The sequence below is a fragment of the Citrobacter sp. RHBSTW-00671 genome, from assembly GCF_014103415.1.
In the GTDB taxonomy this organism is placed as follows: domain Bacteria; phylum Pseudomonadota; class Gammaproteobacteria; order Enterobacterales; family Enterobacteriaceae; genus Citrobacter.
Window position 1 is genome coordinate 974,489 of record NZ_JABXPR010000001.1, and the last position, 115,343, is coordinate 1,089,831.

Here is a 115,343-nt window from a genome sequence, read left to right on the forward strand (position 1 = left end):
ACTCACCGAAAGCCAGGGGGGAGATATTCCTCCCGGTATGGCTCCGGTCGCCACGCTGGCGGCTGAGTTCGGCATATCGACGAAAAAAGCCGAAGAGCTGGCAAAAAACACGGGCGTGATGCTGGTCAGAATGAAAGCTGGTGGCTTTATCGCGCCGGATAACAAGTTCAGAGAGGTGGCGAGGCAGGTTCTGCGCAGCGCGAAGCGCAAATATGGATCGGCGTACTGGTATCACCCATTACTTGGCAAATTTCAGATGAGCGGAGGTATCCCGCAATGACCGATATTTTTGAAGTGATAGGCCCATTGTTCCGCAAACTGACCGAAACCTGTATTGCTCACCAGATAGCGGAAACCGGTTCGGCAACCTTGCTGGTGGAAAGCGATAAGTATATGGCCCGCTATCGCTTCACGCTGGAGCCGCGCGTAACTGAAAACGTATTGATGAAATATATGATTTTTGGCTGCTTTGAAGAATTCGGGCGCGATGAGGGGTTAAGGCGTTTGCGGGATATTCTGCTGACCTGCTTTACCGACGATGGCGATATTAACGAAATGGGGTTGCAGATAGTGAAAAGCTGCCACCTTGAGTACCTGCATGAAGACCTGGGCGCGGATATGTCCAATAAGGTGTTGCACTGATGAAGATGAAGAATGCCCCGAATATCAAATTTCTGCCGAAAGATAAATTTACTGAGGCGATTATCTTTGCGGGTGAAGATGCCTATTCACATGTGCAGCACTGGATCGAGAGCGAAGGTAAAAGGGCGTGGGATGATGTGCCGCCTGTTTATCTGGGCAAAAGGCAACTGGCAGAACTGGAACGATTAAACATCGTTGATAACGGCCGTCGCAGTGTTCGTGTGATCCGCGCTGGCGAGCTTTCCGAAATGCAGATAAGCACTATCGCAACCAAACTGGCGCTGGCGGATGTGAAAGAGGCCCGGCTGTTTAATGGCATGTTTGAGCCTCAGCCGAAGGAGGACTGGACGGGCAGGCTTCCACTTCTCAAAGAAGAGGCCGAACGCGGGGAAAGTATTGTGGTGAACTTGCCTGTGAAAAAACGGGAGCCAAAGCCTGAACCGGGCGATGAACTCAAACCCCGCGTGGAAAGCCGCAGCGATGGTCTGTACTGGATCACGCCAAAGGTGGACAAGGATAGTGGCGAGATCATCAATAACGAAACGTGGCTGTGCTCGCCTCTTGAGGTAGTCGGTTCCGGTAGTGACGGGGCAGAGCGCTATCTTGTTTTGCGCTGGCGTTCGCCGCGTGGCCACGAAGATATTACCAGGGCGATCCCCTGTGCTGATATCGGTGAGCGCGACGGCTGGCGCTCACTTAAAGCTGGTGGGGTGAATGTGACCACTAAAAGCACCTTCCGGGCGATTCTGGCCGACTGGTTGCAGCAAAGCGGCACTGATCGGGAATGGATTATCACCCATACCACTGGCTGGCATCATGGCGCATATATCATGCCTGATGGTGAAGTGATTGGCGATCCAGAGACGCCCATTCTCTTTAACGGTCGCAGCGCTGCATCTTCCGGGTATGCCATTGCTGGTACTGCTGCCACCTGGCGGGATTCCGTCGCCCGTCTGGCCGGGGGCAATCCGTCCATGATGCTGGGCGTGGCAGCGGCATTATCCGCGCCGCTTATTGGCCTGGTGGGTGCTGATGGTTTCGGCGTCCATTTGTTCGAGCAGTCGAGCGCCGGTAAGACCACTACCGCCAATATTGCGAGCAGCCTGTGGGGTGAGCCTGATGCGTTGCGGCTTACCTGGTACGGTACTGCGCTTGGCATAGCAAACGAAGCGGAGGCGCATAACGACAGCCTGTTACCGCTTGATGAGGTAGGACAGGGCAGCAGTGCCAAAGATGTTGCCACGTCTGCTTACACCCTGTTTAACGGTGCCGGAAAGTTGCAGGGAGCCAAAGAGGGCGGCAATCGGGAGCTTAAACGCTGGCGCACTGTGGCGATCAGCACCGGGGAAATGGATATTGAAACCTTCCTGGCTGCTGGTGGGCTGAAAGTGAAAGCGGGCCAACTGGTGCGCTTGCTCAACATCCCTATGGAGAAATCGACGGCCTTTAACGGTCTGCCAAACGGCAAGGCTCATGCTGACGCACTGAAAGAAGCCTGGATTGATAACCACGGGGCGGCGGGGCGTGAGTGGGTTAAATGGCTGGCGGCTAACCAGCAGGAGGCTAAACAGGCGGTGCGTGACGCGCAAACGCGCTGGCGCGGCCTCATCCCGGCGGATTACGGTGAGCAGGTACACCGCGTGGCCGAACGCTTTGCAATCCTCGAAGCCGCGCTGGTAACTGGTGCATCAATCACCGGATGGAGTGAACAGGCCAGCCGTGACGCTATCCAGCATAGCTTTAACGCCTGGGTGAAAGAGTTCGGCACGGGTAACAAAGAGCACCAGCAGATCATCGAGCAGTGCGAGGCGTTCCTGAATGCCTACGGTTTAAGCCGCTTTGCACCGTTGCCCTATGATCCGTCCAGTATGCCGATTCGCGATCTGGCCGGGTATCGAAAGCGCAAAAGCAGCCATGATGATTCGCCGCTGGTGTTCTATACGTTCCCCGCAACGTTTGAGAAGGAGATAGCTCAGGGCTTTAACGCCAGGCAGTTTGCCCGCGTGCTTGCCGCTGCTGGCTTGCTTTCTGAGCCGTCCAGCGGGCGTGGATACCAGCAGAAATCCCCGCGTATTGATGGGCGTCAAATCAACGTTTATGTGCTTCACCAGGTTGCGGAAGATGGAGAAGAATAAATTACACATGTGAGGGTTATTAATGTTGGTTCAGTTGGTTCAGTGTCTATGGGTTATGTTCATGTGGCTGTTTTATATTGGTTTAATGTCAAAAAATGAACCAACACTGAACCAACAAATAGCAGTTTTGAACCAACAAACGGGCAGTTTGAACCAACATTTTAGAACCTCATGGACTGAACCAACATGAAAATACCCAATGTTGGTTCAAATCGGGGCTTTGTTGGTTCACTCAACGGGAAATAATCCTTATAAAACAATCATCTTTACAAATTGAACCAACTGAACTAACTGAACCAACATAGTTCTGTATATATACGTGAAAAATAAAGAGGTCATTAATGAAACTGATTGGCAAAGATAACGGGCATATGAGCGATCTTAAGTTTCTCTACAGCGCCGTTGATGAGCTTTCAAATAAAGATGAGATTACAGTGACGGATTTTCTGGCTCTGAGTGCGTTTGTCACTTCTGAAAAGCTTGATCTGGAATCGTACCAGTCTGGGCTGGAAGAAGGGGGGCAAGAGTTGTCGAAAGACGCCAGCGCTTACCTCGATCTTCTACAGAGGATGGCGGCTGATTTGTCGTACCCAACCTCTGGCCTTGAGAACGCTATCCATAGCGCACAATCAACGGCAAGCTGGGCTTTCTATCAGTGGGGGCTGGATAAAGAATAATCATCCAGCCATATAAGCTAAAGGCCTGGTTTTTCCCAGGCCATATTTTAAAGCAGACCTAATAGCGCAGAAGCGCCAGCGCCAACGATACTGGCAACGGTGCTATTTTCCAGTAACTGTTTCAACATTGATTTAGCCTGTGGATCGCCAGAGTTAGCCACTTTCTCGACAAGTTCAGTAATACTGATATTCACCAGCATATGATTACTTTCACCTATTTGAACTTGCTCACCACTGACGGAGCCAATATTAAAAGTATTCATACTCTTTGCTGTCCTGTGTGCGTTGGAAGAAAGATTCTCTACGGATAACGTAAGTAAGTGAGGATGCGTTGTACCCACGTTCAGCGTTCCATTCTTTGATATTGAAAGATCGACAACTTTAAGGCTTAACTCACGGCTTCCAATCTTCTGAATCAGAATATCGCCCAATTCAATTTGCGGTTCGTCAGTAAACGGGATATCTACCTGATTTTTTCCTGTGTTCCGGCTTCCTTTAAACTCCTCGCCGGAAATTAAAAAAATATCCGGGTATGCCATATCATCAAAATCGAAGTCCATAAAATCCCCCAGAAGTGGTTTTTTTCCCGTTCATATTATCAAACTTTGTAAATTATTTGTTCTCCTGTTTTCGCTGCTGTTTGCGACAACATAGAGCTGTTTACTCATTGATTATTATGTATATCTTGAAGAGTGGCACTCAGACGTGAGCCGCCACTGTCCACCTGGTTTTTTCCCGTTCTGCGACGGTTTCCTTTCCAGGTGGACATCCCTCCAAGCGCAGGTTTCACGTCTCAACATTAATTGTTACGGAAACCACTCCATGAAGAAATTACTTGAATTACGCCAGCAGAAAACCGCACTCAAAACCCAGATGCGTTCCATGCTGGAAAAAGCTGACAGCGAAAAGCGAAGCCTGAACGATGAAGAGGGAAAGCAGTTCGACGAACTCCGCGCCCGGGCTGATGCGCTTGAAGTTGAAATTACCCGCCTTGAGGCCGTCGCCGACGATCAGCGCAATTTGCCTGGTACTTCTGTTGAAGGTAAAGGTGTAAGCAACGATGAGCTGCGCCACTACATCATGACCGGCGATACCCGCTCTATCTCCACGTTAGTGCAGGCTGACGGCGGCTATACCGTTATCCCTGAACTGGACAAAGAGATCATGCGCCAGTTGCAGGATGACAGCGTGATGCGTTCCATCGCCACGGTGAAGACCACTAAAACCAACGAATACCGGAAACTGGTATCTGTGGGAGGTACTACCGTTAACCGTGGCAAAGAAGGTGAAGCGCGTACCGAAACCACGACGCCGAAGATGGAGCGCGTTGATATTAAACTCAACCCGATCTACGCCTACCCGAAAACCACTCAGGAGATTCTCGACTTCTCCGAGGTGGATATTCTGGGCTGGCTGTCTTCTGAAATTGCCGACACCTTCAGCGCGACCGAAGAAAATGATTTTGTTAACGGCGATGGTACAGATAAATCTAAAGGCTTCCTTGTTTATGCCCGCGCGGCCACCAGCGACAAAACCCGTCCATTCGGTACGCTGGAGAAAATGGAAACAGCCGCTGTCACCTCTGATGGTCTGATCGATCTGCTGTACAAGCTGAAAGCCAAATACCGCAAAAATGCCGTATGGGTGATGAACTCCAACACCGCCGCCACGCTGCAAAAGCTGAAAAACGGTAACGGGGATTACATCTGGCGCGATCGTCTGGTTGCCGGTTCTCCCGATACGCTGCTGGGCCGTCCGGTTCAGTATCTGGAAACCATGCCGGATGCGACTGCGGGTAAAGCATTCCTTGCTGTGGGCGACTTCAAGCGCGGTTACTTCATCGTGGATCACACCACTGGCGTGCGTACCCGTCCTGACAACATCACCGAACCGGGTTTCTACAAGGTGCATACCGATAAATACCTGGGCGGCGGTGTAGTGGATTCCAACGCCATTAAGGTGCTTGAGCTTTCCGGCTCCGGTTCCTGATTTGACGTTTAAGGGGCTTCGGCCCCTTTTTGCCCTCTGTGGAGTCCAGTAATGAAAACAATAGATTTTGAAATACGCACCTCCGATCTGAGCGCCAGCAATAAAAAGCTGGTGGGCTATGCCGTGCGATGGAACAGCCTGTCAGAAATTATCTGGGATGAATTTCGTGAGCAGTTCGCGCCGGGGGCGTTTAAAGACAGCCTGGCATCCGGTAGCGATGTGCGTGCGCTGTACGAGCATAACTATACCCAGCTGCTGGGGCGTACCAAATCCGGCACGCTGGTGCTGTCAGAAGATGATACCGGGCTTCGCTTCGAGCTGACCCCGCCGAACACCCAGCTTGGGAATGATGTGCTGGAGCTGGTGGAACGCGGGGATATTTCCGGTATGAGTTTTGGTTTCCGTGCGCTGAAAGAGGCGTGGGATATCGACCAGACTCCATACCTGCGCACTGTTACCGCTGCCGAACTGCGGGAAATCACCGTTACCTCTATGCCTGCTTATCCTGAGTCCGGCGTGGAAATCGCGCACCGTTCTCTGTTCTCCCAACATCCTGAACTGCGCCGCGCTGGCGATAACCGCCGCCGCTGGGCTGAATTAGCGGGGCTGTGATATGTGGAAAATCTGGCCTCGTAGCCGTAAGTCTGAACAACGCAGCATGACCATTGATGAGTTAATGGCGTGGGCAGGGATTTCAAATACCGGATCAGGCGAATATGTGTCTGCGGGTACTGCGGAATCTCTGCCTGCGGTGATGAACGCCGTGTCAGTTATCAGTGAGGCCGTGGCAACAATGCCCTGCTACCTTTACCGCGTCCGTAATGATAACGGGCGAGAGGCGCGGGAATGGCTGAGCAATCACCCGGTAGATTTTCTCCTGAACGAGCAGCCGAACGACTGCCAGACGCCTTACCAGTTTAAACGCACAATGATGCGTCACTGTCTGCTGAACGGTAACGCCTATGCGGTGATCCAGTGGGGCCGAGACGGGCAACCGCAATCTCTGCACCCGTATGCGCCTGGGAGCGTTGTTCCTGAGCGTATCGGCCAGCATAAATATAAATACACCGTTACTGAGCCGTTTACCGGGGCTGTGCGCACCTACCTGCAGGAAGAGATTCTGCACCTGCGTTACTCCACCGATGATGGTTTTCTGGGGCGTTCGCCGATCACCATCTGCCGTGAGGCGCTGGGGTTAGGTCTGGCCCAACAGCGCCACGGTGCCAGCATTATGAAAGATGGAATGATGGCTTCGGGGGTAGTGGTAACTAAAGAATGGCTCGACAGCGTGAAGGGCAAACAGGCAATGGATGCGCTGGAACGTTACAAAGGTGCCAGAAATGCCGGGAAAACGCCGATCCTTGAAGGTGGCATGGACTATAAGCAGCTAGGCATGAGCAATCAGGATGCTGAGTGGCTGGCTTCTCGCCGCTTCTCCATTGAAGATATTGCCCGCATGTTCAACGTATCGCCGATATTTCTCCAGGAATACAGCAACAGCACCTACAGCAACTTTAGTGAGGCGAGCCGCGCATTTCTCACCATGACGATGCGTCCGTGGCTGGCGAACTTCGAGCAACAAATTAAATCCGCGCTGCTGGTGGCCTCTCCCGTTCCGGGAACCCGCTATCAGGTGGAGTTTGACTCCGCTGATCTTCTCCGCGCCACACCTACCGAACGTTACGCCACTTATGAGCGCGGTATCAAGAACGGGATTATGAACCCGAATGAAGCCCGTGAGCGCGAGGGTATGCCGCCGCGTGAGGGTGGTGACGAGTTCAGTCAGGCATGGAAGCAGGAAGTGAAGATCAGCAAAGACAGCAAGGACGGTGACTTATGAGAGCCGGAGGACTGAGAAGCCGCGTCACTATCCGGGTATTCACTACCGACCGTGATTCAACTGGTCAGGTTATTCAGGTGTGGGAAGACGGGGAAACCATCTGGGCTGAGGTTAAGGGGATCAGTGGTCGTGAACTGGTGGCGGCTGGTGCTGAGGTTGCCGAAGTAACGATCCGCGTCTGGGTGCGATTCCGCCGCGATATTACTGCCGCCAACCGCCTGAAAGTGCTGACTGGTCCGTTTGCCGGGGCAACGCTCAACATCATCGGGCCACCGATACCGGACTCAGGCATGACGCATCTTGAAATTCTCTGCAAACAGGGGACCGAGAAATGACAACTGAAATCACCCTGGATGAAGCAAAGCTGCATTGTCGTATTGATGGCAATGATGAAGACATGCTGATTCAGGCGTACATCGATGCGGCGCTGGAGGTCTGCCAGAAGCATATCGGTAAGCGATTTGATAACGGTCTGGAGTTTACCCCCGCTATCAAGATCGGCTGTCTGATGTACGTTTCTCAGCTTTATGAGTACCGCACGATGATTGGCGACACTGAAGCGAAAGAGGTTCCGCTGGCTATATCTGCATTGTGGTCTGTCTATCGTGATGTGGGGGTGTACTGATGCCGTGGCAACCAATGCGCCGGTGCACCGAGCCGGGATGCAATAAGCGGGTGAGGTCCGGCAAGTGTGATGAACACAGGCGGGAAGCATGGCGGGAACAGGATGCCAGACGCGGACACCGCCGCGCCCGTGGTTACTCAGTCTCATGGGAGAAGTACCGCGCTCACTATCTGAAACGTCACCCCCTGTGTGTTGAGTGCCAGAAGCTGGGCCTCTACGTTCCTGCGAAGATTGTCGATCACATCATCCCTATCAATGGTGGTGATGATGTTCTGTTCTGGCCTGAGTGGAATCACCAGCCGTTATGCCAGACGCATCATAACCAGAAGACCACGCAACAGGACCCCATCACCAAAGCGAACCGCAAAGTAGGGCTCTACATCGAGCAGGAAGAACGGGCAGCACAGCGTAATAACTGGATGTATGAGGCCAGCGATGAATGAGAAAGACGTGGTGAATCTGTATCAGTCGCTGGCCCGATGCCGTGATGGCTTTATGCAGACCAGCACCAGACGCAATGAGCGCCAGCCAGTGAAGCGCATGAGCGAACGTGAGCGGGAGGTGATGGAATGCTTCCGCAACCGCTGACAGGCCGCAAGGACGGGGTGGGGGAGGTTTTCAGGACAAAACCCCAGCCGCAAGGCACCACCCGCCCCCTCAAATTTTTACGCACGGTGATTTTTTTGAAAATAAAACGCGATGGAAACGAGAAATTTTTATGGCAAGACCACCAAAACCGCCAGCTTACCTTGATGAGTTAGCCGCGCAGCAGTGGAAAGCGAAAGCGAAGCAACTGGCCGAGCGTGGCGATCTGACACCCGCCGACTGGAACAACCTTGAGCTTTTTTGCGTCAACTATTCGATGTACCGCAAAGCAGTGGAAGACCTTGCCAGCCGTGGGTTCAGTATTGTTAACAGCCAGGGGGGCGAGAGCCGAAATCCTGCACTGAGTGCAAAGGCTGATGCTGAAAAAATCATGATTAAAATGTCGTCGCTGCTGGGCTTTGATCCGGTAAGCCGCCGCCGTAACCCGGTAGAAACGGAAGAGGAGGACGAGCTTGACCGTCTGGAATGAGTACGCAAATGCGATAAAAACGGGCGAAATTCCGGCCTGTAAGCGCGTAAAACAGGCCGTGGAAAGGTACTTTTCAGACCTGAATGACCCCCGATATGAGTTCGATACGGCGACCGTAGAGCGGTTTATTGCGTTCTCGCGGCTCTGTCCTCACGTCAAAGGCCCGCTTCGGGGCCAGCCAATCGATCTGGAACCGTGGCAGCAGTTCGCCTTTGCTAACCTGCTGGGCTTTAAAGTTAGAGAGACAGGCCGCCGTAAGTACAGCAGCGCCTTTATTGAGGTGCCGCGCAAGAATGCCAAATCAACCGTGGCCGCCATGCTGGCTAACTGGTTTCTGGTAATGGAGAAGGGCCAGCAGGATATCTACACGGCGGCGGTGAGCCGGGATCAGGCCCGAATCGTGTTCGACGATGCCCGCCAGATGTGCCTGCTGTCAAAACCGCTGAAAAAGCGCGTAAATATTCAGGCGCATAAAGTCATTTTCCCGAAGAGCAACAGCCTGCTAAAGCCGCTGGCGGCGAAAGCGGCCACCATTGAAGGGACTAACCCCAGCCTGGCGATTGTCGATGAGTACCACCTTCACCCGGATAACGGCGTTTATTCCGCCCTTGAGCTGGGTATGGGCGCACGTCCTGAGGCTATTTTGTTCGCCATAACGACCGCCGGGAGTAACGTTGTCTCAGCCTGTAAACAGCATTACGACTACTGCTGTCAGATTCTGGCCGGGGAAGAGAGCAACGATTCGCTGTTTATCCTGATCTACGAACTGGACGACGAAAGCGAGGTTGAGCAGCCTGAAATGTGGATCAAGGCCAACCCTAACCTGCATGTGTCCGTTGACGCGGCGAAGCTGGAATCCACCATCCAAAAAGCGCGGGGTATACCGTCACAATGGGTGGAGATGCTGACCAAGCGTTTCAATATCTGGTGTCAGGGTTCCACTCCGTGGATGGGTGCCGGGGCATGGGATGCCTGTGCACTCGATTATGCCGAAGAAGATCTGTCCGGGATGGAGTGTTACGCCGGATTTGACCTGTCCTCAACCAGCGATATTACCAGTGTGAGTTACGCTTTCCCGTTTGAACGCGAGATTAGGCTTCTTACCCGGCACTATCTGCCCGAAGCACAACTACTTAACGTTGCTAACAAAAACCGCGCCATCTATCGGCAGTGGGTAAAAGCGGGCTGGATACGCACCACCCCCGGCGACTGTATCGACTATGATCGCATCCGTGACGATATCCTGCGCGACGCTGAAATATTCAATATCCGGCTGGTGGGCTTTGATACGTGGAACGCGACACACTTGCGAACCCAGTTACAGGGGGCTGGCCTCGATGTGGAGCCGTTCCCGCAAACCTATCTGAAATTCAGTCCGGTAGCGAAATCTTTTGAGGTTTTTGTTAACCGCAAGGTGGTGCGCCATTGTGGCGATCCGGTTCTGGCCTGGGCGATTGGTAACGTGGTGATGGAGTCCGATGCCAACGCCAATATCAAACCTAACAAAAAGAAATCCTCCAACAAGATAGACCCGGCGGTTTCTGCACTCATGGCGTTCGGCACATTCCAGGCAGAACACGAAGATTTTGCTTTCGATATGAGCGACAGTCACAAAGAGCGACTGGCTTTATTTAATGGGATTTGAGCATAAAGCGTAAAGGCAGAATTATCTTGAGGTTATCAGGAATATAAAATTGCTCTAGATCACTACATTGCTGTCGTGGAATAGGAAGAGTCTGTTTTGTTGTTTATAAATGTATTGCAGGGCTTTTCCTGTTCAAACTTCTGGTGAAATATGACTGATAAATGGGCTGATTACCTTATTTCTAAAGTCCGATATAACGATAAACACACTCACATTACCCATGTGTATGTGCATGTCGATAATGGCGATACTGTTGGAGAAGGGACATCAGAAACACGGCAGTGGGTAGTGAATAAAATCGATAGCGGCTATACCTTTTACACCATTTTCAAAGGTGATGACGGTAAGTGGAAGAAAGGTCAAAAAGTGGTTAAGGACCGTGTCAACGGTACTGATTACATTACTACTAGACCTAATGGTACATCCAAGGATAACTTAGAAAACCTTCCTGAGTACTAAACACTTTGGTTACTAAAGGCATAAAGCATCAGAATTGTTCTGGTGCTTTTTTGTTTGTTCAGCCAAAGCTGTATAAACATCTGTATAAACAATAATAAAAAAGGCGCATCCCCATGCCGAGTAGCGCCTTTTTATTCAATAACATAGCTGAAATGTATCAGTTCATGCCGTATTTTTTCAGTTTTTTACGCAGCGTACCACGGTTGATGCCCATCATCAGGGCAGCACGGGTCTGGTTACCGCGGGTGTATTGCATCACCATGTCCAACAGGGGCTGTTCTACTTCAGCCAGTACCAGCTCATAGAGATCGTTAACATCCTGACCATTCAATTGAGCAAAATAGTTCTTCAGTGCCTGTTTAACCGAGTCACGCAGGGGTTTTTGAGTTACCTGATCCTGAGAGTTAACGGTAGAAACGGTCAGTACGTCAGAATTTACGCGTTGTTCGAACATAGTTCTGTCAGCTCTTTATTTCTGTTTACGCAAAATTTTCGAAGTATGCCTCCAACGCCGCCAGCTGTTCGCTGGAATCTTCAATGGCGTTGAATGTGCGCCGAAACTGGTCATCCGGAGCGTGTTCCTGGAGATACCAGGATACGTGTTTACGCGCAATTCGGTACCCTTTTGCCTGACCATAAAAGTCGTGCAATTCCCGAACATGCGCACAAAGCAAGCGCTTCACCTCTGCCAGAGGCAGCGGGGGCAGCAGCTCCCCAGTGTCCAGATAATGCTGGATTTCCCGAAAGATCCAGGGTCTTCCCTGAGCTGCACGTCCTATCATCAGGGCATCCGCCCCCGTATAGTCGAGTACAGCTCTGGCTTTATGCGGGTCAGTAATGTCGCCATTCGCGATAATCGGAATGGAAACTTTCTGCTTAACTGCCCGAATACTGTCGTACTCAGCATCTCCATTGAACAAACAGGCGCGGGTGCGTCCATGAATGGTCAGAGCCTGAATGCCACAGTCTTCAGCCAGTTGGGCAATCTCTACGCAGTTACGGTGTTCCGGAGCCCAGCCGGTGCGAATCTTGAGTGTGACAGGAACGTCCACTGCATTGACGACCTCGGTTAGTATCGATTTCACTAAATCCGGGTACTGCAAGAGGGCTGAACCTGCGAGCTTGCGATTCACTTTTTTAGCCGGACACCCCATATTGATATCAATAATCTGGGCGCCGCTTTCCACGTTAATACGTGCGGCATCAGCCATCTCAACAGGGTCGCTACCGGCAATTTGCACCGTGCGAATTCCTGGCTCATCAACGTGCACCATACGTAAACGAGATTTGTCGCTTTCCCAAACCTGCGGGTTAGAAGACATCATCTCGGATACCGTCAATCCTGCTCCCATCTCATAGCACAGCGTCCTGAATGGTCTGTCAGTGATGCCAGCCATAGGTGCTGCGATCAGGCGATTTCTGAGCTGGTATTGTCCGATGCGCATGAGTTAAGAAATGACCATACTGTGACTGCAAGGCGGCGTATATTACGCATTTTTTGCATGAGATGAAAGGCCAAACTTTGACCAATCCACTGAGGTGGATCAATGAATTGCCGTAAATCTGAGCGGGTGAAAATAATTAATCATATAAATCATTGCATTATAAAAATGTGTCGATTTTATATACGCATATAATTTTGCGTAACTTCTCATTTTTTCTTCGAGCTCAGGCGATCTGACAAGATAATCTGCTGAATTAATCAGCAGATTATTGTGACATAGTGTGACTATGCTCGCATTTCAGAACATGATCGTAGCGTTTTCTGAGGATCGCTCAACAATGTTGCGTTGATATTCTGCTCAGCTTTTGCGGGGGAGGTACAAAAAAAGGAAAACGTGGCCTACAGAGAGGCCACGAGAAAGGACTATTTTTTCTTGCCGGTAATACGGCACCACTCTTCTTTCTCGATAACCGGATCGAGCGTAAAGAGATCGGCATAGGCTTCGCAAACGCTTTCCGCCTGGCTGGCCAGAATCCCGGAAAGCCCCAGCAAACCGCCTTCAACGGGCAGGACGCTGATTAATGGCGCCAGTTCACGTAATGGGCCTGCCAGGATGTTAGCGACCACGACGTCGGCCTTCATCGCTTCTGGCTGGTCTTTCGGCAGGTACAGTTCCAGGCGGTCAGATACGCCATTACGCTGGGCGTTATCGCGGCTTGCCTGAATGGCCTGCGGATCGATATCGACACCAATCGCTTTTGCTGCGCCGAGTTTCAGCGCTGCAATTGCCAGGATGCCGGAGCCGCAGCCAAAGTCGATAACCGTTTTACCGTTAAGGTCGAGACCATCGAGCCATTGCAGGCACAGAGAGGTCGTTGGGTGAGTGCCTGTGCCAAACGCCAGACCAGGGTCCAGCATCACGTTGACGGCGTTCTCATCCGGGACATCACGCCAGCTCGGGCAAATCCACAGACGTTCACCAAAGCGCATCGGGTGGAAGTTGTCCATCCATTCGCGTTCCCAGTCTTTATCTTCAAGCTGTTCGATTTTATGCACGAAGCCTTCGCCCAGCAGCGGATGCTGTTCCAGAATCGCAACCACTTCTTTCATGTCGGTTTCGGCATCGAACAGACCAATGACATCGGTATCGCCCCACAGGCGAGTTTCGCCCGGCAGAGGCTCGAACACCGGCGTATCATGCGTATCCTGGAAAGTGATGGAAACAGCGCCTGCTTCCATCAGTGCATCGCTTAACTCTTCTGCGTTCGCACCCGTTGTGTTCAGTTTCAGTTGGATCCATGGCATGGCAAAACTCTTTATTTATCAGTAGTCAATATGGCAGCTTGCGGGACGGTAGAACCGAAACGGTTTCCGACCAGGAAAGCCAGCAAACTTATCAGCAACGAGGGCACGATTGGATGGAAGCCCAGGTACTGAACGTTAAAGGTAGCAAGTACGGCATACAACACGCCGCCGACAATCATGGCGCTCAATGCGCCTGCGGCGTTCGCCCGCTCCCAGTACAGGCCCAGCACCAGCGGCCACAGGAAGACCGCTTCCAGCCCGCCAAACGCCAGCAGGTTGAGCCAGATAATCATCTCTGGCGGTTTCCAGGCGGCCAGCAGCAGTAACGCGCCGAGCAGCAAGGTGATCACAGCGGACATGCGCTTCAGACGCGTTTCATTTTTTAGTTGTTCCGGGCGCATGTTCAGATAAAGATCTTTAATGATCGTAGCGGAACTTTGCAGCAATTGGGCATTGATCGTTGACATGATCGCGGCCATCGGCGCGGCCAGGAAGATCCCGGCGGCAAACGGCGGTAACACTTTTACCATCAGAGTCGGGATCACCAGATCCGGTACCGTCAGGTCAGGGATCACCGCACGTCCCAACGCGCCCGCCAGATGCATGCCAAACATCAGGATTGCCACCACGATAGTGCCGATGATAATCCCACGGTGTACCGCTTTACTGTCTTTATAGGAGATGCAGCGTACCGCCGTATGCGGCAGCCCAATCACGCCAAAGCACACCAGCACCCAGAACGATGTCATAAATGTGGGTGACAAAATGTCATCTGCGCCTTGTGGTGATACCAGTTTAGGATCGATGGTTTGCAGGGTTTCAACCGCATGGCTAAGGCCACCGGCAGCATGGACGACGCCTACCAGCAGGACTATCGTGCCAATCAGCATCACCATGCCCTGCATCGTGTCGTTCAGTACGCTGGCGCGGAATCCGCCAAACGCCGTGTAGAGCGCAATACTGACGCCAAAGATCAGCAGGCCAGTTTCGTAAGGAATACCCGCAGCCGTTTCCAGCAAACGTGCGCCGCCGATGAACTGTACCGTCATCGCCCCAACGAAGGCGACCAGCAGGCTAAGGCTCGCCAGCCAGACCAGTAACCGGCTTTGATAGCGGGCAAACAGCATATCGTTGAGGGTTACGGCATTATAGCGTCGCGCCAGAATAGCGAATTTCTTACCGAGAATACCCAGCGAAAGCCAGACGGCGGGTAGCTGGATCATCGCCAGCAGCACCCAGCCCAGCCCGTATTTGTATGCCGCACCGGGACCACCAATAAAGGAGCTTGCGCTAATGTAGGTTGCGGTTAGCGTCATGGCCAATACGACCCCGCCCATCGAGCGGCTGCCGAGGAAATATTCATTCAGGAAAGTGCCGGTCGTGCGCTTTCTCATGGCGTAAACCGAGAGACCGAACACCACCAGAAGATAGGCAACCAGCGGCAAAATCACTTCAAGCTGCATCGTCATCCTCCAGCGGAATGTCGCGATAGATAAACTTCACCATCGCCCAGCACAGTACTATGAAAACCAGCGGCGTAAGCAGGCAGGCCATTTCGAACCAGTGCGGTAAGCCGGTAAAACCCAGCGTTGAATCTGGTAAGTAAGCGGCCACCAACCATGTGGCAAGATATAAAAGGGTCAGCCACAGCGCCCAGCGCGCCTCTTTATGGGCCTGAACAAAACGAGCGTCCATTTTTTGTCCCTTGTGGATAAAGAAAGCGGGGATTGTACCCTATGGCACGTATGGGAGGGGAGAAAAACAAAAGGCCGGAATTTCCGGCCTTTTCGGTTAACGCGTGCTTACTTTTCCTGAAGTCCGAGCTTTTTCTCCAGATAGTGGATGTTGGTTCCACCGTGCTGGAAGTGCTCGTCATTCATGATGCGGATCTGCAGATCAACGTTGGTTTTGATGCCGTCGATGATCAGTTCCTGCAATGCGTTTTTCATACGGGCGATTGCCACATCACGGTTTTCACCGTAGCAAATCAGCTTACCGATCATTGAGTCATAGTACGGAGGTACAGTGTAGCCTGCGTAAATATGAGACTCCCAACGCACACCAAAGCCGCCCGGCGCGTGGAAACGCGTGATTTTGCCCGGGCTTGGCAGGAAGGTGTTCGGGTCTTCGGCGTTGATACGGCATTCTACCGCATGGCCTTTAACCACAACTTCGTCCTGCTTGATGGACAGCGGCTGTCCAGCAGCGATACGCAGCTGTTCTTTGATCAGGTCAACGCCAGTGATCATCTCAGTGACCGGGTGTTCAACCTGAATACGGGTGTTCATCTCAATGAAGTAGAACTCGCCGTTTTCGAACAGGAACTCGAAAGTACCCGCCCCGCGATAGCCGATATCAACACACGCTTTGGCGCAACGCTCGCCGATATAGCGACGCAGTTCCGGGGTGATACCCGGCGCAGGTGCTTCTTCGACGACTTTCTGGTGACGACGCTGCATGGAGCAGTCACGTTCAGCCAGATAAATCGCGTTACCCTGACCGTCTGCCAGCACCTGAATTTCGATGTGGCGTGGGTTTTCCAGGTATTTCTCCATGTAGACCATGTCGTTGCTGAAAGCGGCTTTCGCTTCCGCTTTGGTCATGGAGATGGATTGCGCCAGTTCAGCATCGCTGCGCACGACGCGCATACCGCGACCGCCGCCGCCGCCGGAGGCTTTGATGATTACCGGATAGCCGATGCGTTTGGCATGCGCGCGGTTAGCGTCCATGTCGTCGCCCAGCGGGCCGTCAGAGCCTGGAACGGTCGGTACGCCAGCTTTCTTCATCGCAGTAATCGCGGACACTTTGTCACCCATCAGACGGATAGTGTCGGCTTTCGGGCCGATGAAGATAAAACCAGAGCGTTCTACCTGTTCAGCAAAGTTGGCGTTCTCAGAGAGGAAGCCATAACCCGGGTGGATTGCCACTGCGCCGGTGATTTCAGCGGCGCTAATGATAGCCGGGATGTTCAGATAGCTTTTAACGGACGGAGCCGGGCCAATACAGACCGTCTCATCCGCCAGCAATACGTGTTTTAAATCGCGATCCGCGCTTGAGTGCACCGCGACAGTCTTGATGCCCAGTTCTTTACAGGCACGAAGAATACGCAGGGCAATCTCACCACGGTTAGCGATGACAATTTTATCCAACATGTTCGCCTCGTTATTCGATGACGACCAGCGGCTCGTCAAATTCTACCGGTTGACCGCTTTCTACCAGAATCGCTTTCACTACACCGGATTTGTCGGCTTCGATCTGGTTCATCATTTTCATGGCTTCAACGATGCACAGGGTATCGCCCGCATTCACTTTCTGGCCGATTTCGATGAACGCTTTCGCATCCGGGCTCGGGGTGCGGTAGAACGTACCAACCATTGGGGAGCGTACGATGTGACCACTGATTTCCGCTGCTGCCGGCGCTTCCATACTTGGAGTAGCAGTCTGTGCAACAGCGTTAGACAGAGCTGGCTGCTGCATCACTGGTGCAGCATAAGCCTGTTGCATCATTGGAAAACTTGCAGCTGGCGCTGCACGGCTGATGCGTACAGACTCTTCGCCTTCAGAAATTTCCAGTTCGGAGATGCCTGATTCTTCAACCAGCTCGATCAGTTTTTTAATCTTACGAATATCCATGAGTGGGTTCCGTACTCTTTGTTTAGTGAGATTGTGACAAGCGTTTTACCGCCGTCTGTATAGCATTTTTATAACAGTGAGTGACAAGATGCCACGCATCTCAGGCGTTGCACTGGGTGCGGTTGCCATTAAATGAGATTGCCAGACTTGTTAGTCATTGTGCGGCTATCTTCTGCCATTTTCGGGTAAAAGACAAAATATACCTTCAACATGCGAATGTCACCCTTTCAGCGCTGTAAAAACGCTACCGGGGATAGCAAGGTCGCACATTATAACGATTTCGTAGCAATTGGCAGCTAAATACTGGTCTTATCAGGGAAGATAATCAACCGCTGGCATGTAAAGAACATGGGTTCATCCGTGTTTTGCAACGTACTGCACATATCGTGAAACTACCGCCACCACTGGCGAAACTTCTTGTAGCGGCAGGCTAACAGCAGCGCTGCAAGTGCGGCATAAATAATCGGTTGCGGGGAGATAATTTTTACCGACCACAGATAATGTATGGGTGCCAGGATCGCCACAAGATAGACGAAGTTGTGCAGATACTGCCAGTTTTTACCCAGCTTTCGCTGCGCCGACTGCGTGGATGTTAATGTGAGGGCGAATAATATGACCCAGCTGACAATGCCCTGCATCAAATAAGGTCGCGTGATTAATTCCCGTCCTAACAGCGCCAGATTATTAATACCCAACTCGAGGAGTGCGTAGCTGGTTAAATGCAGCGTCGCCCAGGCGAAACACCATAGCCCTAACAGGCGGCGGGTGCGTATCAATAATGGTTGTTTAGCGTAGCGCGCCAACGGCGCGACCAGCAAGGTAGCCAGTAAGAATTTCAGCGCTGTCCGACCGGTAAAGTGCTGAATGTCTTTGACCGGATTGGCGCTCAGTCCCCCATGATTTACCGCCCAAAATAGCCAGAGAAACGGTAAAAGTCCGGCAAGATGCAGGCAAACTTTCAGCCAGGTGATCTGTTTTGCAGTCAGGCGCACTTAAAAATTCTCCCGCAGATCGAGACCCCGGTACAGGGAAGCAACTTCCTTTGCATAACCGTTAAACAGCAACGTGGGCTGGCGCTGTACATCCAGTATGCCGCCCGCGCCGATGAAGCGTTCAGTCGCTTGTGACCAGCGGGGATGATCGACATGAGGATTCACATTGGCATAAAAACCGTATTCATCGGACGCAGCCATATTCCAGGTGGTTGGCGGGCGTTCACGCGTCAGTTTAATACTGACGATCGACTTAATACCTTTAAACCCGTATTTCCATGGCACCGTTAAGCGGATAGGGGCACCATTTTGTGGCGGAAGTGCCTTGCCATACACGCCCACGGTAAGCAGCGTGAGCGGATGCATGGCCTCATCCAGACGCAGCCCTTCAACATAAGGATATTTTAACCCGCCGCCAATAAAGCGATCTTTCTGCCCCGGCATCTCTTCGGGGGCGTAGCGTGTTTCGAACGCGACATATTTTGCATTGCTGGTGGGTTCAACCAGCGCTAACAGCTTATGTAAAGGAAAACCAATCCACGGCACCACCATCGACCAGGCTTCCACGCAGCGCATTCGATATATACGTTCTTCCAGTGGGAAGCGGGTGGTTAAGTCATCATGATCGAGCGTCAACGGTTTAGCGACTTCGCCGCTGATTTTCAGCGTCCAGGGATCGGTTTTCAGACTGCCGGCATTGGCTGCCGGATCGGCTTTGTCGAGGCCGAACTCGTAGAAGTTGTTATAGCCAGAAACCTTATCTTCTGGTGTTAAAGGAAGCGTATTTTGCCAGGCTGCCGGCTTGGTGAATTCAAGGGGTTTACCGGCAGGCGCGGGCGGACGGTCATTGCCTTTAAACCAGCTCAGAAGATCGGCCTCGGCAGAAAAGGGCAAAGACAACGCGGCGGCGCTGATACCCAGCGCTTTCAACACCTGGCGGCGCTGCATAAAAAAAGCCGACTCGGCTGTTACATCGGCTTCAGTGAATGGACGTATTTTCTTCATAACGGACTCCCGACATACGCGCAAAGGCTCATACTGGCGCGTAGTTACTATGGCAGGGAGTCCGTCAATGTGCAGATAAATTTAGTTAATTAAATGTAAATTTGTATCTGCGAATTGTTTTATTTCACCTTCACCAGCGTGCGACCCTGCACCTGGTTATTGATGATGGCATCGGCGAACTTCGGTGCATCGGCAAGCGTGATTTCTGTCGCTGCCTGGGTATAGAACGACTCTGGCAGGTCGTTAACCAGACGTTGCCAGGCTTGTGCACGACGAGCTGGAGGCGTCATCACGGAGTCGACGCCCTGTAAGCGCACGTTGCGCAGAATAAACGGCATTACCGTAGTGGGTAGCGCAAAACCGCCAGCCAGGCCACAGGCGGCAACACAACCGCCATAGTTCATCTGCGCCAGTACTTTTGCCAGCACTTTGTCGCCAACGGTATCAATGGCACCCGCCCACAGTTGCTTTTCCAGCGGACGAGATTCAGCAAACTCATCACGACCCAGAATGCGGTTGGCTCCCAGGCTTTTCAGGTAGTCGTGGGTGCTTTCGCGGCCCGATACTGCCGCAACCTGGTAACCCAGTTTGTGCAGCAGCGCAACGGCAGTACTGCCTACACCGCCGCTGGCACCGGTGACGACGATTTCGCCGTCTTCCGGGCGAATACCGGCATCTTCAAGCGCCATGACGCACAGCATCGCGGTAAAACCAGCGGTGCCAATGACCATGGCTTTGCGACCGTCCAGTCCTTTTGGCAGCGCAACCAGCCAATCGCCTTTCACTCGTGCGCGTTCGGCCAGTCCACCCCAATGATTCTCACCCACGCCCCATCCGGTCAGTAAGACTTCCTGACCTGCATGAAAACGAGGATCTTCACTTGTGCGTACGGTACCGGCGAAATCGATACCAGGAATCATCGGAAAATTGCGGATAATTTTACCCTTGCCGGTGATGGCGAGGGCATCTTTATAGTTCAGGCTCGACCAGTGAACATCCACCGTCACATCGCCTTCAGGTAGCTGATTTTCGTCGAGGGGTTGAACGGATGCGAGGGTTTTTCCGTCCTGCTGTTCTAAGATCAAAGCCTGCATAACCTGTCCTCAATTCATATAGTGGATTGGAAAATTATCTGTGAAGACTATACTCGCTAATTAAAACATGATGCCGATTCTGCGCAATAAATTGCCAGATATACCTGATTTGGTAGTATGCCCACATTGTTTGTGTAAATTGACGGATTTCGCGTTCAGATTTGCATTTTCGTGTCGCTTTTTCACTTTCACACCGGATTCATCACTGTCGGAGTTAACACAAGGATGCGATTAACGACGAAATTTTCAGCCTTTGTCACGCTGCTTACCGGGTTAACGATTTTCGTGACGCTGATAGGCTGCTCGCTGAGTTTCTATAACGCTATTCAATATAAGTTCACCACCCGCGTCCATGCCGTCGCGACGGCGATCGATACCCATCTGGTCACCCGGGATGTCGTGTCCTTAACGCCGCAAATTGATGAATTGATGATTTCGGTTGATATCGTCCGTATTGAATTGCTTCAGGGTGACAGCGTTGTTTATAGCCATTCCCGAACCAGCAGCTACCGACCGGCGGGGACAAATAACCTTTATCGCGATCTCACCGTGCCATTGATCAAGCATCCGGGGATGTCGCTGCGCATGGTTTACCAGGATCCGATGGGCAACTATTTCCATTCGTTGATGACCACGGCACCGCTCACGCTATCGATAGGCTTTATCATCCTGATGCTGTTTTTGTCGGTGCGCTGGCTTCAGCGTCAACTTTCCGGACAGGAATTACTGGAGATTCGTTCAACGCGGATCCTCAACGGTGAACGCGGGCCAAACGTGCGGGGAACGGTCTATGAGTGGCCAGCGCGTACCAGTAGTGCGCTCGACATGCTACTGACCGAAATTCAAAATGCTCGTGAGCAGCGCAGCAGGCTGGATACGCTAATTCGCTCCTATGTCGCGCAGGATACAAAAACGGGGCTGAGCAACCGCTTGTTCTTTGATAACCAACTGGCGACGCTGCTGGAAGATCAGGAAAAAGTCGGCTCGCATGGTGTGGTGATGATGGTTCGTCTGCCGGACTTTACGCTGCTACGCGAGAGCTGGGGCATTACCCAGGCGGAAGAACAAATCTCAACGCTTATCAATTTGTTGTCTACCTTTATGATGCGCTATCCGGGCGCACTGTTAGCGCGTTACCACCGAAGCGATTTTGCCATCCTGCTGCCACACCGCACGTTAAAAGAAGCGGAAAGCATTGCCGGGCAACTCTTAAAGGCGGTGGATGCACTTCCGGCTAACAAAATGATCGATCGTGCCGATATGGTTCATATCGGCATTTGTGTCTGTCGCAGCGGTCAGTCGACTGAACAAGTTATGGATCACGCCGAAGCGGCCACCCGGAATTCAGTATTACAAGGCGGGAACAGTTGGTCGGTGTATGACGACTCTCTGCCGGAAAAAGGCCGGGGCAATGTGCGCTGGCGAACGCTGATTGAGCAGATGCTCAGTCGGGGCGGACCGCGAATTTATCAAAAACCTGCCGTAACGCGTGAAGGGCGGGTGCACCATCGCGAGCTTATGTGCCGTATTTTCGATGGCAATGAAGAGGTCATCTCGGCGGAATATATGCCGATGGTGCTGCAGTTTGGTCTGGCGGAAGAGTATGACCGTCTGCAGTTAAGCCGTCTCATCCTGCTGTTGGGTTACTGGCCGCAGGAAAATCTGGCGATGCAGACGACGGTTGAATCGCTCATTCGCCCACGTTTTCAGCGTTGGCTGCGAGATACGCTGATGCAGTGCGAAAAATCGCTACGTAAACGCATAATTATTGAACTTGCTGAGGCAGATGTTTGTCAACACATCAGCCGGTTACAACCGGTTATCCGATTGATGGATGCGCTTGGCGTACGTATCGCCGTTACGCAGGCCGGTTTAACGTTGGTGAGTACCAGCTGGATCAAAGAGCTGAATGTCGAATTGTTGAAGCTTCATCCCAGTCTGGTGAGAAACATTGATAAGCGAACGGAAAATCAGTTGCTGGTTCAGAGCCTGGTAGAGACGTGTACCGGAACGCCAACACAGGTTTATGCCACGGGCGTTCGTTCGCGCAGCGAGTGGCATACCCTGACAGAACGTGGAGTCGCGGGTGGGCAGGGTGATTTTTTTGCCGCATCACAGCCACTTGACACAAACGTGAAAAAATATTCGCAAAGATACTCGGTTTAACCTGCCGTTTAATTTGTTTTCACGTAGAATAACGCGCGCTGTGCCTTCTGGGGGTGTGCTTGTCTGCTCGCCAGGTTGTAACAGCAAACATGCAGGTGAATGACCTTTGACAGGTTGCAAACAAAAGCGAGGACTGCTGCTGAGTTTTTCAGCCCTGATGGACTCAGGCCGGTTTTGTAACAAAGGAAACGAACTGCACTAATTTTCACCGTAGCAGATGATTTTTGCGCCTTGTCGCTGCTGCGTGTGGTTGGTAAAGTAAGCGGATTTTGTTTTCCGCCCCAGCTTTCAGGATTATCCCTTAGTATGTTGAAAAAATTTCGTGGCATGTTTTCCAATGACCTGTCCATTGACCTGGGTACCGCGAATACCCTTATTTATGTAAAAGGACAAGGCATCGTATTGAATGAGCCTTCCGTTGTGGCCATTCGTCAGGATCGTGCCGGTTCGCCGAAAAGCGTGGCTGCAGTAGGTCATGATGCGAAGCAGATGCTGGGTCGTACGCCGGGCAATATCGCTGCGATTCGCCCAATGAAAGATGGCGTTATCGCTGACTTCTTCGTGACTGAAAAAATGCTCCAGCACTTTATCAAACAAGTGCACAGCAACAGCTTTATGCGCCCAAGCCCGCGTGTACTGGTGTGTGTACCGGTTGGAGCAACTCAGGTTGAACGCCGTGCCATCCGTGAATCCGCTCAGGGTGCAGGTGCACGTGAAGTGTTCCTGATCGAAGAGCCGATGGCGGCAGCGATCGGTGCGGGCCTGCCAGTTTCTGAAGCAACCGGCTCAATGGTTGTCGATATCGGTGGTGGTACCACTGAAGTCGCCGTTATCTCTCTGAACGGCGTAGTTTACTCCTCCTCTGTACGTATTGGTGGTGACCGCTTCGACGAAGCCATCATTAATTATGTTCGCCGTAACTACGGCTCTCTGATCGGTGAAGCTACCGCTGAACGTATTAAGCACGAAATCGGCTCTGCTTATCCTGGTGACGAAGTACGCGAGATCGAAGTTCGCGGTCGTAACCTGGCAGAAGGTGTTCCACGTGGCTTTACCCTGAACTCTAACGAGATCCTGGAAGCGCTGCAGGAACCCCTGACCGGTATCGTAAGCGCGGTGATGGTTGCACTGGAACAGTGCCCGCCAGAACTGGCGTCTGACATCTCAGAACGCGGTATGGTCCTGACCGGCGGCGGTGCGCTGCTGCGTAACCTTGACCGTCTGTTAATGGAAGAGACCGGTATTCCAGTTGTTGTTGCCGAAGATCCGCTGACCTGTGTGGCTCGCGGTGGCGGTAAAGCACTGGAAATGATCGATATGCACGGCGGCGACTTGTTCAGCGAAGAGTAATCGGATGCAGGAAGGGTAGCCATAGGTTGCTCTTCCGCTCTGATGCGAGAATACGCATAGACTATGAAGCCAATTTTTAGCCGTGGCCCGTCGCTACAGATTCGCCTTATTCTGGCGGTGCTGGTGGCGCTCGGCGTTATTATTGCCGACAGCCGCCTGGGTACGTTTAGTCAAATCCGAACGTACATGGATACCGCCGTCAGTCCTTTCTACTTTATCTCTAATGGTCCCCGTGAATTACTCGACGGCGTGTCGCAAACGCTGGCTTCTCGTGACCAACTCGAACTTGAAAACCGGGCGTTGCGTCAGGAACTGCTGCTGAAAAACAGTGAACTGCTGATGCTGGGGCAATATAAACAGGAGAACGCGCGTTTGCGTGAGCTGCTGGGATCGCCGCTGCGCCAGGACGAACAAAAAATGGTGACGCAGGTCATCTCAACGGTTAACGATCCTTACAGCGATCAGGTTGTGATCGACAAAGGGAGTGTTAACGGCGTTTATGAGGGGCAGCCGGTCATCAGCGACAAAGGCGTTGTGGGCCAGGTCGTTGCGGTGGCAAAACTGACCAGCCGCGTACTGCTGATTTGTGACGCGACGCATGCATTGCCAATCCAGGTATTGCGTAACGATATCCGCGTGATTGCTGCCGGTAACGGCTGCACGGACGATCTGCAGCTCGAACACCTGCCGGCTAATACTGACATTCGCGTTGGCGATGTGCTGGTTACCTCCGGTCTGGGTGGGCGTTTCCCTGAAGGCTATCCAGTCGGTGTCGTTTCCTCTGTGAAGCTGGATACCCAGCGCGCATACACCGTGATTCAGGCGCGTCCGACGGCGGGTTTACAGCGTTTACGTTATCTGCTGCTGCTGTGGGGAGCCGATCGCAATGGCGCTAACCCGATGACGCCAGAAGAAGTGCACCGTGTTGCTAATGAACGTCTGATGCAAATGATGCCGCAAGTCCTGCCGGCACCGGATGCCATGGGGCCGCCTGCGCCAGTTCCTGCTCCGGCGACAGGTGTCACGCCGGTTCCTGCAACAACCACGCCGTCACAACCTGCTCCGCGTAAGCCGGGGGGGCAGTAAGTGGCAAGCATCCGTCACCAGGGACGTTGGGTCATTTGGCTCTCGTTCCTTATTGCATTTCTGCTGCAAGTCATGCCCTGGCCGGACGAGATCCTCGTTTTCCGGCCAAACTGGGTGTTGCTCATTCTGCTGTACTGGATCCTGGCGCTGCCGCATCGCGTAAATGTGGGCACAGGATTTGTCGTGGGTGCCATACTGGATCTCATTAGCGGCTCTACGCTTGGTGTACGGGCATTGTCGATGAGTATCATTGCTTATCTGGTCGCCCTGAAATTTCAGCTCTTCCGTAACCTCGCCCTCTGGCAGCAGGCGCTGGTAGTTATGTTGTTATCACTGGTCGTGGATATTATTGTTTTCTGGGCCGAGTTTTTAGTGATCAACGTCTCTTTCAGACCTGAAGTGTTCTGGAGTAGTGTAGTCAATGGTGTGCTTTGGCCATGGCTATTCTTACTGATGCGTAAAGTCCGCCAGCAGTTTGCGGTGCAATAAGGTTGATATGAATACTCTGTATCTTGCTTCAGGTTCCCCACGTCGTCAGGAACTGTTGGCCCAGCTTGGCGTAACATTTGAACGACTGGTTCCTGGAATTGAGGAACAGCGGCACCCGCAGGAAAGCGCCCAGCAGTATGTTGTTCGTCTGGCGCGTGAAAAAGCGCAAGCGGGTGTAGCACTGGCTGAGCGCGATTTACCTGTGCTGGGGGCGGATACCATTGTTATCCTTAATGGCGAAGTGCTGGAAAAACCACATGATGCCGACCATGCAGCCGCGATGCTGCACAAACTGTCAGGCAAAACGCATCAGGTCATGACGGCTGTCGCATTAGCCGATCGCCAGCACAGCCTGGACTGTCTGGTGGTGACGGAAGTGACATTCAGAGCACTAACAGATGAGGACATCGCCGGCTATGTTGCCAGCGGTGAGCCTATGGATAAAGCAGGTGCATACGGTATTCAAGGGTTGGGTGGCTGTTTTGTCAGGAAGATCAATGGCAGCTATCACGCCGTAGTCGGCTTACCGCTGGTAGAAACGTATGAGTTGCTGAGCAATTTTAACGCACTGCGTGAGAAAAGGGATAAACATGACGGCTGAATTGTTGGTAAACGTAACGCCATCGGAAACGCGGGTGGCGTACATTGATGGCGGTATTCTGCAGGAAATTCATATTGAACGTGAGGCGCGACGCGGAATCGTAGGCAATATCTACAAAGGTCGTGTAAGTCGTGTACTTCCGGGTATGCAGGCGGCTTTTGTAGATATTGGGCTGGATAAAGCCGCATTTCTTCACGCATCAGACATCATGCCGCATACCGAATGCGTAGCGGGTGAAGAACAAAAACAGTTCACTGTGCGCGATATCTCCGAACTGGTGCGTCAGGGGCAAGACCTGATGGTACAGGTGGTGAAAGATCCTCTGGGCACGAAGGGCGCACGCCTGACGACGGATATCACGCTTCCTTCTCGTTATCTTGTCTTTATGCCTGGCGCCTCGCACGTGGGGGTTTCTCAGCGAATCGAGAGCGAAACCGAACGCGAACGCCTGAAAAAGGTGGTGGCGGATTACTGCGACGAGCAGGGCGGATTCATCATTCGCACGGCGGCTGAAGGCGTATGTGAAGAAGACCTTGCCTCTGATGCCGCTTACCTTAAGCGCGTCTGGACGAAGGTCATGGAGCGTAAGAAGCGCCCACAAACGCGCTACCAGATGTATGGTGAATTGGCGCTGGCACAGCGCGTTCTGCGTGATTTTGCCGATGCTCAGTTAGACCGAATTCGCGTCGATTCCCGTCTGACTTATGAAGCATTGTTGGAATTTACTGCGGAATATATCCCGGAGATGACCAGCAAGCTGGAACACTATAGTGGACGCCAACCGATTTTCGATCTCTTCGACGTTGAGAATGAAATCCAACGTGCGCTGGAGCGCAAGGTTGAGCTGAAATCCGGTGGTTATTTGATTATCGATCAAACTGAAGCCATGACCACCGTAGATATCAACACGGGTGCATTTGTCGGGCATCGTAATCTCGATGACACTATCTTTAATACTAATATTGAAGCAACGCAGGCCATCGCACGTCAGCTGCGTCTGCGTAATCTGGGCGGCATAATCATTATCGATTTTATCGACATGAATAATGAAGATCACCGCCGCCGGGTGCTGCACTCTCTGGAACAGGCGCTGAGTAAGGATCGCGTAAAAACCAGCATTAACGGTTTTTCACAGCTGGGCCTGGTGGAGATGACGCGTAAGCGCACGCGTGAAAGCGTGGAGCATGTGCTGTGTAACGAGTGCCCAACCTGCCACGGACGTGGCACGGTGAAAACGGTCGAAACCGTCTGCTATGAAATCATGCGTGAAATCGTCCGCGTGCACCATGCTTACGACTCCGATCGTTTCCTGGTGTACGCATCTCCGGCAGTGGCTGAAACCCTGAAAGGGGAAGAGTCGCATGCGCTGGCGGAAGTGGAAATCTTTGTCGGCAAACAGGTCAAAGTACAAGTCGAACCGCTCTATAACCAGGAGCAGTTTGACGTGGTAATGATGTAAATCGTGTAGTGGCACCCGCGCATGTAGGCCGGATAAGGCACAAGCGCCGCCATCCGGCAATATTCACTCAAGGGGTGTGAGTCACATTTTTTGGCAGACAAGGAGAGGCGCGTGAGGCGATTGCCGGGGATTTTACTGCTCACTGGAGCCGCATTCGTTGTCATCGCAGCGCTGCTGGTCAGTGGGCTGCGCCTTGCTCTACCACATCTCGATAGCTGGCGTCCGACCATTCTGGGTAAGATTGAATCTGCCACCGGTATGCCTGTTTCCGCCAGCCAGCTTTCTGCCAGCTGGCAAAATTTTGGCCCTACGCTTGAAGCGCGTGATATCCATGCCCAGCTGAAAGACGGTGGCGAATTCTCGGTAAAGCGTGTCACGCTGGCGCTGGATGTCTGGCAAAGCTTGCTGCACATGCGCTGGCAGTTTCGCGATCTCACCTTCTGGCAACTGCAGCTGCGCACCAATACACCGATCCAACGCGGCGATAGCGGCGACGGAATTGAAACCAGCCATGTCAGCGATCTATTCCTGCGCCAGTTTGATCATTTCGATCTACGCGACAGCCAGGTCAGTTTTTTGACCCTGTCAGGCCAGCGTGCAGAACTGGCGATCCCTCAGTTAACCTGGTTGAACGGTAAAAACCGGCATCGTGCTGAAGGCCAGGTCAGTCTCTCCAGCCTGACCGGCCAGCACGGTGTTATGCAGGTGCGTATGGATCTGCGTGATGATGACGGACTGCTGAATAATGGTCGAGTCTGGCTGCAGGCTGACGACATCGACGTTAAGCCGTGGTTGGGGAAATGGATGCAGGACAATGTTGCGCTGCAAACCGCACGCTTTAGCCTGGAAGGCTGGATGACGCTCAACAAAGGCGAAGTCTCTGGCGGCGATGTCTGGTTGAAAAAGGGCGGCGCAAGCTGGAAGGGGGAGAACAACATCCACACGTTGTCCGTCGATAACCTGACTGCGCATATCAGCCGTGAGCACTCCGGTTGGTTGTTCGCTATCCCGGATACGCGCATCACGATGGATGACAAACCCTGGCCGAGCGGGGCATTAACGCTGGCCTGGTTCCCCGAGCAGGAAGTGGGGGGCGCCAATAATAAGCGCAGCGACGAATTACGTATTCGCGCCAGTAACCTGGAGTTAGCCGGGTTAGAGGGGCTACGCCCGATGGCCGCTAAGTTATCTCCGGCATTGGGAGATATCTGGCGGGCCACGCAACCGAGCGGCAAGATCAATGTGCTGGCGTTGGATATCCCGTTACAGGCGACCGAAAAAACCCGTTTCCAGTCCTCGTGGACCGATCTGGCCTGGAAACAGTGGAAGCTGCTGCCGGGAGCAGAACATTTCTCCGGTACATTGTCTGGCAGCGTGGAAAATGGCGCATTAATGGCCTCCATGAAGCAGGCAAAAATGCCGTATGAAACCGTCTTTCGTGCCCCGCTGGAGATAGAAGATGGCGTGGCCACGCTCAGTTGGCTGAAGAATGAAAATGGCTTTCAGCTAGACGGACGCAATATTGACGTTAAAGCGAAAGCGGTACATGCGCGTGGCGGTTTTCGTTATCTGCAACCAGCAGGTGATGAGCCGTGGCTGGGGATTCTGGCGGGGATTAGCACTCACGATGGCTCCCAGGCCTGGCGCTATTTCCCGGAAAACCTGATGGGAAAAGAGCTGGTTGATTACCTCAGTGGGGCAATTCAGGGCGGTGAGGCGGATAACGCCACGCTGGTTTATGGCGGTAACCCACATCTGTTCCCGTATTTGCATAACGAAGGTCAGTTCCAGGTGCTGGTGCCGCTGCGTAATGCAAAATTTGCCTTCCAGCCGGACTGGCCCGCGCTGACTGACCTCAATATTGAACTGAACTTCATTAACGATGGCCTGTGGATGAAGACGGATAGCGTCAATCTGGGGGGGGTAAAAGCCACTAACCTGACGGCAAATATCCCTGACTACGCAAAAGAAAAACTGCTGATTGATGCCGACATCAACGGACCGGGCAAAGCGGTTGGGCCTTATTTCGACGAAACACCGCTGAAAGAGTCGCTGGGTGCCACGCTGGAACAGCTGCAAATTGACGGCGATGTGAGTGCTCGCTTACATCTTGATATCCCGTTAGATGGTTCGCTGGTTACGGCCAAAGGCGATGTGAATCTGCGAAATAACAGTCTGTTTATCAAGCCGCTCGACAGCACGCTGAAGAATTTGAACGGTAAATTTAGCTTTATCAACGGCGATCTCAAGAGTGAGCCGATGACGGCGAACTGGTTTAATCAGCCTCTGAATGTCGACTTTTCCACTACCGAGGGTACAAAAGCTTACCAGGTTGCTGTGAATCTGAACGGCGACTGGCAGCCAACCCGCATGGGGATACTCCCCGCACAGGTGAATGATGCCTTAAGAGGCAGTATGGCGTGGAACGGTAAGGTTGGCATTGACCTGCCATATCATGCCGGAGCGACCTACAACATTGAGCTGAAAGGCGACCTGAAGAATGTAAGCAGTCACTTACCTGCTCCGTTAAACAAAGTAGCCGGAGAGTCTCTGCCAGTTAATGTGAAGGCAGAGGGTAACCTGCGCAGCTTCGATCTGACCGGTAACGCCGGAAGCAAGAACCACTTTAACAGCCGCTGGTTGCTGAATCAGAAACTGACGCTTGATCGCGCTATCTGGACTTCGGAAAGCCGTACCGTGCCAGCGCTTCCTGACCAGCAGGGCATCGAACTTAATCTTCCGCCCATGGACGGTGCGCAATGGCTGGCATTGTTCCAGAAAGGCGCGGCGGATAACGTCGGAAGTAATGCGAACTTCCCGCAGCGTATTGCGGTGCGCACGCCTTCTTTATCATTGGGCGGCCAGCAGTGGAATAACCTGAGCATTGTGTCTGAACCCGGACTTAATGGTACCAGCGTACGGGCGCAGGGCCGTGAGATTAACGCCACATTGGCTATGCGCAATAATGCTCCGTGGCTTGCCAATATCAAATACCTGTATTACAACCCGAGTGCGGCAACGTCATCGCCCAATACAACGCCGGCCTCGCCGTTTTCTGCCATCAATAACGTCAGCTTCCGTGGCTGGCCGGATGCGCAGATACGCTGCGAAGAGTGCTGGATGTGGGGGCAAAAATATGGGCGCATTGATGCCGATGTCGCGATAAAAGGTGACACATTAACGTTGAGCAACGGTCTACTGGATACCGGGTTTGCCCGACTGACCGCCGATGGCGAATGGGTCAATGTGCCGGGCAAGGAGCGTACGTCACTGAAAGGAAAGCTGAATGGCAACAAGATTGATGCAGCCGCGGGTTTCTTTGGCGTATCTACCCCGATTCGTAACTCTTCCTTTAACGTCGAGTACGATCTGCACTGGCGTAATCCGCCCTGGGACCCGGATGAAGCTTCACTGAATGGCATTTTGCGCACCCGTTTAGGCAAAGGTGAATTGACTGAACTTAGCACCGGACATGCGGGACAACTGTTACGTCTGCTGAGCTTTGATGCGCTATTGCGTAAACTGCGTTTTGATTTTAGCGATACGTTCAGTGAAGGTTTTTACTTTGACTCTATCCGCAGTACGGCGTGGATCAAAGATGGTGTGATGCACACTGATGATACGCTGGTGGATGGCCTGGAAGCGGATATCGCCATGAAAGGTTCGGTGAATCTGGTGCGTCGCGAACTGGATATGGAAGCCGTCGTCGCACCAGAAATTTCTGCCACCGTCGGGGTGGCCGCGGCGTTTGCCGTCAACCCGATTGTCGGCGCGGCGGTATTTGCCGCCAGTAAAGTTCTGGGGCCGCTGTGGAGCAAAGTTTCAATTCTGCGCTATCGCATCACAGGTCCGGTCGATAAGCCACAGATTAACGAAGTTCTGCGCCAGCCGCGCAAAGAAAGCCAGCAATGATTTGACGGGGGCGAGTAATTGCCCCAATCTCAACAGAGAACTTCTACCGCAGTCCGTAGGCCGGATAAGGCGTTTACGCCGCCATCCGGGCATTGAAGCGCCTGATGGCGACGCTGGCGCGTCTTATCAGGCCTACAACAGTAACTAATGAGTAGCAAAACGATGAGTCTGAACCTGGTAAGTGAACAATTGCTAGCGGCGAATGGCCTGAAACATCAGGATCTGTTCGCCATCCTGGGCCAACTGGCCGAACGCCGTCTTGATTACGGCGATCTGTATTTTCAGTCGAGCTACCACGAATCCTGGGTTTTAGAAGACCGCATCATTAAAGATGGTTCTTACAATATTGATCAGGGCGTTGGCGTGCGTGCCATCAGCGGCGAAAAAACCGGGTTTGCCTACGCAGACCAGATAAGCCTGCTGGCGCTGGAGCAAAGCGCTCATGCCGCGCGTACTATCGTGCGTGATAGCGGCGATGGCAAAGTAAAAACGCTGGGTGCGGTAGAGCATCAGGCACTCTACACCTCGGTTGATCCATTACAGAGCATGAGCCGGGAAGAGAAACTGGATATTCTGCGTCGTGTTGACCGCGTTGCGCGTGCCGCCGACAAGCGTGTGCAGGAAGTGACGGCGAGCCTGACCGGTGTGTATGAATTGATTCTGGTTGCGGCGACAGATGGAACACTGGCGGCAGATGTTCGTCCCCTGGTACGACTGTCCGTCAGCGTGCAGGTAGAAGAAGACGGCAAACGCGAGCGTGGTGCCAGCGGTGGCGGTGGTCGCTTCGGTTATGACTACTTCCTTGGCGATCTTGATGGTGACGTTCGTGCCGACGCGTGGGCGAAAGAAGCCGTACGTATGGCGCTGGTCAATCTCTCGGCGGTAGCAGCGCCAGCGGGAACGCTGCCGGTGGTACTCGGCGCAGGCTGGCCTGGCGTTCTGCTGCATGAAGCGGTCGGTCATGGTCTGGAAGGTGACTTTAACCGCCGTGGCACCTCGGTATTCAGCGGTCACATGGGTGAGCTGGTGGCGTCAGAACTGTGCACCGTCGTTGATGATGGCACGATGGCGGATCGTCGTGGTTCGGTCGCCATTGATGACGAAGGAACGCCGGGTCAGTACAACGTGCTGATCGAAAACGGTATTCTGAAAGGCTACATGCAGGACAAACTGAATGCGCGCCTGATGGGTGTGGCGCCAACGGGTAACGGTCGCCGTGAATCTTACGCGCACCTGCCGATGCCGCGTATGACCAACACCTACATGCTGCCGGGGAAATCCACGCCGCAGGAAATCATCGAGTCTGTCGAATACGGTATTTATGCGCCTAACTTTGGCGGCGGCCAGGTGGATATCACTTCCGGAAAATTCGTGTTCTCTACCTCCGAAGCGTATCTGATTGAAAACGGTAAAGTGACCAAACCGGTGAAAGGCGCGACGCTGATTGGCTCCGGTATTGAAGCGATGCAGCAGATTTCGATGGTGGGCAACGACCTGAAACTGGATAACGGAGTGGGTGTTTGCGGTAAAGAAGGACAGAGTCTGCCGGTTGGCGTGGGCCAGCCGACGCTGAAGGTCGATAGCCTTACCGTAGGTGGTACCGCGTAACATCATGATGTAAGCCCGATAAGCACCCGTGCTATCGGGCATCTTGCCGGATGTGGCGCCAACGCCTTATCCGGCCTGGACTCTTTTTACTTCTCTTTTCCCCGGCCGTACATTCCCTGAAACAGTTGTGCCACATCGACAAAATAATCGGTCAGATAGTTAATCACCACCTGCACTTTGAGCGGCAGCTTATCCTTTTCAGTATACAACGCATACACCGGACGTGGATCTGACTGGTAGCGGGGGAGCAGGATCTCCACTTCGCCGCGGTTGATCTCGTTGATCACCCACATCAGCGGCACATAGGCAATGCCCGCGCCTGCCGCCAGCCAGTGCACCAGCGTCATCGGATCGTTGGTCACAAAGCGTCCCTCTGGGATCAGACGGGTAGAAATCCCCTCCGGGGCAATTAATTCGAACTCATTATCCGGGCGAACACTGTATTCCAACCACGAATGATTGCTGAGATCGGCGGGTTTCTCCGGGATACCAAACTGGGCGAGATAACTTTTTGCCGCGCAAACCACCATCGGCATAGCCCCCAGACGACGCGAAAAAAGGCTGGAGTCCTGCAGGGCGCCCACGCGGATAACCACGTCCAGACCGTCGGCAATCAGGTCGGGTGCCGGTATTCCCGTCACCAGATTTACCGTCAGCCCAGGATACTCTTTGAGCATTTTTGCGGTCAATCCGGCGAGGACATTTTGTGCCATGGTTGAAGAACAACCAATGCGCAGCGTGCCGATAGGCGTGTTGTTAAACGCATACAGTTGCTCGTGAACATCCTGCGCTTCGTGCAGCATTCGACGGCAACCCTGATAATAAATTTTACCCGCCTCGGTAAGCCCAATGCTGCGCGTGCTGCGGTTTAGCAGCTTAACCTGCAACTCATCTTCCAGTTTGGATACCGTCTGGCTTATCGATGAAACGCTCATTTGCAACTGTCTTGCGGCGGCGGTGAAAGAGCCCAGTTCGACAACTTTGGCGAACACCGACATTCGTTTTAATCGTTCCATTGTTCACTCTGGCTTAAAAGTGATTTAGATCACATAATATAGATAACAGCATAACAGTTACGCTAATATATTATTATTCAAATAACAGCTATGTCGCTCTCGCCTGGCTCATCCTTGCCCTTCTCTGCGGTGACATACGCTAAATAATCGATCGCCTGCACTCTCTTAAGCTACCAAGGTCAACATGAGTCTGTTTCCCGTTATCGTGGTGTTTGGTCTGTCCTTCCCACCGATTTTTTTCGAATTGCTTTTGTCACTGGCGATTTTCTGGCTGGTGCGCCGGGTGTTAGTTCCGACTGGCATCTATGATTTTGTCTGGCATCCGGCTCTGTTTAACACCGCGCTGTATTGCTGCCTGTTCTATTTAATATCGCGCCTGTTCGTTTGAGGTTGAAGTGAAAACACTAACAAAAAAACTCTCCCGTACGGCTATCACTCTCGTACTGGTCATGCTGGCCTTTATCGCTATTTTCCGCGCATGGGTCTATTACACCGAGTCACCGTGGACGCGTGATGCACGTTTTAGCGCTGATGTCGTCGCCATTGCACCGGATGTCGCGGGTCTGATCACCAATGTTAACGTCCATGATAACCAACTGGTGAAAAAGGATCAGGTCCTGTTCACTATCGATCAGCCACGCTATAAAAAAGCCCTCGAACAGGCTGAAGCGGACGTCGCTTATTATCAGGTGCTGGCACAGGAAAAACGCCAGGAAGCCGGTCGTCGTAACCGACTGGGCGTGCAGGCTATGTCTCGTGAAGAGATTGACCAATCAAACAACGTACTGCAAACCGTATTACACCAGTTGGCGAAAGCTCAGGCGACCCGCGATCTGGCAACATTAGATCTCGAACGAACCGTTATTCGCGCGCCGGCAGATGGCTGGGTGACTAACCTGAACGTCTATACCGGTGAATTTATTACCCGCGGATCGACAGCGGTAGCTCTGGTAAAACAGCACTCATTCTATGTACTGGCCTATATGGAAGAGACCAAGCTGGAAGGCGTACGCCCTGGGTATCGCGCTGAGATTACCCCGCTTGGCAGTAATAATGTGTTGAAAGGCACCGTCGATAGCGTGGCGGCAGGCGTGACAAATGCCAGCAGCACGCGGGATGCGAAAGGTATGGCAACCATTGATTCCAATCTTGAATGGGTACGTCTGGCGCAGCGCGTGCCGGTGCGTATTCGTCTTGACGATCAACAGGGAATGATGTGGCCGGCCGGTACTACGGCTACCGTCGTGATTACCGGTAAGCAGGATCGCGATGCCAGCCAGGAGTCGTTCTTCCGTAAAATGGCGCACCGCCTGCGCGAGTTTGGTTAATTGTGATGGGCATTTTCTCCATTGCCAATCAGCATATCCGCTTTGCGGTAAAGCTGGCATGCGCCATTGTACTGGCGTTATTTGTTGGCTTTCATTTCCAGCTTGAGACCCCTCGCTGGGCGGTCCTGACCGCTGCAATTGTGGCGGCAGGTCCAGCCTTTGCCGCCGGTGGAGAACCTTATTCTGGCGCTATCCGCTACCGCGGTATGCTGCGTATTGTCGGGACATTTATTGGTTGTATTGCCGCGCTGATTATTATTATCAGTATGATCCGTGCGCCGCTATTGATGATCCTGGTGTGCTGTATCTGGGCCGGTTTTTGTACCTGGATCTCTTCACTGGTAAAGATCGAAAACTCCTATGCCTGGGGGCTTTCGGGTTACACGGCGCTGATTATCGTCATTACCATTCAGGCGGAGCCTCTGCTGACGCCACAATTTGCGCTCGAACGCTGCAGCGAGATTGTGATGGGGATTGTCTGCGCTATCATCGCCGATCTGCTCTTTTCGCCCCGTTCAGTGAAACAGGAGATAGATGTCGAGTTAGACAGTCTTCTGGTAGCGCAATATCAGCTTATGCAATTGTGTATAAAGCATGGTGATAGCGAAGAGGTGGACAAGGCCTGGGGCGCTTTAGTTCGTCGTACGGCAGCGCTGGAAGGTATGCGCAGCAACCTGAACATGGAATCCTCACGCTGGGTACGCGCCAATCGTAGACTCAAAGCGTTGAACACGCTGTCACTGACGCTGATTACTCAGTCCTGTGAAACCTATCTTATCCAGAATACGCGACCAGAACTGATTACCGATACCTTCCGCGAGTTGTTTGATACGCCGGTCGAAACGGTGCAGGATGTCCATAAACAACTGAAGCGGATGCGCCGTGTGATTGTCTGGACCGGTGAGCGTGATACGCCAGTGACGATCTATAGCTGGGCCGGCGCGGCGACGCGCTACCTGCTGCTGAAACGCGGCGTGGTCAGCAATACCAAAATCAGTGCAATAGAAGAAGAGATCCTGCAGGGCGAGCCGGTGGTGAAGGTGGAATCCGCTGAACGTCACCATGCGATGGTCAACTTCTGGCGTACTACGCTGTCCTGTGTGCTGGGAACTTTATTCTGGTTGTGGACCGGCTGGACATCAGGTAGCGGTGCGATGGTCATGATAGCGGTCGTCACCTCGCTGGCTATGCGTTTGCCTAACCCCCGCATGGTGGCCATCGACTTTATCTATGGCACGCTGGCAGCATTACCGTTGGGGGCGCTCTATTTTCTGGTGATTATCCCCAATACCCAGCAAAGCATGTTGTTGCTGTGCCTGAGTCTGGCAGTGCTGGGATTCTTTCTGGGTATCGAGGTGCAGAAGCGGCGTCTGGGCTCAATGGGGGCGCTGGCGAGCACCATTAATATCATCGTGCTTGATAACCCGATGACGTTCCACTTTAGTCAGTTCCTCGACAGTGCACTGGGGCAGATTGTCGGCTGTGTATTGGCGTTTATCGTGATTCTGCTGGTGCGGGATAACTCGCGTGACAGAACCGGTCGTGTGTTGCTTAACCAGTTTGTGTCGGCAGCGGTCTCTGCAATGACCACCAATGCTGTGCGCCGTAAAGAAAATCACCTTCCGGCGCTGTATCAGCAGCTGTTTTTACTGATGAACAAATTCCCCGGCGATCTGGCAAAGTTCCGCCTGGCACTGACGATGATTATTGCTCACCAGCGTTTACGTGATGCGCCTGTACCGGTAAACGACGATTTATCGGCGTTTCATCGCCAGCTTCGCCGTACCGCCGATCATGTTATTTCTGCAGTCAATGATGACAAACGCCGACGCTACTTTAGTCAGTTGCTGGAGGAGCTTGATATCTACCAGGAAAAATTAACGCTCTGGGAAGCCCCGGCTCAGGTAACGGAACCAGTGAAACGACTCACGGGAATGTTGCACAAATACCAGCATGCGCTGACCAGCAATTCATAAATCATCTAGCCGGAAGAGGATATCTCTTCCGGTTTCAGTTTTACCGCCCCTGTAATGTCATGATAAACGCGTTCATTAATGTGGAAAGCGGTTCGTCGTACCAGTAGGCATAAAGATCGGCTGGAATAGGGTCATTCAACGGTAAGAAACGAACGCCTGGCCAGTGGATCAATCCGCAGGTTTCTGGCAGCAAAGAGAGACCCATCCCTGCGCTAACCAGCGCCAGCGCGGTTTGCGGTTCGTTAACCTGGTGGGTAATCAGAGGATAAAATCCTACCTCAACACAGCGGTCATGTACCTGACGGGCGAAAGTGCTTTGATTAAATGAAAGCGAAATGATGGGGCGTTCAGCGAGCATCGCCAGTGAGACGCTTTGGTGTTGGCAGAGAGGATCGTGTTCAGGTACGGCGAGAGCAACCGCTTCGCGGGAAATCAACTGGCTACGGGTATTCGTCTCGGATTGGGGCAGTACGTTCCGGCTAATCGCAATATCAATCGTCCGGGCATGCAAGGCTTCAATTTGCTGATGTTGGGAAAGCTCCTGCAAGCTCCAGTTTACGTACGGCTGTTGCTTCTTAAAGTCCTTTAGACGCGTAAGCAGCGTCCCCCACAGTGCGCTACCGACTATTCCAATATTGAAATGTTGATGTTCGCTGCGGCCAATCTGTCGCACATAATTGAGGGATTGATCGGTGGTACTCAGGATACGATCGACTTCCGTTTTCAATACCTGCCCGGCTCGCGTGAGAACCACTTTACGGCTGGTACGTTCAAATAGCGTCGTTTCAAGGATCTCTTCCAGTTCTTTAATCTGCATACTCAACGGTGGTTGAGAGATGTTTAACCGGGCCGCGGCCCGGCCAAAGTGCAGCTCGTCAGCGAGAACCTGAAAATAACGCAATGTTCGAAGACGAATTCGGCTATTAGCCTGGAGATCAATCATGCTGGTTACGCGTAAAAGAGGGAGAGAAACGGCATCATGCCGTCCTCCCCAAAGCTTGTCAAACCGCAGTGGATGCCGAGCGGGCGAGACGCTCGGCCTGGCTGAAGGCGACAGCGGCAACCAGCGTCAGCAGTAACACACAATAGGCGACAGTAGACGTATTCACCGCCCCCTGCAGACCAAAGTGGCTGCTTACCATGGAGGATACGCTGGCAAACAGTAGTGTGCCCACAGTGCCGCACGTCAACAAGGCGGAGATCAAGGTTGGTGAACTGCGACTCACCTGCAGTGAACCATAGCTCATCAGACCGGAGAATAAACCGGAGTTAAAGAAACCAAACACGCCGCACGCTACCAGAATCAGCGTGGTACTGTTGCTGTTGGCAATCAGCGCAATGGAGACCAGACCAATGCTGGCGCAGATCAGCAGGAAAGTGCGCAGTTTCATCCATTTCACGGTGAACTGATTCAGGAACAGGCCAATGGCTTTCGTCACCCAATACACCGTAGTGAACAGCGCGGCATCCTGCGCCTGAAGTGTAAAACGCGATTGCAGGTAGCCCGGTGTCCACATGGTAAAAATGGGTTCAGCCAGCAGGAAAGCAAAGAGAGTAAAACAGATTAAATAGACGGAGATCCCCCAGGGTTCTGACTCTTCCGTTTTCTCGTGTTGCTGCGGCTGCGCAGCCTCTGTCGATGGGAAGCGACAACGCAGGGTAAGTGCTAACATCAGCGCGCCCAGACCGCCCATAATCCCATACATCGCAATCCAACTGGCACCCAGTTTAAACATCCAGGCTAACAGTAAAGACAGGGTTGCTCCGGCAAAGCTGAAAAAGAAATCGGTAAAAATCAGGCTGGAAGAGCGGCTCTTTTCATCGGGATTAATACGAACCACCAGATAACTGCCGATGGTCATAAACACGCCACCGCAGGCACCAATTCCGGCCACTGCAACGCTAAACAGCGTTAAGGTTGGTTGGATAAAAAGTACGGCGCTGATAATCACGGTGAGCGTTGCAGCAATAACTAATGGTTTTTTCAGCCCCCATTTTTTCATCAGAATGCCGCCAAGCATAATAGGCACAAACATGCCGATGTTCATCAGGGTAAAGACCTGCCCGATAAAGCTGGGGTCTTTATGAAAAGCGGCACAAAGTGGCCCGAGCACAATCCCCAGCGTCGACACCAGTGCGCCAACGAAGTAATAGCTCAGGTACGAAACGGCATTGAGATTTGCGCGAGAAAACTGATTGTCTGGCATAACTTTTCTCCAGACGGAGCAGAGCGACCTGTCCGTCTACGGAACCACGATCAAGCATACTGTTTGAGGAACTGGCTGATCAAACGAATAAAATCTTCGGTCACCATGGCAGCGCATTTCAGCGTTTGTTCATGGGAAAGCTCGACATCACTGAGGCCTTCAGCCATATTCGTGATGGCTGAAACGGCCAGTACTTTCAGGCCACAGTGGCGTGCGGCTATCACTTCCGGTACCACCGACATACCGACGACATCGCCGCCCATACGCTGCATCATGCGAATCTCCGCAGCCGTCTCAAAATTAGGGCCAGGATAAGAGACAAAAACCCCTTCATGAAGCGTGATACCCAACTGTTCTGCGGCACCGTGAAGCTGCTGGCGTAGTTCGCGATCGTATGCGTTAGCGAGGCTAAAGAAGCGAGGACCAAAGCGTTCATCGTTCGGCCCGACAAGGGGGGTAGATGGCATGGTGTTGATGTGATCGTTGAGGGCGACCAGACTCCCTGCCGGAATATCTACGTTCAGCGAACCCGCGGCGTTGGTACAGAATAAAAATTCGCAGCCCAACAGTTTAAAGGTACGCACGGCATGGGTCATGATGCCCATTCCCAGCCCTTCATAAAAATGCCCACGTCCCTTCATGCAGATGAGGTCGATACCATAAAGCGTCCCCATCACCACTTCCCCGGCATGGCCGATTACGGTGCTGACCGGGAACCCGGGTAATTGTTGATATGAAAGCGTGGTTTTATTTTCCATGCGATCGGCAAGTGCCCCCAGACCTGACCCAAGTATCAGAGCGATACGTGGATGAAAATTGGGTTTTGCTGCACGCAGAATTTCAGCCGCTTCATACGGGGTATCGTTGACAACAGACATGGACATATCGACTCCAGAGACTATTCAGTTGCAGGCATTTTGTGGAGGCTTCAATTACAAATCCAATATGATAAATGCGGTTATTGATATGGTTTTCATATTGAAAAGATCAGATAAATATTGGATCTATTATTTTTCAGAAAGTTATGGTCAACGTGTTTCATACTGTTTCTGAAACGTAGTCATAATCTTGCATAAAAATGTGATGAATCTCTCTTTGTCTAAATGATGAACAGTTCATTCCTGACACATTACGCATACCGAGGCAGGGCTATACTTAAGACGAGCATTTAGCTGGGGTGATAAACGATGTCTGGACCGCAGGAACATAAAATTTTGCCGGCGGGATACAGGGGAAACAGGTTGAGGAAGACCCTGCATATCGGTGGTCTGTAGAGTAACTGGCGTCGGGGTGGTGGCTATAGATGAATATCTATACGTTTGATTTTGACGAGATTGAAAATCAGAGTGATTTCTATCGTGAGTTTGCGCGTACATTCGGTCTGGCCCGGGAAAAGGTGGTTGATTTAGATTCTTTGTGGGAGGTTGTGGTTGGGGAAATCTTGCCGTTACCTCTGGAAATCGAATTTGTCCATTTACCGGATAAGTTACGCAGGCGATATGGCGCGCTGATTTTACTGTTCGATGAAGCAGAAGAAGAGCTCGAAGGACAGTTACGCTTTAACGTTCGCCACTCAAAACAGGCATAAAAAAGCCCCCGGCAGGCGGGGGCAAGTCGTCGGACTAGACGACGAGGGTTTATTTGTACAATTCTGCGGTTGCATGCCAGTGAGCACCTTCACGGAGTTCAGTGACACGATAGCTGCTGGCGCCCGCTTTTTCTGCTTTAGCGGCGATTGCCTGACGCATATCCATTGGCGAGCTACCGATCTGAGATACAGAGATAGTACCCATGGATTGCAGATTCTGTGCTTCTTGCGAGTTCACCTGATTAACAGCGGCGCTTGCACCGAAAGAGAGAACGGAGAGAAGGCTTAACGTTGCAACAGTGGTTTTGATTTTCATGATATTTACCTCGTCGAATTCTTTTATAAGGGGTCTTCGTTTCGTGACCCTCATCACAAAATCAAGTATACACTAATCACGCGATAAATTAATACCACGCTAATTGTTTCATGGGCAATCAGGTGTTAAAAAAAGTATTTTTTATAACCATATAGAATTAAAAATACAGGTTAGAGCTTATTATCTAAAATAAAATCAATAAATTCATGTGGATACACAATTTTGCAAATTGTGCGTTTTTGATGAGTGACATTCACTGTATGAATGTGTTTTGGTGGTGAAACGCACTATTTGTTAAATGTCCGGCAGTGGAAAGCCGAGGAGGGGAGCAGAAAAAAGAGATTTTTCCCCCGCCACAGGGCGTGACGGGGAAGGGGATTACAGCTCTTGTTCAAACAGTTCCAGAATGGCTTCGTACAGGTCTTTTACCGTAAAGCCTTTGGCCGGTGTGGTGAAGATGGTATCGTCACCCGCAATCGTACCGAGAATACCTTCTGCTTTACCCAGTGAATCCAGCAGGCGGGCAATCAACTGCGCAGCGCCTGGGCTGGTATGAATAACGACAACGGCATCGTTGTAGTCGATATCCAGCACCAGATTTTTCAACGGGCTTGATGTTGTCGGGACTCCCAGCTCTGCAGGCAGACAGTACACCATTTCCATTTTCGCATTGCGGGTACGCACGGCACCAAACTTGGTCAGCATGCGTGAAACCTTGGACTGGTTGATATTATCAAAGCCCTGATCCTGCAACGCGAGGACGATTTCGCCCTGAGAGCTGAATTTTTCTTCTTTAAGTAGCGCTTTAAACGCCTTAACTAATTCTTCTTGTTTAGCCGAGCTTCGCATAAGTCACCCGTAATATGGCGGTAGAAACAACATTATTGTGCATACAGATGAATTTTTATGCAAACGGTCTGCCTCGTTCAAGGCTGAAATAATGTTATGAAAGAGCGGGATTTTATCAAATTTCGTTATCAAGAAACATGCCTGTGTCACGGCTCGCAAATAAGATTAAAAGTAAATTAAATGTTATCAAATTGATGTTGTTTTGAGAGGGCTGTAGGGTATATTGTCAGCACCTGTTGGAAAGTTGCTCTACTGTGCGAGTGGTTTTGAATTACGTAACTTAGGTTTTATTTTACGTAAGTTAAATGCATAAAAGCCAAATTTGCGTGACTACGCATTCTTGAAGCGTGGTTATTGAATTCGTTGGATTTGTGAATTAAGGTCGCCGCCGCGGAGCAATAGACATTTTGCTTATCAATATAATAAGGAGTTTAGGATGAAAGTTGCAGTCCTCGGCGCTGCTGGTGGTATCGGTCAGGCGCTAGCATTACTGTTAAAAACCCAACTGCCTTCAGGTTCAGAACTCTCCCTGTACGACATCGCTCCAGTAACCCCTGGTGTGGCCGTTGATTTGAGCCATATCCCTACTGCTGTGAAAATCAAAGGCTTCAGCGGTGAAGATGCGACCCCTGCACTGGAAGGTGCTGACGTGGTGCTGATTTCTGCGGGTGTTGCACGTAAACCAGGTATGGACCGTTCTGACCTGTTTAACGTGAACGCTGGCATCGTGAAGAATCTGGTGCAGCAGGTTGCGACAACCTGTCCGAAAGCGTGTATCGGTATCATCACTAACCCAGTGAACACGACCGTTGCTATCGCTGCTGAAGTGCTGAAAAAAGCAGGCGTATACGATAAGAACAAACTGTTTGGCGTGACTACGCTGGACATCATCCGCTCCAACACCTTTGTGGCGGAACTGAAAGGCAAACAGCCTGGCGACGTTGAAGTCCCGGTTATTGGCGGCCACTCTGGCGTGACCATTCTGCCGCTGCTGTCACAAATCCCTGGCGTTAGCTTCACTGAACAAGAAGCGGCTGATCTGACCAAACGTATCCAGAACGCGGGTACTGAAGTTGTGGAAGCAAAAGCCGGTGGCGGGTCTGCAACCCTGTCTATGGGTCAGGCTGCAGCACGTTTCGGTCTGTCACTGGTTCGTGCGCTGAGCGGCGAAAAAGGTGTGGTGGAATGTGCTTACGTTGAAGGCGACGGCCAATATGCTCGCTTCTTCTCTCAGCCGCTGCTGCTGGGCAAAAATGGCGTAGAAGAACGTCAGTCCATCGGTAAACTGAGCGCGTTCGAACAAAGCTCGCTGGAAGGCATGCTGGACACGCTGAAGAAAGATATCACGCTGGGCGAAGAGTTCGTTAAGTAACGCCAGGAGAGGCCAGCGTGTATTTGTAGGCCTGATAAGCGTAGCGCCATCAGGCATTACATGCTAACTCCCTATGATATCGCCTGATAGAAACCGGAGCATATATTGTGCTCCGGTTTTTTTATGGCAAGTGAGAGGTAGACGTAGCGTTAATTGGTGGCAGGGTATTCCTGAATCGTTACCTGCAGCGTCAATTGCTTATCATCGCGCATCACAACCACTGAGATAACCGAACCGGGGCGAATCTCAGCGACCTGATCCATGGTCTCCAGTGCTGATACTGCCGGTTTATTATTTACCGAAATGATGAGGTCGTTGACCTGAATTCCGGCCTGGGCCGCCGGACCATCCGGGGCCACCTCGTTCACGACAATCCCCTGAATTTGATCCATGCCGCTACCTTGTGCGTGCAGCGGTGCAATTTCACGCCCGCTGATGCCGATGTAGCCACGAATAACGCGCCCGTCGCGAATCAGCTTATCCATGATTTTCGTCGCCAGTTGAAACGGAATGGCAAAACCAATCCCTTCCGGCGTTTCACCATCATTGCTCTTATCAAACGACAGTGTGTTAATCCCCATCAACTCACCCAGCGAGTTAACCAGCGCACCGCCGGAGTTACCGTGGTTAATGGAGGCATCCGTCTGCAGGAAGTTTTGTCGGCCCGTTGGGTTCAGGCCAATACGACCCGTGGCGCTGATGATCCCCTGAGTGATGGTTTGCCCAAGGTTGTACGGGTTACCGATGGCAAGTACGACATCGCCAATATGCGGTACACGTTTGTTATTAATCGGGATCGTCGGCAGGCCGCCTGCTGCGTTGATTTTCAGCACGGCAAGGTCGGTTAAGGTATCGGAGCCCACAAGCAGCGCTTCAAAGACACGTCCATCCTGCAATGCAACGATGATTTGGTCGGCATCATTAATGACGTGCTTGTTGGTGATGATATAGCCGCGCTGATCCATGATAACGCCTGAACCGAGCGTGCGGATCTCAAGCTGGTTATGCGTCGTGCTGTTCATACTGCGGTTGTACACGTTGACCACGGCAGGCGCAGCACGGCGAACTGCCGGGTTATAACTGGCAGGAGTTTCATCTGTGCTGTCGAACTGTGGTGCGGTAAGCGTATTAATTTTTCGCAGAGAGGGCATCGCGGCCAGCAGAATGGCGCCGACGATTAAACCAATCGCGACCGAACGTAAAAGCTTCACAAACATGATGGCGGCGTCATTAAAAAAGGGAACGGCAGCAGCATATCACGAGTTTACCGGACATCACACGGGGGGCTGATGTCCGGTTGTCCTGGTTAACGCAAAAGCAGGTAAATACTCTCGTTTCCACGAACGACCTGCAGAGCAATGATTGACGGTTTTGTTTCCAGCACTTTGCGCATTTCGGCAATCGAGTTCACCCGATCGCGGTTAACGGCGATGATGACGTCATCTTTATGCAGGCCGGCCTGTGCGGCTGGGCTACTTTTCTCAACGTTATCAATTCGAATGCCTTTGGCACCGTCTTTTAGCTGCCCGTCGCTGAGCGTGGCCCCTTGCAACGCCGGTGCAATCATTTCCGCACTGGCGGAAGATGATGTACTGGTATCCAGCGTCACTTCAACTTCCAGTGGTTTACCGTTACGCAGCAGGCCCAGTTTGACTTTGGTCCCCGGTTCGGTTGTCGCAATACGCGAACGCAGTTCGGCAAAACTACTGAGCGGTTTGCCGTTAAGACTGGTAATAACGTCACCGGATTTCACGCCCGCTTTGGCGGAACCAGAGTTCGGCAGAACTTCGCTGACAAACGCGCCACGTTGTACATCCAGTTTGAATGCTTTAGCGATGTCAGCGGTCATTTCAGTACCTTTAATACCTAACAGACCGCGTTTGATTTCGCCAAACTGCATTAACTGCTGCGCCAGCGTACGTGCCATGTTGCTGGGGATAGCAAAACCGATCCCAATGCTGCCGCCGCCAGGCGCCAGAATGGCGGTATTGATACCAATCAGCTCACCATTCAGGTTGAGCAACGCACCGCCGGAGTTACCGCGGTTAATCGACGCATCGGTCTGAATAAAGTTTTCCAGACCTTCCAGGTTCAGACCACTGCGACCCAATGCGGAGACGATCCCTGAGGTTGCCGTTTGTCCCAACCCGAACGGGTTGCCGACGGCGACAGCAAAATCACCCACGCGCAGTTTGTCGGAATCAGCGATAGCGATTTGTGTCAGGTTGCTGGGATGCTGTATCTGCAGCAGGGCGATATCGCTCTGATCGTCGCTACCGATGAGTTTGGCATCGAACTCGCGCCCATCGTTCAGCTGAACGCTAATTTTCTGTGCCTGATTAATAACGTGGTTGTTGGTCAGAACATAGCCTTTGGCTGCGTCAATGATGACGCCTGAGCCCAGTCCCTCAAATGGCTGCGAGGGCTGGTCGGGCAGTTCATCGCCAAAAAATTTTTTGAACTCTTCCGGGACTTTTTGCCCTTGAACGGCGGTGCCTTCGACTCTCACGCTAACCACGGCGGGTAACACTTTTTCCAGCATGGGGGCGAGGCTGGGGAGCGCTGCCTGACCGGGTACCTGGCCGGGAATCGACGCAATGGCCTGGAATGGCGCCGAGAGAGTTAACCCGACACTTAACGCTAATGCACTCAACAGCTGGGTTTGTTTTTTCATGGATCCTGCTCTCGTACCTTGAGTAAACGGAAGATGATTCAAAACAGTTTGATGTTATTGAATTTTCGGTTTGGTCACAATGAGGCTAACGACTAAATAATAGCTGGGACGGGAAGAGAAGCGGAGGGCGCAATTGCTGCGCCCCATAAATTTCTTAACGATGTGCAGTTAGTCGCGCTTTGCGCCACTACGCAGCAGGCCGGAAGCCCCTTCGGAATAGTCACGCGGCATCTGAACCGGCGCCTGATCGTTACCCGCTTCAGACTCAGCCAGACGATTGCGAAATGGGTTGTTTTCCGCTGACATGCCCGGCAGCAGGCTGCTGGAGCTTTTCGCCATATGCTGATAGATCTGACGATAATCGTCAGCCATGTTATCCAGTAGCTCAGCGCTGCGGGCAAAATGACTCACCAGCTCTTCGCGGTACTCTTCCAGTTCAGCTTTGTTCTTTTCCAGTTCGTACTGTAATGCCTGCTGTTGGCGTAATTTACGATTACCAAAACGCATGGCTACAGCACCAATAATGATACCGACGACTAACCCAATTAGCGCATATTCCCAGGTCATGAACATCTCCCGTTGTCTTTTGTTTCCGTAGGGTGTTGGCTTTAGGCTCCATGCCTGCGCCTGATTATGCCACTATAACCGCTAATCCCGTAGAAGTGGAATCCCGTGTTTATATCACGTAATGTAGAACGGCCTTTTTTTCGTCAACCGTGAGCGACGGCACATCGATTCTCAAGGAATAACAATAACATCATGCAAAGCCTTTCCCCGACATCGCGATACCTGCAGGCCCTTAACGACGGCAGCCATCAACCCGACAACGTACAAAAAGAAGCGGTGAATCGACTGGAAACGATTTACCAGGAGCTCACCACGATTGCACCTCCAGCGGCGCAGGAGAGTGGACTGATGGCCCGCTTTGGTAAATTGCTGGGTAAACGAGAGTCGAAGGAAAACACGCCGGTGCGCGGTCTGTATATGTGGGGGGGCGTCGGGCGCGGAAAAACCTGGTTGATGGATTTGTTCTACCATAGCCTGCCTGGCACACGTAAACAGCGTTTGCACTTTCACCGCTTCATGCTGCGCGTGCATGAAGAACTGACGGCTCTGCAAGGCCAGAGCGACCCGTTGGAAGTGATTGCTGATCGCTTCAAAGCCGAAACCGATGTGCTGTGCTTTGATGAATTTTTTGTCTCGGATATTACAGACGCCATGCTGCTCGGTGGCTTAATGAAGGCGCTATTTGCTCGCGGCATTACGCTGGTGGCAACGTCCAATATTCCGCCTGATGAACTGTATCGTAACGGCTTGCAACGTGCGCGCTTCCTTCCCGCTATCGACGCCATTAAACAGTATTGCGACATCATGAACGTGGATGCCGGCGTTGACTACCGGTTGCGTACGTTAACCCAGGCACACTTATGGCTGTCCCCGCTGAATGCTGAAACGCAGCGGCAGATGGATAAGCTCTGGCTGGCCTTAGCGGGAGCGAAAGGTGATCATGCGCCGACGCTGGAGATTAACCACCGCCCGATGCAGACGCTGGCCGTTGAGAACCAAACGCTGGCGGTCTCGTTCACTACACTGTGCGTCGATGCCCGCAGCCAGCACGATTACATCGCCTTGTCGCGCTTGTTCCACACGGTGCTGCTGTCTGATGTACCCGTAATGACGACGCTGATGGAAAGTGAAGCACGACGCTTTATCGCGCTGGTTGATGAGTTCTACGAACGCCACGTTAAGCTGGTGGTCAGCGCCGCAGCGCCTTTATATGAAATCTACCAGGGCGAGCGCCTGAAGTTTGAATTCCAGCGTTGTTTGTCGCGTTTGCAGGAGATGCAAAGCGAGGAGTATCTGAAGCGGGAACATTTAGCCGGTTAAACCTGTCGCAAATCACATAAAGGGGTCGATCTTTGACCCTGACTTCTCTATAATCTTGCGACCCCACGTTACGAGAGAGTTTTTTTCCCAAAACTTTCTATGCGCCGGCATAGGCTATTCGAAGGGGTAGGTTTGCTGGACAATGTCGTGTGAACCTCAACTGACAAAACGTTTGGGTGTTCACCAACGTGTAACTTATTTATTTGGGTAAGCTTTTAATGAAAACTTTTACAGCTAAACCAGAAACCGTAAAACGCGACTGGTATGTTGTTGACGCGACCGGTAAAACTCTGGGCCGTCTGGCTTCCGAACTGGCTCTGCGCCTGCGCGGTAAGCACAAAGCGGAATACACTCCGCACGTAGATACTGGTGATTACATCATCGTTCTGAACGCTGACAAAGTTGCTGTAACCGGCAACAAGCGTACTGACAAAGTGTACTATCACCACACCGGCCACATCGGTGGTATCAAACAAGCGACCTTTGAAGAGATGATTGCTCGCCGTCCTGAGCGTGTGCTTGAAATCGCGGTTAAAGGCATGCTGCCAAAAGGCCCGCTGGGTCGTGCTATGTTCCGTAAACTGAAAGTTTACGCTGGCAACGAGCACAACCACGCGGCACAGCAACCGCAAGTTCTTGACATCTAATCGGGATTATAGGCAATGGCTGAAAATCAATACTACGGCACTGGTCGCCGCAAAAGTTCCGCAGCTCGCGTTTTCATCAAACCGGGCAGTGGTAAAATCGTAATCAACCAACGTTCTCTGGAACAGTACTTCGGTCGTGAAACTGCCCGCATGGTAGTTCGTCAGCCGCTGGAACTGGTCGACATGGTTGAGAAACTGGATCTGTACATCACTGTTAAAGGTGGTGGTATCTCTGGTCAGGCTGGTGCGATCCGTCACGGTATCACCCGCGCTCTGATGGAGTACGACGAATCCCTGCGTGGCGAACTGCGTAAAGCTGGCTTCGTTACTCGTGATGCTCGTCAGGTTGAACGTAAGAAAGTCGGCCTGCGTAAAGCACGTCGTCGTCCGCAGTTCTCCAAACGTTAATTGCTTTCTGCTTCGGCAGATTACAATTTGCGAAAAAACCCGCCTCGGCGGGTTTTTTTATGATTTTCATCCGCCAAAGATCACGGTAATACGCTGATTGCCACCTCTTTTTCCCCATTTCCAGAATCGACTCACCACAAAGGTCACAAAATCTGGTAAACTATCATCCAATTTTCTGCCCAAATATCCGGTATTGTTCATTTTTTGTTTGTATTTTGAACAGCAATGACTTTCCCGAATCTGGGTGACATCACTTCTGGCTGGCCACAACGTGGCTGGTAGCAGTAAAAATTCTGAATATACCTGGAGGTTTTCATGGCTGTCGCTGCCAACAAACGTTCGGTAATGACGCTGTTTTCTGGTCCTACTGACATCTATAGCCATCAGGTCCGCATCGTGCTGGCTGAAAAAGGTGTTAGTTTCGAGATTGAGCACGTGGAAAAGGACAATCCACCGCAGGATCTGATCGACCTCAACCCGAATCAGAGCGTCCCGACACTGGTGGATCGTGAGCTGACCCTGTGGGAATCTCGCATCATTATGGAATACCTGGATGAGCGTTTCCCGCATCCGCCGCTGATGCCGGTTTACCCGGTTGCGCGTGGTGAGAGCCGCCTGTACATGCAGCGTATTGAAAAAGACTGGTACACGCTGATGAACGTCATCGTGAACGGTTCCGCATCTGAAGCCGATGTTGCACGTAAACGTCTGCGTGAAGAGCTGCTGGCAATTGCCCCAGTCTTTGGTCAAAAACCGTATTTCCTGAGCGATGAGTTCAGCCTGGTAGATTGCTACCTGGCGCCGCTGCTGTGGCGTTTACCGCAGCTGGGTATTGAATTCAACGGTGCAGGTTCGAAAGAACTGAAAGGGTATATGACCCGCGTCTTCGAACGTGACTCTTTCCTGGCTTCTCTGACTGAGCCTGAACGTGAAATGCGTCTGGGCCGGGGTTAACCTGTATGGATTTGCCACAGTTAACGCCACGCCGTCCGTATCTGCTGCGCGCATTCTATGAGTGGTTGCTGGACAACCAGCTCACGCCGCACCTGGTGGTGGATGTGACGCTCCAGGACGTGCAGGTTCCGATGGAATATGCACGTGACGGGCAAATTGTTTTGAATATTGCGCCGCGTGCCGTGGGCAATCTGGAACTGGCGAACGACGAAGTGCGCTTTAACGCGCGCTTTGGCGGCGTGCCGCGCAATGTTTCCGTACCACTGGCGGCGGTACTCGCGATCTATGCCCGTGAAAACGGCGCAGGAACGATGTTTGAACCTGAGGCGGCCTATGACGAAGATGTCGACAGCCTCAATGATGACGATGTCGCGCCTGAGAGCGAAAACGAAACGGTGATGTCGGTGATTGATGGCGATAAACCGGATAATCAGGATGACGATCCTGACGACACACCACCACCTCCTCGCGGTGGGCGTCCGGCGCTACGCGTAGTGAAATAATCAAACAGGCCCTTGCGGGCCTGTTTTGCATTCTGCGTCAGATATCAATAAAACAGCGCGATAGTGGCAATCATATTGACCACAAATCCTATCGCCATTGGGATGGCGGTCCGTTTTACGACCTCAAAAGGCGACACGCCAGCAATACCGGATGTCACGACAATCACAGCGGTAATCGGTGAAACCGCACGTGCCAGCGTGGTGGCGAAGTGCATCGGCATAATCATCACAACCGCAGGAATATGCAGCCCCGCAGCAATATCCGGGATCAGGCTGGCGAATGACATAAACGGTGCATTCCCGGATCCCATTACAATTGCACAGGCGGCGATAACCACGGCCATGATAATCATCACACCGATACCGCCAAGGCCGGAATGTTCTGCGCCTTTAATCACCGCATCGACGGTGCCGATAGTGGTTAAGCCCTTGGCAAAGATCTCACCGGCGACCACCAGCGTGACAACGTTGGCAAACTGTGTTCCCATGCCGTCAAAAAACGCCTGCACATCATCCATAGTCTCACGCAGGTTATGTTTATGAAGAAACTCCACAAACATGGTCAGCGTCAAGCTCATTAGCATCACCACAACCAGATTCAACTCTGTCTGCATTAATCCCATATGCGCCAGCAACAGCGAACCCAACATCAGGAGCAGCGGCATCACCGGTAAAATGGCGTAATAGAGTGGCGGTACATCGTCCAGCGTCTTTTGTTCATTGAAGCCTGCGCTGTCTGGCTGTGTTTTTTTATCAAACCGGCGTTGAACGAAAAAGTGTGCGATGGCGACGGCGATGATGACGCAGGACGCGACAGGAAGTTGGTAGTGGAAGAAATAAGTGGCTATTTTCATCCCTGCAACCTGTGCGGCGAAAATTGAGTTGGTTTCCAGAATGCCCCATTCAATCGACATCGAGGTGGCAATGACCGCTACCGCGGATAAACGGCTCACGCCCAGGCTGACCAGCGTTGGGAAGAGCGTAACCATCAGCAGCATGCCCAATCCGGAAGCACTGGTGATGAACTGTGCCATGATTTGACCAATGACATACGTCGCGGCAAGTACAATATACGGTGAACGGATGTGCTTGAGTGGGCGGCTCAACAGGCTGACCATTGCCCGGCTGGCTCCCATTCTGTCCATATAGCGGGCATAACCGCCCACTGCCATGATGGACAGCCCAAGACCTGCCGCCCGGTTGGAAAGCATACGTAGAATTTCATTATAAATATCGACCAGCAGATAACCGCTGCTTTTGTCGCTGGCGACCAGTGCGCCGTACCCCAACCAGACGCCGCAGATCATCAGGAAGATCCCGGCTGCTGCCAGTACTACCTGTGGTTTGTAGTTTTTGAGGATCAGGTAACCCATCGTTAATAAAACGATGACAGAGATAATAATGCCGAACATTTTTTCACTCCATGCCAGAGAAGAAGATAAATCCGGTAATAACGCTGTTTTAAATGCGGATGTTATATTTTTTCTAGCATGTGTTTTGGAGTGGACATCGTGTTTTTATAATTGGTGGGTGGTTATTTATCGTTTTAAAATAGTAGGTTATGATTTATTTTAAAGATCATATTCGCAGATTTCACAAAGTTAGTTTTATCCCATGGTAATAAATAACTATCCGCTCAATAATTCATATTTAAATATATGTATTGTATATATCCTCTGTATGAGCATATCCATTACGCAGCCGCCCGCTGGCGCGTAAAAAACTGTCGGAAATGGTTGAAGGAGAACTTGAGCAGATGTGTTGCAGATTAGCAGTCTGACAGAAAATATTTCGCCATACGTTTTTGCCGCAGGCTGTAAGTCTGCGGCCATGTCCGAAAAGAAAATCTAGCGCTTAAACGTCACCGCTTCTGGCTGGGTCAGATGCAGCGTAGTCCGGGCTGGCACCGTCTCGGCAATAACCCGCCCATGGCGGATGGAATAACGTGCAGGTGTCTGGCGACGAACCGCATCAAACCCATTTTCAGCAGGTAAAATCACCAGGTTGGCGGCGTTCCCAATACTTAAACCGTAGTCCTGTAAGTGCAGGGTTTTCGCGCTGTGGGTGGTGATGAGATTTAGCCCATCATTGATTTGTCCGTACCCCATCAACTGACACACGTGTAATCCCATATGCAGAACTTGCAGCATATTCGCGGTTCCCAACGGGTACCACGGGTCAAAAACGTCATCATGCCCAAAGCAAACATTGATGTCCGCTTCCAGCATCTCTTTGACGCGGGTGATGCCACGGCGCTTAGGATAGGTGTCAAATCGTCCCTGCAGGTGAATATTCACCAGCGGATTCGCAACGAAGTTAATACCTGACATTTTCAACAGACGGAAAAGGCGGGAAGCATATGCGCCGTTATAGGAATGCATCGCCGTGGTGTGGCTGGCTGTCACGCGTGCTCCCATGCCATCGCGATGCGCCAGCGCCGCGACGGTTTCAACAAAGCGCGATTGCTCATCATCAATCTCGTCACAGTGCACATCGATAAGTCGGTCATACTTCTGCGCCAGGGCGAAAGTTTTGTGCAGCGACTCAACGCCATATTCACGCGTGAATTCAAAGTGAGGAATTGCGCCAATGACGTCGGCACCCAAACGCACGGCTTCTTCTAACAGCGCTTCGCCGTTAGGATAAGAAAGAATACCTTCCTGTGGGAACGCCACAATCTGCAGCTCCACCCACGGTGCCACTTCCTGCTTCACCTCCAGCATGGCTTTCAGCGCCGTCAGCGTAGGATCGGAAACGTCTACGTGAGTTCGGACATACTGGATGCCGTTGGCCATCTGCCACTTGAGGGTCTGCATGGCGCGGGTCTTCACGTCTTCGTGGGTGAGCATCGCCTTGCGTTCGGCCCAGCGCTCAATACCTTCAAACAGCGTACCCGACTGGTTCCAGCTGGGCTCCCCTGCAGTTTGCGTTGTGTCCAGGTGGATGTGTGGTTCAACGAAAGGGGGAATGGCCAGCCCGCCTTCAGCATCAAGCACCTCGCCCTGTGGCACAGCTGCTGTTTCCTGGGGATCAATACGGTTAAAACGCCCGTTTTCAATCGTGATTTGCCACAATCCTTCACGCCCCTGCAGACGGGTTCGAGTTAGGGTGATGGTGTTATTCTGCATGACTGACCTCCGGGGATTTTGCAAGGCTACGATTGAAAAGGGGATTCAGCAGGATATAGCTGAATACGCCGCCAAGTACGGCGTTGACCGGCACAATACCTGGGATGTAGTGTCCGGCGGTGATTCCCAGCGCGACGGACAGAATAGCTATCCAGTTGACCGGAATAAACTGTGCTGTGTTGAAGTTGGTGTACCGGCGGTGGTTTAACAGATAATCGGCAATAATCACTCCGCCAATAGGAGGGATCGCCGCCGACAGGAATGTCAGCCAGCCGACAAAGTTATTGTAAAGCCATAATGCGCACAGTGTTCCAATAATGCCGTTGGCCACGGACAATGTGCGGCTGGAAAGGCCGGTAATGTTAGCAAACCCCAAACCGGAGGCGTACAGCGCGTTGTCGTTGGTGGTCCAGATATTCAGGCCGAGTACGATAATTGCGGGCAGCAGCAGCCCCTGCGCGATCATCACATCTGAGATATCTGCCTGTCCTACCGCGGCGGCTCCGGCGGCGCCGAAGATAAACATCAACGAGTTGCCAAGGAAAAATGCCACCATGGCAATCAACACTGCGCCTTTGGCATTTCGCCCGAAGCGGACGAAGTCGGCGGTTAAGGTGCCTGCGCTGACAAACGATCCGACGACCAACGCCAGTGCTGTGGAGAAATTCAGCGGTGTCTGCGGCACAATTGCTTTTAAATGATCCAACCCTCCCACATCGCTCACTGCCAGCCAGACAGAGTAGCTGCCAAGAATGACGATAGCGGGAACGGCGATGATGGACAAAATGGTGAGTGCCGAGATACCAAAGAAGATGGTCATGGTCATCAGTAGACCAGAAACTGCAATCAGGATATTGACGTCAATACCCGTCGCTTTACCCACCGGGATGGCGAACATTGCCACACCGACGCCAAACCAGCCCACCTGTGTGCCACCTAGTAGCATTGAGGGAAGCCATGAACCTTTTATGCCAAATGAGTAACGTGCGAGGAGGTGGGTAGAGAGACCTGTTTTTGCGCCAATATAACCGAGAAATGCAGTGTAAATACCGAGGAGGAGATTACCGAAGAGAACTGCCAGGAAAAAATCATTATAGGAAAGACCGGTACCGAGTGTGCCTCCGGTCCACATACTGGCTGAAAAGAATGTTAACCCCAACATCACAAACGTCAGTGGTATCACGCCTTTCCGCGCTGCCAGAGGGACGGGGCCCTGGCTATAATTGTTGTCCTGCGACACAAAGCCTCCTTGAATTTTGCCCAAAAAATCCGCCGCATCATAAACACTTCTCAGAATAAAGCAAACGTTTACGTCTGATTTTTACATGGTTATTATTCATGATATTTATGTGTTTCGGGTGTTAAGGCTATTTGCCTTGTTTACAAAACGTGTTGTCAGGCTGGCTTATTCGGCAGGTTTGGCGGTATTGCGGCAGGAATTTGGCATCTCATCCACCAGGGCAGATGAGATGCCTGAAGAGGCTGACTTACACTTCCAGGTAATTCATAATTCCGTCAGCCGCTTTACGGCCTTCGGCAATTGCCGTTACTACCAGATCCGAACCACGCACGATGTCGCCACCGGCAAAGATTTTCGGGTTGCTGGTCTGGAAGGCGTTGTCGCTGCGTTCCGGAGCAATAATACGCCCCTGCGAATCCAACTCGACGCTATGTTTTGCCAGCCATTCCATGCTGTGTGGACGGAAACCAAACGCCAGTACGACGGCATCAGCCGGTACTATATGCTCGGAACCGGCGACGATCTCCGCGCGACGGCGACCTTTCGCATCCGGCTCACCCATCTCAGTGCGCGCCATTTTCACGCCACACACTTTGCCGTTAGCATTCACCTCAACACCTAAAGGCTGGACGTTGAACTGGAATTCGACGCCTTCTTCACGCGCGTTTTTCACTTCGCGTTTCGAACCCGGCATATTCTCTTCATCGCGGCGGTAGGCGCAGATAACGTGTGACGCACCCTGACGAACGGAGGTCCGCACGCAGTCCATCGCGGTGTCACCACCGCCCAGCACGACAACGCGTTTACCTTCCATGCTGATGTATGGCTCGTCGCTGCTTTCGCCAAAGCCCATCAACTGTTTGGTATTGGCGATCAGGAACGGCAGGGCATCAAAGACGCCATCAGCATCTTCGTTTTCCAGCCCACCGCGCATCGACTGATAGGTGCCGACGCCAAGGAACACGGCGTCGTAATCCTTCAGTAACGCTTCGAGCTGCACGTCACGGCCCACTTCGACGTTGAGTTTGAACTCGATGCCCATGCCGGTGAAAATTTCACGACGGCGGGTCATCACCTCTTTTTCCAGTTTGAAGGCCGGGATACCGAAGGTCAGCAGACCACCGATTTCCGGATGGCGGTCAAAGACCACGGCCTTCACGCCGTTACGGGTCAGCACATCCGCACATGCCAGGCCTGCCGGACCCGCACCGATAATGGCGACACGCTTGTCCGTCTGACGAACGCCGGTCATATCCGGGCGCCAACCCATTTCGAAGGCTTTATCGTTAATATAGCGCTCGATGTTGCCGATGGTCACTGCGCCGAATTCGTCATTCAGCGTACAGGAACCTTCGCACAACCTGTCCTGCGGACAGACACGGCCGCAAACTTCCGGCAGCGTGTTGGTCTGGTGAGACAGCTCTGCGGCTTCAAAAATACGCCCTTCGTTAGCCAGCTTCAGCCAGTTCGGGATGTAGTTATGTACCGGGCATTTCCACTCGCAGTACGGGTTACCGCAGGACAGGCAGCGGTCTGCCTGTGCCTTAGCCTGACCTTCGGAAAACGGCTCGTAAATTTCGATAAACTCGATCTTACGGATCTTCAGCGGTTTCTTTGGCGGATCAACGCGCTGCAGGTCGATAAATTGGTATACGTTCTGACTCATTGCTGCTACCCCTTACTGCGCCTGCACACGCAGCTCAGCTGCGCTACGACTACGGTGACCCAACAGTGCTTTCACATCACTGGATTTTGGTTTTACCAGCGCGAATTTCGCTGAGAACGCTGGCCAGTTCGCCAGGATCTCTTCGCCGTGCGAAGAACCGGTATGCTGCACGTGTTCGGTAATTAAACCGCGCAGATGCTCTTCGTGGATCGCCAAAGAGTCCACGTTCAATACTTCAACCAGTTCCGGGTTCACGCGTTTGCGGAATTCACCGTCTTCGTCCAGTACGTAGGCAAAGCCGCCTGTCATACCCGCTCCGAAGTTAACGCCAGTTTTCCCAAGAATACAGACGATGCCGCCGGTCATATATTCACAGCCGTTATCGCCAATGCCTTCTACCACGGTGATGGCCCCGGAGTTACGTACCGCAAAGCGCTCACCCGCACGGCCTGCGGCAAACAGACGACCACCGGTGGCACCATACAGGCAGGTGTTACCGATGATGCTCGCCTCATGGCTACGGAAAGCAGAGCCAACCGGAGGGCGCACCGCCAGCAGGCCGCCCGCCATACCTTTACCGACATAGTCGTTGGCATCGCCGGTCAGATACAGTTCTACGCCGCCCGCGTTCCATACGCCGAAGCTCTGGCCTGCGGTACCGCTGAAGTGCGCTTTGATCGGGTCCGACGCCAGCCCCTGATCGCCGTGAGTCTGAGCGATATAGCCCGACAGCGACGCACCAACGGAACGGTCGGTGTTGCGGATATCGAACCAGAAGGTTTTGCTCTGGCGCTCATCGACAAACGGTTTTGCCTGTTGCAGTAACTGCGCGTTCAGTACACCGTTATCAAACGGCGGGTTGTTCTCGGTGCAATGCAGCGCTTTACCCGGATGCGGTTCGGCGGTTTCCAGCAGACGAGACAGCTCCAGTTTCTGTTGCTTAGCGGTAAACCCTTCCAGCTCTTTGAGCAGGTCGGTACGACCAATCAGATCCACCAGACGCTTCACGCCCAGTTGTGCCATCAGCTCACGGACTTCGCGGGCGATAAATTCAAAGTAGTTAGTCACTTTGAACGGCAGGCCGTGATAGTGGTTCTTACGCAGTTTGTCGTCCTGAGTTGCCACGCCGGTTGCGCAGTTGTTCAGGTGGCAAATACGCAGGTATTTACAGCCCAGCGCGACCATTGGGCCGGTGCCGAAGCCAAAACTTTCTGCGCCGAGGATGGCCGCTTTGATGATGTCGACACCGGTTTTCAGACCGCCATCGACCTGCAGACGGATCTTATGGCGCAGGCCATTAGCGACCAGTGCCTGTTGAGTTTCCACCAGCCCCAGCTCCCACGGACAACCCGCGTATTTCACTGATGACAGCGGGCTTGCGCCGGTGCCGCCATCGTAACCCGCGATGGTTATTAGATCCGCATAGGCTTTCGCCACGCCAGTGGCGATAGTGCCGACACCCGGTTCGGAAACCAGCTTCACGGAGATCATCGCTTTCGGGTTGACCTGTTTGAGGTCGAAAATCAGCTGCGCTAAGTCCTCGATAGAGTAGATATCGTGGTGCGGCGGCGGGGAGATCAACGTCACGCCCGGTACCGAATAGCGCAGTTTAGCGATGTACGGGGTGACTTTATCACCCGGTAACTGACCGCCTTCGCCAGGCTTCGCGCCCTGAGCGACTTTAATCTGAATGACATCGGCATTGACCAGGTACGCCGGGGTTACGCCAAAGCGACCGGAGGCAACCTGCTTAATGCGCGACACCTTGTTAGTGCCGTAGCGCGCAGGGTCTTCGCCGCCTTCACCGGAGTTCGAATTGCCGCCGATGCTGTTCATGGCTTCGGCCAGCGCTTCGTGTGCTTCGGGGCTTAATGCGCCGATGGACATGGCCGCGGTATCAAAGCGTTTAAACAGTTCGGTTGCGGGTTCTACTTCATCAATGCTTACGGCTTCGTCGCCAGGCGTGATCGCCAGCAGATCGCGCAGCGTGGCCGCCGGACGCTCATTCACCAGCCTGGCATATTCCTGATAGTCGCTGTACTCGCCACTTTGTACCGCCTGTTGCAGCGTGCGTACCACGTCCGGGTTGTAGGCGTGGTATTCGCCGCCGTGAACGTACTTCAGCAGCCCGCCCTGGCTAATGGGTTTGCGTGCCAGCCAGGCGTGTTTGGAGAGGTTCAGCAGATCCTGCTGGAAGTCGCTAAACCCTGCACCGCTAATACGGCTGACCACGCCCTGGAAGCACAGCGCCACGACATCATCATGCAGACCAACGGCTTCGAACAGCTTGGAGCAACGGTAAGAGGCGATGGTCGAAATGCCCATTTTGGACATGATTTTGTACAGACCTTTGTTGATGCCGTTACGGTAGTTCTGCATCACGGTCCGGTAATCTTTGGCGATCGCCTGGGTATCGATCAGACGTCCCAACGTTTCATAGGCGAGATACGGATAAATAGCCGTCGCGCCAAAGCCCAGCAGCACAGCAAAATGGTGGGGATCGCGGGCGCTTGCGGTTTCGACGATGATGTTGGCATCGCAACGCAGGTTTTGTTCTACCAGACGGGTTTGTACCGCCCCGACAGCCATGGGGGCAGGAACCGGTAAGCGGTTCTTCGCGATATTACGGTCAGAAAGCACCAACAGTACCGTACCGTTACGTACCATCTGTTCGGCTTTATCGCACAGGGCTTTGACCGTTTCTTCCAGCGTGGTTTCCGTCACGTCGAAGGTGATATCCAGCCGGTCGGCGCGATAGTGCTCTTCTTTCATGGTGGTGAGCTGGGTGAAATCGGAGTACAGCAGAATCGGTGATTTGAAGCTCAGGCGGTGTGCCTGGCCTTCTGCCTCGCAAAAGACGTTCATCTCACGACCGATGCTGGTGGCCAGCGACATCACGTGCGCTTCACGCAGCGGGTCGATCGGCGGGTTGGTGACCTGCGCGAACTGCTGACGGAAGTAGTCATAAATAATGCGCGGCTGGCTGGAGAGCACGGCAAACGGGGTATCATCACCCATTGAACCGACCGCTTCCTGGCCATTTTCGCCGAGCACGCGGATTACGGAGTCCAGCTCTTCCGCGCTGTAGTTAAACTGTTTCTGGTAGCTGGCGAGGGTATCATCGTCCAGTTCGCGGCTGCCGACCTGATCGTCTGGCAGATCTTCAAACGGCACCAGTCGGCGGACGTTCTTCTCCATCCACTCTTTATATGGGTGGCGGCTTTTCAGATCGTCATCAGTTTCGGCGGAATGCAGAATGCGCCCGCTGCGGGTATCAATAACCATCAATTCGCCCGGGCCGACGCGACCTTTCTCGACCACTTCATCCGGCTGATAATCCCAGATCCCAACTTCAGAAGCGCAGGTGATGAGTTTGTCTTTGGTGATGACATAGCGCGCCGGGCGCAGGCCGTTACGGTCAAGGTTACAGGCGGCAAAACGACCGTCTGACATGACAATACCTGCCGGGCCGTCCCATGGTTCCATGTGCATGGAGTTAAAATCGAAGAACGCGCGCAGCTCCGGGTCCATATCCGGGTTGTTCTGCCAGGCAGGCGGTACCAGCAGGCGCATAGCACGGATGATGTCCATCCCGCCTGCCAGCAGCAGTTCCAGCATGTTATCCATAGAACTGGAGTCGGAACCGGTTTCGTTGACGAACGGCGCGGCATCGTGCAGGTCAGGGATCAGCGGTGTCTGGAATTTATAGGTACGCGCACGCGCCCACTGGCGGTTGCCGGTGATGGTGTTGATTTCACCGTTGTGCGCCAGGTAGCGGAACGGCTGTGCCAGCGGCCAGCGCGGCACGGTGTTGGTGGAGAAGCGTTGGTGGAACAGGCAGATGGCCGACTCCAGGCGCAGGTCCGCGAGGTCCAGGTAAAAGCGCGGCAAATCTGCCGGCATACACAGACCTTTATAGATATTAACCAGATTAGACAAGCTACAGACGTAGAAATCTTTATCGTCCTGGAGGCGTTTTTCGATACGACGGCGTGCGATGAACAGGCGGCGCTCCATATCGCGTGGACGCCAGCCAGCAGGGGCGTTGACAAAAATTTGCTCAATACGAGGCAGGGAGGAAAGGGCGATTTCACCGAGAACACCTTCGTTGGTTGGCACGTCGCGCCAGCCTACGATCGACAGGGTCTCCTGCTGTAATTCTTCTTCAACAATGCGACGAGATGCCGCCGCCAGTTCAGGGTCTTTATTTAAAAAGATCATGCCAACGGCGTAGTTTTTAGCTAAACGCCAGCCGCGCTCTTGCGCAACAATGCGGAAAAAGCGGTCAGGTTTTTGTAACAGCAAACCGCAACCATCGCCGGTTTTGCCATCGGCAAGAATTGCGCCACGGTGCTGCATACGGGCCAGTGCGTGTATGGCGGTACGCACTACCTTGTGGCTAGGTTCGCCTTCTATGTGGGCGATCAGGCCGAAACCACAGTTATCCTTCTCAAGGGATTTATCGTACAACATATTAGTGAACCTCCCCAGGCTCTGCGGGACACCTCTCCGATACCGTTTGCGCACGGGCACACCAAGAGCATGGCGACGGGGTTGGCGTTTCATACGCTCACCTCGCATTCGCCCTCTTTATCCTTTTCGCATAGGTCAAACAAGTTTGAGGACTTGCTTCAGAGGGAATCTCAATTACTGCATAAATATGATGAGCAGACTGCTCATCCAGAAAGCTTCCAGCGGATTTCCAAGTTATCGGGAATCCACACACAGGTCAAATGGCAATCTTATTTATGCAAAAATGTGCTATAGGGCGATTAACTTTATGAAAGTATTGAAAATAAAGGTGTTTTTACATTGATTTAACCTGAGTGTGATTGCTGGTGAAGTGTGATCTGTCTCACTGTCAGAAAGGCCGGTTATCTCCCGTCCTCCCTTTGTTTATCTCAATGTTTGGTATTTTATGCTGGTTTGTAGGCTTTCGGCGTCTTAAAGATACTGTTTTTATATGAGAGCCATCAGAAGATAAAAAAAATAGCGAGATATAAGGAAAAATAATGACTTTTTGATTGAATGAAATTTCGATTATTTTGAATGATTATTCAATAAATAAAGGCTCACCAGGGCGATTGATCCAGGTCATCGCCGACTGGGGCTAAAAATGGCAGGCTTTGGCCTCTTTTCAAGGCGCGGTCTATCAGATTATGCAGTTACAGAAATTAGTCAATATGTTTGGTGGGGATCTTTCTCGCCGTTATGGGCAAAAGGTTCATAAACTCACGCTGCACGGCGGGTTTAGCTGCCCAAATCGCGATGGCACCATTGGACGTGGCGGATGTACCTTCTGTAATGTCGCCTCCTTTGCTGACGAAGCGCAGCAGCATCATTCTATCGCTGAACAGCTTGAGCATCAGGCGCAGTTAGTGAATCGCGCGAAGCGCTATCTGGCCTATTTTCAGGCTTATACCAGTACCTTTGCGGAAGTACAGGTGCTGCGTTCGATGTACCAACAGGCGGTCAGTCAGGCCAGCATCGTCGGGCTGTGTGTTGGCACGCGCCCTGACTGTGTGCCGGATGCCGTGCTCGATCTGCTATGCGAGTACAAGGATCAGGGCTACGAAGTGTGGCTGGAACTGGGTTTGCAAACGGCCCATGACAAGACGCTGCACCGCATTAATCGTGGGCATGATTTTGCCTGCTATCAGCGTACCACCCAACTGGCACGGGAGCGTGGACTGAAGGTGTGTTCACACCTTATTGTCGGCCTGCCTGGTGAAGGGCAAGCGGAATGCCTGCAAACGATGGAACGTGTGGTCGAGACAGGCGTCGACGGTATTAAGCTGCATCCGCTGCATATCGTGAAGGGCAGTACGATGGCGAAAGCCTGGGAGGCTGGACGGTTGCACGGCATCGAACTGGATGAGTACACGGTCACCGCCGGGGAGATGATTCGCCATACGCCACCCGAGGTGATTTATCACCGTATTTCCGCCAGCGCGCGCCGTCCTACGCTACTAGCCCCGCTATGGTGTGAAAACCGCTGGACGGGAATGGTCGAACTGGATAAGTACCTTAACAAGCACGGCGTGCAGGGTTCCGCCCTGGGTACGCCGTGGATTCAGCCGGGGAGCTAACCTTCTGTAGGCTGTAGGCCGGATTAGCGAAGCGCCATCCGGCAATCTGCGCCTGCTTGCCTGATGACGCCTGGCTTATCAGGCTGCAATGAACCACTCCTCGGTCATTTCACCGATAACCCCCGCATTTCTTGCACAATCTTCAACGTCACGCTGAGAATTGAGTATTATTGTGCCAAGTTGTCGTGAAGGAACCCTCTATGAAGCAAATTCGTATGCTGGCGCAATACTATGTCGACCTGATGATGAAGTTAGGTCTGGTGCGTTTTTCGCTGCTGTTGGCGCTGGCTTTGGTTGTGTTGGCAATTGTGGTGCAGATGGCTGTCACCATGGTGCTGCATGGCCAGGTAGAAAGTATTGATGTCATCCGTTCTATCTTTTTTGGCCTGTTAATTACCCCCTGGGCCGTCTACTTCCTGTCGGTGGTGGTTGAACAACTGGAGGAGTCCCGGCAACGTCTGTCACGACTGGTACAGAAGCTGGAAGAGATGCGCGAGCGCGATCTCAAACTTAACGTGCAGTTGAAGGACAATATTGCGCAGCTTAACCAGGAGATTGTCGAACGTGAAAAGGCGGAAGCGGAGCGGCAGGAGACGTTTGAGCAACTAAAGGTTGAAATCAAAGAGCGTGAAGAAGCGCAGATCCAGCTTGAGCAGCAGTCTTCATTTTTACGTTCTTTCCTTGATGCTTCGCCGGATCTGGTTTTTTATCGTAATGAAGATAAAGAGTTTTCCGGCTGTAACCGTGCCATGGAGCTGCTGACCGGTAAGAGCGAAAAGCAGCTGGTGAATCTAAAGCCGGCTGATGTGTATTCGCCAGAGGCGGCGGAAAAAGTTATTGAAACCGACGAGAAGGTCTTCCGCCATAACGTTTCACTGACCTATGAGCAATGGCTCGACTATCCGGACGGGCGCAAAGCCTGCTTTGAGATCCGTAAAGTGCCTTACTACGACCGCGTCGGGAAGCGACACGGTCTGATGGGCTTTGGTCGTGATATTACCGAGCGTAAGCGCTATCAGGACGCCCTTGAGCGCGCCAGCCGTGACAAGACTACCTTTATCTCTACGATCAGCCATGAACTGCGTACGCCGCTTAACGGTATCGTCGGTTTAAGTCGGATCCTGTTGGATACAGATTTAACCGCGGAGCAGGAAAAATATCTCAAAACTATCCATGTTTCCGCCGTGACGCTGGGGAATATTTTCAACGATATTATCGACATGGATAAGATGGAGCGACGTAAAGTCCAGCTCGATAACCAGCCTGTTGATTTCACCAGCTTTATGGCGGATCTGGAAAACCTCTCTGGCCTACAGGCGCAGCAAAAAGGGTTGCGTTTTGTGCTTGAGCCAACGCTACCGCTGCCACATAAGGTCATCACCGACGGAACGCGTCTGCGTCAAATTCTGTGGAATCTGATCAGCAATGCCGTGAAATTCACCCAACAAGGGCAGGTGACCGTGCGGGCGCGCTATGACGAGGGAGACATACTGCATTTTGAAGTGGAGGATTCCGGGATCGGTATTCCACAGGATGAGCAGGATAAAATCTTCGCCATGTACTATCAGGTGAAGGACAGCCATGGTGGTAAACCGGCAACGGGAACCGGGATTGGACTGGCCGTATCGAAGCGTCTGGCGAAAAACATGGGCGGTGATATTACGGTTTCCAGCCAGGCTGGAAAAGGCTCTATCTTTACGCTAACCGTGCATGCTCCTGCCGTGGCGGAAGAGATTGAAGATGCTTTTGAAGACGATGAAATGCCGTTACCCGCCCTGAATGTGCTGCTGGTGGAAGACATTGAACTGAACGTTATTGTTGCGCGTTCGGTGCTGGAAAAGCTGGGCAATAGCGTGGATGTCGCGATGACCGGGCAGGCCGCGCTGGACATGTTCAAACCGGGTGAATATGACCTGGTGCTGCTGGATATTCAGCTACCGGATATGACTGGGCTCGATATCTCCCGCGAGCTGACGCAAAAATATGCGCGCGAGGATCTCCCACCGCTGGTGGCTCTCACCGCCAACGTACTGAAAGATAAAAAAGAATATCTGGATGCAGGAATGGACGACGTGCTGAGTAAGCCGCTGTCAGTTCCGGCGTTAACCGCCATGATCAAAAAATACTGGGATACCCGAAACGAAGAGGAGAGCACTGTGACGTCTGAAGAAAGCAGTAAATCGCAAGCGCTGTTAGATATTCCCATGTTGGAACAATACCTCGAACTGGTCGGGCCGAAGTTGATCACCGACGGTCTGGCGGTGTTTGAGAAAATGATGCCGGGATATTTGAGCGTGCTGGAGTCTAATCTGACTGCCCGTGATAAAAAAGGCGTGGTTGAGGAAGGCCATAAAATTAAAGGTGCAGCCGGATCTGTCGGTCTGCGCCACCTGCAACAGTTGGGTCAGCAAATTCAATCACCCGACCTTCCTGCCTGGGAAGATAACGTGGCTGAATGGATTGAAGAGATGAAGCAGGAGTGGCAGCACGACGTGGCGGTATTAAGAGCCTGGGTTGCGAGCGTGGAAAAAAAATGACCCCGGCTTGACCGGGGTGCGCGAATACTGCGCCAACACCAGGGAAATCGTGGCTGCGCCGTAAATTATTATCATTGTTTACAAGGGCGCAGCCCTAATTTTCAGGCCGCACGCAGTTAAGATAGCAAATCTTAAATAATTTGTTACATGAATCAGTTAAATGTGTGAAGCGTGGCATTCTAATCAGAATTATTAATATGCTTCAGTCAGTTGCGAAAGGAGTATCACGATGAAAAAAGTTGGCGTAGTGCTCAGCGGATGTGGCGTGTATGACGGTGCAGAAATCCACGAAGCCGTACTCACGCTGCTGGCTATTGCCCGCAATGGCGCTCAGGCTATCTGCTTTGCGCCAGATAAACAGCAGGCGGATGTGATTAATCATCTGACGGGCGAGCCGATGCCGGAAACGCGCAATGTCCTGATTGAAGCTGCGCGTATTACGCGTGGTGATATTCGCCCCCTGGCCCAGGCGGTTGCAACGGAGCTGGATGCGCTAATTGTGCCTGGCGGGTTTGGCGCAGCAAAAAATCTGAGCAATTTTGCCAGCCAGGGTAGTGAATGTCGGGTTGATAGCGACTTAGCCGCGCTGGCGAAGGCGCTGCATCAGGCCGGTAAACCCCTGGGATTCATGTGTATTGCTCCTGCTATGTTACCCAAGATTTTTGACTTCCCGCTGCGTCTGACCATTGGCACTGACATCGATACAGCGGAAGTGCTGGAAGAGATGGGCGCTGAACATGTGCCTTGCCCGGTCGATGATATTGTGGTTGATGAAGATAATAAAGTTGTCACCACGCCTGCTTACATGCTGGCGCAGGATATCGCCCAGGCGGCGAGTGGGATCGACAAACTGGTCTCACGTGTTTTGGTACTGGCTGAATGAGAAAAGGGGCTGCCGCCTTTCTGCGACGTCTATTTCTGCGGGTAGTTATTGTCCTCGCCGTGTTTTGGGGTGGAGGGATAGCGCTCTTCAGCGTGATGCCCGTTCCTTTCTCGGCGGTCATGATTGAGCGGCAGCTTGGTGCCTGGATACAGGGTGATTTCGGCTATGTGGCGCATTCTGACTGGGTCAGTATGGATGAAATATCACCATGGATGGGGCTGGCGGTCATTGCCGCTGAGGACCAGAAATTTCCCGACCACTGGGGATTTGATGTCTCTGCGATTGAGAAAGCGCTGGCGCATAACGAACGTAATGAAAACCGTATTCGGGGCGCCTCGACGTTATCGCAACAAACGGCAAAAAACCTCTTTTTGTGGGATGGGCGTAGCTGGGTGCGCAAAGGGCTCGAGGCCGGGTTAACGCTGGGGATAGAAACAGTCTGGAGCAAGAAGCGCATCCTGACGGTTTATTTGAATATTGCGGAGTTTGGCGATGGAGTATTCGGTGTAGAGGCTGCATCACAGCGCTATTTCCATAAACCCGCCAGCCGTCTTAGCCCGTCTGAAGCGGCATTGCTGGCGGCGGTTCTGCCCAATCCGTTACGTTTTAAGGCGAGTGCGCCTTCCGGCTATGTGCGCAGTCGTCAGGCGTGGATCATGCGCCAAATGCGCCAGCTGGGCGGTGAGTCGTTTATGCGTGAAAATAAGTTGTATTAGCGTAGTTATTGCCGGATGCGGCGTAAACGCCTTATCCGGCCTACGGGAGTAGGTCATTGCCGTGTAGGCCTGATAAGCGTAGCGCATCAGGCACTTCACTAATCTTCGTCAAACCCCGAGTTAAACAGGGCAATTACCGCAGCCAGGGCCTCAACTTCTTGCGGACCCGAGGCTTCAACTTCTATCTGGCGTCCTTTGGCGGAATCCAGCATCAGCAGAGCAATTACGCTGTTTGCCTCGGCTTCCGTCCCTTCATCATTACGCAGCAGAACTTCTGCTTCAAAACCCTGCATTAGCTCAAACAGTTTCATTGCCGGCCGGGCATGCATGCCCAGCTTATTCGTGATTTCAACAGTTTGCTTCACGGTCATGATTTGCGTTTTTCCAGCGTACGATGGCGTGACTGCACGTTTTTACCGCGTGAGCGGAAGTAGTCTGCCAGTTGCTCTGCAATATACACCGAACGGTGTTTCCCGCCGGTACAGCCGATGGCTACAGTGAGGTAGCTGCGGTTGTTGGTCTCCAGCATGGGTAACCATAGCTCAAGATAGCTGCGAGTCTGGTAGATAAAATTGTGTACTTCTGTGTGTCTGTCGAGGAAGGCCGCGACGGGCCTGTCCAGACCGGTCATCGGACGTAGCTTTGGATCCCAGTGCGGGTTAGGCAGGAAGCGGACATCAAAGACGTAATCCGCATCAATAGGGATTCCGTGTTTAAAGCCAAAGGACTCAAATACCATCGTTAATTCACGTTCACGTTTGCCCAGCAGTCGGGTACGTAACATTTCCGCCAGCTCGTGCACAGACATTTCAGAGGTGTCTACGATCAGGTCAGCGCGCGAACGCAACGGCTCCAGTAAATCGCTTTCTTTATCGATAGCGCTTTCCAGAGACAAGTTCTTGCTGGACAGCGGGTGTAAACGGCGCGTATCGCTGTAGCGGCGAATCAGCGTGTTACGGTCGGCATCAAGGAACAGCAGTTGCGGTGAGAAGCCTTCGGGCAGGTTACTCATGGCCTGCTCAAAAATCTCCGGGGACTCGGGCATGTTGCGCACATCAATGCTGACAGCCGCAGATATCTGGCGATCGGCGAGGGTTCGAGCCAGTTCGGGCAACAACACGACGGGAAGGTTATCCACGCAGTAAAAACCCATATCTTCCAGCGCACGCAGGGCGACAGACTTACCTGACCCTGAACGACCGCTGACGATCATCAGTACCATGTACTGTTTCTCCTCACAACGACAGAAAAGGATGCCATTGGGTTGTTATGCTTCATCCTGCCCACCTTCGGTGTCAGTGATGATTTGATACAACTCCTGGTCACTCTGCGCGGCGCGCAGGCGACGACAGATAGTTTTATCTGCCAGACGTTTTGCGACCAGTGACAACGTATGCAAATGCGTCTTGGTTTGGTCCGCCGGAACCAGCAGGGCGAAAAGCAGATCGACTGGCTGATTATCAATGGCATCGAACGCGATTGGCGTTTCAAGTTGAACAAATACCCCAACCGCACGCAGGGTGTCTTCTTCCAGCTTTCCATGCGGAATGGCAATACCATTGCCAATACCGGTACTGCCCATTTTTTCACGCGTCAGAATGGCTTCAAATACCACCTGAGGAGGCAAGCTGAGTTGTTTTGCCGCCAGTTCACTGATGATTTCCAGTGCGCGTTTCTTGCTTTGGCAGTGAACGGCCGCGCGCGTACATTCCTGGTTAAGAACATTGCTCAGTTGTAGAGTCGTATCGTTATTTGTCATAATTTCACCTAAGCGCTAACTGTACAAATGGCCCGTTGTGCTGCACAACAGGCCGTCCTGCACCCGCTAACTGCCCGGACAAGTTAGTGCTGTTTCAGTTTATCTTTATGTTTTGTTAACTGGCGAGCCAGTTTATCAATTAAACCGTCAATGGCGGCGTACATATCCTGACCTTCCGCGCTGGCATGAATTTCGCCACCGTTCACATGCAGTGTTGCATCCGAGATGTGTGTGACCTTCTCCACTTTCAACACAATATAGACCTGATTAATCCGGTCGAAATATTGTTCAAGCTTGGCGAACTTTGTGGTGACAAAGTCGCGCAGGGCCTCAGTGATTTCGACGTTATTTCCAGTGATGTTGAGCTGCATAGTGTCTTCCTTATCGGTTGGGTCAAACCAGCTGTTTGCGCTGGTTAGACGGCGGAATGGATAAAGACTCTCGGTACTTCGCAACGGTGCGGCGCGCCACCATGATACCTTGTTCTGACAGCATAGAGGTTAACTTGCTGTCACTCAGCGGTTTCGCAGGGTTCTCGGCCGCAATTAATTTCTTCACCAGTGCGCGGATAGCTGTAGAAGAGGCTTCGCCTCCGCCTTCAGTGTTGACGTGACTGGAGAAGAAATACTTCAATTCAAAAATGCCGCGCGGACTGTGCAGATACTTTTGCGTGGTCACTCGGGAAATGGTCGATTCATGCATCTCGACGGCCTGGGCGATATCCGCCAGCACCATCGGTTTCATATACTCTTCGCCTTGTTCAAAGAAGGCTTGCTGTTGCTCAACGATACAGCGGCTAACGCGCAATAGCGTGTCATTGCGGCTTTCCAGACTTTTAATCAGCCATTTCGCATCCTGCAGGTTGCTACGAATAAACTGGCTGTCAGCATCATTGCGCGCGTTATTGCACAGGGCGGCGTAGTGTTGGTTGATCTGTAAACGCGGAATGCTGTCACTGTTGAGTTCGACTACCCAGCGATCGTTATGCTTACGCACCAGCACATCCGGGATCACGTACTCTGGTTCACCGGTCTGGATAGATTGTCCAGGTCTTGGGTCAAGCGACTGGATAAGATTGACGGCTTCTTTCAGCACATCTTCTTTCAGTCGGGTTACGCGCATCAGCGTACGGAAGTCATGGTTGGCGAGCAGATCAAGGTGATCGCTGATGATAAGCCTGGCTTCTTCCAACCACGGTGTGGCTTTGTCAAACTGCGAAAGCTGGATCAGTAAGCAGTCGCGGAGATCTTTTGCCGCCACGCCAACGGGATCAAAACGCTGAACGCGTTTAAGCACGGCTTCGATTTCATCGATACCGACCTCGTCATCGCCCATGCTGTCGAGAATGTCGTCCAGCGTGACGGTGAGATAGCCCGTTTCGTCGACTGCATCCACAATGGATGTGGCAATAGCACGATCGGTATCTGAGAATGGCGTCAGCTCCACCTGCCACATCAGGTAATCTTGCAGCGATTGCGTGGTTTCACCCTGATACACAGGCAGTTCGTCGTCGATGTAATCCCCGCTGGTGCCAGACGGCGTCCCTGCGGTGTAAATCTCATCCCAACTGGCATCCAGCGGTAGCTCTTCCGGCATCTCTTTTTGTTCGAGTGCATCAGCCGTATCGAGGGATTCGCTATCCTGCTTTTCCTGGGTATCAATTTCGTCGTGAAGATCGGTTTGCTCGAGCAGTGGGTTACTTTCCAGCGCTTGCTGAAGTTCTTGCTGAAGTTCCAGCGTGGACAACTGCAACAGACGGATAGCCTGTTGTAGCTGAGGCGTCATCGCCAGTTGTTGGCTAAGCCTGAGTTGCAAACCTTGCTTCATGTTCAGAGTTGTTGTCTCCTGCGGTGACGTGAAGTCTACTACCCTATCAGAGTCTGAAGTCTTCCCCAAGGTATACGCGTTTAACGTGCTCGTCCTGCAGGATTTCTGTCGGCGTACCGTGTGCGATCAGGTGTCCCTGGCTCACAATGTAGGCGCGCTCACAGACAGCCAGCGTTTCGCGCACGTTATGGTCGGTAATCAGCACGCCAAGCCCGCTGTCGCGCAGGTGTTCAATAATACGTTTGATATCAATGACGGAAATCGGGTCAACACCGGCAAAGGGTTCATCCAACAGGATAAATTTTGGATTAGCGGCCAGCGCACGGGCGATCTCCACACGGCGACGTTCCCCACCGGAGAGTGCCTGTCCAAGGCTGTCACGCAGATGTTCGATATGGAATTCTTCCATCAGCTCATTGGCGCGATCTTCACGCTGCTCGCTGGAAAGATCGTCACGAATTTGCAGTACCGCCATCAGGTTATCAAATACGCTCAGGCGACGAAAAATAGAGGCTTCCTGCGGTAAGTAGCCGATACCGCGACGGGCACGTGCATGCAGGGGTAACAGACTGATATCTTCGTCATCAATGATAATGTTGCCAGCATCGCGCGGCACAATGCCGACCACCATGTAAAAGGTTGTTGTTTTGCCCGCACCGTTAGGACCGAGCAGACCGACGATCTCCCCGGAGTTGACGGTCAGGCTGACATCTTCCACCACACGACGGCCTTTGTAGGCTTTTGCAAGATTCTTTGCAGTTAATGTTGCCATAACGAATCAGTTACCTTTTTTCTCTGCCGGAGCCTTGGTCTTGTTTTTGTCCTGCAATTGCGACGGAACCAGAACGGTGGTGACGCGTTTGCCTTTCTCACTGAAGGCCTGCATTTTCTGTTCTTTTACCAGATAGGTGATCTTATCGCCCGTGATGTTGCTATCGAGCTGTTCCAGATACGCCTTACCGGTAAGGATGACGAAATCTTTTGCCAGCTCATAGTGCATCTGTGAGGCGTGGCCTTTAACCGGTTTACCATTGTCCTGCATCTGGTAAAAGGTTGCCGGATTGCCATAACCGTCAATCACTTCTTTACCGTCTTCACCGCCCGGACGCGTGACGACGACTTTATCGGCATTAATTTTGATCGTGCCCTGAGTCACGATGACATTGCCGGTAAACGTCACCACGTTGCCCTGCATATCCAGAGACTGCTGGTCCGATTCAATGTGGATCGGCTGCTCGGTATCGCCAGTGACGGCGAATGCCGGAATGCTGGCGGCCAGAAGTGAGCTGGCAAGCACAAGATTAAGGCTGAGTTTGTTTGTTTTGGATTTCATATGAGGTTCTAACCTTTTCAATCAGCTCGGCGTTCTTGCTGCGTAAGTTGCCGCGCATCTTCAGTCCGCTGGAGTTAAATGTTGTTCCATACAACGTGACCAGATCATCGGAAGTGACATCTTGCGTCACAAGGTTGATCTGCGCGTTATCGGTAGTAATTCTGCGTAGTTGAGAGTCAGGCACCAGCGCGTTAACCTCAACATGGCCATACAGGTACAGCATCCGATCGTTGGTCAACTTGGCCTTATCGGCCTTGATCGACCAGGTCGGTACTTTGTCCTTATCAAACGTGGTTAACACCGGTTGGGTGAACCACGAAACTGCTTGATCTGAATAATATTCAACGTGTTGCGCGATCAAATGATAGCTCAGCGCGCCCTCAGGGCTGTACACGACGGTGTCGGTATGCTCGCTCTTATAGGTTGGCTCGTTGTTATTAACGACAACCTGGGCTGTGTCGTCTTTGTCTGTCAGGTTAATACCAATCATCACAAGGACAGCCAGCGACAGTAGAATGATAACCCAACGTCTGGTTTTGCTCATATCGATTGCCCTTTGGCCTCATCCAGTTTGCCCTGCGCCAGGAGTAATAAGTCGCAGACTTCGCGCACTGCGCCGCGTCCCCCGTCAATGCGGGTGACGTAATCGGCCCGCGGGATCAGCAACGGATGAGCATCCGCTACCGCTACGCTTAATCCCACTTTTGCCATCACCGGCCAGTCGATCAGATCATCGCCAACATACGCCACATTCTCAGGCGCGATCGCCAGTTTGCTAAGCAGATCGCCAAAGGCAACCAGTTTGTCCGACTGCCCCTGATACAGATGTGTGATCCCTAATGTGGCACAGCGATCTTCTACAAGTTTAGCCTTTCGTCCGGTAATAATGGCAACCTCAATACCGGAAGTGAGCGCGCAGCGGATTCCGTAGCCATCGCGGACGTTAAACGCCTTCAGCTCTTCACCGTTGTTGCCCATATAAATCAGACCATCAGACAGTACGCCATCCACATCAAGGATCAGCAGACGGATGTTTTCTGCCCTGGTGATGACATCAGTACTGACGGGTCCATAACAGGTCGCAAGCGACGCACCTGCTTTACTCATTTTCTTTATCCTTGAGTTTCTTACACTACACCTGCACGCAGCAGATCATGCATATGTAACACACCCAGTAATTGGTCGCCATCAGCAACCATTACCGAGGTGATATGGCGGGACTGCATTAAGTTCAGGGCATCAACGGCAAGAATCCCTGGACGCACGCGAATGCCTCCAGGGGTCATCACATCGGCAATGCCTAACTGGCGTACATCAACGCCCATATCGAAGACACGACGTAAATCGCCATCCGTAAAGATGCCGTCAATCTTCATCGCGTCATCGCAAATGACGGTCATGCCGAGGTTTTTCCGCGTGATCTCCAGTAAGGCGTCACGCAGGCTGGCGCTTTTAGTCACATGCGGGATTTCGTCTCCCGTATGCATAATATCGTTAACGCGCAACAAAAGCTTACGCCCCAGTGCGCCACCTGGATGCGATAACGCAAAATCTTCTGCAGTGAAGCCGCGTGCTTTTAGTAACGCAACGGCAAGCGCATCACCCATGACCAGCGTTGCGGTCGTGCTGCTGGTCGGTGCCAGACCTAATGGGCAGGCTTCTTTGGGCACTTTAACACACAGATGGACATCTGCTGCACGCGCCATACTGCTTTCCGGACGACCCGTCATGCAAATAAGGGGGACATGCAGGCGTTTTAACACCGGAATTAACGCTGCAATCTCATTAGATTCACCGGAGTTAGAGATGGCAATGACCACATCCTGCGGCGAGACCATACCCAGATCGCCGTGTGCGGCTTCGCCAGGATGCACAAAAAATGAGGGCGTGCCGGTACTGGCAAACGTGGCGGCCATTTTGCGCCCGATATGCCCTGATTTTCCCATTCCCATCACCACGACTTTGCCCGGGCAACTGAAAATCTTTTCACAGGCGAGGGTAAAGTTCTGGTTGATGTACTGATCAAGCTCCGCCAGGCCTTCACGTTCAATTGTCAGGACTTCCTTGCCTGCTTGCTGAAAGTCAAAACCCGGTTGCAACTCTAAGTGCGACATAATGCGTTTCCAGTTATCCAACGAGAAGTGGCGATAACCAATACAGCATCGCCAGCCATATGATAAAACCGCTGGTCAGAAGCGCCCCCGCGCCACGACCAATCTGGCGCGGACGTCGCCAGCAGAGTAATGCAAAAATAACGCTCACCAGCAGCATGACGCTATAGTCACGGATGAAGGCCATCGGGTTGACCTCGCCCGGTGTAATCAGTGCAGGTAACCCAAGAACGATAACAATATTAAAAATGTTCGCGCCGATGATGTTACCGACGGCAATATCGTTTTCACCTTTACGTAAGCCTGCAATGGCGGTTGCCAGTTCAGGCAGGCTGGTACCAATGGCGACCACCGTCAAACCGATAGTAAGCTCGCTCATGGCAAAGTAATTTGCCAGTACAGTGGCGTTATCAACCACCATACGCGTTGCCATTGGCATAATGATCAGCGCTACCCCCAACCATAAAAATGCGACAGGCAATCCGCCTTCGCGAGGCAGTTCCGCAACTTGCTCCCGGGTCAGGCTGTCATTGCCCTGGCGTTCTGCCAGACGGGCGATTTTAACAATGAATAGCAGCCATAGCACGGCCAGAAGCAGAAGAAACAGGCCATCACTGCGGCTTAACTGACCGTCATACAGTACGGACGCGGCCAAAATGCTGACCAGCAACATTAACGGTAATTCACGACGCAGAACATCGGAATGCACGGTAAAAGGATGAATGAGTGCTGACAGGCCTAAAATAAGCAGAATATTGGTGATGTTGGAGCCGATGGCGGTACCGACGGCTAAATCGAGCTGCCCATTCATTGATGCCGCAACAGAGACAATAATCTCAGGTAGGGATGTGCCGATGCTAACGACCGTCATTCCAATAATGATGGGGGGGATACCGAAGGTGCGGCATAAAATGGATGCAGCAAATACCAGACGGTCGGCACCGTAGACCACCAGAAGTAAACCAATTATTAACAGTGCCGTCGCTAAAAGCATCTAAAGTCCTTTCTTCAGGTATACTCGCCGGTCCACGTGAAGGATCTTCTGGAAGCCGTAACGAATTCTTAATTTTGACTTTATGCGGCTAAAAAGTAAAACAAATGCCAGCTTTCGCTAACCAGGACAGGCAATAATCTGTAAATATGTCGAGTTCAGGGCTAAATTGAGCGCCAACTCTTCGATCAACGGGGCAATAGTAAAGGATGAATCAATGGGTCAGTCTGTGGCGAATCTAGTCGATATGCGCGATGTCAGCTTTTCCCGAGGTGACCGCTGCATCTTTGATAATATTTCCCTGACGGTGCCGCGCGGTAAAGTGACGGCGATCATGGGGCCATCAGGCATTGGCAAAACGACGCTGTTACGTCTGATTGGCGGGCAGATCCCGCCAGATAAGGGTGAAATCCTGTTTGACGGCGAAAACGTCCCAGCCATGTCTCGTTCGCGTTTGTACACCGTGCGTAAGCGCATGAGTATGCTGTTTCAGTCCGGGGCGCTGTTTACCGACATGAACGTGTTTGACAACGTCGCTTATCCACTGCGTGAGCATACGACGCTGCCCAAGGCGTTGCTCAAGAGCACGGTGATGATGAAACTGGAAGCTGTCGGCCTGCGCGGTGCGGCAAAACTCATGCCTTCTGAATTATCCGGTGGGATGGCGCGACGTGCGGCATTAGCACGCGCCATTGCGCTGGAGCCAGATCTCATTATGTTTGATGAACCGTTCGTCGGTCAGGACCCCATCACCATGGGCGTGCTGGTGAAGCTGATTTCAGAGCTGAACAACGCGCTGGGCGTCACCTGCGTGGTGGTCTCTCACGATGTGCCAGAGGTACTGAGTATTGCGGATTACGCCTATATTATGGCGGACAAAAAGATAGTGGCCTACGGTAGTGCTCAGGCACTACAAGAAAATGCCGATCCGCGCGTGCGTCAGTTCCTCGATGGTATTGCCGATGGGCCGGTTCCGTTCCGCTACCCGGCGGGCGATTACTACACCGATTTACTCAAAACAGGGAGTTAAGCCACCCATGTTGTTAAATGCGCTGGCATCACTCGGACATCGAGGGATAAAAACCCTCAGGACGTTCGGGCGAGCCGGATTAATGTTGTTCAATGCGGTAGTCGGCAAGCCGGAGTTTCGCAAACATGCGCCGCTGCTGATCCGCCAGCTCTATAATGTCGGTGTCCTGTCGATGCTGATCATTATCGTTTCTGGCGTGTTCATCGGGATGGTGCTGGGATTGCAGGGATACCTGGTCCTGACAACCTACAGCGCAGAAACCAGTCTCGGTATGCTGGTGGCGCTGTCTTTGCTGCGAGAACTGGGGCCGGTTGTTGCGGCGCTGCTGTTCGCCGGACGAGCCGGATCGGCGTTAACCGCGGAAATCGGCCTGATGCGGGCAACCGAGCAGCTTTCCAGCCTGGAAATGATGGCGGTTGATCCTCTGCGTCGCGTGGTCTCTCCGCGTTTTTGGGCGGGTGTCATTTCATTGCCGCTGCTGACGATTATTTTTGTCGCGGTTGGGATTTGGGGTGGTTCGCTGGTCGGCGTTAGCTGGAAGGGGATTGATGCCGGCTTTTTCTGGTCGGCTATGCAAAATGCCGTCGACTGGCGTCTGGATCTGGTCAACTGTTTGATTAAGAGCGTGGTGTTCGCCATTACGGTCACATGGATTGCATTGTTCAATGGCTATGATGCGATTCCGACCTCCGCCGGAATTAGCCGGGCTACAACACGCACCGTTGTGCACGCATCTCTTGCCGTTCTGGGGCTGGATTTTGTGCTGACCGCACTGATGTTTGGGAATTGAGTTCATGCAAACGAAAAAAAATGAAATTTGGGTTGGGGTATTCCTGCTGGTTGCGCTGCTGGCGGCGCTATTTGTCTGCCTGAAAGCGGCTAATGTGACCTCCATGCGTACTGAACCAACCTACACGGTTTATGCGACCTTTGATAATATCGGCGGTCTGAGAGAGCGCTCTCCCGTGCGGATTGGTGGGGTTGTTGTGGGGCGAGTTTCGGATATCTCGTTAGATCCCAAAACGTACCTGCCACGCGTAACGCTGGACATCGAATCGCGCTTTAACCATATCCCGGACACCAGCTCGCTGAGCATCCGTACCTCTGGTCTGCTGGGTGAGCAGTATCTGGCATTAAACGTGGGGTTTGAAGATCCTGAGCTGGGAACGTCTATCCTCAAAGATGGTAGTACGATTCAGGACACGAAATCCGCGATGGTGCTGGAAGATATGATTGGTCAATTCCTCTACAACAGTAACAGTAAAGGTGATGACAATAAGAATTCTGGCGATGCGCCAGCCGCAACTGAAGGCAATAATGAAGCCACTACGCCTGCGGGCGCAACGAAATAATCTCAGGAGAATCGACGTATGTTTAAACGATTGATGATGGTGGCTATGCTGGTCATTGCCCCACTTAGCGTGGCAACCGCAGCGGACCAGACGAACCCGTATAAACTGATGAATGAGGCGGCGCAGAAAACGTTCGATCGTCTGAAAAACGAACAGCCGAAGATCCGTTCTAACCCGGATTATCTGCGTCAGGTGGTTGATCAGGAACTGCTGCCATATGTGCAGGTTAAGTATGCCGGTGCGCTGGTGCTGGGCCGTTACTACAAAGATGCGACACCGGCCCAGCGTGACGCCTATTTTGCCGCATTCCGCGAATATCTGAAGCAGGCTTACGGTCAGGCGCTGGCGATGTACCACGGTCAGACCTATCAGATTGCCCCTGAACAGCCGCTGGGTGATGCGACCATCGTTCCTATCCGCGTAACCATTATCGATCCAAACGGCCGTCCGCCAGTACGTCTGGATTTCCAGTGGCGTAAAAACTCCCAGACCGGTAACTGGCAGGCATATGACATGATTGCCGAAGGCGTAAGTATGATCACCACCAAACAGAATGAGTGGAGCGACCTGCTGCGCACGAAAGGTATCGATGGTCTGACGGCACAGCTGAAATCTATCTCTCAGCAGAAAATCACCCTGGAAGAGAAGAAATAATGACGCAGTCACTCACCTGGACGCGTGAAGGTGACAAGCTGATGCTCGCGGGAGAGCTGGATCAGGACGTGTTAAATCCGTTATGGGATGCACGCGTTGAGGCGATGAAAGGGGTAACCTGCATCGATCTGAGCCAGGTTTCCCGGGTTGATACCGGTGGTCTGGCATTGTTGTTGCATCTGGTTGACCAGGGCAAGCAACAGGGGAATCGCGTTTCGCTTACCGGTGTTAACGATAAGGTTTATACCCTGGCACAGCTTTACAATTTGCCTGACGACGTCCTTCCGCGTTAATTTTTCCAGGCCGGATAAGGCTTTGTGCCGCCATCCGGCAAAACCCCTGCGGGGGATCTGCCGCCAAAGCCTTGTCTGATTTATCAGCGAGGCTTTTTGCTTATTTATGACAGCGCCACTTTGCTCTAAGATGTTGGGCTGTTTTCACTATCTGACAAATGAAGAGCCCATGGAAAATAATGAAATTCAGAGCGTGCTGATGAACGCACTCTCCCTCCAGGAAGTCCACGTTTCTGGTGACGGCAGTCACTTTCAGGTTATTGCCGTGGGTGAGATGTTTGACGGCATGAGCCGGGTCAAGAAGCAGCAATCGGTCTATGGCCCATTGATGGAGTATATTGCGGATAACCGCATTCATGCTGTGTCGATTAAAGCGTTTACCCCAGCGGAATGGGCGCGCGATCGCAAACTTAACGGTTTTTGAGCTACGGGTGATATGCCGGTAGCGAAGATGAATTCTTAACAGAGAACAGAATAATGGATAAATTCCGTGTTCAGGGGCCAACCAAGCTCCAGGGCGAAGTCACTATTTCAGGCGCTAAAAACGCCGCACTGCCGATCCTTTTTGCGGCGCTGCTGGCTGAAGAACCTGTAGAAATTCAAAACGTCCCAAAACTGAAGGACGTAGATACTTCCATGAAACTGCTGAGCCAGTTGGGGGCGAAAGTAGAGCGTAATGGGTCTGTGCACATTGATGCGCGTGACGTTAACGTCTTCTGTGCGCCGTACGATCTGGTGAAAACCATGCGTGCGTCTATCTGGGCATTGGGGCCACTGGTCGCTCGTTTTGGTCAGGGTCAGGTTTCTCTGCCGGGCGGCTGTACTATCGGCGCGCGCCCGGTTGACCTGCATATTACCGGTCTGGAGCAGTTAGGTGCCACCATCAAGCTGGAAGAAGGCTATGTGAAGGCGTCCGTTGAAGGACGTCTGAAAGGCGCGCACATTGTCATGGACAAAGTGAGTGTCGGTGCAACGGTAACCATTATGTGCGCGGCAACGCTTGCAGAAGGTACCACCATCATCGAAAACGCCGCCCGTGAACCGGAAATTGTGGATACCGCGAACTTCCTGATTGCGCTGGGCGCAAAAATCACGGGGCAGGGTACCGATCGTATTACCATCGAAGGCGTTGAGCGCCTCGGCGGCGGTGTCTATCGTGTTCTGCCAGACCGTATCGAAACCGGGACGTTCCTGGTGGCGGCGGCGATTTCTCGCGGCAAAATTATCTGCCGTAATGCGCAACCAGACACACTGGATGCTGTTCTGGCGAAGCTGCGTGATGCCGGTGCGGATATCGAAGTCGGTGAAGACTGGATTAGCCTCGACATGCACGGCAAACGTCCGAAAGCGGTCAATGTTCGCACTGCGCCGCACCCGGCGTTCCCGACCGATATGCAGGCCCAGTTCACGCTGCTGAACCTAGTGGCAGAAGGGACGGGCTTCATCACGGAAACCGTGTTTGAGAACCGCTTTATGCACGTGCCTGAGCTGAGCCGTATGGGGGCTCACGCAGAAATCGAAAGCAATACCGTGATTTGTCACGGTGTGGAAACGCTCTCTGGCGCACAGGTTATGGCGACCGATCTGCGTGCATCCGCAAGTTTGGTGTTAGCGGGATGTATCGCTGAAGGCACAACGGTCGTTGACCGTATTTATCACATCGATCGCGGCTATGAGCGCATCGAGGATAAATTGCGTGCGCTGGGCGCAAACATTGAGCGCATTAAAGGCGAGTAATCGCCAACGCGTGTTGTAACCCCCAGGATCGTTGATCCGGGGGTTGCTGTTTTACCGCTACTCAAGACTCTTTTTTTCTTTCCGTACTCTCATCATCCGCGTTCTGTCGATGAATTCATGCGTCCTGGCGTCATGGTAGCGTGACGGCCAAATTACCCACGGGTCTGTTCCCAGTGCTTTCGCGATAATCAATTCACCTTTCGGCCACGGTCGGGTTAACGCATTTGCCAGCGTTGATGAACTCAAGCCATTCTTACGTGACTCTGCGGCCATTGACGTGCCTTTCTTACGTAGCCCCGCGATGATGTCAGCCGGATGCCAGTCAATGAATTTGCTTTCCATAGTTCCACATCTCCTTTGGTTAACCAGTTACGGTTTCACAATCAGCCTGTGGAGTTACTATACGCCTCGAGAACGAATGTTCTAAAATGTTCTCGTAAAGAGCTTGTATATTCAGAATATGCCAAGGTTATACAAGTGATTTGATTGTTTTTGTGGCTTTTTGGGAGCTTATAAGAACACCCCGTGTGCTACACGGGATGCTGGGAAGCGAGACGAGGGAAATTAACGGTCGCGCTGTACGGCGATATGCGCCAGGCCAATCAGGGCTTCTTTCCACGGAGTATCTGGAAGCACCTGAAGCGCCGCGATGGCTTTATCAGCTTCTTCTTCGGCGCGTTGACGGGTCCATTCCAGTGACCCGCAAGCGTTCATCGCTTCCAGAACCGGCTCCAGAAGGTGGCGGCCATTACCTTGCTCAATCGCCTGGCGAATCATTTGCGCCTGCTCAGGAGTGCCGTGGCGCATCGCATGCAGCAACGGTAGCGTAGGTTTACCTTCGTTGAGGTCATCACCCACGTTTTTACCCAACTGCTCGCCATCTGCGCTGTAATCCAGTAAATCGTCGATAAGCTGGAAAGCCGTTCCGAGGTAGCGGCCATAATCCTGCAGGCCTTTCTCTTGCTCATCGCTACAACCTGCAAGGATACCTGAACATTGGGCCGCGGCTTCAAACAGACGAGCCGTCTTGCTGTAGATAACACGCATATAGTTTTCTTCGGTGATATCCGGGTCGTTGACGTTCATTAACTGCAGGACTTCGCCTTCAGCAATAACGTTGACCGCTTTAGACATCACTTCCAGCACTTTCAGGGAGCCGAGGCTGGTCATCATCTGAAAGGCGCGGGTATAGATAAAATCGCCGACCAGAACGCTGGCAGCATTACCAAACGCTGCGTTTGCTGTGGCTTTCCCACGGCGCATATCGGATTCATCCACTACATCGTCATGAAGCAGGGTTGCGGTGTGGATAAACTCGATTAAGGCAGCGATCGTGACGTGGGCATTTTCCTGATAACCAACGGCGCGCGCCGCGAGTACAGCGATCATTGGGCGAATGCGTTTTCCGCCGCCGCTCACGATGTAGTACCCCAGTTGATTGATCAACTGGACGTCGGAATTGAGCTGTTCAAGGATTGTCGCATTGACCCCCGCCATATCTTGCGCGGTTAACTCATTGATTTTTTCTAAATTCATCGCAAAAGCCGGGCTTCTCGCCCCGATTACCTTACTGTATGAGAAGGTAACGTCGGGTTTAGGGTTAGAAATATATGCTGATTGTACTGAAAAAACGCCGCAGATAAACGTTACCGTACATGTTGTGTTTTTTTTCTTCATGTATTGACGGTAGCACTTGTCAAAGGCTCGCGTTTTGCGTAATATTCGCGCCCTATTGTGAATATTTATAGCGCACTCTGAATCATCAAAAAGGTGTGCGCGGAAGCGGAGTTTTTTATGTACGCGGTTTTCCAAAGTGGTGGTAAACAACACCGAGTAAGCGAAGGTCAGACCGTTCGCCTGGAAAAGCTGGACATCGCAACTGGCGAATCTATTGAGTTCGCTGAAGTTCTGATGATCGCAAACGGTGAAGAAGTCAAAATCGGCGTTCCTTTCGTTGATGGCGGCGTTATCAAAGCTGAAGTCGTTGCTCACGGTCGTGGCGAGAAAGTTAAAATTGTTAAGTTTCGTCGTCGTAAACACTACCGTAAGCAGCAGGGCCATCGTCAGTGGTTCACTGATGTGAAAATCACTGGCATCAGCGCTTAAGTTAAGGGGAGCAGATTAAATGGCACATAAAAAGGCTGGCGGCTCGACTCGTAACGGTCGCGATTCAGAAGCTAAACGTCTGGGCGTAAAACGCTTCGGCGGTGAAACAGTTCTGGCTGGTAGCATCATCGTTCGTCAACGTGGTACTAAATTCCACGCTGGCTCCAACGTTGGTTGCGGCAAAGACCACACTCTGTTTGCTAAAGCAGACGGTAAAGTGAAATTTGAAGTGAAAGGCCCGAAAAACCGTAAATTCATCAGCATTGTTGCTGAATAAGTTTTTCGCGTCCCGGTAACGGATAAAAGCCCCGCAACACGTTGCGGGGCTTTTTACATTCGACGACCGGTAAATACGCTCGTCGCGCCGTGATAACCCGGAAACGAGCCCTTGCAGGGAATACGGCATGAAGCAGCAGGCAGGTATTGGTATTCTTTTAGCGCTCACGACAGCTGTCTGTTGGGGGGCTTTACCAATAGCGATGAAGCAAGTGCTGGAGGTGATGGAACCTCCTACCGTCGTGTTCTACCGTTTTTTAATGGCAAGCGTTGGCCTTGGCGCTATTCTTGCGGTTAAAAAAAAGCTCCCTCCATTGCGTATTTTTCGCAAAGCGCGTTGGCTGGTGCTGTTGGTTATTGCCACGGGTGGACTGTTCGGTAACTTCATTCTGTTTAGTTCGTCTTTACAATATTTGAGCCCAACGGCTTCGCAGGTTATCGGTCAACTGTCACCGGTTGGCATGATGATCGCCAGCGTCTTTATCCTGAAGGAGAAGATGCGCGGCACGCAGATTATTGGCGCTATTATGCTTCTGAGCGGCCTGGTGTTGTTTTTTAATACCAGTCTGATCGAAATTTTTACCCGGCTGACCGATTACACCTGGGGCGTTATCTTTGGTGTCGGTGCCGCGACGGTTTGGGTGTGTTATGGGGTCGCGCAAAAGGTGTTATTGCGCCGCCTGGCATCACCGCAGATCCTGTTTTTACTGTACACTTTATGTACGATAGCGTTGTTGCCGCTGGCTAAACCCGGTGTAATAGCGCAACTCAGCGACTGGCAGCTTGCCTGCCTCGTGTTCTGCGGCCTGAATACGCTGGTAGGATACGGTGCCCTTGCGGAAGCAATGGCTCGCTGGCAGGCGGCACAGGTGAGCGCCATAATTACGCTCACACCGCTGTTTACGTTGTTATTTTCAGATTTATTATCACTGGCCTGGCCCGATTTCTTCGCCAGACCGATGCTAAACCTTTTAGGTTATCTCGGTGCGTTTATCGTGGTTGCGGGCGCGATGTATTCCGCCATTGGTCATCGAATTTGGGGCGGTTTACGTAAGCATGAAACGGTGGTTTCGCAACCCCGCTCAGGCGAATGATTTACGGAGAGTAAAATGAAGTTTGTTGATGAAGCATCGATTCTGGTCGTTGCAGGCGATGGCGGTAACGGTTGTGTCAGCTTCCGCCGCGAAAAATACATCCCAAAAGGCGGTCCGGACGGTGGTGACGGTGGTGATGGCGGTGACGTCTGGCTGGAAGCCGACGAAAACCTGAACACGCTGATCGATTACCGTTTTGAAAAATCATTCCGTGCGGAACGTGGTCAGAATGGCGCAAGCCGTGATTGCACCGGCAAGCGTGGTAAAGACGTTACCATCAAAGTGCCAGTAGGGACACGCGTTATCGACCAGGGTACGGGCGAAACGATGGGCGACATGACCAAACACGGTCAGCGTCTGATGGTCGCTAAAGGCGGCTGGCACGGTCTGGGCAACACCCGTTTCAAATCCTCGGTTAACCGTACTCCGCGTCAGAAAACGATGGGTACGCCGGGTGATAAGCGTGACCTGATGCTGGAGCTGATGCTGCTGGCGGACGTGGGTATGCTGGGCATGCCAAACGCCGGTAAATCGACGTTTATCCGCGCGGTATCTGCGGCAAAACCAAAAGTGGCGGATTATCCGTTCACCACGCTGGTACCGAGCCTCGGCGTTGTGCGTATGGACAACGAGAAGAGCTTCGTGGTTGCCGATATCCCGGGTCTGATTGAAGGCGCGGCTGAAGGCGCAGGTCTTGGTATCCGCTTCCTGAAGCACCTGGAACGTTGCCGTGTGCTGCTGCATCTCATTGATATCGATCCGATTGACGGTTCCGATCCAGTAGAAAACGCCCGTATCATTATTGGCGAACTGGAAAAATACAGTCAGGATCTGGCGTCTAAACCGCGCTGGTTAGTGTTCAACAAAATTGATTTGATGGACAAAGCTGAAGCGGAAGAAAAAGCGAAAGCTATCGCTGAAGCGCTGGGCTGGGAAGGTAAATATTACCTGATCTCTGCCGCCAGCCAGCTGGGTGTGAAGGATCTTTGCTGGGATGTGATGACCTTTATCATTGAGAACCCAATCGTTCAGGCTGAAGAAGCGAAACAGCCGGAGAAAGTTGAGTTCATGTGGGATGATTATCACCGTCAGCAGCTCGCTGAAGTCGAAGACGAAGCGGAAGATGACTGGGATGACGATTGGGACGAAGACGACGAAGAAGGCGTTGAGTTCATCTACAAGCGTTAATCTCGTAGCCGGATAAGCGTAAGCGCCATCCGGCAATAATGCACTCAGTTATTCTGATAAATATCCTTGTACAACCGACTCTCGAAGCGTACCAGTGGAATACGGCGGTTGCGCTGGTCTGCAGGCTCTACCGCATAGCCAGACAGATACTGCACGAAGGCCATGCGTTGCCCACTGGCGGTGGTGATGAACCCCGCGAGGTTGTACACCCCTTGCAGTGAGCCTGTTTTCGCGGAAACCTTGCCATCAACACCAGCCTGATGCAGGCCCGCACGGTATTGCAGGGAGCCATCGTGGCCCGCCAGCGGCAGCATGGTGATAAAGTTCAGCTCATTGTCATGCTGCGCAATGTATTGCAGCACCTGCATCATGGTGGCGGGAGCAATCAGGTTATGGCGAGAGAGGCCAGAGCCATCGGCAATAATCGTGTTGCCGATATCGACGCCTGCCTGCTGACGCAGGATCTGACGTACGGCATCTGAACCTGCCCGCCAGGTGCCCGGTACGTTAAATCGCGCATGGCCAATCATGCGAAAAACGGTGTCGGCAATCATGTTGTCTGATTTTTTCAGCATAATCTTAAGCAGATCATGCAGCGGTGCTGATTGTTTGCTGGCGACTACGGTACCCGGCTCGTTGACCTGAGTTTGACGCAGCAGCGTGCCGCTGTAGGTAATACCCGCTTGCTTTAGCTCATCTTTAAGAATGGCTCCGGCATAGCTGGCACCGTCCTGGATAGCAAACGCCAGTGGCAGCGGTTCGGCGCGCTGCGGCAGACACCCGGTCAGCGTGAAGCGGTTCAAATCGCCGGGTACTACGTCCAGTTCACAATATTGCGCTTCCGCAGAACCACGTGCGAGGGTGCGAACCTGGCTGAACATGGTCACCGGGTAGTAAGACGCTACGCGAATATACGCCAAATCGTTGGCTTTTTGTGCGCTGTAGAGCGATACAGAGAAGCAATTTCGGTCGACAATCGCCGCTGCTGGCGGCGCACTAAAACACTGTGTCATGTCGTTCCAGGGCCAGCCGGGCGCCTTATCATGGCTGGCAAAAATGGAGGTGTCGATCAGGACATTTCCGGCAATTTGCGTCACCCCTGATTTTTTCAGAGTTGCTACCATATTGCGAATATCCTGACGTTTTAACGTCGGATCGGCACCAAATCTCGCAACTAAGTCACCTTTCAATATCCCATTTTCTACGTTGCCTTTTGTCTCAAGCGTCGTGGTGAAACGGAAATCAGGTCCGAGTTGAATCAATGCCGCCAGAGCGGTGATCACTTTCTGGGTACTGGCCGGGAGCGCCATCTGCTGGCTATGGTAATCAATCGCGGGCGCAGGCGCGCCAACCTTCTGTACCATAAGGGCGAGGTTGGCCCCGGCAGGAAGCTGGTTGATGTACTCGTCGACATTCGCAGCCTGAACGCTGAACGCTATACTGGCAGTTAATCCAATGGCAAATCTGGGAAATCGCATAATCTCGCGCTAACAACCTGGAATCAGGCCGTCATACTACGGCGCAACGCCCTAAAAAGTAAACGATGACCCATAGGGAACTCCAGGGTAAAATGAACATCAAATAGAGAATTGTAGCTGACCTGGGACCTCGTGCCCCGGGTCGGTATTTTTTTGCTTCTGACTCTGGCATGGCGTATGCCAGAGTGGGCTTAGCAGCCGGGGTGAGGACAACCACCCCCTACAGGAATGTTCAAGAGGTATAACAAATGCAAGCTATCCCGATGACCTTACGTGGTGCTGAAAAACTGCGCGAAGAACTGGATTTTCTCAAATCTGTGCGTCGCCCTGAAATTATTGCCGCGATCGCGGAAGCGCGTGAACACGGTGACCTGAAAGAGAACGCGGAGTATCACGCGGCTCGTGAACAGCAGGGATTCTGCGAAGGTCGCATTAAAGATATTGAAGCCAAACTGTCTAACGCGCAGGTTATTGACGTCACTAAAATGCCAAATAACGGCCGCGTTGTGTTCGGTGCGACGGTTACCGTTCTGAATCTTGATAACGATGAAGAGCAGACCTGGCGCATTGTGGGTGATGATGAGGCCGATTTTAAACAAAACCTGATTTCGGTGAACTCACCTATTGCTCGCGGCCTGATTGGTAAAGAGCAGGATGACGTGGTGGTTATCAAAACGCCGGGCGGTGAAGTTGAGTATGAAGTGACGAAGGTCGAATACCTGTAAGAATTTCCCAATACACGCATCATACGTCACGCTGCATACGCGTTGGCTGTGCTCGAATTATTTAGTGTATCTGTAAGATGTTGATGTATTGTAAAGAAAGGAAAAAGGCCGCATAGCGGCCTTTTATCAACGAAGAGAGCGTGGCATTTTGCTCTCCTGCTAGCGGAAATTCCCGCGTTTTACACAAACTTCGTGTTCAACTTTGGGATATTCTTAGCGTGGCAGCGAGATTTTACGTTCTTTAGTCGGGCGATACAGTACCAGCGTTTTGCCGATGACCTGTACATTGCAGGCGCCGGTTTCGCGTACGATAGCTTCCACGATCAAGGTTTTAGTATCGCGATCTTCCGAGGCGATTTTCACCTTGATAAGCTCATGGTGCTCTAACGCTTGTTCAATCTCGGCCAGTACCCCTTCGGTCAAACCATTATTGCCAAGCATAACTACAGGCTTGAGCGGATGTGCCAGACCTTTCAGGTGCTGTTTTTGTTTAGTACTCAGATTCATCGTATATTTTTGCTTACGTTGGGATTGAAAACGGGTCATTCTACCGCCATCTCCCATATATCGCCAAATAGCTGTGTAGATATTTACACCATTGGTTACGATGAACTGCCCGATGGGAAAGTGAAATGACAGGTAAAAAGCGTTCTGCCAGCTCGAGTCGTTGGCTTCAGGAACACTTTAGCGATAAATATGTTCAACAGGCACAGAAAAAGGGGTTACGTTCCCGTGCCTGGTTTAAACTTGATGAAATACAGCAAAGTGACAAAATTTTTAAACCGGGGATGACGATTGTTGACCTCGGCGCTGCACCCGGTGGCTGGTCGCAATATGCGGTTACGCAGATCGGAAACAGCGGCCGCATTATCGCTTGCGATCTTTTACCTATGGATCCAATCGTTGGTGTGGACTTCCTTCAGGGCGACTTTCGTGATGAATTAGTCCTGAAAGCGTTACTTGAGCGTGTAGGTGACAGTAAAGTACAAGTTGTCATGTCTGATATGGCGCCAAATATGTGTGGAACACCGGCGGTGGATATTCCCCGGGCCATGTATCTGGTTGAACTGGCACTTGGAATGGCTCGTGATGTATTAGCGCCAGGTGGTAGTTTTGTAGTTAAGGTGTTCCAGGGCGAAGGCTTCGATGAGTATCTAAGAGACATTCGCTCCCTGTTTACGAAGGTCAAAGTTCGTAAGCCGGACTCTTCTCGCGCCCGTTCGCGTGAAGTGTACATTGTAGCGACCGGGCGTAAACCATAACCGGTAGATTTCAAACGAAAGTTTGAAAGACACTGGATATAGAGTATCCTGACGCTGTTTTTAACACAGTTGTAATATGAGGTTAATCCCTTGAGTGACATGGCGAAAAACCTAATACTCTGGCTGGTCATTGCCGTTGTGCTGATGTCAGTATTCCAGAGCTTTGGGCCCAGCGAGTCTAATGGCCGTAAGGTTGATTACTCTACCTTCCTGCAAGAGGTCAATCAGGACCAGGTTCGTGAAGCGCGTATCAACGGACGTGAGATTAACGTTACCAAGAAAGATAGTAACCGTTACACGACCTACATTCCGGTTAACGATCCGAAGCTGCTTGATAACCTGCTGACCAAAAACGTCAAGGTTGTTGGCGAGCCGCCTGAAGAGCCGAGCCTGCTGGCTTCTATCTTCATTTCCTGGTTCCCAATGCTGCTGCTGATTGGTGTCTGGATCTTCTTTATGCGTCAAATGCAGGGCGGTGGTGGCAAAGGCGCCATGTCGTTCGGTAAGAGCAAAGCGCGCATGTTGACCGAAGATCAGATCAAAACCACTTTTGCTGATGTCGCGGGTTGTGACGAAGCGAAAGAAGAGGTCGCTGAACTGGTTGAATACCTGCGCGAGCCGAGCCGTTTCCAGAAACTGGGCGGTAAGATCCCGAAAGGCGTCCTGATGGTCGGTCCTCCGGGTACAGGTAAAACCCTGCTGGCAAAAGCCATCGCGGGTGAAGCGAAGGTTCCATTCTTCACAATTTCCGGTTCTGATTTCGTGGAAATGTTCGTCGGTGTGGGCGCATCTCGTGTGCGTGACATGTTCGAACAAGCCAAGAAAGCGGCACCGTGCATCATCTTCATCGATGAAATCGACGCCGTAGGTCGCCAGCGTGGCGCTGGTCTGGGTGGCGGTCACGATGAACGTGAGCAGACGTTGAACCAGATGCTGGTTGAGATGGACGGCTTCGAAGGTAACGAAGGTATTATCGTTATCGCGGCAACTAACCGTCCGGACGTTCTTGACCCTGCGCTGCTGCGTCCAGGCCGCTTTGACCGTCAGGTTGTTGTTGGTCTGCCGGATGTTCGCGGTCGTGAACAGATTCTGAAAGTGCATATGCGTCGCGTACCGCTGTCTCCGGATATCGATGCGGCAATCATTGCTCGTGGTACGCCTGGTTTCTCCGGTGCGGATCTCGCGAACCTGGTGAACGAAGCGGCACTGTTTGCAGCGCGTGGCAACAAGCGTGTTGTATCGATGGTTGAGTTCGAGAAAGCGAAAGACAAAATCATGATGGGTGCGGAACGTCGCTCCATGGTGATGACGGAAGCGCAGAAAGAATCTACCGCGTATCACGAAGCTGGCCACGCGATTATCGGTCGCCTGGTGCCGGAGCACGATCCGGTGCACAAAGTGACGATTATTCCGCGCGGTCGTGCGCTGGGTGTCACCTTCTTCCTGCCTGAAGGCGACGCAATTAGCGCCAGCCGTCAGAAACTGGAAAGTCAGATCTCCACGCTGTACGGCGGTCGTCTGGCGGAAGAGATCATCTACGGTGCTGAACATGTTTCTACCGGTGCGTCCAACGACATTAAAGTCGCGACGAACCTGGCGCGTAACATGGTCACTCAGTGGGGCTTCTCTGACAAACTGGGGCCGTTGCTGTATGCGGAAGAAGAAGGCGAAGTGTTCCTCGGCCGTTCTGTTGCGAAAGCAAAACATATGTCCGATGAAACCGCGCGTATTATCGATCAGGAAGTGAAATTGCTGATTGAACGCAACTATGACCGTGCTCGCCGTCTGCTGAACGATAACCTGGACATTCTGCACTCGATGAAAGATGCGCTCATGAAATATGAGACCATCGATGCACCGCAGATTGATGATCTGATGGCTCGCCGCGATGTGCGCCCGCCAGCGGGTTGGGAAGAGTCTGCTTCATCTAACAACTCTGGCAACAATGGCACCCCGAGTGCTCCACGTCCGGCTGAAGAGCCGCGTACGCCGAACCCGGGCAACATGTCAGAGCAATTAGGCGACAAATAAGTTATCGTCATCTGATGACCATGTTTTAATTGAAAACCCTGGGGCTTGCTCCGGGGTTTTTTTATTTATCAACTTATACCCAGTGAATTTCGAGTTGCATCAAGGCGGCGACGCAGGGAATCCCCAGGAGCGTACATCAGTACGTGACTGGGGTGAGCGAGGAAAGCTAACGCAGATGCAGCTTGAAAGACGAGGGGTATATACCAGGGATAACACTATGAAACTCTTTGCTCAGGGATCTTCGCTGGATCTCAGCCATCCCCACGTCATGGGGATTTTAAACGTCACACCAGACTCTTTTTCTGATGGTGGAGCGCACAACTCCCTGGTTGAGGCGGTAAAACACGCAAATCTGATGATTAACGCAGGGGCGACTATCATTGATGTGGGCGGTGAGTCTACGCGACCGGGCGCGGCGGATGTTAGCGTGGAAGAAGAACTGCAGCGTGTGATCCCGGTTGTTGAGGCAATTGCTCAACGTTTTGAAGTGTGGATTTCGGTCGATACCTCAAAACCAGAGGTCATTCGTGAGTGCGCCAGAGTGGGTGCGCATATCATTAACGATATACGTTCGCTCTCTGAGCCGGGCGCGCTGGAAGCTGCGGCAGAAACTGGGTTGCCGGTTTGCCTGATGCATATGCAGGGACAGCCGAAAACGATGCAGGAAGCGCCGAAGTATGAGGATGTATTTGCCGAGGTAAATCGTTACTTTGTTGAGCAAATAGCACGTTGTGAACGGGCCGGAATCACAAAAAATAAATTGCTACTCGACCCAGGATTCGGATTCGGTAAAAATCTTACCCACAACTACACATTGCTGGCACGTCTGGCGGAATTTCATCATTTTAATCTGCCGCTGCTGGTAGGGATGTCACGAAAATCAATGGTTGGCCAATTGCTCAATGTGGGTCCATCTGAGCGTTTGAGCGGCAGCCTTGCATGCGCGGTCATTGCCGCAATGCAGGGAGCGCAGATTATTCGTGTCCATGACGTCAAAGAAACCGTAGAAGCGATGCGTGTGGTGGAAGCCACATTGTCTGCAAAGGAAAACAAACGCTATGAGTAATCGTAAATATTTTGGCACCGATGGGATTCGTGGTCGTGTAGGCGACGCTCCAATCACCCCTGACTTTGTGCTCAAGCTGGGTTGGGCGGCAGGAAAAGTGCTGGCACGTCATGGTTCACGCAAAATCATTATCGGTAAAGATACGCGTATTTCCGGCTATATGCTGGAATCTGCGCTGGAAGCGGGCCTGGCTGCCGCAGGGTTGTCAGCTTCTTTCACCGGCCCCATGCCAACACCTGCCGTCGCTTATCTGACGCGTGCTTTCCGTGCTGAAGCCGGGATTGTTATCTCCGCTTCGCACAACCCATTTTATGACAACGGGATTAAATTCTTCTCCATCGACGGGACCAAACTGCCGGATGCCGTTGAAGAAGCAATTGAAGCGGAGATGGAAAAAGCAATCACCTGCGTGGATTCGGCCGAGCTGGGTAAAGCCAGTCGTATTGTCGATGCTGCAGGTCGCTATATTGAGTTCTGCAAAGGCACCTTCCCGAATGAACTGAGCCTGAACGAGCTTAAAATTGTGGTGGACTGCGCTAACGGCGCAACGTACCACATTGCGCCAAATGTACTGCGCGAACTGGGTGCTAACGTCATTGCGATTGGCTGTGAACCGAACGGCGTGAACATCAATGAAGAAGTCGGCGCGACCGATGTTCGTGCGCTGCAGGCGCGCGTCATCGCGGAAAAAGCCGATCTGGGTATTGCTCTCGACGGTGACGGCGACCGCGTCATTATGGTTGATCATGAAGGTAATAAAGTCGACGGCGACCAGATCATGTACATCATCGCTCGTGAAGCGCTGCGCCAGGGGCAACTGCGCGGTGGCGCGGTGGGTACTCTGATGAGCAACATGGGGCTGGAGCTGGCGCTGAAACAACTGGGCATTCCGTTTGCCCGTGCGAAAGTGGGCGACCGTTATGTGCTGGAAAAAATGCAGGAAAAAGGCTGGCGTATCGGTGCGGAAAACTCAGGTCATGTGATCCTGCTGGATAAAACCACCACGGGCGACGGTATTGTGGCGGGTCTGCAGGTACTGGCAGCGATGGTACGTAACCATATGAGTCTGTACGATCTGTGCAGCGGCATGAAAATGTTCCCGCAACTGCTGGTTAACGTACGTTACACCGCAGGTAGCGGCGATCCGCTGGAACATGAAAGCGTGAAAGCGGTGATGGCAGAGGTTGAAGCGGCACTGGGTAACCGTGGACGCGTACTGCTGCGTAAGTCGGGCACTGAGCCATTAATCCGTGTGATGGTTGAAGGTGAAGACGAAGCGCAGGTTACGGAGTTTGCGCACCGCATTGCGGATGCAGTGAAAGCCGTTTAACCCTTTCCGTAAAGCGTAAGAGCCGGAGTCTGAGAGACTCCGGCTTTTTTTTACTGTACTGCCAGCGGCTGTTTACGTCGGCGCTGCCAGAAGTAGCCACCGACCATCAATAGCACGAGGGTGGCCAGCCACGGGAGAACCGCCAACAAGTGCCCGGATCGGGCGAATGTCAGCGCAATCATCAGCAGCCATCCTCCCAGCATCGGAATTGCGGTGCGTTTAACGATATCCACCGGTGATACACCTGCGATCCCGGCGATGGCGATAATCACGCCGGCAATAGGCGACAACGTCCGTCCAATGCCCGCTGAGATCTGAATCGGCAGCATCATAACCGCCACGTCGCTGCCGATATGGCGGCTGATATCCGGCACCATCGGGGCGAAGGAGAAAAATGCTGCATTCCCGGAGCCCATCAACGCTGAAATCGCAAAGGTGATGAGCGTCATCAGCAAGATTATGGACGCTGCGCTGAGGCCAAATTCTCCTGAGAGCGACAGCAGCGCATCAACCGCGCCAATCGCTTTCAGACCGGCGGAAAAGACTTCACCGGCGATAATCAGCGTGACTACCGTGGCAAACACACTGCCCATACTGTCGAAAACTTTTTGTACGCCAGCCATCACTTCGCGAGCTTTACGATGGCGGCAATATTCACAAATCAGAGTAATGGCCAGGCTTATCAGTACGGCGGTATCCAGCGTAATTTTGAGTGAGCTGAATACTAAATCACTGCACACCAGCATCAATACCAGCGGTAACATCGGCAGGAATAGCCAGGCAACCGGCGCTTCGGCTTCTTCGGTTGCGGTTAATGTCTGCATTTGCTGCGCGGCATTGTCACCACTCTCCCGGCGATCGAAAAAGCGTTGTACAACGATATGAAGCAGAGCGATGAAAAGAATAACCGGAACGACAACCGGTAACTGATCCTGAACAAAATAGTTAACTACCTCGATACCTGCCGTTTTGGCGGCGAGAACCGAGTTCCCGGAGCCTGGGCCAAATTCAACGGCACAGGTACTGGCGATAACCGCAGCGACGGCGGCGCGGCTGCAGCCAAGGCGGGTCAGCAGGGGGTAAAGCGTTGCCATCAATAGCAGACCCAGTCCGGTAGCGCTACTGATAAACAGCGACAGAAATTGGCCCAGCAGCAGGGCCAGCCCGAGCAGTAGATAAGGGGAGTTCAGACGTTGCAAGGGACGGGAGGTGACGCGCACCAGCACCTGACTTGCGCCAATGGCCGACATATAGGTGGCAAAGCCACCTATCAGCATGATTTGTAGCCCGAGACCGCCGAGACGCACGCTCAGGGTATCGCGAATAAACTCAAAGGCGTCAAAGGGGCCAAATCCGGTGCTCTTTTTTACCAGGCTACTGAGCGTAGTCATCCCGCTAAAATGCGCGATAAGCAGTAGTACGATCCCGGTTAAGAGCAGCACCGACTGAGGGTGATACTTTTTCAGGATCAGACGCCCGGCAAAAATAATGGCGACCAGCGCCAGTAATAATGACATTCTCAACTCCTCACTCAAAGTTGCCGGTGACCAGACACTCACCATCACGCAGTAACGGCTTTCCGGCGGCAAACAGGTGGGCCAGTGAGAGGTCGTCATTGAGCACGCAAATATCAGCACGTTCTCCTGCACAAAGTACGCCGCCGGAAATACCCAGTGAGCGTGCGACGTTCGCCGTCAACATCGCGATCGCCTGAGACACCGGAATACCAACATCAATCAGGCGAGGCAACAGGTTGAGGTTGCCGGCTACCGGCGCGGCGCTTAATCCTTCCACGATGCCTTGCGCATTAAAGCGCGGCACGCTGCCATTGCCATCAGAGCTAATGGTGATGCGATCGGCCGGAACCTGTGATTCCAGCGCGTGGAGAATCGCTTGCTCCTGGGGCATAAATCGACTGCCGCCAGACGTCACGTCGATATGGCCGCCGCGATGTGCGAAAGCGATAGCCTGTTCGAACAATGCTTCTGTCCTCGCGACATGCGTCGGCGAAATGTGGTGAATCGGAATACCGGCATCACACAGTTCCATCAGCTGTGACATCCCTTCCGGCAGATTGCCCAGGTGTACGTGCAGCAGCCCTTTTTTTCCGGCCAGAAGTGAGGATACGCGGATATCACTGATTATTCTTAATAACTCCTGGAAAGAGGGGTAGGAGCCTCGGTGATCGGCGAGTGCGATTTTGACACCGAGGATTGCCGGGATAAATGCCATATCATCGCGAATGGATCGCGTAATTGTCGGGCTGGGTACCGCGTAGGCTCCGGTATGCATATACGCACGCAGGCCCTCCAGATTGAGAGACTGCATTTTGGCGTAAAGATCTTTCGGGGAGCGGGATATCGCATCAGTGCCCAGCACGCCGACGACCGTCGTAATACCGGCCTGAATCAGATCGCGCAGCTTGACGGCGGGCGTCCGGCTGGCAAAGCCGGCTTCACCGCCGCCGCCGGTAAGATGGACATGCTGATCGATAATTCCGGGAATTACCCACTTACCGCGGCAATCGATGACCTCTTTGACGCCATCAAAGAGTGCAATATCTTTTTCAACAGCCACAATGCGATCGGCATGTATGAGCAGGGAACAGAGGCCTAAATCCTCTGGGGAAAATACGCGGGCATTGGTCAGTAAAGTAAACATATCGGTCCTGTCAAATGTCGAGGGTGAGAGTCGGCAGGTGAAACGGAATATTGTTGTTATGATGTCCACATTAAAGCCATTACTATAACTGTGACTATTGCCGATTTGTTATCGGTGGATACGGTTATGGCATGATGGGGAATGAGACGTGGATTCGAAGTGGTTAGAGGATTTTCTGGCGTTGAGTCAGTATGGGAATTACTCCCAGGCAGCGATACAGCGGCATATCACCCAGCCCGCGCTAAGCCGACGTATAAAGGCGCTGGAGGAGATGTTGGGGGTCCCGCTGTTTGACCGCACCACGACGCCCGTTACGCTAACCTGTTATGGCGAACGTTTTGAACCTTATGCCCGCCAGGTCCTCAGTACTCTCACGGAGGCGCGCCATGACCTGTGTGCGATGATGCCAGCGACGGATAATACGTTGGTGATGGTGAGTCTGCATACGCTGTCAGTCAATATCCTGCCTGATATGATCAGCTATCTGCGCCAAAGTGAACCGCAATTAAACTTCACGGTAAATGCCAGCATTCAGGGGATTGATAATCACTTTAATGCCCTGATAAACCGGCAAATTGATATGCTGGTGACGTACGATTTACCCTCTTCACAACCGGGGCTGGAGATTGCCGGAGGGCTGAAACGTTCTTTATGGCGATATGAGCGTTTTATCCCGGTGATTTCTGCGCAACTCGCGGACAGGCTGGATGATCCGCATACCCCGATCCCCTGGCTATGCTACAGCGACTATACCTTTGTCAAACGTATTATTGATCCGGCAGAACAACGAGTGCGCCCACGGTTGAAAAAAGTGTTTGAGACTGGGCTAAGCGAAACAATACGAGAAATGGTACTGCGCCATATGGGAATGGCGTGGTTACCTGAATCAATGGTGGCTGAGGAGTTAGTGAATCAGGCGATCATTCACTGTTGGCCAGAAAATTCGGATCTGGTTTGTGAGATCCCAATTGTTGTTTGGGCAAATCTTGACGATCAGCGGTCAGTAATGCAGCGATGCTGGGATAAGTTGCTGCGTTTTTGATTGATGTGGCGATTTTTTCCGCAGTTGATACAATGCTAACAAATTGCCCTTGCGAAGGTTATTCGCTTTGGTTAGTATTCACACCCGCTTCAGTGGGAAACAGTTGAAATTCCCGCTTTATTGGTCGAAGCATTGGTACGCGGCAACTCCGCAAGGAACAGGTTGATTATGCACGAAGCTCTTTTGGTAGTTTTCCTTATTGTAGCAATTGGCCTTGTTGGCTTGATCATGCTGCAGCAAGGTAAAGGCGCTGATATGGGAGCCTCTTTTGGCGCAGGCGCTTCTGGTACACTGTTTGGTTCAAGTGGTTCTGGTAACTTCATGACCCGTATGACAGCTGTGTTAGGAACTCTGTTCTTCATTATCAGTCTGGTGCTGGGTAACATGAACAGCAATAAGACCAATAAAGGAAGTGAGTGGGAAAATCTGAGTGCACCGGCGAAAACCGAGCAAACTCAGCCAGCTGCTCCGGCTCAGCCGACCAGCGATATCCCACGCTAAGTATTCTGTACCGAGGTGGTGGAATTGGTAGACACGCTACCTTGAGGTGGTAGTGCCCTAACGGGCTTGTGGGTTCGAGTCCCATCCTCGGTACCAAATTCCAAAAAAAAGACGCTGCAAGCGTCTTTTTTTTCGTCTGTAACCCGTCCTGAATAGCGTTGACACGTTCCTGACTTAAGTCCGGAGAACGTGATGATGACTGAGTTCAATCGCACCCAACGTGATTATCCTCTATCCTCTATCCTTTAAATTAGCCGTTGTCGGGCAGGTCGAAAAAGGCGAGATGACTTACAAGCAGGCCCAGCAGCGGTATGGCATTCAAGGGCGCTCCACCGTTCTTGTCTGGCTGCGTAAATATGGCCGGCTTGACTGGAGCCCCGCACTTCCTGACCTGGTGAAGAGGAAACTGCCTGTGGCTCAGACGACTGCCCCGCCTACACCCGAGCAAAGAATCAGGGAACTTGAAGAACAGCTTAAGCTGGCAAACCAGAAAGCTGAGTTTTTTGAATCGGTTATCAATGTTCTGAAAAATGATTGCGGGGTGAGTGTTGCAAAAAAACGGCCCGGCAAGTCCTCACGCAAAGTCAGGCCCTCACAATAGCAGTTACGCGTGCATGTTAGTTCCTGGGGCACAGCAGATAGGCGTGGTACCAGTACAACACAAGATATAATAAAAGGCAGGAGCATCATGCTAAGGTTCCGGATTTTGTTGCCCGTACCCGGCACTGCACTACCTGCTGAATGTTCAGGACGGTAAAGCACTGGCTATCGGGCGGGACCGCCTGTTTAACCTGCTGGATGAATATCGGCTCCTGGTACCCGTGAAGCGGGCATATCACAAAACTACTAACAGCCATCATCACTCTTACCTGCATCCAGGCCTGCTAAAGCCTGGCCCTGAACAGGTTACCGCCCCTGAACCAGAGCAGTTCCGGGGCGCCGATATTACATACCGCCCTCTGCGCAGCGTACTGAGAAATAGGGGCAGGTTGCACCTGCACAATCGGAACAAGATTTTTATACTGGCCTCAACGGCCGTATAGTTGTTGAGGCGATTGTGTGCTGATTACCCATTTAGGCACAGATTTTCCTGATGCCGGATAGATGCAAGCAACAACCCAAACCAGATTCAGTACCTGCAAAACGGAGGTAGTTCATAGAGTTAAAAAGTTGCCTCAGAAATGCCCATCCTCTTGCACATTTCTTCCACTTGGATGCTGGTTTTGGCTTGCTTCAGCGCAAACGCGATCTGTTTTTCAGCATAGTGGGTCTTTTTCATGACGGAATGATCTTTTTGTTTAATGAAAGAAAGACCGTAGACTTCAGTTTGGATGGGGACTGTTTACCGGGGAGAGATCATCCGCAAGGCCATTCTACACCACACACGCAATCGAATCGTTGAATAGCGTGATCCGGGTGGCGATTAAGAAACACATAGTGTTCCCGACGGATGACTAGGTACGAAAGGTTGTTTATCAGGCGATCAAGGATGCGTTGAAAAAATGGAGTATGCCAATCCAGAACTTGCGGCTGGCAATGAGCCATTTTATTATCGAGATTGGTGACCGTCTGAGCGATCACCTTTAATACATCGGCAGTTTCACAGAATTACTGACAAGCCCATCATGCACCGTTCACTTAAAATATCTTAAGTGAACGGCACTATCCAAAAATAGTCAATAGTTACTGACCTGAATAATTAGCCCTTATTTCAGTGCTTTCTATCATTACACTCATATCTTGCTGCAGCACCAACAGCAGGATAGTCGTAATATAGGCTGTATATATTTTTGGCATCAACGTTTTCTTGATAAAGCGTAATTTCCTTAATAGTTAGTGATGTCAAATTAAGGAAGTTAGATAAGGTTCGTGGGGTAATCGTTGGATTAAATCCCTCCCTATAAAAAATCGGGAAAGAGAAAGTGTGTTCACTCCATGGTAAACTAACTGGCATATTTGATGGCAGGCCAGTATTCTCAATTTCTATCAGGTATCGTGTCAATTTTCCAATAAGCGGCAGAGATGATATCGGGTTTTTAATATCATATTTTACTACTGCGGTCATTAATTTTATATCACATGACTGTGTTTTTGATTTGCTGATATCAAGGTCAATGGGCTTATTAACAGAGAAGTCACCCTGCAGTTTTAATTGTTCCGGACCGAAGTCATCCCATTTATTATTATTGTTTAGATGCCACAATGAAAACTCACTCTTATCTACGGCTAAATCATAGTTGTTGATCATATTCCTAAAGAATGGCCAATGCCAGTTAAGCAACCAGGGAGTAAATCGCTCAGGCTTCGCAAATGAAATATACTCAGGTTTGATTTTTACGAAAGAGGAATAGTATTTATCCCTCGCCTCTCGACCAAGTACGTGTATTAGCATTTCTGTCGGTGCAGGGTTGTGGGTTCCATAAAATATATTTAGCAATGAACCTGGGTATATCTCCCAAATTAAACCATTGAGTGATTTTTGTGGCGGCTTGTTTGCAATGGTATTTTCATTTTTTGAGTTTGCTGCAGGAGTATCTGTGCGCTTAACAATATTTGTGGCATATTGAATATTCAGAGCGCCACCTTTGTTCCACATTTCCCATGGGCCAAAGCCATCAAAAATCTTATCATTTGCAAGATTTTCTTTTGCCCGCTTTACATTAGGATACTCAAATTTAGATAGGTCGATGTTATAAAGGCAACTGTCATAGCTTTGTTTGGATTTTGTATTTAAGCATTCCTTGATAACTGCGCTTTTAAATAAATCTATAGTAATGACGTTGCTATCTTTAGCTACCATCGATACATACAGTGGGACGTTGTTTCCTTCTGCAACCACTACACTACCTGGCGCTATATCATTAATTGCAGAAACTACAAAACTAATGTTGCGCTTTTTACCAAGAAAGAATTTCTCATTTATTTCGTCTGTATCGACGTTGAGTAGCATTTCTTGTTTATCAAAGTCGTCTTTATTTCGGGTAACAGTTATAATGTTTTTTCTGAAGTCGAAATATGGTGGAAGTTTCTTATCTAGCTTAACAATATATGTATTGTTAAAGCCGTACACAGACTCAATACGTGTTGATGTAGGTCCATTTATCCCATCCCAGGATAACGTATCTCCATCTTCTAAAGTGGTTTTGGACAAACTGAGAGAAGGTACCGGGCGGATGACATACGTATATCCGGTTGGGTCCAGTGTAAATCGTCCACCACGTATCCAGCCCATAGTGTCACTTTCAAACATCATATGCTTGTTCTTTTTCTTTCCCGAAGGGATAAGAATTGACTTGGGAAAAAAGTCGAAGGGAATATAACCCTGGACGGTTATGTTACCGGAATCATCTATGTCTGTAATAGTAGTATAAAAATCAGCATAATCATTTTTCAGAATGGCAGTTTTACCCACGAATACATTTTTTAGAGGCTTTCCTGGTTGAAATAGAATGTTTTTCTCTAAAATCTTGAAAGTAGATTTATTACTGAAACCCAAAATGAAATCCTGATTCCATATGGGGACTAAAGGCACTGTAGATAATGATGTCTTATCATTGTTGACATATCTCAACCACGTCGGAAAGGAGATATCATCTGGTAAATAACGTTGCCCAGTCTCTCTGGAAATATAATAACTGGCTTCGGATAAGTATTCGCCATATTGATGTCTCTGATTAAGTGAACCAATTACTCCACGGAGATCCTGGTGCTTTGATAATCTTACTCCCTCGACGTGAGATAGATTATATTGGTTTTTTGGAATGCTTCTCTTTGACAGGTTCATATATCCATACCAATAGGCAAGAGATATAAGAGAGAGAATTATAATAAGGGTGCGAGTGAAAACTTTATTTCTCAGAATATTAATCATTTTTTAGTTTCGCATTTTCAGTGAAAATAAAGAACAGAATAGGGAAGAACGACAATGTCATATATCTAATTTCAAGAGGTGCCTGATGTGCACCAATATAACCTAAATTAGATGCCCATGATAATATTCCGCCCCAAAACATTACCAAACAGGCATAGTAAAATTTTGAGTTTAAATTATATTTGCGGTATACAAATGTAATTATTAACGTGTAAATTATGGCAATCAAAGTGACAATCTGAGTAACTACAGCACTTATATTATCGAGTCTGAATAACTCGGTGAATGAATCAAAAAATGAATTTGGGAACACGCCGAAAACCCAGGTTTGGTCATTCGAGATTGTTATTATGGCTCTGATTGACTCCAGGCTTTGAAAGAGGATAAGAAGGATGGCCACATGCGCTAAAATGGATAGAATAAATAAAGATGCAGAATAGACTAAAGCTGCGACACGCTTTTTTTCATGGATGAAAAAATAAATGAACACAGTTAAACAAAATGCCGCAATTGCGTAAAACCCCTGTTCTGCACCAAGCAAAGGGGAAATGGCTGCAACAAAGAGAGTTACTATAACTGTTTTTAATGTTTTCTTTTTATCAGCAATTTCATAATAAGTTATAAGATTATAGAAACATATTGCTAATAGAATATGAGGAGAAAATCTTACTGCCATTGGTGCACCTAAAAATAAAGGTGAAAAATAAGCGCCAATGTAAGGTATAAAATCAAACAACATGGAAATGAACAACGTAAAGATAAGTGATGTAGAGAAATTACTTATTTTCCGCAATATAAAATAAATAGGTAAGTATAAGAATGCACAATTTACTATAAATGTGCTATTCAATGCGGACACAATGATACCAAAGCCAAGTATGTGTGAAAATAAGTAATAAAGAGGATATATTAAATATGGGATACCATTTCCATGGAAGTAAGAGAAATCGATGGCTGGGTAAGAACCAATATCTATTGATCTAAGGGGAAATAGCGTCTGAAAAGACCCATCCCAAGGTTCACGGTTAAAATATAATACGGAATTATAATATATTATGCTTACGCATATTAATGAAAGCAATGATATACCAATAGCATACAGATTTAGCCATTTATCGGAAAGGAATAGTTTTTTTATAGACGACTGAAGTGATTTCATTTGTTATGCTTTCCCCATAATAACTACGCCAAGTATAATGACCAATGTTCCAATTACCTTCATCGGTGTTAAGGATTCATTAAATATCAGATAACCCATAAGCATGACAAAAACAAAACCTAATGAAATGAAAGGGTAGGCGAAGCTCACATCAACCTTTTTTAATACATAAACCCAGCTTAACAATGCAACAACTTGAAATAAGATACCAGAAACAAGATAAAAATTAAAAATCAGCTCACTGAAAAGTTTGGTCAGATTTATTAAATCAATTTGAGAAGGAATAGATATTTGCGCGGCTCCTTTCTTTAACAAAAGCTGAGATGATGAAGAGAAGAATACGCTGAAAATAATAACAAAGATTAGCATAATATTGGCCCGTAAATTTCTTTTACCAACGAGATACTTGCATCAATATCTACCAATGGCATTTCTGATCTTTTCATCTCTATTGATAACCAACCATGGTATGCTATGTGTTCCAAACCTTTACATGCCAGGTTGTGGGCTTCAATATCTAAACCAATTGGTGCTAAATCTTTCTCACTTATATGAAAGTGTGCGATTTTTTCATTTAATATTGCAATTCTATTATAGACGTCTTCCTTAGATAACCTTAGCCCTGCAAGATCTAAATGAACACCAAATCCTGGATGATCAATTGCACATGCAAGCTCAACAGCTTCTTTTGAGTCTGTAATAAAGTCACATCCATAGTATTCTGGATTCGGCTCGATACAAATCATGGTACCAACATCCTTTGCTTTAATTGCCAAAGGTTGAAAGAACTTCGCTGCAATCTCTATTGCATTAGCAAATGAAATATCATTTCTTAATCTATTTTTAGGCGAACCAAAAACTAATTTTTCAGCACCAAGAAGGCCTGCCATGTGGATGATTTTGCTTAAATGATTCTGGATTGCATTACTTTCAATTTGATTGCCAAAAATATTTCCGGAGGGACCTCCGAACAATAATGCCTGCATCGAGCTGATAACGATTCCGGCATCATTCATTTTTTCTTTATATAAAAGAACTTCATCATCAGAGAAATTCTGAACATTGCTAACAACTTTTGCTGGCGCGACTTCGATAGCACCAATACTATGTTTTTTAAGGATGCCGAGCACAGCATCGTTTTCATCGCTATTCCATGCAATGTTTGAAATGGATAGACCTTTATTTTTCACGACGGTATTCCTCAATGAATTTTTCTAACTCAACAAGGCAGTCTTGCCTATTATAAAGGTAACCATTTTCTCGCCCCCAAAGCGTTGAATACTTTGATTTGATGTCATAGCGAGATGGATGTGAACTCGTTATATTTTTATATGGATAACCAAGTATCATTTTTGCAATGTCGGCCGTTGGGATTGGCTCTACAGATGTGTTGAGGAGGCGAATGTTATTCTCAATCATTCTATCAATATCAATTTTAAGAAAATTGAGGCAGTAGAATTGGAATGAGCTGCGAGTATCAATTTTTTCAATCTGATTATTATTCAAGAAATCGTAAATAATATTCTTTTTTAAACCCTCGCCGAAGAGGCCTGGAAGACGGAGAGTATAAGCATTGGTAAAATGCTGAGTAACAAAATCTTCGAATTTTAAACGATGTAATCCATAGGGCTGTCCAGTGTCTCGGGATAACTGACTATCTTCATCAAAATCGATTGGATTAGGGTATACATCAACCGTAGAAATTAAAACAACTTCTTCGGCAGTTACGGTTTTTAGAATGTCAATGAGGCCGCTAATATTTTCCCAGTCTTCAACAGGATGCTGATTTGCCCACCATTTTACAGCCGGAACTCCGCAGATAAACAATCTATTATAATGCTTGCCTCGAATGTCATTTATATTCTTTGAATTATATAAATCGTCGAAATCGTATTGCTTAAGCAAATTTCCGCCAACAAAGCCAGTATAACCAATTAGAGCATTCATTGTGATAACCCATAATTATATAAAAATCAAGCTAGATAGTCTCTATCTAGCTTCTTGAAAAGAAAATAGCAGGTGACTTTACCTACTTTTTGTCATACTTTCCTAAGCAAACTTGTAGTAACCTGGCAATAACCTGTAGGTTACCTCTGATAGGACTAATTTTTGTCGGTGTCTTGCCATGTTTAGGATAAGTTCTCATTACAGGTATTTCAATGCATTTAAAACCTAACTTAGCCGCTTGTATCGCCAGGTAATAATGAAGTTCGTAGCCAGTAAAAATATTACGGAATACAGCTACTTTCTCATCTGATAAGAATTTGGCGCTGTAAGCGCGAAAGCCATTTGTGGTATCAGTATATTTGAAACCGGAGAAGAATCTCATTAGGGGAACATGAATTACCTTTAATCCGATGAGTCGTGACATAGGAGTATTTACATGTTTGCCACCGGGAATAAAACGAGATCCTTGGATATGATCCATCCCATTTTCTAATTGGCGAACGAAGTTTGGAATATCATCAACGCTATCTTTGTTATTGCCATCGACAACAATAACGCCTTTATAACCTTCCAGAAGTGCCCATGCGAAACCCATACGCATTTGGCTGCCAAGCTTTCCTGCACCGGTTTTAACCAAAAGGCTTGTCACACCATACTTTTCCAAGTTTTCAGTAGAGGTTGACCCATCAGTGCTGCCACCATCGGCAATTATTATATCTGTACAACTTCTTGCAGCATCCATACGTGCCAGTTGCTTTATTAGTTTATCACCTTCATTAATCACGAAAATTAATGTGCAATAATCATTCTGTTTAGGTCTTACTCTTGTCTCAGTATATGCAGGTACTTCCCAGGTATAATTTTTTTCCATTACTTGTTACGCCCTGTTTGAACCAGATTGATTACATCAGAAGTTGACTCTGTTAATACGTTTACGCGGTGTGAGTCAATCATTACTGAACTGTTTTTCTCATATACTATATTGTAATCAGTATGTTCCGAACGGTCATCAAGCAATCGACCTAAATATTCCCCAAAGAACGCCAGCATAGTAAAGATAAGCATAAATAAGATTGACATAAATATAATTTGTGTTGTCCATCCCTCAATGACATGATTATTAATTATTCTAACAATAAGGCTGTATAGGCTGAAAATAAATGCTAAAAAACTACCGAATACTCCTAATAAACTCATCCAGCGCAGTGGTTTTGTTGAGTTAAATATCATTATTTTAATCGTGTCACGAATTCCTGAAAGAAGAATTTTTTTCTCATTAACCTGGGCAAGTTCGTAGGTCTCCGTAGTAGATGTGAATCCTGTATTAGATATTCTCATCATCATTTTGTGATGGAAGCGACCGTTTGCCGTTACTGCATTGACAGCTCTTCTACTTAAACAACGGAGGTTTGTGGCATTTCTTGGCAACTTATAACCAATCCGACTTAAGAAATGATTCATAATAGGTCGAACTATTGCGTACGCAAGAGATGAGTTCTGTTTAGCAACACCAATAACTACATCACTGCCTGCAAGGGATTTTTCGACTACATTTGCAATGACATAAACTGGGTCCGTACTAATATCAAATAATACGACAAAATCACCTATTGCATTTTCTAATCCGGCTGATAGAGATACATCAGCAGATACTTCTGATGAAAGTCTAATATATCGTATAGACTCTAATTCAGTAAGAAGAGAAGTGATGTAGGTTTCAGTGTCATCAAAAGAATGGTTGTCAATAATTACGATTTCAAAATCGACATAGTTTTTTGACAAAAGATCGTTAATAGGTCTAATTTTATTTTTTAGATCTTCTGCTTGATCTTTGCAGGATAGTACAACTGATACAAAAATATCCTTCTTTGTAGCACTAGGGAAGGTGCGAACAAGTTCCTGATATGAGATCATCATATTCATCCGGAGCGCATCCCAGAGGGACATCATGAGCCATCAACTCACCTTCGCCGATAGTGAATTCAGCACTAAGCGCCGTCAGACCCGAAAAGAGATTTTCCTCTCCCGCATGGAGCAGATTCTGCCATGGCAGAATATGACCGCTGTCATCGAGCCGTTTTATCCCAAGGCGGGCAATGGCCGACGGCCCTATCCGCTGGAGACCATGCTGCGTATTCACTGCATGCAGCATTGGTACAACCTGAGCGACGGTGCCATGGAAGATGCCCTGTACGAAATCGCCTCCATGCGCCTGTTTGCCCGATTATCCCTGGATAGCGCCCTGCCGGATCGCACCACCATCATGAATTTCCGCCACCTGCTCGAGCAGCATCAACTGGCCCGTCAATTGTTCAAGACCATCAATCGCTGGCTGGCCGAAGCAGGCGTCATGATGACCCAAGGCACTTTGGTGGATGCCACCATCATTGAGGCACCCAGCTCGACCAAGAACAATGAGCAGCAACGCGATCCGGAGATGCATCAGACCAAGAAAGGCAATCAGTGGCACTTTGGCATGAAGGCCCACATTGGTGTCGATGCCAAGAGTGGCCTGACCCACAGCCTGGTCACCACCGCGGCCAACGAGCATGACCTCAATCAGCTGGGTAATCTGCTTCATGGAGAGGAGCAATTTGTCTCAGCCGATGCCGGCTACCAAGGAGCGCCACAGCGCGAGGAGCTGGCCGAGGTGGATGTGGACTGGCTGATCGCCGAGCGTCCCGGCAGGGTAAAAACCTTGAAGCAGCATCCGCGCAAGAACAAAACGGCCATCAACATCGAATACATGAAAGCCAGCATCCGTGCCAGGGTGGAGCACCCGTTTCGCATCATCAAGCGGCAGTTCGGCTTCGTGAAAGCCAGATACAAGGGGCTGCTGAAAAACGATAACCAACTGGCGATGTTATTCACCCTGGCCAACCTGTTTCGGGTGGACCAAATGATACGTCAGTGGGAGAGATCTCAGTAAAAACCGGAAATAACGCCAGAAATGGTGGAAAAAATAGCCTAAATAGGCTGATTCGATGTGTTTGCGGGAAAAAAATCGGCCCAGATCCGCGAAATTTTAATCAGCGAGTCAGCTTGGGAAGAAATGACCTGCTTATTCGCACCTTCCCTAGTTAAATTCATTTGTTCAATCCTAACTCATTAATTACTGTGATAACATCATAAACATTGTCAATTTTCCCACCCATAATGCAATGCAAGCCTTTCATACCGTGATTGGCTTTGAAAAGAATAGGGCGAGAATCATCGGTTTCACTTCTTGGCAGAAGTGTTTTAACTTCCCAAATCGATTCTTTGTATTCGCATTCAGACAAAACAGGTATATACCGACTAGCATCGGATATAGTTTTGCGCCAAAGAGTATTCTTCTGTACTTCATTAAAATATTGATGTGACGGGAAATAACTTTCGTTGCTTTCATTCCATTCATGATGGGGAGTATAGCGTACATGACTAAATGAGTGCAGACCTTTGGAAGGGAAAGGCATGACAGAAAAGAATGGTCCGCACATCACTGTAATCCCCGTTTTCTCAAAAATATCAGGAACTTTTACGATACACATTTCTGTCAATTCCTGCTTGAGAGGAATTAAATCTATTTTTGATTCATGCAAGACGAAATTCGTCATCGAATAAGTACAGTTAAAAACTTGTTTTGTTTTGTAATATTCGATTGATGCGCCATCAGGATCATTGACATTTTGAGTTTTGACCGTCAGGCCTGAGCTATCTTCCTGTACACCTGTAACAACCGTTTCATATTTAATAGTTACGCCGCTATCTGCCAGACGGGACAGCATAATAGAACGTAGTTTTCGGGAGTCAAAGGCATACTCTTTAGTGGTAAAAACCTCTTCAATTAAGTTTTTATTCGTTAGATCTCTGATCCAATGTGGGGCGATATCACAAGGCGCTCCTATCCTTTGGCAAAATAACTGAAACTGGCGTGCTGTTACTTTTCCAAGAATGCGCCCGACCATATAAAATTTTGAGAATTCATCATCAATACATTCTTTAAAATCATTACAGAAAATTGGGAATGATGCCCTGGATCTTAATGCTGTGAGATGGCTGCGTGGATAATGATAACCATTGTGTACGCGAGACTGGTTTACATACGAGGCGCGCTCCATTAAAGACGATTCTTTTTCAAACAGAGTGACCTTATGTCCTTGGGAAGCTAAATAGTTAGCGATATAAACACCAAAAAAGCCTCCGCCAATAATGATAGAATCATTTGCTATGTTCATCAATTCTCCTATTTTTTATTATTGAATGGATAAAGTTAAGTAGATTGGCCTTATCCATTATTTTATCCCAGTTATATTCTTTAATGTGCGCCCAATACTCGCCATTTGATAAATAGTCCTCAGGTCTAAAATCAATTAGGCTTTCATTGAAAAATTGGATGTTATCAATTTTTTTATTTTTAGCAAAAGACTCAACCCATTCAATTCGAGTTGAGCATACGTTTAGTCCCATCGCTAAATACTCTAGTACCTTTGTTGATGTCTGATATTTATAAGGGTAAATATTAGGGGTGTAATTTATCCCACACTTTGCTTTACAGGCTAATGCTGGTATATCCTTGTAATTTAGCCGACCAGAAAATATTATATTAGGAAAGGATTTAAAATCATTATATAAGTCATTAGGGCATTCACCAATCACAAGTAATGTGTAGTGAAAATATTTTTCACTAAAACACTGTAGTAGTTTTCTTATGTTTCTTTTTGCTGAGAGACTCCCAATGTACACGAAATCATATTCTTTTGTTATATTATTATTTTTCCTAAAGAAGTGTTCGCTAACCCCCATATCTCTATATGTAAATGGGACATGGTCGTTAAAGAATGTCTTTTGTTTTATTGTTTCATTTAAAAACACTCTTCCATCTGGAACGATGTTTATTAATCGTTTTATTTTGTCTTTTACAATTCCGTAGGGCGGAGTGGAAAGTGAAGCATATTCATGAATATGCAGTCCTGATACTTTCTTTTTATGTTCCACTCCCATAAAAAACCAATATATATCTGCATTTAATATATCTTCGGGATGTTCTACGATAGATACTTGTAACCCAAGGTTGGAGAAATAATCTTTGTAAATTTCGATCTCAGGTAGATACTCTAAACTATTTTTGATAAAAGCTATTCGAGACATCCTTCCACCTTAAAGATAAAAATATAAAGACTATTATTGCCAGTATGTACATGCTGATAGATGTCAAAGCTACAATGTTATGTAGCTTTATACCTATTACTGAGAGTGTTATATAGAAAATAGGTTTCAATCCATATCTCAATAAATCGATAAAGAAAATTTCCTTTGTAGCAGTAAAAAAAATAGCGCGATTATAACTGGGGGATAGAATTAATATTGCCGCAAGCCAGAAGGATAAACTCTGCAAGTATATAATACTACCACTCCATTTATTGCCAATTAGATAAACAACTGCAGGTAATATAAAATACGATGATATTATATATATAACGCCTAATATGATGCCGATAATACCATATTTAAATAATATTCTTTTTTCTTTATTTGAGAGGCTATAAAGTACTGCGCGACTCATTGCTGAGTTCATTAGCGTGACAAAGACCGTGGTTATTTTTTCTGCGATTGCATACAGTGCTGAGGAATGATAGCCAAAGAAACTGGAAATAAATATTATTGGTAAATGAGTTCCTATAGATGGAATCATCGATGATGTTGTATGGATAGTCATATATTTAGTATTTTTCCTGACAATACTTATTGACGCGCCTAACCATTTCTCTTTGTTATTATCAAACTTGATTCTACTAATAATCAATACAATCGTTGAGCCAATGATTGTCCCGATAATAAGCCCATACTGAAACTTCATTAGTGCTAATTGTGATAAACCAACTAATATAACTCTATTTAGTTGCATTATATTTAGTTTTCGATGGTTACCGGTTGATGTGTGGTAATCATAGAGAATCTCAAATGAGTTGAAGCAAAAAATAAGGATTGGTATAGAAATATAAATAATTGATAAGTTGAAAAATAGAATACTGATAACCACTAATAGCGATGATACTATCGTTGTACTCAACGATAGTATCTGGCAAGCACGAAAGAGCAACCGCTTTTCATAAATATCGCTGGTGATTAGCAAAAGATTCAGTCGTAATGCACCGACGTAGGATATCAGGCCTGACCATGCCATAATTGTTGCATAAAGGCCGAAGGCTTCTACTGAATAAAATTTCACAAGAGCCAGCATGATGCCTATTCCAAGCACTTGTGATAACAAACTGCCACTAAAAATTGATATGAAAAATTTCATTTTTTGATAATATGCAATTTACTATTGCATTGAATAGTCGATAAGTCTGTTAATATTGAATTCTTACTGTAAATGGCATCAATATTATAGTCGTGAATAAAACTATTGATATTATTTTTGTCAATATTAGTCGGAGACAAAAAATACAATGCTGTACCAGTTATAGCGTCTTCGGATACAGATACTTGTTCAAAGCCATTTTCTGTAATAAACAAAATCCTCTCCAAATTATGCTTTTCAACACATTGCCGTATGTTATCTTTATCTATCAGTGTTATATATTCTTGTGAGCTGTCAATTGATATGCTTTTTTTTACCGTTCTCCCGATAGTCCAGGCTGAACTAATTATAATTGTATAGATCAAACACAGTGTCGTTATCTTATGTTTACTGTAAATTGCAGGCGTTGTATAAAGTAAGAAAAGCGTTATTAATAAGTATAGGTTAAAGAAATATCTACCATCAGTATATCCTGTGAGTCCTACAATAGGCACTACTGAACTAATAGTAACGATCAGGAAAATTAGTTTAGTACCTATATATCCCTTTAACGTGATAAGCCTATTTTTCTTATGGGAAACATACTTATAAATTAGATGTGCTAATATTATAAATGTAGGTGTTAATGCCCCCCATAGTATAAATGAAGTAAATGTTTTTATTTCTTTTATTATGATATTTGTTATTAAGCTTAAAAAACTATTATTTTCAATTGATGGTACATAATCTAGAGCCCCAAACTGGGGTGGCATCAACACTAATTTAGAACTTTCAGTTATCCATAACGTATTGAAATATTGCTCAGAATACGTTACCCATATTACAATAGATATTAGTGGTGGGGCTAAGAATAAAATTTTCCCAATTAACTTTTTCTCTTTAAATAACACCCATAATGTGAAAATTATAAATGAGATGAGAAATTCAAAACGTGTCAGTATGGATACTGAAAAAATTAAGCCAATAGTAAATAATTGCTTGGCGCTAAGATATTGCTGCGAGATGAAAATATAGCTAATTAATAATATTTCTAGCGTCGCCAGCGGTATTGATCTTCCATAAGCCACCTCCTGAAAAAAAGGTGGATATAATAATATAAATGAGATTATTATTAGTCGTTCTTGATTTAAATTTAATTTTTTTAGTATTGCTCCTGAAACAATACAGCAGGCTATTAATATTAAAATATTTAATACCAGTGAAGAGTAAATGCCGATATTTAAAATGCTGTCTATGAAGTGTATCAGTAAAGGATAGAAAAAAGGAAAAGAAGGGCTATGTAACGAATTATATTGATACTGTCTGATGAAAGATGGCTCATATCCAGAAAATATTTGTTTTGATAAGTCGTAATATGTCCAGCTATCAACCGTAAACCCTTTAAATAAAATAGCATCCAAAAAAATCTTACCAATAAATATCGCCAAACATAAATAAATGTTTATTTTGAGATTCAAATTTATTACCTCTGGTGTTAAAGGTATTTAATTCAATGTATATCTAATATGGGCTAAAACGAGATAATTCCTATTTGAAAAATTCTCTTTGTATGATGTATAGATTGTAGCAGTAAGAATTTTTGTTAAATTACAAATGAAGCATCAGGAGGTTATTTCTTAGTCTAAATTACAATATATGTGCTAAAAACGAGTTGAGGATGTATGTTCTGCCATCACCGAATGACCAGTATCTGGCATCATTCTGTTGCCTTCATGCTTTTTTTAGGAACGCTACCGCCCTAGCCATGCTTGTACAAGCAATGAAGGCTATAAGATTTTGAACTAAAAGTTAAGTGATGTTTAAACTTAACTTCACAACCGCTATTTTTTTTAATATGCAGATAGCTTCAGTATTTTAGACCTGTAATGGTCGAAAATCAGCATTTTCTTGCGGATCTTTTCTGTTGTGACTATTGCCATTCAAAGTGTTGATTACACACATTTTTTCATGTAGATCTGGATGGCTATATTTTCAGTCAGTTAGGTGAAGTACCGCAGGAAAACCAGGCTGTGGGTTGCTTCAGCATAGTACTACAACCAAAATCAACTCGGGAGTTCTTCAGGAATGATGCCTTCAGATATGTTTTGTGAGTCACCATTTCATTACCTGAGTACGGCAAAATATCAAGTTTTTATATCATTCAACAGGTTACAAAACATGAAATTATACGGGTTTATCACCAAAGCATACCTGTTGTCTGGTAAGATTTTGCTTATTAAAGCAAATGATAAAGGCTGGAGCATTTTGCCGTTTGGCGGAGATGTTGTCAATACTGCGGCATTTAACCGGTTTGGCTACGTTATTTCACTCTTGATGAGTAAGTTCTTCCTTAGCGCGCAGAGGGGAATGGGGAGATACTATTAATCCTGGCGGTTTTATTAGCGGTTAATACGTGGTAAGTGAGATGTGTATTTTTACAGTTGAGTGAACAATCGGTTAACTAACTTTGAGCAATGTTAATACGCTTTAGCGAAAGGCTGAGGTATAAAACTGCATTAATACAAATCATCAATAGGTTGATTACTTTTATGCATTTACATATAGCTGCTGCGTTCATAAATTTTAAATGACAAAAGCCGCGCAAGCGGCTTTTGTCATTTATGTAAGGGGATTACTTCGCCTTGTTTTCCAGATTCTCAACCTGTGGCAGACCGGTTGCGGAAGAGGCGGTCAACAGGCCAGACTGCGCATAGCCGAACAGCTTCTCACGAGTATCGGTAATATCCAGGTTACGCATGGTCAGCTGACCGATACGATCGTCTGGCGAGAATACGGAATCACCTTTCTCCATGGTCAAACGTTCTGGCTTGTAGGTCAGGTTGTCAGACACGGTGTTAAGGATTGAATAATCGTTACCGCGACGCAGTTCCAGCGTGACTTCGCCGGTTATCTGGCTGGCTACCCAACGTTGCAGACCATCACGCAGCATCAGCGCCTGTGAGTCGAACCAGCGCCCCTGATACAACAGACGACCGAGCTGGCGACCGTGCGCGTGATACTGCTCGATGGTGTCTTCGTTATGAATCCCGGTCAGCAGACGCTCGTAGGCGATGTGCAGCAGCGCCATCCCCGGGGCTTCATAGATACCGCGGCTTTTTGCTTCAATAATACGGTTTTCAATCTGGTCGCTCATACCCAGGCCATGACGACCGCCGATACGGTTGGCTTCCAGCATCATCTCAACGTCGTCACTGAAGGTCTTACCGTTCAGCGCAACCGGATGGCCTTGTTCAAAGCGTACGGTCACTTCTTCAGCCGGGATCTTCACGCTCTCATCCCAGAACTTAACGCCCATAATCGGGTTGACGATTTTGACGCTGGAGTTCAGGAATTCCAGATCTTTTGCTTCGTGAGTCGCGCCGAGCATATTGGAGTCGGTGGAATACGCTTTCTCAACGGACATCTTGTAGTCGAAACCACAGGCAATCATAAATTCGGACATCTCATGGCGACCACCGAGTTCGTCGATAAAATCGGTATCCAGCCACGGTTTATAAATCTGCAGTTCGGCGTTGGTTAACAGACCATAACGATAGAAACGTTCAATATCGTTGCCTTTATAGGTACTACCGTCACCCCAAATGTTCACGCCATCTTCTTTCATGGCGGCAACCAACATAGTGCCTGTCACTGCGCGGCCCAGTGGGGTGGTATTGAAATAGGTCAGTCCGCCGGTGGTGTTATGGAACGCACCACACTGAATGGCAGCGATCCCTTCGGCTACCAACTGCTTGCGGCAATCAACCAGGCGAGCATTCTCAGCACCATATTCCATTGCACGGCGAGGAATGGCGTCATAGTCATCCTCATCCGGCTGGCCCAAATTCGCAGTATATGCATATGGGACAGCCCCTTTTTGTCGCATCCACAGCAGTGCTGCACTGGTGTCCAGGCCGCCGGAAAAAGCGATACCAATACGTTGACCTACCGGGAGATGCTTGAGAATCGTCGTCATAAAATAAAACCCTGCTTGATAGACTGGTGAAGAGGTCGGCTTTTTATGCTAATTGCATTTTTATGCAAAATAAATGAGTTTTCATTTAATCATCTTTTAACGATGACAGGAAGAGTTTAGTGATAATTTCGTTAAATAACGGCGTGGGTGGCACCTTTATCTTGCTGAACAAGCGCTGGTCAGCATTCATTCATTTGCATAGTCGTAACAAGGTTGACATAACGTATAGAGGATCAATATACTGTGCGCAGATTTTACGTCCCGTCCTCGGTACCAAATCCCAGCAGTATTTGCATTTTTTACCCAAAACAAGTAAAATTTGCCACGTTTCAGGCGCGGGGTGGAGCAGCCTGGTAGCTCGTCGGGCTCATAACCCGAAGGTCGTCGGTTCAAATCCGGCCCCCGCAACCACTTTCCCTTAGAGTTCTTTTTCAAATATACTGTGAAGACTTAGGCCTTCTTAGCTGGATTTGAAAAAAATTCTTTCGGAAGGTTCTCCGAACCGCAGGTGCGGTTATAGGGTTCAGTTATCTAAAGCCCCGATTTATCGGGGTTTTTTGTTATCTGACTACAGAATAACTGGGCTTTAGGCCCTTTTTTTATGTCTTGGGGGTGGCCTTGTCCACATTAGAGCAAAAATTAACAGAGATGATTACAGCGCCAGTTGAAGCCCTGGGCTACGAACTGGTCGGCATCGAATTTATTCGTGGTCGCACATCCACACTGCGCATCTATATTGATAGTGAAGATGGCATCAATGTTGATGATTGTGCTGATGTGAGCCATCAGGTAAGTGCGGTGATGGATGTCGAAGACCCAATCACTGTTGCCTACAACCTGGAAGTCTCCTCTCCGGGTCTCGACCGTCCTCTGTTCACGGCTGAACACTACGTGCGTTTCCTGGGTGAAGAAGTCACGCTGGTTCTTCGTATGGCGGTACAAAACCGTCGTAAATGGCAGGGCGTTATCAAAGCGGTGGATGGTGAGATGATCACGGTCACAGTCGAAGGTAAAGATGAAGTGTTCGCGCTGAGTAATATCCAGAAGGCGAACCTGGTTCCCC

112 protein-coding genes, 2 tRNA genes and 4 pseudogenes (2 of these 118 running past the window's edge) are annotated in these 115,343 nt (G+C 50.3%); 62 read left to right on the forward strand and 56 right to left on the reverse strand.

What is annotated here, in order from left to right:
* From HV261_RS04725 to HV261_RS04740, 4 genes are all read left to right on the forward strand, one after another.
* Nucleotides 1-280: the 3' portion of a hypothetical protein gene (locus tag HV261_RS04725; RefSeq protein WP_040194363.1), read on the forward strand. The gene continues 89 nt to the left of window position 1, outside the view; the window shows 280 of its 369 coding nt (coding positions 90-369); the start codon falls outside the window, past its left edge; its stop codon occupies nt 278-280.
* On the forward strand, nt 277-642 hold the full coding sequence (locus tag HV261_RS04730) for a hypothetical protein (protein WP_001549749.1): 366 nt from the start codon (nt 277-279) through the stop codon (nt 640-642). Before HV261_RS04725 ends, HV261_RS04730 begins: the two co-directional genes overlap by 4 nt.
* Nucleotides 642-2,777, forward strand: coding sequence for a DUF927 domain-containing protein (locus HV261_RS04735; RefSeq protein WP_046275058.1), 2,136 nt, complete (start codon nt 642-644; stop codon nt 2,775-2,777). Before HV261_RS04730 ends, HV261_RS04735 begins: the two co-directional genes overlap by 1 nt.
* Before the next feature lie 341 nt (nt 2,778-3,118).
* On the forward strand, nt 3,119-3,454 hold the full coding sequence (locus HV261_RS04740; RefSeq protein WP_023293261.1) for a hypothetical protein: 336 nt from the start codon (nt 3,119-3,121) through the stop codon (nt 3,452-3,454).
* A 47-nt stretch (nt 3,455-3,501) separates the two neighbouring features.
* On the opposite strand, the gene HV261_RS04745 is transcribed toward HV261_RS04740, so the two are convergent.
* Nucleotides 3,502-4,014: a hypothetical protein gene (locus tag HV261_RS04745; RefSeq protein ID WP_001547828.1), complete on the reverse strand. Its 513-nt coding sequence runs from the start codon at nt 4,012-4,014 to the stop codon at nt 3,502-3,504.
* A 262-nt stretch (nt 4,015-4,276) separates the two neighbouring features.
* Between HV261_RS04745 and HV261_RS04750 the strand changes: the two genes are divergently transcribed.
* The 10 genes from HV261_RS04750 (at nt 4,277) to HV261_RS04795 (ending at nt 11,087) form a co-directional block, all read left to right on the forward strand.
* Complete coding sequence (locus HV261_RS04750; RefSeq protein WP_202037601.1) at nt 4,277-5,443, forward strand: phage major capsid protein; 1,167 nt, start codon at nt 4,277-4,279, stop codon at nt 5,441-5,443.
* A gap of 51 nt (nt 5,444-5,494) precedes the next feature.
* Entirely contained in the window at nt 5,495-6,055 is a 561-nt protein-coding gene (locus tag HV261_RS04755; RefSeq protein ID WP_058677714.1) for an HK97 family phage prohead protease, read from the forward strand.
* Nucleotide 6,056: 1 nt separating this feature from the next.
* On the forward strand, nt 6,057-7,283 hold the full coding sequence (locus tag HV261_RS04760) for a phage portal protein (protein ID WP_202037602.1): 1,227 nt from the start codon (nt 6,057-6,059) through the stop codon (nt 7,281-7,283).
* A complete protein-coding gene (locus tag HV261_RS04765) occupies nt 7,280-7,618 on the forward strand; it encodes a phage head closure protein (RefSeq protein WP_202037603.1) in 339 nt (112 codons plus the stop codon). The genes HV261_RS04760 and HV261_RS04765 overlap by 4 nt, the downstream gene beginning before the upstream one ends.
* Nucleotides 7,615-7,908, forward strand: a complete 294-nt coding sequence (locus HV261_RS04770; protein WP_202037604.1) for a head-tail connector protein — start codon at nt 7,615-7,617, stop codon at nt 7,906-7,908. Before HV261_RS04765 ends, HV261_RS04770 begins: the two co-directional genes overlap by 4 nt.
* Nucleotides 7,908-8,351: an HNH endonuclease signature motif containing protein gene (locus HV261_RS04775; protein ID WP_202037605.1), complete on the forward strand. Its 444-nt coding sequence runs from the start codon at nt 7,908-7,910 to the stop codon at nt 8,349-8,351. Before HV261_RS04770 ends, HV261_RS04775 begins: the two co-directional genes overlap by 1 nt.
* Nucleotides 8,344-8,496, forward strand: a complete 153-nt coding sequence (locus HV261_RS04780; protein ID WP_196348783.1) for a hypothetical protein — start codon at nt 8,344-8,346, stop codon at nt 8,494-8,496. The genes HV261_RS04775 and HV261_RS04780 overlap by 8 nt, the downstream gene beginning before the upstream one ends.
* A 130-nt stretch (nt 8,497-8,626) precedes the next feature.
* Entirely contained in the window at nt 8,627-8,983 is a 357-nt protein-coding gene (locus HV261_RS04785) for a phage terminase small subunit P27 family (protein ID WP_000113647.1), read from the forward strand.
* Complete coding sequence (locus HV261_RS04790; RefSeq protein ID WP_202037606.1) at nt 8,967-10,628, forward strand: terminase large subunit; 1,662 nt, start codon at nt 8,967-8,969, stop codon at nt 10,626-10,628. The genes HV261_RS04785 and HV261_RS04790 overlap by 17 nt, the downstream gene beginning before the upstream one ends.
* Nucleotides 10,629-10,778: 150 nt before the next feature.
* Complete coding sequence (locus HV261_RS04795; RefSeq protein WP_001547818.1) at nt 10,779-11,087, forward strand: DUF3892 domain-containing protein; 309 nt, start codon at nt 10,779-10,781, stop codon at nt 11,085-11,087.
* A 157-nt stretch (nt 11,088-11,244) separates the two neighbouring features.
* Here HV261_RS04795 and fis read toward each other — a convergent pair whose 3' ends face one another.
* From fis to acuI, 10 genes are all read right to left on the reverse strand, one after another.
* Nucleotides 11,245-11,541, reverse strand: coding sequence for a DNA-binding transcriptional regulator Fis (gene fis, locus HV261_RS04800; protein WP_000462905.1), 297 nt, complete (start codon nt 11,539-11,541; stop codon nt 11,245-11,247).
* A gap of 25 nt (nt 11,542-11,566) precedes the next feature.
* A complete protein-coding gene (gene dusB, locus HV261_RS04805) occupies nt 11,567-12,532 on the reverse strand; it encodes a tRNA dihydrouridine synthase DusB (RefSeq protein WP_003025224.1) in 966 nt (321 codons plus the stop codon).
* A 422-nt stretch (nt 12,533-12,954) separates the two neighbouring features.
* Complete coding sequence (gene prmA, locus HV261_RS04810) at nt 12,955-13,836, reverse strand: 50S ribosomal protein L11 methyltransferase (protein WP_202037607.1); 882 nt, start codon at nt 13,834-13,836, stop codon at nt 12,955-12,957.
* 11 nt (nt 13,837-13,847) lie between these two features.
* Nucleotides 13,848-15,299 carry a sodium/pantothenate symporter gene (gene panF / locus HV261_RS04815; RefSeq protein ID WP_137382466.1) on the reverse strand — a complete coding sequence of 484 codons (1,452 nt, stop codon included), beginning with the start codon at nt 15,297-15,299 and terminating at the stop codon, nt 13,848-13,850.
* A complete protein-coding gene (locus HV261_RS04820; protein WP_016154721.1) occupies nt 15,289-15,531 on the reverse strand; it encodes a YhdT family protein in 243 nt (80 codons plus the stop codon). Before HV261_RS04820 ends, panF begins: the two co-directional genes overlap by 11 nt.
* A 107-nt stretch (nt 15,532-15,638) precedes the next feature.
* The gene (gene accC, locus HV261_RS04825) at nt 15,639-16,988 is read right to left on the reverse strand and encodes an acetyl-CoA carboxylase biotin carboxylase subunit (RefSeq protein ID WP_137382465.1); all 1,350 of its coding nucleotides are present in this window, start codon (nt 16,986-16,988) and stop codon (nt 15,639-15,641) included.
* Nucleotides 16,989-16,998: 10 nt separating this feature from the next.
* Nucleotides 16,999-17,469: an acetyl-CoA carboxylase biotin carboxyl carrier protein gene (gene accB / locus HV261_RS04830; RefSeq protein WP_005121378.1), complete on the reverse strand. Its 471-nt coding sequence runs from the start codon at nt 17,467-17,469 to the stop codon at nt 16,999-17,001.
* Nucleotides 17,470-17,861: 392 nt separating this feature from the next.
* Complete coding sequence (gene msrQ, locus HV261_RS04835) at nt 17,862-18,461, reverse strand: protein-methionine-sulfoxide reductase heme-binding subunit MsrQ (protein WP_202037608.1); 600 nt, start codon at nt 18,459-18,461, stop codon at nt 17,862-17,864.
* Nucleotides 18,462-19,466 carry a protein-methionine-sulfoxide reductase catalytic subunit MsrP gene (gene msrP, locus HV261_RS04840; RefSeq protein WP_202037609.1) on the reverse strand — a complete coding sequence of 335 codons (1,005 nt, stop codon included), beginning with the start codon at nt 19,464-19,466 and terminating at the stop codon, nt 18,462-18,464.
* A gap of 119 nt (nt 19,467-19,585) precedes the next feature.
* Nucleotides 19,586-20,560 carry an acrylyl-CoA reductase (NADPH) gene (gene acuI / locus HV261_RS04845; protein ID WP_202037610.1) on the reverse strand — a complete coding sequence of 325 codons (975 nt, stop codon included), beginning with the start codon at nt 20,558-20,560 and terminating at the stop codon, nt 19,586-19,588.
* A gap of 225 nt (nt 20,561-20,785) precedes the next feature.
* Between acuI and csrD the strand changes: the two genes are divergently transcribed.
* A complete protein-coding gene (gene csrD, locus HV261_RS04850; protein WP_202037611.1) occupies nt 20,786-22,726 on the forward strand; it encodes an RNase E specificity factor CsrD in 1,941 nt (646 codons plus the stop codon).
* 8 nt (nt 22,727-22,734) lie between these two features.
* On the opposite strand, the gene HV261_RS04855 is transcribed toward csrD, so the two are convergent.
* Nucleotides 22,735-23,055 carry a hypothetical protein gene (locus tag HV261_RS04855; RefSeq protein WP_172742030.1) on the reverse strand — a complete coding sequence of 107 codons (321 nt, stop codon included), beginning with the start codon at nt 23,053-23,055 and terminating at the stop codon, nt 22,735-22,737.
* On the opposite strand from HV261_RS04855, the gene mreB reads away from it, so the two are divergent.
* The 7 genes from mreB to tldD all read left to right on the forward strand — a co-directional run bounded on the left by mreB (nt 23,033) and on the right by tldD (nt 33,231).
* Entirely contained in the window at nt 23,033-24,076 is a 1,044-nt protein-coding gene (mreB, locus tag HV261_RS04860) for a rod shape-determining protein MreB (RefSeq protein WP_000913396.1), read from the forward strand. The genes HV261_RS04855 and mreB overlap by 23 nt on opposite strands.
* Nucleotides 24,077-24,139: 63 nt before the next feature.
* A complete protein-coding gene (gene mreC, locus HV261_RS04865) occupies nt 24,140-25,162 on the forward strand; it encodes a rod shape-determining protein MreC (protein ID WP_040234170.1) in 1,023 nt (340 codons plus the stop codon).
* The gene (gene mreD / locus HV261_RS04870) at nt 25,163-25,651 is read left to right on the forward strand and encodes a rod shape-determining protein MreD (protein WP_137382460.1); all 489 of its coding nucleotides are present in this window, start codon (nt 25,163-25,165) and stop codon (nt 25,649-25,651) included.
* A 7-nt stretch (nt 25,652-25,658) separates the two neighbouring features.
* On the forward strand, nt 25,659-26,252 hold the full coding sequence (locus HV261_RS04875; RefSeq protein ID WP_137382459.1) for a Maf family protein: 594 nt from the start codon (nt 25,659-25,661) through the stop codon (nt 26,250-26,252).
* Nucleotides 26,242-27,711, forward strand: coding sequence for a ribonuclease G (gene rng / locus HV261_RS04880; RefSeq protein WP_003828822.1), 1,470 nt, complete (start codon nt 26,242-26,244; stop codon nt 27,709-27,711). Before HV261_RS04875 ends, rng begins: the two co-directional genes overlap by 11 nt.
* 111 nt (nt 27,712-27,822) lie before the next feature.
* Nucleotides 27,823-31,623 carry an AsmA2 domain-containing protein YhdP gene (yhdP, locus tag HV261_RS04885; RefSeq protein WP_202037612.1) on the forward strand — a complete coding sequence of 1,267 codons (3,801 nt, stop codon included), beginning with the start codon at nt 27,823-27,825 and terminating at the stop codon, nt 31,621-31,623.
* 162 nt (nt 31,624-31,785) lie between these two features.
* Nucleotides 31,786-33,231, forward strand: a complete 1,446-nt coding sequence (gene tldD / locus HV261_RS04890) for a metalloprotease TldD (RefSeq protein ID WP_202037613.1) — start codon at nt 31,786-31,788, stop codon at nt 33,229-33,231.
* 86 nt (nt 33,232-33,317) lie between these two features.
* Here tldD and aaeR read toward each other — a convergent pair whose 3' ends face one another.
* Nucleotides 33,318-34,247 (reverse strand): HTH-type transcriptional activator AaeR, encoded by a 930-nt coding sequence (gene aaeR, locus HV261_RS04895; protein ID WP_202037614.1) that lies wholly within the window; start codon nt 34,245-34,247, stop codon nt 33,318-33,320.
* Between the two features lie 184 nt (nt 34,248-34,431).
* Here aaeR and aaeX point away from each other — a divergent pair, with 184 nt between their 5' ends.
* The 3 genes from aaeX to aaeB are packed head-to-tail and all read left to right on the forward strand — an operon-like array spanning nt 34,432 to nt 37,551.
* A complete protein-coding gene (gene aaeX / locus HV261_RS04900; RefSeq protein WP_000051841.1) occupies nt 34,432-34,635 on the forward strand; it encodes a p-hydroxybenzoic acid efflux pump operon protein AaeX in 204 nt (67 codons plus the stop codon).
* A gap of 7 nt (nt 34,636-34,642) precedes the next feature.
* Entirely contained in the window at nt 34,643-35,575 is a 933-nt protein-coding gene (gene aaeA / locus HV261_RS04905; RefSeq protein WP_202037615.1) for a p-hydroxybenzoic acid efflux pump subunit AaeA, read from the forward strand.
* Between the two features lie 5 nt (nt 35,576-35,580).
* Complete coding sequence (gene aaeB, locus HV261_RS04910) at nt 35,581-37,551, forward strand: p-hydroxybenzoic acid efflux pump subunit AaeB (protein WP_202037616.1); 1,971 nt, start codon at nt 35,581-35,583, stop codon at nt 37,549-37,551.
* Nucleotides 37,552-37,591: 40 nt separating this feature from the next.
* On the opposite strand, the gene HV261_RS04915 is transcribed toward aaeB, so the two are convergent.
* The 3 genes from HV261_RS04915 to xapA are packed head-to-tail and all read right to left on the reverse strand — an operon-like array spanning nt 37,592 to nt 40,642.
* Nucleotides 37,592-38,494: a LysR family transcriptional regulator gene (locus HV261_RS04915; RefSeq protein ID WP_202037617.1), complete on the reverse strand. Its 903-nt coding sequence runs from the start codon at nt 38,492-38,494 to the stop codon at nt 37,592-37,594.
* Between the two features lie 58 nt (nt 38,495-38,552).
* Nucleotides 38,553-39,758 carry an MFS transporter TsgA gene (gene tsgA / locus HV261_RS04920; RefSeq protein WP_202037618.1) on the reverse strand — a complete coding sequence of 402 codons (1,206 nt, stop codon included), beginning with the start codon at nt 39,756-39,758 and terminating at the stop codon, nt 38,553-38,555.
* Nucleotides 39,759-39,808: 50 nt separating this feature from the next.
* Nucleotides 39,809-40,642: a xanthosine phosphorylase gene (gene xapA / locus HV261_RS04925; RefSeq protein WP_137382453.1), complete on the reverse strand. Its 834-nt coding sequence runs from the start codon at nt 40,640-40,642 to the stop codon at nt 39,809-39,811.
* Between the two features lie 419 nt (nt 40,643-41,061).
* Here xapA and HV261_RS04930 point away from each other — a divergent pair, with 419 nt between their 5' ends.
* Entirely contained in the window at nt 41,062-41,346 is a 285-nt protein-coding gene (locus HV261_RS04930; RefSeq protein WP_005121358.1) for a barstar family protein, read from the forward strand.
* 49 nt (nt 41,347-41,395) lie between these two features.
* On the opposite strand, the gene yhcN is transcribed toward HV261_RS04930, so the two are convergent.
* Together yhcN and argR are read right to left on the reverse strand one after the other, a co-directional pair.
* Entirely contained in the window at nt 41,396-41,662 is a 267-nt protein-coding gene (yhcN, locus tag HV261_RS04935; RefSeq protein WP_005121357.1) for a peroxide/acid stress response protein YhcN, read from the reverse strand.
* A 378-nt stretch (nt 41,663-42,040) separates the two neighbouring features.
* Nucleotides 42,041-42,511, reverse strand: a complete 471-nt coding sequence (argR, locus tag HV261_RS04940) for a transcriptional regulator ArgR (protein WP_003025162.1) — start codon at nt 42,509-42,511, stop codon at nt 42,041-42,043.
* Nucleotides 42,512-42,947: 436 nt separating this feature from the next.
* Here argR and mdh point away from each other — a divergent pair, with 436 nt between their 5' ends.
* The gene (gene mdh, locus HV261_RS04945; protein WP_040234161.1) at nt 42,948-43,883 is read left to right on the forward strand and encodes a malate dehydrogenase; all 936 of its coding nucleotides are present in this window, start codon (nt 42,948-42,950) and stop codon (nt 43,881-43,883) included.
* A 149-nt stretch (nt 43,884-44,032) separates the two neighbouring features.
* Here the strand turns inward: mdh and degS are convergent, their stop codons facing one another.
* The 3 genes from degS to zapG form a co-directional block, all read right to left on the reverse strand.
* On the reverse strand, nt 44,033-45,100 hold the full coding sequence (degS, locus tag HV261_RS04950) for an outer membrane-stress sensor serine endopeptidase DegS (protein WP_005121354.1): 1,068 nt from the start codon (nt 45,098-45,100) through the stop codon (nt 44,033-44,035).
* Nucleotides 45,101-45,189: 89 nt separating this feature from the next.
* Nucleotides 45,190-46,557: a serine endoprotease DegQ gene (gene degQ, locus HV261_RS04955; protein ID WP_202037619.1), complete on the reverse strand. Its 1,368-nt coding sequence runs from the start codon at nt 46,555-46,557 to the stop codon at nt 45,190-45,192.
* 168 nt (nt 46,558-46,725) lie between these two features.
* Nucleotides 46,726-47,124: a Z-ring associated protein ZapG gene (zapG, locus tag HV261_RS04960; protein WP_005121352.1), complete on the reverse strand. Its 399-nt coding sequence runs from the start codon at nt 47,122-47,124 to the stop codon at nt 46,726-46,728.
* Between the two features lie 192 nt (nt 47,125-47,316).
* Here zapG and zapE point away from each other — a divergent pair, with 192 nt between their 5' ends.
* The 5 genes from zapE (at nt 47,317) to sspB (ending at nt 50,956) form a co-directional block, all read left to right on the forward strand.
* Nucleotides 47,317-48,444 carry a cell division protein ZapE gene (gene zapE / locus HV261_RS04965; RefSeq protein WP_202037620.1) on the forward strand — a complete coding sequence of 376 codons (1,128 nt, stop codon included), beginning with the start codon at nt 47,317-47,319 and terminating at the stop codon, nt 48,442-48,444.
* Nucleotides 48,445-48,662: 218 nt separating this feature from the next.
* A complete protein-coding gene (gene rplM, locus HV261_RS04970; RefSeq protein WP_003025141.1) occupies nt 48,663-49,091 on the forward strand; it encodes a 50S ribosomal protein L13 in 429 nt (142 codons plus the stop codon).
* A gap of 15 nt (nt 49,092-49,106) precedes the next feature.
* A complete protein-coding gene (rpsI, locus tag HV261_RS04975) occupies nt 49,107-49,499 on the forward strand; it encodes a 30S ribosomal protein S9 (protein WP_003025138.1) in 393 nt (130 codons plus the stop codon).
* 315 nt (nt 49,500-49,814) lie between these two features.
* Complete coding sequence (gene sspA / locus HV261_RS04980) at nt 49,815-50,453, forward strand: stringent starvation protein SspA (protein WP_048213444.1); 639 nt, start codon at nt 49,815-49,817, stop codon at nt 50,451-50,453.
* A 5-nt stretch (nt 50,454-50,458) separates the two neighbouring features.
* Entirely contained in the window at nt 50,459-50,956 is a 498-nt protein-coding gene (gene sspB / locus HV261_RS04985) for a ClpXP protease specificity-enhancing factor (protein ID WP_202037621.1), read from the forward strand.
* Between the two features lie 44 nt (nt 50,957-51,000).
* Here sspB and dcuC (HV261_RS04990) read toward each other — a convergent pair whose 3' ends face one another.
* Nucleotides 51,001-52,368 (reverse strand): anaerobic C4-dicarboxylate transporter DcuC, encoded by a 1,368-nt coding sequence (gene dcuC / locus HV261_RS04990; protein WP_202037622.1) that lies wholly within the window; start codon nt 52,366-52,368, stop codon nt 51,001-51,003.
* Between the two features lie 281 nt (nt 52,369-52,649).
* Between dcuC (HV261_RS04990) and HV261_RS27600 the strand changes: the two are divergent.
* Nucleotides 52,650-52,724: pseudogene (locus tag HV261_RS27600) on the forward strand (hypothetical protein); the annotation flags it as partial.
* 79 nt (nt 52,725-52,803) lie between these two features.
* Here the strand turns inward: HV261_RS27600 and HV261_RS04995 are convergent.
* From HV261_RS04995 to gltB, 4 genes are all read right to left on the reverse strand, one after another.
* Entirely contained in the window at nt 52,804-54,084 is a 1,281-nt protein-coding gene (locus HV261_RS04995) for a cytosine deaminase (RefSeq protein WP_202037623.1), read from the reverse strand.
* Nucleotides 54,074-55,324, reverse strand: coding sequence for a cytosine permease (gene codB / locus HV261_RS05000; RefSeq protein ID WP_202037624.1), 1,251 nt, complete (start codon nt 55,322-55,324; stop codon nt 54,074-54,076). Before codB ends, HV261_RS04995 begins: the two co-directional genes overlap by 11 nt.
* Before the next feature lie 247 nt (nt 55,325-55,571).
* Entirely contained in the window at nt 55,572-56,990 is a 1,419-nt protein-coding gene (gene gltD / locus HV261_RS05005; protein WP_202037625.1) for a glutamate synthase subunit GltD, read from the reverse strand.
* A 12-nt stretch (nt 56,991-57,002) separates the two neighbouring features.
* Nucleotides 57,003-61,463: a glutamate synthase large subunit gene (gltB, locus tag HV261_RS05010; RefSeq protein ID WP_202039658.1), complete on the reverse strand. Its 4,461-nt coding sequence runs from the start codon at nt 61,461-61,463 to the stop codon at nt 57,003-57,005.
* A 686-nt stretch (nt 61,464-62,149) separates the two neighbouring features.
* On the opposite strand from gltB, the gene mnmL reads away from it, so the two are divergent.
* The 4 genes from mnmL to mtgA all read left to right on the forward strand — a co-directional run bounded on the left by mnmL (nt 62,150) and on the right by mtgA (nt 67,215).
* Nucleotides 62,150-63,079 carry a tRNA modification radical SAM protein MnmL/YtqA gene (gene mnmL, locus HV261_RS05015; protein WP_202037626.1) on the forward strand — a complete coding sequence of 310 codons (930 nt, stop codon included), beginning with the start codon at nt 62,150-62,152 and terminating at the stop codon, nt 63,077-63,079.
* A gap of 200 nt (nt 63,080-63,279) precedes the next feature.
* Nucleotides 63,280-65,616: an aerobic respiration two-component sensor histidine kinase ArcB gene (gene arcB, locus HV261_RS05020; protein WP_202037627.1), complete on the forward strand. Its 2,337-nt coding sequence runs from the start codon at nt 63,280-63,282 to the stop codon at nt 65,614-65,616.
* 229 nt (nt 65,617-65,845) lie between these two features.
* Complete coding sequence (elbB, locus tag HV261_RS05025) at nt 65,846-66,499, forward strand: isoprenoid biosynthesis glyoxalase ElbB (RefSeq protein WP_137382438.1); 654 nt, start codon at nt 65,846-65,848, stop codon at nt 66,497-66,499.
* Nucleotides 66,496-67,215: a monofunctional biosynthetic peptidoglycan transglycosylase gene (gene mtgA / locus HV261_RS05030; protein WP_202037628.1), complete on the forward strand. Its 720-nt coding sequence runs from the start codon at nt 66,496-66,498 to the stop codon at nt 67,213-67,215. The genes elbB and mtgA overlap by 4 nt, the downstream gene beginning before the upstream one ends.
* A gap of 98 nt (nt 67,216-67,313) precedes the next feature.
* Here the strand turns inward: mtgA and npr are convergent, their stop codons facing one another.
* The 11 genes from npr to HV261_RS05085 all read right to left on the reverse strand — a co-directional run bounded on the left by npr (nt 67,314) and on the right by HV261_RS05085 (nt 75,239).
* Entirely contained in the window at nt 67,314-67,586 is a 273-nt protein-coding gene (gene npr / locus HV261_RS05035) for a PTS phosphocarrier protein NPr (protein WP_096755498.1), read from the reverse strand.
* A complete protein-coding gene (gene rapZ, locus HV261_RS05040; RefSeq protein WP_048213428.1) occupies nt 67,583-68,437 on the reverse strand; it encodes an RNase adapter RapZ in 855 nt (284 codons plus the stop codon). Before rapZ ends, npr begins: the two co-directional genes overlap by 4 nt.
* Nucleotides 68,438-68,482: 45 nt before the next feature.
* Nucleotides 68,483-68,974 carry a PTS IIA-like nitrogen regulatory protein PtsN gene (ptsN, locus tag HV261_RS05045; RefSeq protein WP_048213427.1) on the reverse strand — a complete coding sequence of 164 codons (492 nt, stop codon included), beginning with the start codon at nt 68,972-68,974 and terminating at the stop codon, nt 68,483-68,485.
* 83 nt (nt 68,975-69,057) lie between these two features.
* Nucleotides 69,058-69,345 carry a ribosome hibernation promoting factor gene (gene hpf / locus HV261_RS05050; RefSeq protein ID WP_005121327.1) on the reverse strand — a complete coding sequence of 96 codons (288 nt, stop codon included), beginning with the start codon at nt 69,343-69,345 and terminating at the stop codon, nt 69,058-69,060.
* 22 nt (nt 69,346-69,367) lie between these two features.
* Nucleotides 69,368-70,801 (reverse strand): RNA polymerase factor sigma-54, encoded by a 1,434-nt coding sequence (rpoN, locus tag HV261_RS05055; protein ID WP_137382436.1) that lies wholly within the window; start codon nt 70,799-70,801, stop codon nt 69,368-69,370.
* A gap of 46 nt (nt 70,802-70,847) precedes the next feature.
* A complete protein-coding gene (lptB, locus tag HV261_RS05060; protein ID WP_048213425.1) occupies nt 70,848-71,573 on the reverse strand; it encodes an LPS export ABC transporter ATP-binding protein in 726 nt (241 codons plus the stop codon).
* A 6-nt stretch (nt 71,574-71,579) separates the two neighbouring features.
* On the reverse strand, nt 71,580-72,134 hold the full coding sequence (gene lptA, locus HV261_RS05065) for a lipopolysaccharide ABC transporter substrate-binding protein LptA (RefSeq protein WP_202037629.1): 555 nt from the start codon (nt 72,132-72,134) through the stop codon (nt 71,580-71,582).
* Entirely contained in the window at nt 72,103-72,678 is a 576-nt protein-coding gene (gene lptC, locus HV261_RS05070; protein WP_202037630.1) for an LPS export ABC transporter periplasmic protein LptC, read from the reverse strand. Before lptC ends, lptA begins: the two co-directional genes overlap by 32 nt.
* Nucleotides 72,675-73,241, reverse strand: a complete 567-nt coding sequence (kdsC, locus tag HV261_RS05075; protein ID WP_005121322.1) for a 3-deoxy-manno-octulosonate-8-phosphatase KdsC — start codon at nt 73,239-73,241, stop codon at nt 72,675-72,677. The genes lptC and kdsC overlap by 4 nt, the downstream gene beginning before the upstream one ends.
* 20 nt (nt 73,242-73,261) lie before the next feature.
* Nucleotides 73,262-74,248: an arabinose-5-phosphate isomerase KdsD gene (gene kdsD, locus HV261_RS05080; protein ID WP_048213422.1), complete on the reverse strand. Its 987-nt coding sequence runs from the start codon at nt 74,246-74,248 to the stop codon at nt 73,262-73,264.
* Nucleotides 74,249-74,261: 13 nt separating this feature from the next.
* Nucleotides 74,262-75,239, reverse strand: coding sequence for a calcium/sodium antiporter (locus tag HV261_RS05085; RefSeq protein ID WP_137382435.1), 978 nt, complete (start codon nt 75,237-75,239; stop codon nt 74,262-74,264).
* A gap of 214 nt (nt 75,240-75,453) precedes the next feature.
* Between HV261_RS05085 and mlaF the strand changes: the two genes are divergently transcribed.
* The 7 genes from mlaF to murA all read left to right on the forward strand — a co-directional run bounded on the left by mlaF (nt 75,454) and on the right by murA (nt 80,302).
* On the forward strand, nt 75,454-76,266 hold the full coding sequence (gene mlaF, locus HV261_RS05090; protein WP_202037631.1) for a phospholipid ABC transporter ATP-binding protein MlaF: 813 nt from the start codon (nt 75,454-75,456) through the stop codon (nt 76,264-76,266).
* Between the two features lie 7 nt (nt 76,267-76,273).
* On the forward strand, nt 76,274-77,056 hold the full coding sequence (gene mlaE, locus HV261_RS05095; protein ID WP_048213419.1) for a lipid asymmetry maintenance ABC transporter permease subunit MlaE: 783 nt from the start codon (nt 76,274-76,276) through the stop codon (nt 77,054-77,056).
* A 4-nt stretch (nt 77,057-77,060) separates the two neighbouring features.
* Nucleotides 77,061-77,618 (forward strand): outer membrane lipid asymmetry maintenance protein MlaD, encoded by a 558-nt coding sequence (gene mlaD / locus HV261_RS05100; protein ID WP_048213507.1) that lies wholly within the window; start codon nt 77,061-77,063, stop codon nt 77,616-77,618.
* A gap of 18 nt (nt 77,619-77,636) precedes the next feature.
* Nucleotides 77,637-78,272: a phospholipid-binding protein MlaC gene (gene mlaC, locus HV261_RS05105; protein ID WP_040234134.1), complete on the forward strand. Its 636-nt coding sequence runs from the start codon at nt 77,637-77,639 to the stop codon at nt 78,270-78,272.
* Nucleotides 78,272-78,565: a lipid asymmetry maintenance protein MlaB gene (mlaB, locus tag HV261_RS05110; RefSeq protein WP_137382434.1), complete on the forward strand. Its 294-nt coding sequence runs from the start codon at nt 78,272-78,274 to the stop codon at nt 78,563-78,565. The genes mlaC and mlaB overlap by 1 nt, the downstream gene beginning before the upstream one ends.
* A gap of 169 nt (nt 78,566-78,734) precedes the next feature.
* Nucleotides 78,735-78,989: a BolA family iron metabolism protein IbaG gene (gene ibaG / locus HV261_RS05115; RefSeq protein WP_005121314.1), complete on the forward strand. Its 255-nt coding sequence runs from the start codon at nt 78,735-78,737 to the stop codon at nt 78,987-78,989.
* 53 nt (nt 78,990-79,042) lie between these two features.
* Nucleotides 79,043-80,302, forward strand: a complete 1,260-nt coding sequence (gene murA, locus HV261_RS05120) for a UDP-N-acetylglucosamine 1-carboxyvinyltransferase (protein WP_040234132.1) — start codon at nt 79,043-79,045, stop codon at nt 80,300-80,302.
* A 57-nt stretch (nt 80,303-80,359) separates the two neighbouring features.
* Here the strand turns inward: murA and sfsB are convergent, their stop codons facing one another.
* Both sfsB and ispB read right to left on the reverse strand, forming a co-directional pair.
* Complete coding sequence (sfsB, locus tag HV261_RS05125) at nt 80,360-80,644, reverse strand: DNA-binding transcriptional regulator SfsB (protein WP_137382433.1); 285 nt, start codon at nt 80,642-80,644, stop codon at nt 80,360-80,362.
* A gap of 222 nt (nt 80,645-80,866) precedes the next feature.
* The gene (gene ispB / locus HV261_RS05130; RefSeq protein ID WP_048213414.1) at nt 80,867-81,838 is read right to left on the reverse strand and encodes an octaprenyl diphosphate synthase; all 972 of its coding nucleotides are present in this window, start codon (nt 81,836-81,838) and stop codon (nt 80,867-80,869) included.
* A 258-nt stretch (nt 81,839-82,096) separates the two neighbouring features.
* On the opposite strand from ispB, the gene rplU reads away from it, so the two are divergent.
* From rplU to cgtA, 4 genes are all read left to right on the forward strand, one after another.
* Nucleotides 82,097-82,408 carry a 50S ribosomal protein L21 gene (rplU, locus tag HV261_RS05135; protein ID WP_042325074.1) on the forward strand — a complete coding sequence of 104 codons (312 nt, stop codon included), beginning with the start codon at nt 82,097-82,099 and terminating at the stop codon, nt 82,406-82,408.
* A gap of 19 nt (nt 82,409-82,427) precedes the next feature.
* Nucleotides 82,428-82,685, forward strand: coding sequence for a 50S ribosomal protein L27 (rpmA, locus tag HV261_RS05140; RefSeq protein WP_003025030.1), 258 nt, complete (start codon nt 82,428-82,430; stop codon nt 82,683-82,685).
* A gap of 127 nt (nt 82,686-82,812) precedes the next feature.
* Entirely contained in the window at nt 82,813-83,778 is a 966-nt protein-coding gene (locus HV261_RS05145) for a DMT family transporter (RefSeq protein WP_202037632.1), read from the forward strand.
* A 15-nt stretch (nt 83,779-83,793) separates the two neighbouring features.
* Nucleotides 83,794-84,966 (forward strand): Obg family GTPase CgtA, encoded by a 1,173-nt coding sequence (gene cgtA, locus HV261_RS05150; protein ID WP_003828732.1) that lies wholly within the window; start codon nt 83,794-83,796, stop codon nt 84,964-84,966.
* Nucleotides 84,967-85,010: 44 nt separating this feature from the next.
* On the opposite strand, the gene dacB is transcribed toward cgtA, so the two are convergent.
* The gene (gene dacB / locus HV261_RS05155; protein WP_202037633.1) at nt 85,011-86,444 is read right to left on the reverse strand and encodes a serine-type D-Ala-D-Ala carboxypeptidase; all 1,434 of its coding nucleotides are present in this window, start codon (nt 86,442-86,444) and stop codon (nt 85,011-85,013) included.
* A gap of 248 nt (nt 86,445-86,692) precedes the next feature.
* Here dacB and greA point away from each other — a divergent pair, with 248 nt between their 5' ends.
* Nucleotides 86,693-87,169 carry a transcription elongation factor GreA gene (gene greA / locus HV261_RS05160; protein ID WP_003025019.1) on the forward strand — a complete coding sequence of 159 codons (477 nt, stop codon included), beginning with the start codon at nt 86,693-86,695 and terminating at the stop codon, nt 87,167-87,169.
* 213 nt (nt 87,170-87,382) lie between these two features.
* Here the strand turns inward: greA and yhbY are convergent, their stop codons facing one another.
* Complete coding sequence (gene yhbY, locus HV261_RS05165) at nt 87,383-87,676, reverse strand: ribosome assembly RNA-binding protein YhbY (protein ID WP_003025016.1); 294 nt, start codon at nt 87,674-87,676, stop codon at nt 87,383-87,385.
* A gap of 125 nt (nt 87,677-87,801) precedes the next feature.
* Between yhbY and rlmE the strand changes: the two genes are divergently transcribed.
* From rlmE to glmM, 4 genes are all read left to right on the forward strand, one after another.
* Complete coding sequence (gene rlmE, locus HV261_RS05170; RefSeq protein ID WP_137382431.1) at nt 87,802-88,431, forward strand: 23S rRNA (uridine(2552)-2'-O)-methyltransferase RlmE; 630 nt, start codon at nt 87,802-87,804, stop codon at nt 88,429-88,431.
* 99 nt (nt 88,432-88,530) lie between these two features.
* Nucleotides 88,531-90,462, forward strand: a complete 1,932-nt coding sequence (gene ftsH, locus HV261_RS05175) for an ATP-dependent zinc metalloprotease FtsH (RefSeq protein WP_137382430.1) — start codon at nt 88,531-88,533, stop codon at nt 90,460-90,462.
* 217 nt (nt 90,463-90,679) lie between these two features.
* Nucleotides 90,680-91,528 carry a dihydropteroate synthase gene (gene folP, locus HV261_RS05180; protein ID WP_202037634.1) on the forward strand — a complete coding sequence of 283 codons (849 nt, stop codon included), beginning with the start codon at nt 90,680-90,682 and terminating at the stop codon, nt 91,526-91,528.
* On the forward strand, nt 91,521-92,858 hold the full coding sequence (gene glmM / locus HV261_RS05185) for a phosphoglucosamine mutase (protein ID WP_202037635.1): 1,338 nt from the start codon (nt 91,521-91,523) through the stop codon (nt 92,856-92,858). Before folP ends, glmM begins: the two co-directional genes overlap by 8 nt.
* Before the next feature lie 50 nt (nt 92,859-92,908).
* Here the strand turns inward: glmM and dcuC (HV261_RS05190) are convergent, their stop codons facing one another.
* The gene (dcuC, locus tag HV261_RS05190; RefSeq protein ID WP_202037636.1) at nt 92,909-94,375 is read right to left on the reverse strand and encodes a C4-dicarboxylate transporter DcuC; all 1,467 of its coding nucleotides are present in this window, start codon (nt 94,373-94,375) and stop codon (nt 92,909-92,911) included.
* 10 nt (nt 94,376-94,385) lie between these two features.
* The gene (gene iadA / locus HV261_RS05195) at nt 94,386-95,519 is read right to left on the reverse strand and encodes a beta-aspartyl-peptidase (protein ID WP_202037637.1); all 1,134 of its coding nucleotides are present in this window, start codon (nt 95,517-95,519) and stop codon (nt 94,386-94,388) included.
* A gap of 148 nt (nt 95,520-95,667) precedes the next feature.
* Between iadA and HV261_RS05200 the strand changes: the two genes are divergently transcribed.
* The 4 genes and pseudogenes from HV261_RS05200 to HV261_RS05215 all read left to right on the forward strand — a co-directional run.
* Nucleotides 95,668-96,561 (forward strand): LysR family transcriptional regulator, encoded by an 894-nt coding sequence (locus HV261_RS05200; protein WP_202037638.1) that lies wholly within the window; start codon nt 95,668-95,670, stop codon nt 96,559-96,561.
* A gap of 168 nt (nt 96,562-96,729) precedes the next feature.
* The gene (gene secG / locus HV261_RS05205) at nt 96,730-97,062 is read left to right on the forward strand and encodes a preprotein translocase subunit SecG (protein ID WP_003025000.1); all 333 of its coding nucleotides are present in this window, start codon (nt 96,730-96,732) and stop codon (nt 97,060-97,062) included.
* 9 nt (nt 97,063-97,071) lie between these two features.
* A tRNA-Leu gene (locus HV261_RS05210) sits at nt 97,072-97,158 on the forward strand.
* A gap of 96 nt (nt 97,159-97,254) precedes the next feature.
* Nucleotides 97,255-98,030 (forward strand): annotated as a pseudogene (locus tag HV261_RS05215) (helix-turn-helix domain-containing protein); the annotation flags it as partial.
* Nucleotides 98,031-98,227: 197 nt separating this feature from the next.
* Here the strand turns inward: HV261_RS05215 and HV261_RS05220 are convergent.
* A pseudogene (locus tag HV261_RS05220) lies at nt 98,228-98,341 on the reverse strand (transposase); the annotation flags it as partial.
* 95 nt (nt 98,342-98,436) lie between these two features.
* Between HV261_RS05220 and HV261_RS05225 the strand changes: the two are divergent.
* Nucleotides 98,437-98,649, forward strand: a pseudogene (locus HV261_RS05225) (transposase); the annotation flags it as partial.
* Nucleotides 98,650-98,773: 124 nt separating this feature from the next.
* On the opposite strand, the gene HV261_RS05230 reads toward HV261_RS05225, so the two are convergent.
* The 7 genes from HV261_RS05230 to HV261_RS05260 all read right to left on the reverse strand — a co-directional run bounded on the left by HV261_RS05230 (nt 98,774) and on the right by HV261_RS05260 (nt 105,962).
* Nucleotides 98,774-100,933, reverse strand: a complete 2,160-nt coding sequence (locus tag HV261_RS05230) for a hypothetical protein (protein ID WP_202037639.1) — start codon at nt 100,931-100,933, stop codon at nt 98,774-98,776.
* Entirely contained in the window at nt 100,926-102,092 is a 1,167-nt protein-coding gene (locus tag HV261_RS05235; RefSeq protein WP_202037640.1) for a hypothetical protein, read from the reverse strand. The genes HV261_RS05230 and HV261_RS05235 overlap by 8 nt, the downstream gene beginning before the upstream one ends.
* A gap of 3 nt (nt 102,093-102,095) precedes the next feature.
* Entirely contained in the window at nt 102,096-102,461 is a 366-nt protein-coding gene (locus tag HV261_RS05240) for an EamA family transporter (RefSeq protein WP_048213402.1), read from the reverse strand.
* Nucleotides 102,455-103,282, reverse strand: coding sequence for a sugar phosphate isomerase/epimerase family protein (locus tag HV261_RS05245; protein WP_202037641.1), 828 nt, complete (start codon nt 103,280-103,282; stop codon nt 102,455-102,457). Before HV261_RS05245 ends, HV261_RS05240 begins: the two co-directional genes overlap by 7 nt.
* Nucleotides 103,272-104,039 carry an NAD-dependent epimerase/dehydratase family protein gene (locus HV261_RS05250; RefSeq protein WP_202037642.1) on the reverse strand — a complete coding sequence of 256 codons (768 nt, stop codon included), beginning with the start codon at nt 104,037-104,039 and terminating at the stop codon, nt 103,272-103,274. The genes HV261_RS05245 and HV261_RS05250 overlap by 11 nt, the downstream gene beginning before the upstream one ends.
* An 82-nt stretch (nt 104,040-104,121) precedes the next feature.
* On the reverse strand, nt 104,122-104,910 hold the full coding sequence (locus tag HV261_RS05255) for a glycosyltransferase family 2 protein (RefSeq protein WP_202037643.1): 789 nt from the start codon (nt 104,908-104,910) through the stop codon (nt 104,122-104,124).
* A complete protein-coding gene (locus HV261_RS05260; protein WP_326929126.1) occupies nt 104,910-105,962 on the reverse strand; it encodes a glycosyltransferase in 1,053 nt (350 codons plus the stop codon). Before HV261_RS05260 ends, HV261_RS05255 begins: the two co-directional genes overlap by 1 nt.
* A 25-nt stretch (nt 105,963-105,987) precedes the next feature.
* On the opposite strand from HV261_RS05260, the gene HV261_RS05265 reads away from it, so the two are divergent.
* Complete coding sequence (locus HV261_RS05265) at nt 105,988-106,968, forward strand: IS5-like element ISKpn26 family transposase (RefSeq protein WP_016947617.1); 981 nt, start codon at nt 105,988-105,990, stop codon at nt 106,966-106,968.
* A 157-nt stretch (nt 106,969-107,125) separates the two neighbouring features.
* Here the strand turns inward: HV261_RS05265 and HV261_RS05270 are convergent, their stop codons facing one another.
* From HV261_RS05270 to HV261_RS05285, 4 genes are read right to left on the reverse strand one after another with little or no spacing between them, the layout of a single operon-like run.
* Complete coding sequence (locus HV261_RS05270; protein WP_202037644.1) at nt 107,126-108,256, reverse strand: FAD-dependent oxidoreductase; 1,131 nt, start codon at nt 108,254-108,256, stop codon at nt 107,126-107,128.
* Nucleotides 108,240-109,169, reverse strand: a complete 930-nt coding sequence (locus tag HV261_RS05275; RefSeq protein ID WP_202037645.1) for a CgeB family protein — start codon at nt 109,167-109,169, stop codon at nt 108,240-108,242. Before HV261_RS05275 ends, HV261_RS05270 begins: the two co-directional genes overlap by 17 nt.
* Complete coding sequence (locus HV261_RS05280) at nt 109,141-110,325, reverse strand: polysaccharide biosynthesis protein (RefSeq protein WP_202037646.1); 1,185 nt, start codon at nt 110,323-110,325, stop codon at nt 109,141-109,143. Before HV261_RS05280 ends, HV261_RS05275 begins: the two co-directional genes overlap by 29 nt.
* On the reverse strand, nt 110,322-111,782 hold the full coding sequence (locus tag HV261_RS05285) for a hypothetical protein (protein WP_326929127.1): 1,461 nt from the start codon (nt 111,780-111,782) through the stop codon (nt 110,322-110,324). The genes HV261_RS05280 and HV261_RS05285 overlap by 4 nt, the downstream gene beginning before the upstream one ends.
* A 607-nt stretch (nt 111,783-112,389) precedes the next feature.
* Between HV261_RS05285 and HV261_RS05290 the strand changes: the two genes are divergently transcribed.
* Complete coding sequence (locus tag HV261_RS05290) at nt 112,390-112,689, forward strand: hypothetical protein (RefSeq protein ID WP_202037647.1); 300 nt, start codon at nt 112,390-112,392, stop codon at nt 112,687-112,689.
* A gap of 247 nt (nt 112,690-112,936) precedes the next feature.
* On the opposite strand, the gene argG is transcribed toward HV261_RS05290, so the two are convergent.
* On the reverse strand, nt 112,937-114,280 hold the full coding sequence (argG, locus tag HV261_RS05295) for an argininosuccinate synthase (RefSeq protein ID WP_005131837.1): 1,344 nt from the start codon (nt 114,278-114,280) through the stop codon (nt 112,937-112,939).
* A 334-nt stretch (nt 114,281-114,614) separates the two neighbouring features.
* Here argG and HV261_RS05300 point away from each other — a divergent pair.
* Both HV261_RS05300 and rimP read left to right on the forward strand, forming a co-directional pair.
* Nucleotides 114,615-114,691 (forward strand) — tRNA-Met (locus tag HV261_RS05300).
* A gap of 207 nt (nt 114,692-114,898) precedes the next feature.
* Nucleotides 114,899-115,343, forward strand: the 5' portion of a protein-coding gene (gene rimP, locus HV261_RS05305) for a ribosome maturation factor RimP (protein WP_003024996.1). 8 nt of this gene lie beyond the right edge of the window; 445 of the gene's 453 nt are visible here — the first part of the coding sequence; its start codon is at nt 114,899-114,901; its stop codon lies beyond the right edge, outside the window.

Coding starts and splice junctions, on each gene's coding strand:
- HV261_RS04730 (WP_001549749.1), top strand. CDS start 277: ATGACCGATATTTTTGAAGTGATAGGCCCATTGTTCCGCAAACTGACC.
- HV261_RS04735 (WP_046275058.1), top strand. CDS start 642: ATGAAGATGAAGAATGCCCCGAATATCAAATTTCTGCCGAAAGATAAA.
- HV261_RS04740 (WP_023293261.1), top strand. CDS start 3,119: ATGAAACTGATTGGCAAAGATAACGGGCATATGAGCGATCTTAAGTTT.
- HV261_RS04745 (WP_001547828.1), bottom strand. CDS start 4,014: ATGGACTTCGATTTTGATGATATGGCATACCCGGATATTTTTTTAATT.
- HV261_RS04750 (WP_202037601.1), top strand. CDS start 4,277: ATGAAGAAATTACTTGAATTACGCCAGCAGAAAACCGCACTCAAAACC.
- HV261_RS04755 (WP_058677714.1), top strand. CDS start 5,495: ATGAAAACAATAGATTTTGAAATACGCACCTCCGATCTGAGCGCCAGC.
- HV261_RS04760 (WP_202037602.1), top strand. CDS start 6,057: ATGTGGAAAATCTGGCCTCGTAGCCGTAAGTCTGAACAACGCAGCATG.
- HV261_RS04765 (WP_202037603.1), top strand. CDS start 7,280: ATGAGAGCCGGAGGACTGAGAAGCCGCGTCACTATCCGGGTATTCACT.
- HV261_RS04770 (WP_202037604.1), top strand. CDS start 7,615: ATGACAACTGAAATCACCCTGGATGAAGCAAAGCTGCATTGTCGTATT.
- HV261_RS04775 (WP_202037605.1), top strand. CDS start 7,908: ATGCCGTGGCAACCAATGCGCCGGTGCACCGAGCCGGGATGCAATAAG.
- HV261_RS04780 (WP_196348783.1), top strand. CDS start 8,344: ATGAATGAGAAAGACGTGGTGAATCTGTATCAGTCGCTGGCCCGATGC.
- HV261_RS04785 (WP_000113647.1), top strand. CDS start 8,627: ATGGCAAGACCACCAAAACCGCCAGCTTACCTTGATGAGTTAGCCGCG.
- HV261_RS04795 (WP_001547818.1), top strand. CDS start 10,779: ATGACTGATAAATGGGCTGATTACCTTATTTCTAAAGTCCGATATAAC.
- fis (WP_000462905.1), bottom strand. CDS start 11,541: ATGTTCGAACAACGCGTAAATTCTGACGTACTGACCGTTTCTACCGTT.
- dusB (WP_003025224.1), bottom strand. CDS start 12,532: ATGCGCATCGGACAATACCAGCTCAGAAATCGCCTGATCGCAGCACCT.
- prmA (WP_202037607.1), bottom strand. CDS start 13,836: ATGCCATGGATCCAACTGAAACTGAACACAACGGGTGCGAACGCAGAA.
- panF (WP_137382466.1), bottom strand. CDS start 15,299: ATGCAGCTTGAAGTGATTTTGCCGCTGGTTGCCTATCTTCTGGTGGTG.
- HV261_RS04820 (WP_016154721.1), bottom strand. CDS start 15,531: ATGGACGCTCGTTTTGTTCAGGCCCATAAAGAGGCGCGCTGGGCGCTG.
- accC (WP_137382465.1), bottom strand. CDS start 16,988: ATGTTGGATAAAATTGTCATCGCTAACCGTGGTGAGATTGCCCTGCGT.
- accB (WP_005121378.1), bottom strand. CDS start 17,469: ATGGATATTCGTAAGATTAAAAAACTGATCGAGCTGGTTGAAGAATCA.
- msrP (WP_202037609.1), bottom strand. CDS start 19,466: ATGAAGAAAATACGTCCATTCACTGAAGCCGATGTAACAGCCGAGTCG.
- acuI (WP_202037610.1), bottom strand. CDS start 20,560: ATGCAGGCTTTGATCTTAGAACAGCAGGACGGAAAAACCCTCGCATCC.
- csrD (WP_202037611.1), top strand. CDS start 20,786: ATGCGATTAACGACGAAATTTTCAGCCTTTGTCACGCTGCTTACCGGG.
- mreB (WP_000913396.1), top strand. CDS start 23,033: ATGTTGAAAAAATTTCGTGGCATGTTTTCCAATGACCTGTCCATTGAC.
- HV261_RS04855 (WP_172742030.1), bottom strand. CDS start 23,055: ATGCCACGAAATTTTTTCAACATACTAAGGGATAATCCTGAAAGCTGG.
- mreC (WP_040234170.1), top strand. CDS start 24,140: ATGAAGCCAATTTTTAGCCGTGGCCCGTCGCTACAGATTCGCCTTATT.
- HV261_RS04875 (WP_137382459.1), top strand. CDS start 25,659: ATGAATACTCTGTATCTTGCTTCAGGTTCCCCACGTCGTCAGGAACTG.
- rng (WP_003828822.1), top strand. CDS start 26,242: ATGACGGCTGAATTGTTGGTAAACGTAACGCCATCGGAAACGCGGGTG.
- tldD (WP_202037613.1), top strand. CDS start 31,786: ATGAGTCTGAACCTGGTAAGTGAACAATTGCTAGCGGCGAATGGCCTG.
- aaeR (WP_202037614.1), bottom strand. CDS start 34,247: ATGGAACGATTAAAACGAATGTCGGTGTTCGCCAAAGTTGTCGAACTG.
- aaeX (WP_000051841.1), top strand. CDS start 34,432: ATGAGTCTGTTTCCCGTTATCGTGGTGTTTGGTCTGTCCTTCCCACCG.
- aaeB (WP_202037616.1), top strand. CDS start 35,581: ATGGGCATTTTCTCCATTGCCAATCAGCATATCCGCTTTGCGGTAAAG.
- HV261_RS04915 (WP_202037617.1), bottom strand. CDS start 38,494: ATGATTGATCTCCAGGCTAATAGCCGAATTCGTCTTCGAACATTGCGT.
- tsgA (WP_202037618.1), bottom strand. CDS start 39,758: ATGCCAGACAATCAGTTTTCTCGCGCAAATCTCAATGCCGTTTCGTAC.
- xapA (WP_137382453.1), bottom strand. CDS start 40,642: ATGTCCATGTCTGTTGTCAACGATACCCCGTATGAAGCGGCTGAAATT.
- HV261_RS04930 (WP_005121358.1), top strand. CDS start 41,062: ATGAATATCTATACGTTTGATTTTGACGAGATTGAAAATCAGAGTGAT.
- yhcN (WP_005121357.1), bottom strand. CDS start 41,662: ATGAAAATCAAAACCACTGTTGCAACGTTAAGCCTTCTCTCCGTTCTC.
- argR (WP_003025162.1), bottom strand. CDS start 42,511: ATGCGAAGCTCGGCTAAACAAGAAGAATTAGTTAAGGCGTTTAAAGCG.
- mdh (WP_040234161.1), top strand. CDS start 42,948: ATGAAAGTTGCAGTCCTCGGCGCTGCTGGTGGTATCGGTCAGGCGCTA.
- degS (WP_005121354.1), bottom strand. CDS start 45,100: ATGTTTGTGAAGCTTTTACGTTCGGTCGCGATTGGTTTAATCGTCGGC.
- degQ (WP_202037619.1), bottom strand. CDS start 46,557: ATGAAAAAACAAACCCAGCTGTTGAGTGCATTAGCGTTAAGTGTCGGG.
- zapG (WP_005121352.1), bottom strand. CDS start 47,124: ATGACCTGGGAATATGCGCTAATTGGGTTAGTCGTCGGTATCATTATT.
- zapE (WP_202037620.1), top strand. CDS start 47,317: ATGCAAAGCCTTTCCCCGACATCGCGATACCTGCAGGCCCTTAACGAC.
- rplM (WP_003025141.1), top strand. CDS start 48,663: ATGAAAACTTTTACAGCTAAACCAGAAACCGTAAAACGCGACTGGTAT.
- rpsI (WP_003025138.1), top strand. CDS start 49,107: ATGGCTGAAAATCAATACTACGGCACTGGTCGCCGCAAAAGTTCCGCA.
- sspA (WP_048213444.1), top strand. CDS start 49,815: ATGGCTGTCGCTGCCAACAAACGTTCGGTAATGACGCTGTTTTCTGGT.
- sspB (WP_202037621.1), top strand. CDS start 50,459: ATGGATTTGCCACAGTTAACGCCACGCCGTCCGTATCTGCTGCGCGCA.
- dcuC (WP_202037622.1), bottom strand. CDS start 52,368: ATGTTCGGCATTATTATCTCTGTCATCGTTTTATTAACGATGGGTTAC.
- HV261_RS04995 (WP_202037623.1), bottom strand. CDS start 54,084: ATGCAGAATAACACCATCACCCTAACTCGAACCCGTCTGCAGGGGCGT.
- gltD (WP_202037625.1), bottom strand. CDS start 56,990: ATGAGTCAGAACGTATACCAATTTATCGACCTGCAGCGCGTTGATCCG.
- gltB (WP_202039658.1), bottom strand. CDS start 61,463: ATGTTGTACGATAAATCCCTTGAGAAGGATAACTGTGGTTTCGGCCTG.
- mnmL (WP_202037626.1), top strand. CDS start 62,150: ATGCAGTTACAGAAATTAGTCAATATGTTTGGTGGGGATCTTTCTCGC.
- arcB (WP_202037627.1), top strand. CDS start 63,280: ATGAAGCAAATTCGTATGCTGGCGCAATACTATGTCGACCTGATGATG.
- elbB (WP_137382438.1), top strand. CDS start 65,846: ATGAAAAAAGTTGGCGTAGTGCTCAGCGGATGTGGCGTGTATGACGGT.
- mtgA (WP_202037628.1), top strand. CDS start 66,496: ATGAGAAAAGGGGCTGCCGCCTTTCTGCGACGTCTATTTCTGCGGGTA.
- npr (WP_096755498.1), bottom strand. CDS start 67,586: ATGACCGTGAAGCAAACTGTTGAAATCACGAATAAGCTGGGCATGCAT.
- rapZ (WP_048213428.1), bottom strand. CDS start 68,437: ATGGTACTGATGATCGTCAGCGGTCGTTCAGGGTCAGGTAAGTCTGTC.
- ptsN (WP_048213427.1), bottom strand. CDS start 68,974: ATGACAAATAACGATACGACTCTACAACTGAGCAATGTTCTTAACCAG.
- hpf (WP_005121327.1), bottom strand. CDS start 69,345: ATGCAGCTCAACATCACTGGAAATAACGTCGAAATCACTGAGGCCCTG.
- rpoN (WP_137382436.1), bottom strand. CDS start 70,801: ATGAAGCAAGGTTTGCAACTCAGGCTTAGCCAACAACTGGCGATGACG.
- lptB (WP_048213425.1), bottom strand. CDS start 71,573: ATGGCAACATTAACTGCAAAGAATCTTGCAAAAGCCTACAAAGGCCGT.
- lptA (WP_202037629.1), bottom strand. CDS start 72,134: ATGAAATCCAAAACAAACAAACTCAGCCTTAATCTTGTGCTTGCCAGC.
- lptC (WP_202037630.1), bottom strand. CDS start 72,678: ATGAGCAAAACCAGACGTTGGGTTATCATTCTACTGTCGCTGGCTGTC.
- kdsC (WP_005121322.1), bottom strand. CDS start 73,241: ATGAGTAAAGCAGGTGCGTCGCTTGCGACCTGTTATGGACCCGTCAGT.
- kdsD (WP_048213422.1), bottom strand. CDS start 74,248: ATGTCGCACTTAGAGTTGCAACCGGGTTTTGACTTTCAGCAAGCAGGC.
- HV261_RS05085 (WP_137382435.1), bottom strand. CDS start 75,239: ATGCTTTTAGCGACGGCACTGTTAATAATTGGTTTACTTCTGGTGGTC.
- mlaF (WP_202037631.1), top strand. CDS start 75,454: ATGGGTCAGTCTGTGGCGAATCTAGTCGATATGCGCGATGTCAGCTTT.
- mlaE (WP_048213419.1), top strand. CDS start 76,274: ATGTTGTTAAATGCGCTGGCATCACTCGGACATCGAGGGATAAAAACC.
- mlaD (WP_048213507.1), top strand. CDS start 77,061: ATGCAAACGAAAAAAAATGAAATTTGGGTTGGGGTATTCCTGCTGGTT.
- mlaC (WP_040234134.1), top strand. CDS start 77,637: ATGTTTAAACGATTGATGATGGTGGCTATGCTGGTCATTGCCCCACTT.
- mlaB (WP_137382434.1), top strand. CDS start 78,272: ATGACGCAGTCACTCACCTGGACGCGTGAAGGTGACAAGCTGATGCTC.
- ibaG (WP_005121314.1), top strand. CDS start 78,735: ATGGAAAATAATGAAATTCAGAGCGTGCTGATGAACGCACTCTCCCTC.
- murA (WP_040234132.1), top strand. CDS start 79,043: ATGGATAAATTCCGTGTTCAGGGGCCAACCAAGCTCCAGGGCGAAGTC.
- sfsB (WP_137382433.1), bottom strand. CDS start 80,644: ATGGAAAGCAAATTCATTGACTGGCATCCGGCTGACATCATCGCGGGG.
- ispB (WP_048213414.1), bottom strand. CDS start 81,838: ATGAATTTAGAAAAAATCAATGAGTTAACCGCGCAAGATATGGCGGGG.
- rplU (WP_042325074.1), top strand. CDS start 82,097: ATGTACGCGGTTTTCCAAAGTGGTGGTAAACAACACCGAGTAAGCGAA.
- rpmA (WP_003025030.1), top strand. CDS start 82,428: ATGGCACATAAAAAGGCTGGCGGCTCGACTCGTAACGGTCGCGATTCA.
- HV261_RS05145 (WP_202037632.1), top strand. CDS start 82,813: ATGAAGCAGCAGGCAGGTATTGGTATTCTTTTAGCGCTCACGACAGCT.
- cgtA (WP_003828732.1), top strand. CDS start 83,794: ATGAAGTTTGTTGATGAAGCATCGATTCTGGTCGTTGCAGGCGATGGC.
- dacB (WP_202037633.1), bottom strand. CDS start 86,444: ATGCGATTTCCCAGATTTGCCATTGGATTAACTGCCAGTATAGCGTTC.
- greA (WP_003025019.1), top strand. CDS start 86,693: ATGCAAGCTATCCCGATGACCTTACGTGGTGCTGAAAAACTGCGCGAA.
- yhbY (WP_003025016.1), bottom strand. CDS start 87,676: ATGAATCTGAGTACTAAACAAAAACAGCACCTGAAAGGTCTGGCACAT.
- rlmE (WP_137382431.1), top strand. CDS start 87,802: ATGACAGGTAAAAAGCGTTCTGCCAGCTCGAGTCGTTGGCTTCAGGAA.
- ftsH (WP_137382430.1), top strand. CDS start 88,531: ATGGCGAAAAACCTAATACTCTGGCTGGTCATTGCCGTTGTGCTGATG.
- folP (WP_202037634.1), top strand. CDS start 90,680: ATGAAACTCTTTGCTCAGGGATCTTCGCTGGATCTCAGCCATCCCCAC.
- glmM (WP_202037635.1), top strand. CDS start 91,521: ATGAGTAATCGTAAATATTTTGGCACCGATGGGATTCGTGGTCGTGTA.
- dcuC (WP_202037636.1), bottom strand. CDS start 94,375: ATGTCATTATTACTGGCGCTGGTCGCCATTATTTTTGCCGGGCGTCTG.
- iadA (WP_202037637.1), bottom strand. CDS start 95,519: ATGTTTACTTTACTGACCAATGCCCGCGTATTTTCCCCAGAGGATTTA.
- secG (WP_003025000.1), top strand. CDS start 96,730: ATGCACGAAGCTCTTTTGGTAGTTTTCCTTATTGTAGCAATTGGCCTT.
- HV261_RS05230 (WP_202037639.1), bottom strand. CDS start 100,933: ATGATTAATATTCTGAGAAATAAAGTTTTCACTCGCACCCTTATTATA.
- HV261_RS05235 (WP_202037640.1), bottom strand. CDS start 102,092: ATGAAATCACTTCAGTCGTCTATAAAAAAACTATTCCTTTCCGATAAA.
- HV261_RS05240 (WP_048213402.1), bottom strand. CDS start 102,461: ATGCTAATCTTTGTTATTATTTTCAGCGTATTCTTCTCTTCATCATCT.
- HV261_RS05250 (WP_202037642.1), bottom strand. CDS start 104,039: ATGAATGCTCTAATTGGTTATACTGGCTTTGTTGGCGGAAATTTGCTT.
- HV261_RS05255 (WP_202037643.1), bottom strand. CDS start 104,910: ATGGAAAAAAATTATACCTGGGAAGTACCTGCATATACTGAGACAAGA.
- HV261_RS05260 (WP_326929126.1), bottom strand. CDS start 105,962: ATGAATATGATGATCTCATATCAGGAACTTGTTCGCACCTTCCCTAGT.
- HV261_RS05265 (WP_016947617.1), top strand. CDS start 105,988: ATGAGCCATCAACTCACCTTCGCCGATAGTGAATTCAGCACTAAGCGC.
- HV261_RS05270 (WP_202037644.1), bottom strand. CDS start 108,256: ATGAACATAGCAAATGATTCTATCATTATTGGCGGAGGCTTTTTTGGT.
- HV261_RS05275 (WP_202037645.1), bottom strand. CDS start 109,169: ATGTCTCGAATAGCTTTTATCAAAAATAGTTTAGAGTATCTACCTGAG.
- HV261_RS05280 (WP_202037646.1), bottom strand. CDS start 110,325: ATGAAATTTTTCATATCAATTTTTAGTGGCAGTTTGTTATCACAAGTG.
- HV261_RS05290 (WP_202037647.1), top strand. CDS start 112,390: ATGATGCCTTCAGATATGTTTTGTGAGTCACCATTTCATTACCTGAGT.
- argG (WP_005131837.1), bottom strand. CDS start 114,280: ATGACGACGATTCTCAAGCATCTCCCGGTAGGTCAACGTATTGGTATC.